General features: G+C 58.0%; 93 protein-coding genes and 3 tRNA genes (1 of these 96 running past the window's edge). 43 read left to right on the forward strand and 53 right to left on the reverse strand.

The window, feature by feature from the left end; translation table 11 throughout:
- Nucleotides 1–360: 360 nt before the first annotated feature.
- Together CVS29_RS18195 and CVS29_RS07250 are read right to left on the reverse strand one after the other, a co-directional pair.
- Entirely contained in the window at nucleotides 361–549 is a 189-nt protein-coding gene (locus CVS29_RS18195) for a hypothetical protein (protein WP_146213011.1), read from the reverse strand.
- 658 nt (nucleotides 550–1207) lie between these two features.
- Nucleotides 1208–1290 (reverse strand) — tRNA-Leu (locus CVS29_RS07250).
- Nucleotides 1291–1674: 384 nt separating this feature from the next.
- Between CVS29_RS07250 and CVS29_RS07255 the strand changes: the two genes are divergently transcribed.
- The 7 genes from CVS29_RS07255 to pknB are packed head-to-tail and all read left to right on the forward strand — an operon-like array spanning nucleotide 1675 to nucleotide 11271.
- Nucleotides 1675–2505, forward strand: coding sequence for an FHA domain-containing protein (locus CVS29_RS07255; RefSeq protein ID WP_110105680.1), 831 nt, complete (start codon nucleotides 1675–1677; stop codon nucleotides 2503–2505).
- The gene (locus CVS29_RS07260) at nucleotides 2502–2987 is read left to right on the forward strand and encodes an FHA domain-containing protein FhaB/FipA (RefSeq protein WP_110105681.1); all 486 of its coding nucleotides are present in this window, start codon (nucleotides 2502–2504) and stop codon (nucleotides 2985–2987) included. The genes CVS29_RS07255 and CVS29_RS07260 overlap by 4 nt, the downstream gene beginning before the upstream one ends.
- Nucleotide 2988: 1 nt before the next feature.
- Entirely contained in the window at nucleotides 2989–4671 is a 1683-nt protein-coding gene (locus tag CVS29_RS07265; protein ID WP_110105682.1) for a PP2C family protein-serine/threonine phosphatase, read from the forward strand.
- Nucleotides 4668–6062 (forward strand): FtsW/RodA/SpoVE family cell cycle protein, encoded by a 1395-nt coding sequence (locus CVS29_RS07270; protein ID WP_110105683.1) that lies wholly within the window; start codon nucleotides 4668–4670, stop codon nucleotides 6060–6062. Before CVS29_RS07265 ends, CVS29_RS07270 begins: the two co-directional genes overlap by 4 nt.
- A complete protein-coding gene (locus tag CVS29_RS07275) occupies nucleotides 6059–7513 on the forward strand; it encodes a penicillin-binding transpeptidase domain-containing protein (protein WP_110105684.1) in 1455 nt (484 codons plus the stop codon). The genes CVS29_RS07270 and CVS29_RS07275 overlap by 4 nt, the downstream gene beginning before the upstream one ends.
- Complete coding sequence (locus CVS29_RS07280; RefSeq protein WP_110105685.1) at nucleotides 7510–9312, forward strand: protein kinase domain-containing protein; 1803 nt, start codon at nucleotides 7510–7512, stop codon at nucleotides 9310–9312. Before CVS29_RS07275 ends, CVS29_RS07280 begins: the two co-directional genes overlap by 4 nt.
- A gap of 60 nt (nucleotides 9313–9372) precedes the next feature.
- Complete coding sequence (gene pknB / locus CVS29_RS07285; protein WP_110105686.1) at nucleotides 9373–11271, forward strand: Stk1 family PASTA domain-containing Ser/Thr kinase; 1899 nt, start codon at nucleotides 9373–9375, stop codon at nucleotides 11269–11271.
- A gap of 51 nt (nucleotides 11272–11322) precedes the next feature.
- On the opposite strand, the gene CVS29_RS07290 is transcribed toward pknB, so the two are convergent.
- From CVS29_RS07290 to CVS29_RS07295, 3 genes are read right to left on the reverse strand one after another with little or no spacing between them, the layout of a single operon-like run.
- On the reverse strand, nucleotides 11323–11961 hold the full coding sequence (locus tag CVS29_RS07290) for an anthranilate synthase component II (protein ID WP_110105687.1): 639 nt from the start codon (nucleotides 11959–11961) through the stop codon (nucleotides 11323–11325).
- A gap of 1 nt (nucleotide 11962) precedes the next feature.
- Entirely contained in the window at nucleotides 11963–12127 is a 165-nt protein-coding gene (locus CVS29_RS18405; RefSeq protein ID WP_170120925.1) for a hypothetical protein, read from the reverse strand.
- Nucleotides 12128–12129: 2 nt separating this feature from the next.
- The gene (locus tag CVS29_RS07295; protein ID WP_373366725.1) at nucleotides 12130–12840 is read right to left on the reverse strand and encodes a class E sortase; all 711 of its coding nucleotides are present in this window, start codon (nucleotides 12838–12840) and stop codon (nucleotides 12130–12132) included.
- A gap of 339 nt (nucleotides 12841–13179) precedes the next feature.
- Here CVS29_RS07295 and CVS29_RS07300 point away from each other — a divergent pair, with 339 nt between their 5' ends.
- On the forward strand, nucleotides 13180–13434 hold the full coding sequence (locus tag CVS29_RS07300; protein WP_170120926.1) for a cell division protein CrgA: 255 nt from the start codon (nucleotides 13180–13182) through the stop codon (nucleotides 13432–13434).
- A gap of 3 nt (nucleotides 13435–13437) precedes the next feature.
- Here CVS29_RS07300 and CVS29_RS07305 read toward each other — a convergent pair whose 3' ends face one another.
- The 3 genes from CVS29_RS07305 to CVS29_RS18410 all read right to left on the reverse strand — a co-directional run bounded on the left by CVS29_RS07305 (nucleotide 13438) and on the right by CVS29_RS18410 (nucleotide 15617).
- Nucleotides 13438–13728, reverse strand: coding sequence for a hypothetical protein (locus CVS29_RS07305; RefSeq protein WP_110105689.1), 291 nt, complete (start codon nucleotides 13726–13728; stop codon nucleotides 13438–13440).
- Nucleotides 13729–14151: 423 nt separating this feature from the next.
- Nucleotides 14152–14904 carry a response regulator transcription factor gene (locus CVS29_RS07310; protein WP_146213012.1) on the reverse strand — a complete coding sequence of 251 codons (753 nt, stop codon included), beginning with the start codon at nucleotides 14902–14904 and terminating at the stop codon, nucleotides 14152–14154.
- Between the two features lie 557 nt (nucleotides 14905–15461).
- Entirely contained in the window at nucleotides 15462–15617 is a 156-nt protein-coding gene (locus CVS29_RS18410; protein ID WP_170120927.1) for a hypothetical protein, read from the reverse strand.
- Between the two features lie 599 nt (nucleotides 15618–16216).
- Between CVS29_RS18410 and CVS29_RS07315 the strand changes: the two genes are divergently transcribed.
- The gene (locus CVS29_RS07315; RefSeq protein WP_110105691.1) at nucleotides 16217–16768 is read left to right on the forward strand and encodes a flavin reductase family protein; all 552 of its coding nucleotides are present in this window, start codon (nucleotides 16217–16219) and stop codon (nucleotides 16766–16768) included.
- A gap of 69 nt (nucleotides 16769–16837) precedes the next feature.
- Here CVS29_RS07315 and CVS29_RS07320 read toward each other — a convergent pair whose 3' ends face one another.
- Both CVS29_RS07320 and CVS29_RS07325 read right to left on the reverse strand, forming a co-directional pair.
- Nucleotides 16838–17431, reverse strand: a complete 594-nt coding sequence (locus tag CVS29_RS07320; protein ID WP_306457070.1) for a rhomboid family intramembrane serine protease — start codon at nucleotides 17429–17431, stop codon at nucleotides 16838–16840.
- Nucleotides 17432–17793: 362 nt separating this feature from the next.
- Nucleotides 17794–18336, reverse strand: a complete 543-nt coding sequence (locus tag CVS29_RS07325; RefSeq protein ID WP_110105693.1) for a peptidylprolyl isomerase — start codon at nucleotides 18334–18336, stop codon at nucleotides 17794–17796.
- A 137-nt stretch (nucleotides 18337–18473) separates the two neighbouring features.
- Here CVS29_RS07325 and CVS29_RS07330 point away from each other — a divergent pair, with 137 nt between their 5' ends.
- Nucleotides 18474–19481 (forward strand): hypothetical protein, encoded by a 1008-nt coding sequence (locus tag CVS29_RS07330; RefSeq protein ID WP_146213013.1) that lies wholly within the window; start codon nucleotides 18474–18476, stop codon nucleotides 19479–19481.
- Between the two features lie 61 nt (nucleotides 19482–19542).
- On the opposite strand, the gene CVS29_RS07335 is transcribed toward CVS29_RS07330, so the two are convergent.
- From CVS29_RS07335 to dnaA, 12 genes are all read right to left on the reverse strand, one after another.
- Nucleotides 19543–20418, reverse strand: a complete 876-nt coding sequence (locus CVS29_RS07335) for a DMT family transporter (RefSeq protein WP_110105695.1) — start codon at nucleotides 20416–20418, stop codon at nucleotides 19543–19545.
- Between the two features lie 81 nt (nucleotides 20419–20499).
- Nucleotides 20500–20575: transfer RNA gene (locus tag CVS29_RS07340), tRNA-Ala, on the reverse strand.
- Nucleotides 20576–20615: 40 nt separating this feature from the next.
- Nucleotides 20616–20735: a DLW-39 family protein gene (locus tag CVS29_RS18635; RefSeq protein ID WP_211315102.1), complete on the reverse strand. Its 120-nt coding sequence runs from the start codon at nucleotides 20733–20735 to the stop codon at nucleotides 20616–20618.
- 35 nt (nucleotides 20736–20770) lie between these two features.
- Nucleotides 20771–20844, reverse strand: a tRNA-Ile gene (locus CVS29_RS07345).
- A gap of 143 nt (nucleotides 20845–20987) precedes the next feature.
- Nucleotides 20988–21539 (reverse strand): DUF3566 domain-containing protein, encoded by a 552-nt coding sequence (locus CVS29_RS07350; protein ID WP_110105696.1) that lies wholly within the window; start codon nucleotides 21537–21539, stop codon nucleotides 20988–20990.
- Complete coding sequence (gyrA, locus tag CVS29_RS07355) at nucleotides 21536–24190, reverse strand: DNA gyrase subunit A (protein WP_110105697.1); 2655 nt, start codon at nucleotides 24188–24190, stop codon at nucleotides 21536–21538. The genes CVS29_RS07350 and gyrA overlap by 4 nt, the downstream gene beginning before the upstream one ends.
- A 69-nt stretch (nucleotides 24191–24259) precedes the next feature.
- Complete coding sequence (gene gyrB / locus CVS29_RS07360) at nucleotides 24260–26269, reverse strand: DNA topoisomerase (ATP-hydrolyzing) subunit B (protein ID WP_110105929.1); 2010 nt, start codon at nucleotides 26267–26269, stop codon at nucleotides 24260–24262.
- 410 nt (nucleotides 26270–26679) lie between these two features.
- Nucleotides 26680–27270 carry a DciA family protein gene (locus tag CVS29_RS07365; RefSeq protein ID WP_373366705.1) on the reverse strand — a complete coding sequence of 197 codons (591 nt, stop codon included), beginning with the start codon at nucleotides 27268–27270 and terminating at the stop codon, nucleotides 26680–26682.
- Nucleotides 27263–28525: a DNA replication/repair protein RecF gene (gene recF / locus CVS29_RS07370; protein WP_110105699.1), complete on the reverse strand. Its 1263-nt coding sequence runs from the start codon at nucleotides 28523–28525 to the stop codon at nucleotides 27263–27265. The genes CVS29_RS07365 and recF overlap by 8 nt, the downstream gene beginning before the upstream one ends.
- Before the next feature lie 11 nt (nucleotides 28526–28536).
- Complete coding sequence (gnd, locus tag CVS29_RS07375; RefSeq protein WP_110105700.1) at nucleotides 28537–29433, reverse strand: phosphogluconate dehydrogenase (NAD(+)-dependent, decarboxylating); 897 nt, start codon at nucleotides 29431–29433, stop codon at nucleotides 28537–28539.
- Between the two features lie 51 nt (nucleotides 29434–29484).
- Nucleotides 29485–30609 carry a DNA polymerase III subunit beta gene (gene dnaN, locus CVS29_RS07380; protein ID WP_110105701.1) on the reverse strand — a complete coding sequence of 375 codons (1125 nt, stop codon included), beginning with the start codon at nucleotides 30607–30609 and terminating at the stop codon, nucleotides 29485–29487.
- A gap of 457 nt (nucleotides 30610–31066) precedes the next feature.
- On the reverse strand, nucleotides 31067–32503 hold the full coding sequence (gene dnaA / locus CVS29_RS07385) for a chromosomal replication initiator protein DnaA (RefSeq protein WP_110105702.1): 1437 nt from the start codon (nucleotides 32501–32503) through the stop codon (nucleotides 31067–31069).
- Between the two features lie 567 nt (nucleotides 32504–33070).
- Between dnaA and rpmH the strand changes: the two genes are divergently transcribed.
- From rpmH to CVS29_RS18200, 9 genes are all read left to right on the forward strand, one after another.
- A complete protein-coding gene (rpmH, locus tag CVS29_RS07390; RefSeq protein ID WP_044569795.1) occupies nucleotides 33071–33208 on the forward strand; it encodes a 50S ribosomal protein L34 in 138 nt (45 codons plus the stop codon).
- Between the two features lie 55 nt (nucleotides 33209–33263).
- Nucleotides 33264–33689: a ribonuclease P protein component gene (gene rnpA / locus CVS29_RS07395; RefSeq protein ID WP_110105703.1), complete on the forward strand. Its 426-nt coding sequence runs from the start codon at nucleotides 33264–33266 to the stop codon at nucleotides 33687–33689.
- Nucleotides 33686–34081: a membrane protein insertion efficiency factor YidD gene (yidD, locus tag CVS29_RS07400; protein WP_110105704.1), complete on the forward strand. Its 396-nt coding sequence runs from the start codon at nucleotides 33686–33688 to the stop codon at nucleotides 34079–34081. Before rnpA ends, yidD begins: the two co-directional genes overlap by 4 nt.
- A gap of 18 nt (nucleotides 34082–34099) precedes the next feature.
- Nucleotides 34100–35065, forward strand: coding sequence for a membrane protein insertase YidC (gene yidC / locus CVS29_RS07405; protein ID WP_110105705.1), 966 nt, complete (start codon nucleotides 34100–34102; stop codon nucleotides 35063–35065).
- Nucleotides 35065–35592, forward strand: a complete 528-nt coding sequence (locus CVS29_RS07410) for a Jag family protein (RefSeq protein ID WP_110105706.1) — start codon at nucleotides 35065–35067, stop codon at nucleotides 35590–35592. The genes yidC and CVS29_RS07410 overlap by 1 nt, the downstream gene beginning before the upstream one ends.
- Before the next feature lie 84 nt (nucleotides 35593–35676).
- Nucleotides 35677–36315 carry a 16S rRNA (guanine(527)-N(7))-methyltransferase RsmG gene (rsmG, locus tag CVS29_RS07415; protein WP_110105707.1) on the forward strand — a complete coding sequence of 213 codons (639 nt, stop codon included), beginning with the start codon at nucleotides 35677–35679 and terminating at the stop codon, nucleotides 36313–36315.
- 74 nt (nucleotides 36316–36389) lie between these two features.
- The gene (locus CVS29_RS07420; protein ID WP_281268038.1) at nucleotides 36390–37445 is read left to right on the forward strand and encodes a ParA family protein; all 1056 of its coding nucleotides are present in this window, start codon (nucleotides 36390–36392) and stop codon (nucleotides 37443–37445) included.
- 89 nt (nucleotides 37446–37534) lie between these two features.
- The gene (locus CVS29_RS07425) at nucleotides 37535–38548 is read left to right on the forward strand and encodes a ParB/RepB/Spo0J family partition protein (protein WP_110105709.1); all 1014 of its coding nucleotides are present in this window, start codon (nucleotides 37535–37537) and stop codon (nucleotides 38546–38548) included.
- A 3443-nt stretch (nucleotides 38549–41991) separates the two neighbouring features.
- Nucleotides 41992–42189, forward strand: a complete 198-nt coding sequence (locus tag CVS29_RS18200; protein ID WP_146213014.1) for a hypothetical protein — start codon at nucleotides 41992–41994, stop codon at nucleotides 42187–42189.
- Nucleotides 42190–42389: 200 nt separating this feature from the next.
- Here CVS29_RS18200 and CVS29_RS07440 read toward each other — a convergent pair whose 3' ends face one another.
- From CVS29_RS07440 to CVS29_RS07470, 7 genes are all read right to left on the reverse strand, one after another.
- Nucleotides 42390–42743 (reverse strand): hypothetical protein, encoded by a 354-nt coding sequence (locus CVS29_RS07440; protein WP_110105712.1) that lies wholly within the window; start codon nucleotides 42741–42743, stop codon nucleotides 42390–42392.
- A gap of 2506 nt (nucleotides 42744–45249) precedes the next feature.
- Entirely contained in the window at nucleotides 45250–47379 is a 2130-nt protein-coding gene (locus CVS29_RS07445; RefSeq protein WP_110105713.1) for an HNH endonuclease signature motif containing protein, read from the reverse strand.
- Nucleotides 47380–48465: 1086 nt separating this feature from the next.
- On the reverse strand, nucleotides 48466–48792 hold the full coding sequence (gene trxA / locus CVS29_RS07450) for a thioredoxin (RefSeq protein ID WP_110105714.1): 327 nt from the start codon (nucleotides 48790–48792) through the stop codon (nucleotides 48466–48468).
- 16 nt (nucleotides 48793–48808) lie between these two features.
- On the reverse strand, nucleotides 48809–49789 hold the full coding sequence (gene trxB / locus CVS29_RS07455) for a thioredoxin-disulfide reductase (protein WP_110105715.1): 981 nt from the start codon (nucleotides 49787–49789) through the stop codon (nucleotides 48809–48811).
- Between the two features lie 101 nt (nucleotides 49790–49890).
- Nucleotides 49891–51291 (reverse strand): hypothetical protein, encoded by a 1401-nt coding sequence (locus CVS29_RS07460; RefSeq protein ID WP_110105716.1) that lies wholly within the window; start codon nucleotides 51289–51291, stop codon nucleotides 49891–49893.
- Between the two features lie 132 nt (nucleotides 51292–51423).
- Nucleotides 51424–53070 carry a murein biosynthesis integral membrane protein MurJ gene (gene murJ, locus CVS29_RS07465; protein WP_170120928.1) on the reverse strand — a complete coding sequence of 549 codons (1647 nt, stop codon included), beginning with the start codon at nucleotides 53068–53070 and terminating at the stop codon, nucleotides 51424–51426.
- 226 nt (nucleotides 53071–53296) lie between these two features.
- Nucleotides 53297–53827, reverse strand: coding sequence for an NUDIX hydrolase (locus CVS29_RS07470; protein WP_110105718.1), 531 nt, complete (start codon nucleotides 53825–53827; stop codon nucleotides 53297–53299).
- Nucleotides 53828–53966: 139 nt separating this feature from the next.
- On the opposite strand from CVS29_RS07470, the gene CVS29_RS07475 reads away from it, so the two are divergent.
- The 4 genes from CVS29_RS07475 (at nucleotide 53967) to CVS29_RS07490 (ending at nucleotide 59183) form a co-directional block, all read left to right on the forward strand.
- Complete coding sequence (locus CVS29_RS07475) at nucleotides 53967–55436, forward strand: CCA tRNA nucleotidyltransferase (protein WP_110105719.1); 1470 nt, start codon at nucleotides 53967–53969, stop codon at nucleotides 55434–55436.
- Between the two features lie 80 nt (nucleotides 55437–55516).
- Nucleotides 55517–56146 carry a histidine phosphatase family protein gene (locus CVS29_RS07480; protein WP_110105720.1) on the forward strand — a complete coding sequence of 210 codons (630 nt, stop codon included), beginning with the start codon at nucleotides 55517–55519 and terminating at the stop codon, nucleotides 56144–56146.
- 68 nt (nucleotides 56147–56214) lie between these two features.
- Complete coding sequence (locus CVS29_RS07485) at nucleotides 56215–57726, forward strand: glycosyltransferase family 87 protein (RefSeq protein WP_110105721.1); 1512 nt, start codon at nucleotides 56215–56217, stop codon at nucleotides 57724–57726.
- Nucleotides 57727–57728: 2 nt separating this feature from the next.
- On the forward strand, nucleotides 57729–59183 hold the full coding sequence (locus CVS29_RS07490; protein WP_110105722.1) for a phytoene desaturase family protein: 1455 nt from the start codon (nucleotides 57729–57731) through the stop codon (nucleotides 59181–59183).
- Between the two features lie 85 nt (nucleotides 59184–59268).
- Here the strand turns inward: CVS29_RS07490 and CVS29_RS07495 are convergent, their stop codons facing one another.
- From CVS29_RS07495 to CVS29_RS07505, 3 genes are all read right to left on the reverse strand, one after another.
- Complete coding sequence (locus tag CVS29_RS07495) at nucleotides 59269–59658, reverse strand: META domain-containing protein (RefSeq protein ID WP_110105723.1); 390 nt, start codon at nucleotides 59656–59658, stop codon at nucleotides 59269–59271.
- A gap of 109 nt (nucleotides 59659–59767) precedes the next feature.
- Entirely contained in the window at nucleotides 59768–60466 is a 699-nt protein-coding gene (locus CVS29_RS07500; protein ID WP_110105724.1) for an ABC transporter ATP-binding protein, read from the reverse strand.
- Between the two features lie 109 nt (nucleotides 60467–60575).
- Nucleotides 60576–61685: an ABC transporter permease gene (locus CVS29_RS07505; protein WP_110105725.1), complete on the reverse strand. Its 1110-nt coding sequence runs from the start codon at nucleotides 61683–61685 to the stop codon at nucleotides 60576–60578.
- Nucleotides 61686–61874: 189 nt separating this feature from the next.
- Between CVS29_RS07505 and CVS29_RS07510 the strand changes: the two genes are divergently transcribed.
- From CVS29_RS07510 to CVS29_RS07540, 6 genes are all read left to right on the forward strand, one after another.
- On the forward strand, nucleotides 61875–63251 hold the full coding sequence (locus tag CVS29_RS07510) for a sensor histidine kinase (RefSeq protein ID WP_110105726.1): 1377 nt from the start codon (nucleotides 61875–61877) through the stop codon (nucleotides 63249–63251).
- Nucleotides 63244–63894 (forward strand): response regulator, encoded by a 651-nt coding sequence (locus CVS29_RS07515; RefSeq protein WP_110105727.1) that lies wholly within the window; start codon nucleotides 63244–63246, stop codon nucleotides 63892–63894. Before CVS29_RS07510 ends, CVS29_RS07515 begins: the two co-directional genes overlap by 8 nt.
- Nucleotides 63895–64253: 359 nt before the next feature.
- Nucleotides 64254–65402, forward strand: coding sequence for a C40 family peptidase (locus CVS29_RS18825; RefSeq protein WP_245932133.1), 1149 nt, complete (start codon nucleotides 64254–64256; stop codon nucleotides 65400–65402).
- Between the two features lie 302 nt (nucleotides 65403–65704).
- The gene (locus CVS29_RS07525) at nucleotides 65705–70687 is read left to right on the forward strand and encodes an NPCBM/NEW2 domain-containing protein (protein ID WP_211315103.1); all 4983 of its coding nucleotides are present in this window, start codon (nucleotides 65705–65707) and stop codon (nucleotides 70685–70687) included.
- A gap of 117 nt (nucleotides 70688–70804) precedes the next feature.
- Nucleotides 70805–73717 (forward strand): NPCBM/NEW2 domain-containing protein, encoded by a 2913-nt coding sequence (locus CVS29_RS07530; RefSeq protein ID WP_110105728.1) that lies wholly within the window; start codon nucleotides 70805–70807, stop codon nucleotides 73715–73717.
- Between the two features lie 216 nt (nucleotides 73718–73933).
- Nucleotides 73934–74308 (forward strand): hypothetical protein, encoded by a 375-nt coding sequence (locus CVS29_RS07540; RefSeq protein ID WP_110105730.1) that lies wholly within the window; start codon nucleotides 73934–73936, stop codon nucleotides 74306–74308.
- Nucleotides 74309–74326: 18 nt separating this feature from the next.
- Here the strand turns inward: CVS29_RS07540 and CVS29_RS07545 are convergent, their stop codons facing one another.
- Together CVS29_RS07545 and CVS29_RS07550 are read right to left on the reverse strand one after the other, a co-directional pair.
- Nucleotides 74327–74983, reverse strand: coding sequence for a response regulator transcription factor (locus tag CVS29_RS07545; RefSeq protein WP_110105930.1), 657 nt, complete (start codon nucleotides 74981–74983; stop codon nucleotides 74327–74329).
- A gap of 61 nt (nucleotides 74984–75044) precedes the next feature.
- On the reverse strand, nucleotides 75045–76355 hold the full coding sequence (locus tag CVS29_RS07550; RefSeq protein WP_110105731.1) for a sensor histidine kinase: 1311 nt from the start codon (nucleotides 76353–76355) through the stop codon (nucleotides 75045–75047).
- Between the two features lie 214 nt (nucleotides 76356–76569).
- On the opposite strand from CVS29_RS07550, the gene CVS29_RS07555 reads away from it, so the two are divergent.
- Complete coding sequence (locus CVS29_RS07555) at nucleotides 76570–78252, forward strand: ABC-F family ATP-binding cassette domain-containing protein (RefSeq protein WP_110105732.1); 1683 nt, start codon at nucleotides 76570–76572, stop codon at nucleotides 78250–78252.
- Nucleotides 78253–78365: 113 nt separating this feature from the next.
- Nucleotides 78366–79565 (forward strand): MFS transporter, encoded by a 1200-nt coding sequence (locus tag CVS29_RS07560; protein WP_110105733.1) that lies wholly within the window; start codon nucleotides 78366–78368, stop codon nucleotides 79563–79565.
- Here CVS29_RS07560 and CVS29_RS07565 read toward each other — a convergent pair.
- The gene (locus tag CVS29_RS07565) at nucleotides 79562–79864 is read right to left on the reverse strand and encodes a phosphatase PAP2 family protein (protein ID WP_110105734.1); all 303 of its coding nucleotides are present in this window, start codon (nucleotides 79862–79864) and stop codon (nucleotides 79562–79564) included. The two genes, CVS29_RS07560 and CVS29_RS07565, sit on opposite strands and share 4 nt — an antisense overlap.
- Before the next feature lie 333 nt (nucleotides 79865–80197).
- Here CVS29_RS07565 and CVS29_RS07570 point away from each other — a divergent pair, with 333 nt between their 5' ends.
- From CVS29_RS07570 to CVS29_RS07590, 5 genes are all read left to right on the forward strand, one after another.
- Nucleotides 80198–81139: an ABC transporter ATP-binding protein gene (locus CVS29_RS07570; protein ID WP_110105735.1), complete on the forward strand. Its 942-nt coding sequence runs from the start codon at nucleotides 80198–80200 to the stop codon at nucleotides 81137–81139.
- A gap of 2 nt (nucleotides 81140–81141) precedes the next feature.
- Nucleotides 81142–82044: an ABC transporter permease gene (locus tag CVS29_RS07575; protein WP_110105736.1), complete on the forward strand. Its 903-nt coding sequence runs from the start codon at nucleotides 81142–81144 to the stop codon at nucleotides 82042–82044.
- Between the two features lie 47 nt (nucleotides 82045–82091).
- Entirely contained in the window at nucleotides 82092–83375 is a 1284-nt protein-coding gene (locus CVS29_RS07580) for a sensor histidine kinase (protein WP_245932111.1), read from the forward strand.
- A gap of 13 nt (nucleotides 83376–83388) precedes the next feature.
- On the forward strand, nucleotides 83389–84072 hold the full coding sequence (locus CVS29_RS07585; protein ID WP_110105737.1) for a response regulator: 684 nt from the start codon (nucleotides 83389–83391) through the stop codon (nucleotides 84070–84072).
- 83 nt (nucleotides 84073–84155) lie between these two features.
- The gene (locus CVS29_RS07590) at nucleotides 84156–85430 is read left to right on the forward strand and encodes a M18 family aminopeptidase (protein ID WP_110105738.1); all 1275 of its coding nucleotides are present in this window, start codon (nucleotides 84156–84158) and stop codon (nucleotides 85428–85430) included.
- Nucleotides 85431–85462: 32 nt separating this feature from the next.
- Here CVS29_RS07590 and CVS29_RS07595 read toward each other — a convergent pair whose 3' ends face one another.
- Together CVS29_RS07595 and CVS29_RS07600 are read right to left on the reverse strand one after the other, a co-directional pair.
- Entirely contained in the window at nucleotides 85463–86113 is a 651-nt protein-coding gene (locus CVS29_RS07595) for a DUF1345 domain-containing protein (protein ID WP_245932112.1), read from the reverse strand.
- A 7-nt stretch (nucleotides 86114–86120) separates the two neighbouring features.
- Nucleotides 86121–89846 (reverse strand): bifunctional RecB family nuclease/DEAD/DEAH box helicase, encoded by a 3726-nt coding sequence (locus CVS29_RS07600; protein WP_110105739.1) that lies wholly within the window; start codon nucleotides 89844–89846, stop codon nucleotides 86121–86123.
- A 129-nt stretch (nucleotides 89847–89975) separates the two neighbouring features.
- Between CVS29_RS07600 and CVS29_RS07605 the strand changes: the two genes are divergently transcribed.
- A complete protein-coding gene (locus CVS29_RS07605; RefSeq protein ID WP_245932113.1) occupies nucleotides 89976–91493 on the forward strand; it encodes a TIGR01777 family oxidoreductase in 1518 nt (505 codons plus the stop codon).
- A gap of 21 nt (nucleotides 91494–91514) precedes the next feature.
- Here CVS29_RS07605 and CVS29_RS07610 read toward each other — a convergent pair whose 3' ends face one another.
- Nucleotides 91515–92771 carry an MFS transporter gene (locus tag CVS29_RS07610; protein WP_110105740.1) on the reverse strand — a complete coding sequence of 419 codons (1257 nt, stop codon included), beginning with the start codon at nucleotides 92769–92771 and terminating at the stop codon, nucleotides 91515–91517.
- A 64-nt stretch (nucleotides 92772–92835) separates the two neighbouring features.
- Here CVS29_RS07610 and CVS29_RS07615 point away from each other — a divergent pair, with 64 nt between their 5' ends.
- On the forward strand, nucleotides 92836–94029 hold the full coding sequence (locus CVS29_RS07615) for a MalY/PatB family protein (protein WP_110105741.1): 1194 nt from the start codon (nucleotides 92836–92838) through the stop codon (nucleotides 94027–94029).
- 32 nt (nucleotides 94030–94061) lie between these two features.
- Here the strand turns inward: CVS29_RS07615 and CVS29_RS07620 are convergent, their stop codons facing one another.
- Nucleotides 94062–94949 (reverse strand): LysR family transcriptional regulator ArgP, encoded by an 888-nt coding sequence (locus CVS29_RS07620; protein WP_110105742.1) that lies wholly within the window; start codon nucleotides 94947–94949, stop codon nucleotides 94062–94064.
- Nucleotides 94950–95046: 97 nt separating this feature from the next.
- Here CVS29_RS07620 and CVS29_RS07625 point away from each other — a divergent pair, with 97 nt between their 5' ends.
- The gene (locus CVS29_RS07625; protein WP_110105743.1) at nucleotides 95047–95670 is read left to right on the forward strand and encodes a LysE/ArgO family amino acid transporter; all 624 of its coding nucleotides are present in this window, start codon (nucleotides 95047–95049) and stop codon (nucleotides 95668–95670) included.
- A gap of 70 nt (nucleotides 95671–95740) precedes the next feature.
- On the opposite strand, the gene CVS29_RS07630 is transcribed toward CVS29_RS07625, so the two are convergent.
- From CVS29_RS07630 to CVS29_RS07700, 14 genes are all read right to left on the reverse strand, one after another.
- Nucleotides 95741–96148: a hypothetical protein gene (locus CVS29_RS07630; protein ID WP_110105744.1), complete on the reverse strand. Its 408-nt coding sequence runs from the start codon at nucleotides 96146–96148 to the stop codon at nucleotides 95741–95743.
- A 112-nt stretch (nucleotides 96149–96260) separates the two neighbouring features.
- A complete protein-coding gene (locus tag CVS29_RS07635; protein WP_306457021.1) occupies nucleotides 96261–97244 on the reverse strand; it encodes a GmrSD restriction endonuclease domain-containing protein in 984 nt (327 codons plus the stop codon).
- 174 nt (nucleotides 97245–97418) lie between these two features.
- Nucleotides 97419–98234: an HAD family hydrolase gene (locus CVS29_RS07640; RefSeq protein ID WP_110105745.1), complete on the reverse strand. Its 816-nt coding sequence runs from the start codon at nucleotides 98232–98234 to the stop codon at nucleotides 97419–97421.
- On the reverse strand, nucleotides 98231–99400 hold the full coding sequence (locus CVS29_RS07645; protein ID WP_110105746.1) for a cysteine protease StiP family protein: 1170 nt from the start codon (nucleotides 99398–99400) through the stop codon (nucleotides 98231–98233). The genes CVS29_RS07640 and CVS29_RS07645 overlap by 4 nt, the downstream gene beginning before the upstream one ends.
- Nucleotides 99401–99477: 77 nt before the next feature.
- Nucleotides 99478–100947 (reverse strand): phosphoribosyltransferase domain-containing protein, encoded by a 1470-nt coding sequence (locus CVS29_RS07650; protein ID WP_170120929.1) that lies wholly within the window; start codon nucleotides 100945–100947, stop codon nucleotides 99478–99480.
- Between the two features lie 26 nt (nucleotides 100948–100973).
- Nucleotides 100974–102155: an HpcH/HpaI aldolase/citrate lyase family protein gene (locus CVS29_RS07655; RefSeq protein WP_110105748.1), complete on the reverse strand. Its 1182-nt coding sequence runs from the start codon at nucleotides 102153–102155 to the stop codon at nucleotides 100974–100976.
- A 49-nt stretch (nucleotides 102156–102204) separates the two neighbouring features.
- Nucleotides 102205–103107: a hypothetical protein gene (locus CVS29_RS18205; protein ID WP_146213016.1), complete on the reverse strand. Its 903-nt coding sequence runs from the start codon at nucleotides 103105–103107 to the stop codon at nucleotides 102205–102207.
- 10 nt (nucleotides 103108–103117) lie between these two features.
- Nucleotides 103118–103669, reverse strand: coding sequence for a TerD family protein (locus tag CVS29_RS07670; protein WP_170120930.1), 552 nt, complete (start codon nucleotides 103667–103669; stop codon nucleotides 103118–103120).
- Complete coding sequence (locus CVS29_RS07675) at nucleotides 103657–104214, reverse strand: hypothetical protein (RefSeq protein WP_110105752.1); 558 nt, start codon at nucleotides 104212–104214, stop codon at nucleotides 103657–103659. Before CVS29_RS07675 ends, CVS29_RS07670 begins: the two co-directional genes overlap by 13 nt.
- A gap of 35 nt (nucleotides 104215–104249) precedes the next feature.
- Nucleotides 104250–105443, reverse strand: coding sequence for a toxic anion resistance protein (locus CVS29_RS07680; protein WP_110105753.1), 1194 nt, complete (start codon nucleotides 105441–105443; stop codon nucleotides 104250–104252).
- Between the two features lie 114 nt (nucleotides 105444–105557).
- Complete coding sequence (locus tag CVS29_RS07685) at nucleotides 105558–106139, reverse strand: TerD family protein (protein ID WP_110105754.1); 582 nt, start codon at nucleotides 106137–106139, stop codon at nucleotides 105558–105560.
- Between the two features lie 87 nt (nucleotides 106140–106226).
- On the reverse strand, nucleotides 106227–106808 hold the full coding sequence (locus CVS29_RS07690; protein ID WP_110105755.1) for a TerD family protein: 582 nt from the start codon (nucleotides 106806–106808) through the stop codon (nucleotides 106227–106229).
- Nucleotides 106809–106877: 69 nt separating this feature from the next.
- Nucleotides 106878–107471: a TerD family protein gene (locus tag CVS29_RS07695; RefSeq protein ID WP_110105756.1), complete on the reverse strand. Its 594-nt coding sequence runs from the start codon at nucleotides 107469–107471 to the stop codon at nucleotides 106878–106880.
- A 47-nt stretch (nucleotides 107472–107518) separates the two neighbouring features.
- Complete coding sequence (locus tag CVS29_RS07700) at nucleotides 107519–108634, reverse strand: DUF475 domain-containing protein (protein ID WP_110105757.1); 1116 nt, start codon at nucleotides 108632–108634, stop codon at nucleotides 107519–107521.
- 168 nt (nucleotides 108635–108802) lie between these two features.
- Here CVS29_RS07700 and CVS29_RS19085 point away from each other — a divergent pair, with 168 nt between their 5' ends.
- From CVS29_RS19085 to CVS29_RS07715, 4 genes are all read left to right on the forward strand, one after another.
- Nucleotides 108803–108925 carry a hypothetical protein gene (locus CVS29_RS19085; RefSeq protein WP_257032553.1) on the forward strand — a complete coding sequence of 41 codons (123 nt, stop codon included), beginning with the start codon at nucleotides 108803–108805 and terminating at the stop codon, nucleotides 108923–108925.
- A gap of 414 nt (nucleotides 108926–109339) precedes the next feature.
- A complete protein-coding gene (locus CVS29_RS07705; protein WP_146213017.1) occupies nucleotides 109340–109864 on the forward strand; it encodes a hypothetical protein in 525 nt (174 codons plus the stop codon).
- The gene (locus CVS29_RS07710; RefSeq protein ID WP_110105759.1) at nucleotides 109865–112654 is read left to right on the forward strand and encodes a VWA domain-containing protein; all 2790 of its coding nucleotides are present in this window, start codon (nucleotides 109865–109867) and stop codon (nucleotides 112652–112654) included.
- Between the two features lie 62 nt (nucleotides 112655–112716).
- Nucleotides 112717–115343: the 5' portion of a tubulin-like doman-containing protein gene (locus CVS29_RS07715; protein ID WP_110105760.1), read on the forward strand. 901 nt of this gene lie beyond the right edge of the window; 2627 of the gene's 3528 nt are visible here — the first part of the coding sequence; it begins with the start codon at nucleotides 112717–112719; the stop codon falls past the right edge of the window.

Consider the following 115343-nt stretch of genomic DNA (forward strand, 5'->3'; position numbering starts at 1 on the left):
TGGTATCAATAAAACTTGGCACACTATTGAGTTCTCAAACAACAACCACACCCAACCAACACATCCGAACCATCAAACAATCCGTAACGATCAGCGCCGGGGCAACTTTCCAATCCTAGACCAACCCGGGCCGCAATGCAAATCCACTTTCCAGCGAACCACACCACACAACCCAAGAAAACAACCAAAACACAATCATTTTCCCGCTAGTCACGCCGCCCTTCATCAGGACAACTCGATAAACAATACACACCAAACAACCAACACGCAAATCCACGCGGCCCCTCCTGCTCAGAGCCCTAGATACCAGTACTGAGCATAAGAGGTTCTTGCTATTTGGCGGTTTCCTTCAGAAAGTACTTAGGAACGAGTATCGCGCACAGAGCCGTGATCGCCCAGATAATTAGCGCTGCGAATATCCAAGTAAAGAAGCTGTGGCCCCGAATGCCACCCGCCAGCACTGCTGGCAATGCTGGCAATGATCAGCGCCAACCATGTAGACACTAAAGAAGCGATGCCAGCAAGCGCGGGCGTGAACTTGGCCGCCAATTTGGCGATGAGACCTTCAAATACGGATTGGGCAATCGTGAATACAACACGTGCTGCGAGGAAGCCACCGAATCCTAAGTCGACCCTAGGGGGAGCAGCGCAGGTAGGATGACCGCAACTACTGAACTGCCGAGATGGAGGCGATGCCAATCATTAGCCTCTTCATGCCTTCAGCATAGGCAGCGCAGCCATTTGTGGCCGGGGTTGTAGAGCCGAGGTTGTAGATCCAGGTGAAGCCCATGGTTATCTGCACTCTTGCAACCACTTATTCATAGGTACAGCCACGTCAGAGTTGGAACAGTAGAAGCCCATGCTCAACGAAGGGAATCTGATAGTTTCATGCACCTTGGTTAAGTCTTGCTGGGTCTCGATAGGTAGTAAACGGGTTAAATAGGTAGTAAAGGGTTAATAGGTATGGAACCAACTGTGGGACTTCTGCTCTCAAACTCAGATGCTCGAGCCCGTTCCAACGCTGAATCTGATTCTCTCGTGGCTGCGGGTCTTGTCCCGCAACGGGGCCAGCGCCCCTAGGGCTATGCCCTGCCCTGCTATGCCCTGCCCTGACCTGCACTGCACCATTGTGAGGAACACAAAGGTTCGGGCATACAAAAAGACCCCGACGGAACCATAGGTTGCATCGGGGTCTTTCTCAAAAACGTGCGCGAGGGGGGATTTGAACCCCCACGCCCTTTCGGACACTGGCACCTGAAGCCAGCGCGTCTGCCGTTCCGCCACTCGCGCGTTTTTCGCCATCCACCGGGTTTGTCTTTCGACTTTCAGTGGAACAGCGAGATCAAGCATATAGGAATATTGCCGATTCACCTAAACGAGACTCGGGTAGGCCCGTGAAGCAGCGGGAATGGGACACCTCCCGGATGTATAAACCTTGAATTTTCAAGGAAGTTGATGCCAGAAAGAAGGTTTTGACAACATCATGCTCCAGTAGGAAATTTGCCACATCCGGGCCTACTAATAGGGATATTCCAAGACTCCGGCAGTAGTATCAACTTTGAACTAGGTTGTCCGCGGCGCGGATAACGCTCAAACTGCGCTATCCATGCGTAGCGGTTCCAAGACTTCCAGACATGGGCATCATCGCAACAACGCCGTAGGAGAGGAGAGCATATGGGATTGTTTGACAACGTTGAAAAAGGCATTGAAAAGGCAGTACGTGGCGCCTTCTCCCTGGGCTCCAAGTCATTGCAGCCTGTTGAGGTGGCTAGTGCCATTCGTCGGGAACTCGACGACAAAGCCATGACCTTGGATGCCGGGCGAACCTTGGCACCGAATGTTTTTAATATTGAGCTCGGCGATGCAGACTATGAACGGGCACGCTCATGGGGGGTAACTCTCGCTGAAGAGCTGTGTGATGTTGTGATCAACCACGCCCGCAGCCAAGGTTACGTACTCCAGGGCCCAGTAAGAGTGGCATTTAACCACCGCGAAGCCTTGCGCCCCGGTCAGTTTGACGTTGCGTCGTCAACGGAAAAGGAACGCGGCACCGCGGCCGAGGCATCTGCCGTTTTCGCCTCACAGAGTCCGGCACGCATGCCAGCACGGCCCAGCCAGCACCCCGCGGGACAGCCCGCCTCCGAAGGTCAGCCGGCCCCCGTGTACAAGCGTCAAGCCCCTCGAGAACAAGGTCAAACACTGGGTCAACCAGTCTTGGACATTGACGGTCAGCGTTATGCGCTCAATGCAACCTCAATCATTCTGGGCCGCTCCTCCGAAGCTGACATCTTGATAGATGACACAGGCGTTTCAAGAAAGCATTTGGAGATCCGTTGTGAAGACGGATCCAACACTGCAGTAGACCTTGGCTCCACAAACGGCAGTTTTGTTGATGGTCGCCGTGTACAAGGCAGCGCTGCCCTCCACGACGGAGCCCGCATCACCATGGGACGCACAGAGATAATTTTCCGTATTTTGCCTCGACGCGGCGGTGGTCAACGATGAACGATCTCAGTCTTGTGGTCACAATTTTGCGCTTCGGATTCCTACTTTTGATGTGGGTCATGGTCTTCAGTGTTGTTGCGGCTATGCGCAGGGACCTCGTGATTGGCCGCAAGGCTAAAGTCGGTGCCCCTACTGCCAGACAGGCTAGAAAACACCCTGAACTAGTTGAAGAGGCTCCACCAGCGAAAATTGCGGCACGTCAGCTTGTTGTCACTGAAGGGCCTCTGACGGGCACCACCCTAGAGCTGACCGGCGTCCCCATTCTGTTGGGTAGAGCGCAAGAAGCAACCTTGGTACTTGAGGACGACTACGCTTCTGGCCGCCACGCGCGCCTCTTCCCGCAAGGCACCCGCTGGTTTATTGAAGACCTCGGTTCTACCAATGGAACATTCCTTGGTGGTACGGCATTGACGCGCGCCCTCCCCGTGGAACTCGGGGTTCCCGTGCGGATCGGCAAAACGGTCATCGAATTGAGGCCATAACATGGCCGAATACCCGCTGATTCTTAGCTACGCGGCAAGATCCCATGTAGGTCTGGTGAGGGCAAAGAATGATGACTCTGCGTACGCCGGTGAACATCTGGCTGTTGTAGCTGACGGCATGGGTGGTCACGCCGGTGGCGATGTTGCCAGCGCTTCCACCGTTCTTGATCTGGTCCATTTGGACCACAACCGCCACAACGACGACGCCGGCGCTCACCTTGCTGATGAGATTCAGACCGCTAATTCGCTGCTCTCCGAGCTGGTCCACGTCAACCCAAAACTGGCTGGCATGGGCACCACGGTGACCGCTCTGCTGCTTTCCGGGAAGCGTCTGGCCTACGCGCACATTGGTGATTCACGGGCATACCGCCTCAAAAATGGCGTCTTTGAGCAACTCAGCACAGACCACACCTTTGTCCAGCGCATGATCGACGAAGGCCGCATGACCGAGGCTGAAGCCGAGGTTCATCCCCATAAGAACGTCCTCATGCGTGTGCTCGGTGACGTGGATGCGTCTCCTGAGCTGGATCTGAAATATTTCGATGCGGAGCCGGGTGAGCGCTGGCTCCTGTGCTCCGACGGTCTGAACTTTGTCCGCCACCAGATGATTGAAGAGGTCATCCGCCATACCAAGTCATTGGCGACGGCCGCCGACACACTCATCGATCTAACATTGGCCGCCGGCTCGCCGGACAATGTCACTGTAGTTGTTTTTGACATTCTCGAGAGCAACCCGGATCAGACGCAAACCGCGGCGCTGGATGCCGTAGAGGTCCCCGCGCCGCACCCTCATGACGCTCCTCTGCCGCACCTCACAGCGGATCCCGAAAAGTACGACGACGAATCCAGCCTTCTAGAGGGCCCGGAAAGTTTCGCTGTGACTAGGCCGGGTGAGGAGTTAAGCCTCCCGGGGGATCTTGCGGAGGCGGACGAAGAGTACGCTCCTGAGGCCCTCGACTCCCATATCCGTGCTGCCGCAGTCCGTCGTGAACTGGCATCGCGCAAACATGAGCTAGTTGGGGCTGCCGTGACGGCCAACGCTGAGGGCCGGATACCGCTCCTGACCAGACCGCCTGCCAACCGCCGCGCAGCAACCGTCCTCACACACAAACCTGCTGAACAGCCCACCCTGGTAGAAGACACTGAGGTCTCCTTGCCCAGGATTCGTCAGCGCCCGCTGGTGTTGGCAATTGTTGGTTTCCTAGCGACTATGGCCATCGTGGCAGGTTCCTGGGCGGCCTACGCCTGGACCCAAACCCAATATTTTGTGGGGGTAAATAGCGGGAATGTGGCAATATTTCAGGGTGTCTCACAATCACTCGGGCCCATTTCCCTCTCGCATTTGTACCGGGAAACAGAGGTGGAAGTATCCTCGCTTCCGGCCTACTCCCAGCAACTCGTGGCTGCAACCATGCCGGCTTCAACACTGAGCAATGCCGAACAGATCATCAGTGACCTTCAATTGGGCACTGGAACTAGTTTGCCTCCCTGCGAGGTTCTGGAAACCGCCCCGGCGGCCACCCCAACAGCAACCCCCACACCAGGAAGCAACGCCTCGGCTAACTCAAAACCCACCCCCAGCCCCAGCACTTCGCCCAACGTCACTGGTACAGCTAGCACCTCAGCGTCTAGTGCCCCCGCAACTGCTGCACAGCCCACCTGTATTCCTGGAGGTGGAAAATGAGCCAGTTGCTGACCGTGGCCAAACCGCGCCGTAACACCGAGCTTCTGTTACTGATCCTTGCCCTGGGCGTGTCCGCTATGGCCAATGCCTTGGTGAACCTGAATCTGGGCCGCACTTTCGACAACGATTTCTTCACGCAAATAGCAATTCTTTCCGGACTCTCCCTAGCATTCCACGTGGTTTTACGTTTCAAGGCAAAATATGCCGATCCGGTAATACTGCCTGTTGTGGTGGCCCTCAATGGCATTGGCTTGGCCGTTATTCACCGCCTGGACATCACCTCTGGTGACACGGCAGCTACACGCCAATGGATGTGGACAAGCCTGGCGGTGGTAGCTGCCATTACGGTGATCTGGTTCCTACGAGATCACCGGATCCTGCGCCGCTACACATACATCTCCTTGCTGGTCTCAGTAGTTCTGCTAATCCTGCCCCTCGTGCCAGGCATCTCCGCGGGCAACGTCAATGGAGCCACCGTATGGATTTCCCTCGGGCCATTTACATTCCAGCCCGGAGAAATAGCAAAAATAACCCTGGCCATATTCTTTGCCGGGTATCTATCATCCAACCGTGATCTAATTCTGCTAGCCGGTAAGAAGATCGGCCCTCTCCAGCTACCCCGAATGCGGGACATGGCCCCCATGATCGTGGCCTGGCTAGCAAGCGTTGGCGTCCTTGTGTTCCAACGGGACCTGGGCTCATCCATCTTGTTCTTTGGCTTGTTCATGGTCATGATCTATGTAGCCACCAGCCGCGTCAGCTGGATCTTCATTGGCTTGGCGCTCATCGCGGTCGGCGGTGTCGCCGCCTACCAGATATTCCCTCACGTTGCCCGCCGTATTGACGTTTGGGTCAATGCTTTTGACCCCGCCTATATAGGGGCAGACTATGGCAGTTTCCAGGTTGTCGAGGGCTTGTTTGGTCTAGCAAACGGCGGCCTTATGGGCACCGGTCTGGGACAAGGTTCACCCGACAAGCTGCCCGTAGCCAATAGCGACATGATCATCGCAGTGATTGGTGAAGAGCTTGGGTTGGTGGGGCTCTTCGCGATCCTCTGCCTTTACGCGCTGCTGATTGCGCGCGGCTTCCGAGCCGCATTGGGCACACGTGATGCTTTTGGCAAACTATTGGCCGTTGGGCTCTCCTTCGCGGTGGCTTTGCAGTGCTTCATCATCATTGGCGGCGTTACCCGGCTTATCCCGTTGACGGGCTTGACCACACCGTTCCTGTCTTCGGGAGGCTCCTCTCTTTTAGCCAACTGGATCATAGTGGCTTTGATCCTGAAGATTTCAGACGCCGCCCGGCGTCCCATTGACGTTTCAGCCAGTTCTTCGCCCATCGAACAGCTTTCCCCCATTGACGCGACACAAAAGGAGGTGCCTTCACCATGAATGCTGCCATTCGCAATTCCTGGATCGTGGCCATCGCCTTGTTTGCACTGCTTTTTGGATCCATCTCCTATGTGCAGTTCTTTGCGGTTGATTCCCTTAATGACAACCCCAGCAACCAGCGGCAACTAGTGAAGAATTTTTGCAGCTCACGCGGCCCTATCCTGGTTGACGGACAGGCTATTGCCGAGTCTGTTGCCACGAACACCGACTGCAAGTACCAGCGAAAGTACAATGACCCGCTGCTGTATGCAGGCCTGACGGGCTTCTTCAGCAAGTGGTCTGGTAAATATGGGCTCGAAGACGTAATGAGTCCCGAACTCACCGGAAACTCTAACGATGCAATCCTGGAACGCATTGCACAGATCTTCACTGGGGAGCAACTCCAAGGCCGTTCCGTGGAGTTGACCATTGATTCAAAGATCCAGCAGATGGCGTTTGACATGATCCCTGATGGGATTGGCGGGTCCATTGTGGTCAATAACCCAAAGACCGGCGCCATCATCGCCATGGCCTCCAAACCCAGCTACGACACCAACTTGATGGCCACACACAACAAGGCTGACTTTGATGCTTCAATGGCGGAATTGGTGAAAGTCCCCGGCATCAACTTGTTCGGCTCATCCGCCTACAGGAAGCTCTACTCACCCGGATCAGTTTTCAAGATCATTGACACGGCGGCAGCCTTGGAGTCCGGAAAATATAACAAGGACAGCATACTTCCCAATCCGGCCGAACTAACGTTCCCCGGTATGGACTACGCTCTTCCGAACTATGCCTACGGCCAGTGCTATACGAAGGATAAGGCTTCCTTCGCGTTCGCATTAGAGAACTCCTGCAATACACCCTTCGCCAGCATTGCCCTTGACCTTGGTCAGGATGCAATAACGGCCCAAGCTGAGAAGTTTGGCTTCAATGACAACTCCCTCGGCTTCCCATCTGCGGTAGAAGGCAGCCGCTTCCCGGGTAGCCAGGGAGTACTTGACGATGCGGCACTGGCCCAGAGTGCCATTGGCCAGCGTGATGTTCTCGCATCACCGCTGCAGATCGCCATGATGACCTCTGCCATCGCAAACGGGGGAACCCAAATGGCTCCCAATCTGGTCAAGACTGTACGGACCCCTGATCTCAAAACAGTTTCCAGCCTCAAACCAGAAGTTCTCCGTCAATCGACAACCCCGGAGATCGCCGCCCAAATCAGTGAATGGATGGTCAGCGTGGTCGATAACGGCATTGCTTCTGCAGCAGCTGTCCCTGGCGTCAAGGTTGCCGGAAAAACAGGAACAGCAGAACTCGGAGACGGATTGAACAACGCATGGTTTACCGGATTCGCACCGGCAGATGACCCCCAAGTGGTGGTCACAATTATGATGCCACAGGTGGACGTTCCCACAGGCGCACAACTTACAAGTCCCAATGCAAGCAAACTCTTCAAGGCGGTGTTGAAAAAGTGAGGCCTATTTCTGGTATCACCTTAGGCGGCAGGTTCCAACTCACATCACGCATTGCCATCGGCGGCATGGGCGAGGTGTGGAAGGCACAAGATCTGGTATTGGGCCGTATTGTTGCCATTAAAATCCTCAAGGATGAGTACACGGGAGATCCCGGTTTCCGCGCCCGCTTCAGGGCGGAGGCCAAGCACACTGCCCTGCTCAACCATGAGGGCATCGCCAACGTTTTTGATTACGGTGAAGAAGACGGCTCCGCTTACTTGGTGATGGAACTAGTTCCCGGTGAGCCGCTGTCCAGCCTGATCGAACGCGAACGCGTGCTCTCGGCGGACTGGACGTTGTCCATGATCGCCCAGACCGCCCGTGCCCTTGCAGTGGCTCACGCCCAGGGTCTGGTCCATAGGGATGTAAAGCCGGGCAACTTGCTCATCACTCCCGAAGATAAGGTGAAGATCACCGACTTCGGCATCGCTCGTCTAGCTGACCAGGTCCCGCTAACCCAGACCGGTCAGGTCATGGGAACAGCGCAATATTTGGCTCCGGAACAGGCCACAGGGCAAATTGCCACGGGCTCCAGTGACATATATTCCCTTGGCATCATAGGTTATGAGTGCATCACCGGGCACCGTCCGTTCTCGGGCGAATCACAAATCGCCATTGCCTTGGCTCAGGTCAACGATGCTCCCCCGCCGCTGCCTGACACCCTTCCCACTCCTGTGCGCGCGCTCCTGATGTCCATGCTGGCCAAGGATCCTGTCAACCGCCCGGCCAATGCCTTGAAACTAGCTGATGCAGCGGAGGCTATTCGTTCCGGCGACATCAAGGCAGCCCATGCCGCCGTTCCCGGGATGCTCCTGTTCGAATCCACCACGGGCCCCATTACGGCTCCTGTTGATATCAATGCAACAGCCGCAACCTCTGTGGTGAGCAGTGTTGCCGAGCCGAACACAACGGCGCTTCCCACCGTCTCCCATGAGATGACAGATGCACCCACTACCCGTACCCGTTCGGAGATCCTTGGCGCCGAGCGTGCCTGGCAAGCCGAGAACGACGACGATGCCTTCCTAGTTGCCGAGGATGAGGAAGTTCCTCCCGAAGAACCAGCCAAAAAGGGACGGAGCCCCTGGACCTGGCCACTCGTGGGCCTGCTAGTGCTCTTGCTTTTTGCCGTGGGTGCCTTGCTCCTGCAGAACAGCAGCTTCTTTGGCGGCGAGCCCTCACCCTCCTCAAGCAGCACGGCTACCAAGTCTGCGCCGCCCAGCTCGGCTCCCGCTACCTCTGAGGCTCCCACTCCCACGGAAGAGAGTCAGCCACCCACATCAGAAGCCCCGGCAGAGATCGTGGTCAATCCGACCGAGTTCCAAGGACTCACGTTTGATGAAGCCCGGGCCAAACTGATTGGAATGGGCTTGGTTGTCAATGCTCCGGTGGAGGTTGCCAGTGATCAGGCTAAAGGCACTGTTACGGATATTTCTCCGACCGGTCCGTTGGTTCGCGGTTCTGACGTCACTTTGACTGTTTCATCAGGGCCTGAAATGGGCACCGTGCCTTCATTTACAGGCCAAACAGGGGATGCCTTCAGCGCAGCCCTTGTGGCCGCTGGTTTCACGCCAAATGGAATTTCTCAGCCATCAGACCTGCCTGCTGGCCAGGTAATCGCGAGTGACCCCGGAGCAGGAGCAAAGGCGGCAAAGGGTTCACAGGTCACCTATTACGTTTCCACCGGGCCATCAGCTCCGGCTACCACTGAACCTCCGGCTGACAACCAGGGTAAGGGCGAAGGCCAAGGCCAGGGCCAGTAATCAACATCAACCCGCAGTTCCCCGATCTGACACCCACCAAGAAAGGACAATCAGGTACCCATGAGTATTCCGCGCGTCCTCAATGACAGGTATGAGATTGGGGAATTGCTGGGCCGTGGCGGCATGGCAGACGTCTATAAGGCTCAAGACACTCGTCTGGGCCGTACTGTTGCAATTAAATTGCTGCGTGCTGATGTGGCTCGCGATTCCCAACTGCAGGCCCGATTCCGGCGGGAGGCGCAGGCCGTTGCAGGGCTAAATTACCCTGCCATCGTTGCCGTTTATGACACCGGCGAACACATTTCTTCGGATCACCCCGGTGACGGTGCGCACGTGCCGTACATTGTCATGGAATACGTCCATGGAAAAACGCTGCGGGACCTGATACGTGCCAAGGCCATCACCACAGAGCAGGCACTGAAGTACGGCATGGGCGTCTTGTCAGCCCTCGATTACAGCCACCGTGCCGGCATTGTTCACCGCGATATCAAGCCTGCCAATGTCATGGTGACCGAAGACGAAAATGGCGTTTTGGGCGTAGTAAAGGTCATGGACTTTGGCATTGCCAGAACCATCTCCGATTCGGCAGCCACCATGACGCAGACACAAACGGTTATGGGAACGGCCCAGTACCTTTCTCCGGAGCAAGCACGCGGTGAAAGCGTCGATGCGCGAAGCGACCTCTATTCAGCAGCTTGCCTGCTCTATGAAATGCTCGCAGGCCGGCCTCCTTTCACGGGCGATTCACCTGTTTCAGTGGCGTACCAGCACGTCCGAGAACGCCCTCCCGTGCCCAGCACGTTCAACCCTGACCTGACCCCGGCGCTTGATGCACTGCTTATGCGTGCGCTGCAGAAGGATAGGCGCCAGCGTTTTCAGGATGCCACCTCGTTCCGCCGCGCTCTCAGGGCTGCCGTTGCCGGCGTGGCACCTCCGCCCGGCCAGAGAGAGTCTCATGTAGACGGCAATGAGACCACCGTGATCGCAGCTGTCTCCGAACCACAGAAACTCATGCCCGCGCCCGCTATTGACGCTGGTGGCCCCTCCACCCGCGCCATGGCAAAGGAGTTGGCCGGTGGAGCACTAACAACCAACGGCGGTGTCCCCGAGGACACTGATAACCTTTACCCGTCCGTTAAACGCCGACGGCGGGCCTGGATGGTGACACTTTTTGTGGTCCTGGCATTGATGCTCGGTGGAGGTGCCATGGTGGGTTACAACATGATCAATGCAGTTCCTGCCGCGGTGGCTAAAGAGTCAATCCCACCGCTTAGCGGGATGACGCTGGACGAGGCTACAGTCAAGCTAGAGGCACTGGGGATGTCCCCGCACAGCGCAGAGGAATTTTCCTCGGTCACCAAGGGCGAGGTTATTCGCACGGACCCTCCATCGGGGACTCTGGTGGAATTAAATACCACTGTGGAGATCTTCGTTTCTAAAGGTCCCTCAGAAGTGCAGATACCCAAAGATATTTCTGGTCTCACTGAGCCCCAAGTACGCCAGGAATTGTTGGATCTGGGCCTGCTTATCAGTTCTAGCGATTTAGTCAATGACGGATCCATCAACGCCAACCTTGTGGTCACAACTGATCCAGCGCCGGGGCAGAGCGTTCCCGTAGGTACCAGAGTCGCATTGAAAATCTCCAACGGTCAGGTACTGATGCCCTCCCTCTTTGACTTGACGAAGGATCCAAAAAAGGTCAAGCAAGCAGTAACTGAGGCGCTCAAAAAGGTTTCGGAATATTTGGAAGTGACTTTTGAGGAATCTGAAAACTCTGTAGTCACTCCTGGCATGGTCACGGGCCAGTCCATCCAGTCCGGTACCTCAGTAGCGCAGCGGACTTCGGTTGTGGTGACCTTGGCAAAGAAACCTACTCCCAAGGAACCTAACGCCTCGCAAGAGCCATCTCCCGGGGAGCAACCCCCGGAAACAACAGCACCGCCTTCCCCGAAGCCCTAAAAAGGCACCAACCCTATGGCGCACTCCGGCACAATGCCAAGGGGTATGCCTCTAGCTATTGATGAGCGGGCTCAGGGTAGATGCTGTTGCCACAGCGCCTACGAGTCCGAGGGATTCGAGCCAGTTCCCGAGCATGGTGTAGCCGCCCTCCGTGAGGACGGATTCAGGATGGAACTGCACCCCGCACAAAGGTGCGTTCTTGTGCGCCAAACCCATGATCACGCCGTCGGCCGTTTCAGCCGTCACCTCAAGCACGTCAGGGATACTGGCCGGAACGGCAGAAAGCGAGTGGTAGCGGGTGGCTGTAACCGGGCTCGGCAGTCCCGCAAAAACGCTCCTGCCGCGGTGATGAACCTCGCTGGTTTTTCCGTGCATGAGCTGCTCGGCATGAGTGACAACGCCCCCATAGGCTTCTGCCAGGGCCTGATGTCCCAGGCAGACGCCCAACATAGGCTTGTCATGGCTGCCACACCATTTGATCAGTTCAATGCACACCCCTGCCTCGGCGGGGGTACCGGGGCCGGGGGAGACCAACACACCGTCGCGGGTGCTGGCAAGCTCCACGGCCTCAGCCAAGGTGAGATCGTCGTTGCGCACCACAGTTGTTTCAGCGCCCAGCTGCTGCAAGTAGCCAACCAGCGTGTAGACGAAGCTGTCGTAGTTATCTATCACCAGAATCCGCACTGCCATGTCAGACTCCACCGCCGATCGTTGAGTCATTCAAGGGATTAAACTGGGAAAGCCAGGGGAACACAAACTGCATCAAGACCAGCACCGCAGCTGCCAAAAAGAAAACAGTGGTGATGATGCGGAACCAAAGCGGCCCCGGAAGGTTTCTAAAAATCCAGCCATACATGATTAGCCTGCCTTCTTGTTCGCTGCGACTTGGGCGGCAATCTCTGCCGGAGGGCCAGCACTGGCCGGCTGCCAGGAATCCAACACCGAGTAACTGATAATCCGCTCCTCAGCACCAAAGCGGGGATTACAGCTGGTCATGGTCATGAAGCGTTCAGTGGCCTTGGCATCCAGTTGCGTGGGGACCGGGGCCAACACGTCGGCCCGGTTCGGCATGACGATCTGATTGTTCCGGAACACGTAGGTGTAGTAACCGTCGTTAGTCTGAACGTAAATCTTGTCGCCGGGAACCAGTGTGTGCACAGCATCCAAAACGGCGCCGTGCGTTTGCCTGTGTCCTGCCACCGCAAAGTTGCCCACCGCTCCTGGCATGGAGGTACTGTCGTAGCGGCCAAGCCCAAGGGTATCTAGCTGAGCCGGTGCCGTGCCTTCTACTAGGGGCCGGCTATAGGTTTTCCCGAAGCGGGGAATATAGACAACACCAAATACTGTGCTTGCCTGGTCCGGCGCAGCCATCACCTTAGGGGGACCGAAGTCAACGGGGGGCGCATCCGCAGGAGGTGGAGTCACTGGTCCTTGAAATTCCTGGGCAAAGGCTGAGACGGCCTGTTGCTGGGCCGTGTTGGCTTCAATGTTTGTCCACCACAACTCCCACACCACAAACAGCAGCAATATCACACCGCACGTAATAAGAAGTTCGCCTAACACCTGAATTAAGGTACGGAAAAAGCCCTGCTTGGGTCGCTCAGCGCGCTGCTTGCGAGCAGAACGCTTTTTCCCGCGGCGTATCCTTTCATTTCCGGTGATGAGTTCTTCAACACCCACAGCTGATTCGACATGGCTAGGCGATCGAACCACGCGCGGGTCTCCTGACTGAAGTTGAGCGGTAATGTCATGCAATCTGCAGCTGCGTTAAATGCAGCTAGAATTACGTCAACAATACCGGCAGTTCACGGCCTAGGAACAATTTACCCAGCAACATCACAGGCAATGGACAGTCCGCACACAACCGAAGTGGTCGATTCCCTTCGACCACAATGTCAAGGAGCTTCTGTGCCTGAGTCAAAATCGCGTCGCCGCCCCACTAAAGGACCGGCCCAAACGCCTTCCAGCAAAACACAGCAGCCCAATGCCGTTTGGTTCGTCCCCGTCATGGTGACCTTAATGGTCCTGGGTCTGGTTTGGATCATCACCTACTACATCTCTGATGGTCGCTTCCCCATCCCCAACATTCACAACTGGAATATTGGCATTGGTTTTGGCATTGCCTTGGCCGGTTTCATGATGACAACTCGCTGGCGCAGCTAGTTCTCAATCTTTTGTAGTTTTCCTTGGGTCACTTTCAACGTAGTGGCCCTTGGGGTCCCCTACGGCACGGCCCGGTACATCTCCGGCCGTGCCGTAGTCAGCTTCAACGAATCTCCCACGCTCTGCCTCGTCCTCCGTGCCTTCCGAGCCGGCCTTTCCGTAGTCACCTTCAACGTAACGGCCCTCGGCGTCATCTGCATGGTGACCCTCCTCGGAACCGGCCTTACCGTAAGCACCCTGGACGTAGCGTCCGTGGCTGCCCTCTTGTGCTGTGCTGTCCTCTTGTGCTGTCATTTTTGCTGCCCTGCCTTCCAAATCACTAACGCTTGCGCACCGAATGGCGTGCATAGTTGCGCTCTTGCTTCCACTCTAGTCCGAGCTAGATTTTCTGGACAGGCCGCACGCAACTGGAGAGCCCATGCACAAGCAGTTGTCTCCTTAGGACCGGACTGCAGATGTGAGATCGCCGGTAAAAACCCCTCATGCACGGGAATCTCCCGGGTCTTCAATGCCTTCACCAATTAGGCGGATTATTCGTGCGGACTGTAAAGATGGCACCTGTGCTCTCCTGTGACTTAGTTGTGCCCCTGCAGGGAAAGTCGGCGGCAACACTGCTGGCAGTCACACCATTTGAACAGACCCACTCTCACCGGAGACCCAACCGGTGCTATCTTGGCCACTGCACACTATTTTTCACAGTGGACGCAGGGCTGTGCACTATGAGTAGTACGAGTCAGTCTGAGATCCGGATTCTTCGCCGTTTATGAACAAGGCCAGTTGCTCCCTCGATTGAATGTCCAGCTTGATGAAAGTCCTGTAAACGTGGCCTTCAAGAGTGCGCCGTGAGACCTGAAGCCGGGTAGCGATGGAGTTGTTTGACTCACCCTGTGCCACAAATAGCGCAATTTGATGTTCCCTACGGGTCATTTTAGGTTTTTCAATCGAAGTGAAAACCGTTGACACTAACCCTGGCAGCTGTTCACGCATGGCCACTACCTTGTTGGCGGTTCTCATGCTTTTGTGTACTTTTCCACTGTCATGGAACCTATTCAGTGCATGGGTTGCCAGCTCGACGGCGGTCAGGTCAAAGCCATATTTCTTCGCCACGGAACTGGCATGTTCTAGATCGGTGGGATCTTGGGACACCATAGCCCCTGACCATTCCATGAAGAATTCCCGGCTGCCTGATTCCACCCCGGAGGCAATTTCTGCCAGGGCGGGAATCGAGGCTATGTCCCCAAAACGCACCAGCAGGGACAGAACCGTCAGCCCAATGCCGGCATAGCCGCGGTTAAGGCACTCCCTTTGCAGGTGGCGCAATCTGGCCAATCCCAATTTGTTCTGGCCCGTGATGAACTGTGTCACTGCTGCATAGGCAGATGCTTCAAGCTCATGGAATTTTCCGCTGCGCCGGTTCAGCGAAGCCAACTGTGAGAGTTGGGCCTGTGCGCTCACTAAATCTCCGCGCATGGCAAGGGAATAGGCCAGCTGTGACAAAGTGTTGGCGAAACTGACCAAGGATCATAGTCAGCAAGTACTCCAGCCTCCGAACGCAGCGCTGGTATGGCTTCCTCAAAGTGTCCACGCCGGCAGGCCATATCCGTGCAGTTTTGCTGGCCACCAGCGGGCAGACGAAGTGGCCACTGGTGGCCAGAAACTCATGGCCATTGGCTACGAAGCGCAAACACCTGAGTTCTTATTTGTGGTACGGCTTAACCGAATTACCGCCTGATCAGCCAAAGTAGAGAGCAATTGGCCACATCCCACAACAAGGAATGCTGCAAGGAGTCCACACATGAAGCCAAACGTGCCCGAATCACGAACTGATTCAATGCTCGATGAAGATATCTCCGTGGTGAATTGAGCCCACAGTGTCGACCAGATAATCCAGCCGATTCCCATGCCGAGGCAACCTGCAACAAGTCTGGAACTGGCCCTGATCACACTTCTGCTGACTCTAGGCATGGTTCCTCCGTAACTGTTGATCCAACATACCCGGGATAAACCTAGACGTGTACCCCTGAGCCTCACTTGCTCGGAAGTCCGGTCTTGGACGGGCCTAGGCCGAGCACCAGACGGATGATGCCGACTCCCGCGACCATCAGCACAATGGCGATGAGTGCGATGCGCCCGGCGCCGCTGTTCATGTTAGCTGCATTAGCCCTTGACCACTTCGCGCTCATCGGAGACTGCCATCAGATCACGTCTGTAGTCAGGGCCCTGTGTGCATCAGGACGCTTCGCCCAGTGATTCTGCAAGGTTCCCCTTCCGGGACGCACAAACAGCCCGTAGCCAGGAGGCCCCTTTCTTGCTGCCAACCACCGAGCCAACGGCTGGTGATATGAAACAGGGACAAGTCAGAAATAGCTTGGGAACCTACACAAGTGTAGGAACCCGGCGCCTCTGCGACATTATCCCCAGACTTCTCCACACTGTGGATAACTTTTTCCCACAACCCACATACTTATCCACCGACGTGGAAAACATCTTCGAACTATCCACAAGCCATCTTCGAAAGTGAGGTTATACCTAGTTGTTCACAAAGTTATCCACAGAAGTGGATAACTTTGCGGCGGATTCGAGCTGAGATCATTTTAACCGCGTCAGAAAAGTAATCCACAGCTGTGGAATTACATGTGTGTAACTTATACCCAGTGTGCATAAACCTGGGGATAAGTGCATATTCGACGAAGATAAAACTACTAGAACTACAGCTCTGTAAGTTATGCCCACGTGTGGACATCTATGTGGATAACGTTGTAAAACGTGCAAGCATGAAGCTATGGAACTACCTGATCCCCTCGACATCCACAGAGTTTTCCCACAGCAACTTACACAAGATGCCATCGATGAGTACCGACGGCTCAGCGCAGAACAGGCAGGATCTGTGGCCATCATCAGCACTCGACTGCGCAACCGCGATTATGCCGCCACAGTGACCGCCTATCTGTCAGTGTCCTATGAGCCTCCGACATTGCTGGTCAGCCTCTACGCTGACTCACGGATTGCGCAGGCAGTTGCAGATGCCGGATCGTGGGCTTTGTCCTTGCTCACAGCGGAGCAGAAATCGCAGGCGAACTGGCTTGCCAGCCCGGGTACACCAATCGAGGGGCTGTTAAACCAGATCGATTTTAGGCGCAGCCAGGTCACTGAAAATGCGATCATCGCAGGGGCCCTTGCCTACTTTGAGGTGGAAACCACTGCCATCCACGAGGCTGCAACTCATCTGTTGGTGGTGGGAAATGTTCTTTCGATGGGTGAAGATGCTCCCTGGAACAAGGAGGTTTCGCCTCTGCTTCACTATGGCGGGGACTACCGCCGGCTCAAACCTTAAAGGTGATAAGGGCTGCTCAACGCAAGCTCAGTCCCTAACCGAAAGGTAAGCGGGGCGTTGCTGCAAACTTTAGCTGATGACAAAGGCAGGGAAGGTGGAGACCTTGTAAAGTGTGAGGCCAACGAGGATCAACACCACCGCGGCGATTCCGCCCCACTGGATGAGGTTGCGCTTCTTGGCAGGGGCATAGGCCACCGCAACGGTGCACAAGGCGCCGGCGATCAGCCCACCTAGGTGTGCCTGCCAAGCAATATTCGGGATGAAGAATCCAATGGCTGCGTTAATCGCCAACAGCACAACGATCTGACGAAGGTCGCCACCGCGCTTCTTCTGAACGACGAAGAGAGCTCCGAAAAGACCGAAGACTGCCCCTGAGGCACCTACAACCACGGTGTCGATGGGGGAGAGTAAGAGCACGCCAACAGATCCCGCAAATGCACTGACCAGGTAGATGGCAAGGAAGCGAACGCGGCCAAAGGCCGGCTCCAGGGCGTTACCTAGAATCCACAAGGCATACATGTTGAAGGCGATGTGCATGATGTTCGTTGAGTGCAAGAAGGCGGAGGTCACCATGCGCCACGGTTCAGATTCAGTCAGGAACGGGGCGTAGGCAAAATTCTGGAAGATGAAGTCTTTGGGGATGGCCCAGTCAAGGGCGAACATTGCCACGCAAAGGACCATCATCGTGATGGTTACAACGGGCCGCCCGGCTCGGGCGACGCCTCCGAACATGGTTTTGCGGGAGGGAACCGCCTTCGTAGCAGCCCTCACACAATCCACACACTGAATCCCCACAGCAGCACTGCGTTGGCAGTCCGGGCACGCTGGCCGGCCACACCGCTGACAGCTCACATAGGAAACCCTGTCAGGGTGCCGTGGGCAGACGGGAGCGCCAGTGGCGGATTCCGGGACCGGATATGCAGAACTCATGGGAGGGATCCTAATTGAGGGTATATAAGGAAGGCTTTGGTTGCCGAGAACCAGAAAGGTTCCCGGCAACCAAAGCCAGAAGGGTCAAGCGCTGATTAGAGCTGTTCGACGGTGACGGAGTTGATGACAACATCCTCGCGCGGCTTGTCGCCTGCGCCCGTGGCAACAGCTTCAATCGCGTCAACTACGGCGCGTGAGGCCTGGTCCGTGACGTCACCGAAGATGGTGTGTTTACCCTGCAGCCAGCTGGTGTTGACCGTGGTGATGAAGAACTGTGAACCGTTAGTGCCACGGCCACCCTGGGTGCCAGCATTCGCCATGGCGAACTTGTAGGGATCGTTGAAGTTCAGATCCGGGTTGATCTCGTCATCGAACTGGTAGCCGGGGCCACCAACGCCACGGCCCAAGGGATCCCCACCCTGGATCATGAAGTCCTTGATAATGCGGTGGAAGATTGTCCCGTTGTACAGGGGCGCGTTGGTCTTCTCGCCGCTGCCCGGGTGGGTCCATTCAATAGTCCCGGTGGCCAGGCCAACGAAGTTTGCCACTGTCTTAGGAGCATGGTTTCCAAAGAGGTTTACCTCAATGTCGCCAAGGCTAGTGCTGATAGTTGCTTTTGCGGTTGGGATAGCAGTCATATTCATATTCTGCCACGTGTCCATGAGAATCTTCTGAGAGGACCTCGCATTCCGCGCCCGGCGAACTGGCAAATGATAGCAACAGGGCTCCACTAGACGTAGGCTAAAAGATGGAACTGCTGACATCTGGAGGAAACGTGAAGAAGGTCGACCGCTTTACCCAAGGTTTGGAAGATTCATTGAATAGCAGTGTGGATAATGCCCGGGAATGGGTAGCACCCCACGTTGAGAATGCTAAGGACTGGACAACACCTCGTGTTGAGGCAGCTCTCAGTTGGGCTGTTCCCCGGATTGAAAAAGGCATTGAGCATGCCTCGCCGATTGTTCAGGACGGATTACGCAAAGCCGCGCAATACACTGCCGACGGCGTTGCAGCTGTGACCCCCAAGATTCAGGACGGCATTGAAAAGCTGGCACCCCGTATTTCCGATGCCGTTGATGAAGCTACCCCGCGCATTCATGAAGCTTTGGAGAAGACGGCTCCGGCCATCACCAGTGTCAAAGACAAAGTTGTGGATGACTTCCTTCCCCTCCTCGCAGAAAAGCTGGGCGAAGCAGCTCACGCCGTTGAACTAGCCCTTGAGAGTTCGAAGGTGTCGCCCCAAGTGGAGCTCGTTGCAGCGAAACTGACAGGGAACAAGAAAGCCGTGGCTAAAGCCGAGAAGGCTGCCGCTGAGGCCGCCAAGAAATTTGCTGCGGAAATGACAAAGGCTTCGAAGAAGAAAAAGCGCAGCGGGAGAGCCTGGATTGTAGTTGGCGTGGTTGTCGCGGCTACCGCTGCAGGCGTTGCCGCATGGAAGGCATCCAAGCCTGTGGCCGATCCCTGGAAGACACCGGAACCTGTTGCGCCGGCGCCTGCTGCTACTTTGCCAACACCTGCGCCTGCACCGGCAGTAGTTCCTTCTCCCGTTCCCGCGGACGACGGCGCTGACACCAAGGTTGCCGAGCCCGCTGACACTGTGGTGCAGAAGGCGAAGGATGCGGTTAAGTCCGGGGCCGAAGAAGTTGCCGAGGCTGGCGCTTCAGTAAAGGACGATGTGGTTGATGCCGCTTCCGATGCCAAGGATGCGGCCGCGAAGCTGCTGGATGCAGCTTCCAGCGCCGTGGAGGACGCTTCGCCGAAGCCGAAGGATCCCAAGAAGTAGGTTTTATTGCAGTTTGTTTCACGGAGAGGCTGGGAGTTTTACTCCCGGCCTCTCCTCTTTTTTAGGCCGTTGTTTTCTTTAGGCCGCTGCGGCCCTGCCGCAGAATCACCGCAGCCAGCCCTGCCAATATTAAGGCCAGGCCCGCATACGTTCCCGGTGGTAGCTGCTCGTCAAGGAAGAAACCGGCTAAAAGTGCCGCCCCTGGTATTTCTACGAGGATCATCATGGAGACCACAAGGGGAGAAATGGTGGCCAGCAAATAGTTGAAGATGGTATGGCCAAATATCTGGGCTGCCACTGTGACGCCAATAATGCCCCACCACGCCTCCGGCGGGATATTCAAAAGTGGTTGGCGAAACACCAGGCACAACGCCAGCAGGATGAGCGAACACAGGCCGTAGCAAAGGCTCGAGTAGGCCCCTGTGGAGAGGGTCTTGCGGGCCTTTGAACCGGCCAGGGTGTAGATGGCGGCAAGGATGCCTCCTGCCACCGCCAAGACGTCGCCTATGAGCGCCTGCGGCGAAACCCCTATGTCGAACCCTGTGATAACCGCTACGCCCAGCAGCGCAGTGCCCAGTCCCAGCAGTACCGGCTTCGGTGGCTTCATTCCGCGGATCCATTGAAAGAGCGCAATCCACGCCGCCTGCAAGCAGACTAGGGCCGTTGCGCCCGCCACGCTTGTCAACTTCACTGCGGTGATAAAACAGGCAAAGTGGAAGGCTAGTGCTGTTGCCGCAATAACCGTGTATTTCAATTCCGCCCGGGTCAGGGATTTAAATAATCCCGGATTCTTGATCACTGTGGGCGTGCCCAATACCAGGGCGCCAAAAACATTGCGCCACAAGGCGATTGTCAGGGCGGGGGCCATAGTGGCGGCCATGATGGGTCCGGAGGCTGAAACGCCCAAAATGCCCACAAAGGCCAAAATAATTATCACTGTTCAAGCCTAGGGCAAGGGGACAATGCCGTTGTGCTGATAAAAAAACAACCCCGGTCTGATGACCGGGGTTGTTTCTCATGGTGGAGGCACGGGGACTCGAACCCCGAACCCCCTGCTTGCAAAGCAGGTGCGCTACCAATTGCGCCATGCCCCCATGAGGATAATTCAGTATATCTGAAACAGAACCAAAAGATTCACACTAACGAATCAGTTGCCTTGCTCCAGGTTGTCTTCACAACTTTGGATTCCCGCCACTTCCTGTTCAAAAATACTGCCGCAGTCAGAGCTGTGATCAAAATCAGCAACTTCTTCATAATGCACCATCCTTTACAAGAACCGTAGGGTTCCGTGGGCGTACCTGGACTTGAACCAGGGACCTCTTCGTTATCAGCGAAGCGCTCTAACCGCCTGAGCTATACGCCCTACTTGACCCTCACCGGGCCGAGACAAAACTTTACCGCACACAATCCCAAATTCCAAAATCGGCGGTTCCTGCGGGTCTGCAGAACCCGCCGATTTTGATCTTTTAACGCCTTTTTTCGCGATAATCCGCGGTTTTTGACTGATTAGTCATCAGTCAAGGTGACACCGATTCCGCCCACTAGAGTGGCCGAGATGTTGTACAAAACCGCAGAAAGTACGGAAAGTGTGGTCAAGAGCACAACGTTAACAACTGCAACTATGGTTGAAAAGGATGCCACTTGCCCCAACGAGATGATTGACAGGAGATCGAACGGGACCCCGCCCTCCTTGCCCTGAATCTCATTGACGAAGTCGTTTACAGTGCCGAACAGGCCCATGGTGTCCAGCACTGACCAGAGCGCAATGGCTGCAACTACGGTCACAATACCGAGGGCAACAGAGAGCAGGAACGCCATCTTCAGGACGGACCAGGGATCAATTTTGCTGACCAGAAGACGGGCGCGGCGTGCTTTTGCCTTGGGTGCTGGCTTGACCAGCGACGGGGGTGACTTCGGCGCAGGCGTCTTGGTTACAGGCCGCTTCGCACCAACGGCTCCAGCAGTCGCTGGGGCGCTTGTGGGGCGCTGGGCGGGGCGGGCAGGTGCACCTACCCTTGGGGCGGACCCTGGCCGCGGAATCGGGTTATTGGTGCTCAATCTGTGCCTCCAGTTGTTCCGTCATGACCCGTTAACGGTACTTCATCATTTTGTTGCTTTCCCTCTAAAGAGCCATTAATCGCGGTCTCAGGGGTTTCAGAGGCCTCAATTTCCGCGGCTTCTTCATCTTCTTCAAGGCCTCGTTCGCTGTTGCGAGCAACCTCAATGATCTTGTCATTCTTATCCGGCTTGGCGAAGATGACACCCATGGTGTCGCGTCCCTTGGCGGGTACTTCCGAGACGTTGGAACGTACCACCTTGCCGCCGCCCATGACCACCAAAACCTCGTCATCTTCTTGAACAATCAGTGCTCCGACCAGGTCTCCGCGATCCTCCACCAGCTTGGCAACCTTAATGCCCAGACCGCCTCGTCCCTGCAGACGGTATTCCTCAACAGCTGTTCGCTTCGCATAGCCGCCTTCTGTGACGATAAACACAAAGGAATCATCAGTGACCACATTGGCGGCAAGAAGTTCATCAAAGTCACGGAACTTCATGCCCGTAACACCAGATGTTGCCCGGCCCATGGGCCGCAGCGCCTCATTTGTGGCAGTAAAGCGGATGGATTGACCCTTGCGGGAGACCAACAGCAGATCGTCGGTGTCGGAGACCAGCTGCGCGGAGACAAGTTCGTCACCGTCACGCAGGTTGATGGCAATGACACCGGCCGAACGGTTGGTGTCGTAATCCTCCAGTGAAGTCTTCTTGACCAGACCGTTCTTGGTTGCCAGAACCAGGTAGGGAGACTGCTGGTAGTCCTTGAGCTCCATGACTTGGGCGATCTTCTCATCGGGCTGGAAAGCCATCAAGTTGGCTACATGCTGTCCCTTGGCATCACGTCCCGCCTCGGCCAGCTCATAAGCCTTTGCACGGTAGACGCGGCCCAGGTTGGTGAAAAACAGCAGCCAATGGTGGGTGGTTGTCACAAAGAAATGCTCCACGACGTCATCCCCGCGCAGCTGCGCGCCCTTGACGCCCTTGCCGCCACGGTGCTGTGTGCGGTAGTTGTCGCTACGGGTGCGCTTGACGTAACCGCCACGGGTAATGGTGACCACCATTTCCTCTTCAGGAATGAGATCTTCCATGCTCATGTTGGGGTCGTAACCCATCATGATTTCTGTGCGGCGGTCATCCCCAAAGCGAGCGGTGATCTCCGCCAGCTCTTCGCTGACAATGCCGCGCTGAACCTCGGGCGAGGCCAGAATACGGTTATATTCGGTGATCTGTTGGGTCAAGACATTGCTGCGATCTTGAATCTTCTGATGTTCCAAGGCAGCCAGACGCCTTAGCTGCATGTCAAGGATGGCCTTGGACTGGATTTCATCGATGTCCAGCAGGGCCATCAGGCCGTCGCGGGCTTCCTCAGTAGTTGATGATGCTCTGATCAAGGCAATGACGGCGTCGAGGGCGTCCAGCGCCTTCAGCAAGCCTCGCTGGATGTGTTGCTCCGCTTCATCTTTACGGAGTCGGAACATGGTACGGCGGACAATGACATCCATCTGGTGGGTAACCCAGTGACGGATGAAGGCGTCCAACGGCAGGGTACGGGGCACGCCGTCAACAATGGCCAACATGTTGGCACTGAAGTTTTCCTGCAGCTGTGTGTGCTTGTACAGGTTGTTCAGGACTACCTTGGCCACGGCATCACGCTTGAGGACAACAACCAGGCGCTGACCTGTACGGCCAGATGTCTCATCACGGAGATCGGCGATCCCGGAGATCTTGCCGTCCTTGACAAGATCGGCAATCTTGATTGCTAGGTTGTCAGGGTTAGCTTGGTAAGGCAGCTCGGTGACCACCAGGCAGGTGCGGCCTTGGATTTCCTCAACGTTGACCACGGCACGCATTGTGATGGAGCCACGGCCTGTACGGTAGGCATCTTCAATACCCTTGCGGCCCAAAATTTGTGCACCGGTGGGGAAATCGGGTCCCTTAATGCGCTGAATTAGAGCTTCGAGGAGTTCTTCTCGTCCCACTGTCGGGTTGGCCAGGTACCACTGGACACCCTCGGCAACTTCACGCAGGTTGTGTGGGGGAATGTTGGTGGCCATACCGACGGCGATACCTGAGGATCCGTTGACCAGGAGGTTGGGGAAACGTGCCGGCAGGATGGTTGGTTCCTGATTCTTGCCGTCGTAGTTGTCCTGGAAATCGACAGTTTCCTCATCGATATCGCGGACCATTTCCATGGCCAGCGGGGCCATTTTAGTCTCCGTGTAACGAGGTGCGGCAGCACCATCGTTTCCAGGGGAACCAAAGTTACCCTGGCCCAGAGCCAACGGGTAACGCATGGTCCAGTCCTGGATCAGGCGAACCAGAGCATCATAAATGGCTGAGTCACCGTGGGGGTGGTACTGGCCCATCACTTCGCCAACCACGCGGGCGCACTTGTTGAAAGAGCGCTCGGGGCGGTATCCGCCGTCGAACATGGCGTAGAGGACACGGCGGTGAACAGGCTTGAGCCCGTCCCTGACATCGGGGAGAGCACGGCCCACAATGACGGCCATGGCATAGTCCAGGTAAGAACGCTTCATCTCCTCTTGGAGATCAATTCGTTCTACTTTGTCATGCATCAAGCTTCCCTCGATGACCTCAGTAGTGCTGTCATCTACTGCGGGTTCTTGAGGATTCTGGGGTGTTTCTTCACTCATAATTTTTATATTCCATTCCCAATATATGTCTGGTTCGAACTATTTCTAGAGGGCCATGCTCGGGCTGTTCTAGATATCGAGGAACCGGACGTCCTTGGCGTTTTGCTGGATGAAGTTGCGGCGTGATTCCACATCTTCACCCATGAGGATGGAGAAAATCTGGTCGGCTTCAGCGGCGTCGTCCATGGTTACCTGAAGCAGCGTGCGGTGAGCAGGATCCATGGTGGTATCCCACAGTTCCGTGTAGTCCATTTCACCCAAGCCCTTGTAGCGCTGGATGCCGTTGTCCTTGGGGATACGGCGTCCGGAAGCGGCTCCTGCGGCCAATGCTGCGTCGCGTTCCTTGTCACTGAACACGTAATCGTGTGCAGCGTTGGACCACTTGATCCGGTAGAGCGGAGGCTGGGCCAAGTACACGTAGCCGTTTTCAATCAGTGGACGCATGTAGCGGAACAACAGTGTCAGCAGCAGGGTAGTGATGTGCTGTCCATCCACATCTGCATCTGCCATGAGCACAATCTTGTGGTAGCGAACCTTCGCTACATCGAAGTCCTCACCGATGCCGGCGCCGAAGGCAGTAATCATGGCTTGGACTTCAGCGTTGCCCAGTGCCCTGTCAAGACGGGCCCGTTCAACGTTCAGGATCTTTCCACGCAAGGGAAGAATAGCCTGCGTGTGGGGGTTTCGCCCGCGCACGGCTGAACCACCGGCCGAGTCACCCTCCACAATATAAATTTCAGACAGCGCAGGATCCTTGGACTGGCAGTCCTTAAGTTTGCCTGGCATGCCGCCTGACTCCAACAAACCCTTACGGCGGGTGTTTTCGCGTGCCTTTCGGGCAGCCATACGGGCCTGTGATGCCTGGATGGCCTTACGAATGATGTCCTTGGCTGGACCGGGGTTGCGTTCGAGCCAATCGCCGAGCCCGTCAGTAACAACGCGTTGTACGAAGCCCTTGACCTCTGAGTTGCCCAGCTTGGTCTTGGTCTGGCCCTCAAACTGAGGTTCGGAAAGCTTGACCGAAATAACGGCTGTGAGTCCTTCACGGATGTCGTCCCCTGTGAGGTTGTCATCCTTTTCCCGAATAATGGTTTTTTCCCGTGCATACCGGTTGATCAGAGACGTCATGGCGGCCCGGAACCCTTCTTCATGGGTTCCGCCTTCATGGGTGTTGATCGTGTTGGCGTATGTGTGCACACTCTCTGAGAAGGACGTTGTCCACTGCATGGCGATTTCAACAGCCATACTCCGCGCGGAATCTTCAGTTTCGAAAGCAATCACATCATCGTGAACGGGCTCATATTTTTTGGACGTGTTCAGGTGCTTGACGTAATCGAGCAGTCCGTCCTTGTACTGGTAAACAACTACACGTTTACCAGTGACTATGTCCTTGCCTTCAGGGATCGCATCAAGATCCAAATCTTCATCCGAAAGAACCTCGGCTACACGCTCATCTGAGAGTGTGATTTTCAAGCCCTTATTCAGGAAAGCCATTTGCTGGAACCGTGCCCGCAGGGTTTCAAACTCAAACTCTACCGACTCAAAGATCTCCGGATCTGGGTAGAACGTCTGTGTGGTGCCTGTTTCCGTAGTGGTTTCACCCTTGATCAGGGTGCCTTGGGGCTTACCGCCGTCGGCAAAGTTCATACGCCATACGTAACCTTGGCGCCGGATCTCAGTTTCAACCCTGCGGGAAAGGGCATTAACTACGGAAATGCCCACACCGTGCAGGCCACCGGAAACGGCATAACCGCCGCCGCCAAACTTACCTCCAGCATGCAAAATGGTCATAACCACTTCAACCGTGGGTTTGCCTTCTGTGGGGTGGATGTCAACGGGAATTCCTCGACCGTTGTCAACAACTTTCACGCCGCCTTCGGCGGTAAGGGTGATCTCAATGTGGTCGCAGTAGCCGGCAAGGGCTTCATCCACAGAGTTATCCACTACTTCGTAGACAAGGTGGTGCAAGCCACGCAAACCTGTGGAACCGATGTACATGCCAGGACGTTTCCGGACTGCTTCCAGACCCTCCAAGACAGTAATGTCACTTGCATCGTAGTGACTGGTGTCTGCTGTCATGGCAGATACTTCCGAAATCGGAGAGGCACCTTCTGGAGTATTCTCCGGCTCTGGATTCACGGCACTATCCGAATTGTTCGTCGTCACAGGCGCGTTCGACCCCTTTGGTTGTTCAGCGTGGTTGCCACCTTTTGAACGCGCATGAAACAGTGAACTGCCCTGCATTCGTTCCTTGGGGAAGGCACATAAATGCCGCTCTCAACGAATGCTAAAAGCTACCACAGCGCCGCGGAGAGACGGTTGTAGTCTAATTCTACCTTGCACCACGGCTATATAACGCCTCAACGTGCCCTAAAACGCGAGAAAAGCGCCTTAGGACGCAATTGTTGAGCCTTCTTTAAGGAGATGTACGGCTAATGGGGTTTCAATCGCCCTACAGCGCCTTGCACGCTCCCGCCAAGAAAGCAACATTATCCGTAAGTGTCCCTGGGTCCACGGCCCTTCACGGTGCGGTAACCCTTTCGCCAACTCGGGGCAGTCGGGCCCAGAACCATAATCTTTGTCACCACGCCGTGTCCCAACTCGGCATCAAACTTTGCCAACAGGGATAGGGAGAGAAGCCGTAGCTGGGTTGCCCAACTGGTGGAATCACATCTGACATGCAAGGTGGTGGCTTCAAAGCTCTCCGGACGGCAATGAGCGGCAATTTCCGGACCAACAAGATCATCCCACTGAGCCATGACGGAGCCAACGGCTAAAGGAGAGCTCCACCCTCTGTCAGAAACCAGCCTGCTAACAACATTTCCAAGCCCCTGGGGATCCCTTCCGCCACCATACTTTGCATCGAGAAACGGTTTCCTTTTACTTCTGGGGGTTGTTTTTTCACCAAGACGCCCTCGCGAAATTCGCAGTTCACCGCGGCTTTTTGCGATGGCACGCATCCGGTTCAGGGCTGCCTGGGCCGCATCCACTTCGGTGTCATGATCAGATTTAGCCGCTGCCATACTACTTATTTTGCCTGTGAGGTCCCTACCCGAATCTGCCACAGACTCCTCAGTCATGGTTCATCACGCCGCCGGGAATCACCTGGATGGTTGATCCTGACAATTCCTCGGGAATATCCGCTCCCACCGCGGCCGTGACCAGAACTTGTTCGGCTGCCCCTACCATCGAGGCAAGCTTGCGCCGTCGTTGTGCATCCAGTTCAGCGAAAACATCGTCAAGAATCAGGATTGGCTGATTCCCCGCCACATGTTTGTCCTCATCCAACACGTGAAAAGAGGCGAGCCGCAGAGCCAAGGCAATGGACCACGATTCTCCATGGGAGGCATAGCTGCGGGCCGGTGCATTACCCAAAAGAAGATCCAACTCATCACGATGGGGCCCCACAAGGGACATTCCACGTTCAAGTTCGCGGGTCCTCGATGCCGTCAATACGGTTCTGTAGCGTTGCGCCAATTCCTCCACAGGGCATAGGGATAAGTCTTCGCCGTCAAGAACCTCTGGCAGCACACCTCCGGTTGGTTCCCCGAATGCACTGTAGGTGGCGTCGTCGTGCTCTTCTTGCGGGGGCGATTCCGGCGGCCCGGATATGGTGATCTGGTCAAGACTGCTGCGGTAAAGTGCCCGCAAAATTTTGGAACCGTCAGTCAATTCTGCGTAAGCCTGTGCCAGGTGGGGGCGCAAACGGTTGAGCAGATCGAGCCGGGCAAGGAGCAATCCCGCAGCGGCCATAGCCATGTGCTCGTCCCACACATCCAGCGTTGCAAGATGAGACTCGGAAACTCCGGAACGAGAAAAATGTTGAGAACGCGCTGATTTTAACAACGCGTTGCGCTGCTTGAGGACCCTGTCATAATCGCTGCGGGTACCTGCATGTTTTGGTAACAGAACTACTAAAAGATCGTCAAGAAACCGGCGCCGGTTACCAGGATCACCCTTGACCAGGGCCAGATCCTCCGGTGCAAAAAGCACTGTGCGGCAAATACCAAGAATATCCCGGGCCCGCACCGGATTGGCCCGATTGATCCGGGCACGGTTGGCTCGCGTCGCGTTGATTTCAACTTCAACCATGACTTTTTGTTCGGCCCGCACCAACTGGGCCCGGATGAGCGCCCGGTCAGTACCAAAGCGTAAAAGGGGCGCATCCTGGCTAACGCGGTGGGATGAGAGCGTGGCCAAATATCCGATCGATTCCACCAGATTGGTTTTACCCAATCCGTTGGAACCTACAAGGACAGTGACTCCGGGTGTCAACGCCAGATCCACCTGTGCGTAACTGCGGAAATCCGTCAGGGAAAGATGCTCAAGGTACATAGAAAGTAGTTTTATTCACTGCTGGGACTGGCTGGTTTTGTCGCATGCCCACCAAATTGGTGACGCAGAGCAGAAACCATTTTCATGGCTGGAGAATTATCCTCGCGAGAGGAGAACCTGGCGAAGAGAGCTGCCGTGATGGCGGGAGCTGGTACGGCGTTGGCAATGGCTTCCTCTACGGTCCACCGGCCTTCGCCAGAATCTTCTACATAATCATCAATGGACTCCAGCCCCGGATCCTCATCCAGCGCTTTGACCATCAAATCCAGCAGCCAGGAACGTACTACGGTGCCTTTTTGCCAAGCCCGGAATGTTCCTGGCAGGTCCTGAATAATATCCTTCTTAGCGAGGAGCTCGTAACCCTCAGCGTAGGACTGCATCAGTCCGTATTCGATGCCGTTGTGGACCATTTTTGCGTAATGGCCGGCTCCAATGCCACCAACGTGGACAAAACTGTCGGCCCTTTCCCCCTCAGGACGGAGTGCGTCAAACACGGGTAGGGCTCGGCTTACATCTTCCGACGCGCCGCCAGCCATCAGCCCATAACCATTGCTCAGACCCCAAACTCCTCCGGAAACACCAACATCGATGAAGGAAATATCCTTGCCGCGCAACAATTCACCGTGTTTTTGATCTTCCGTGAATCGTGAGTTCCCGCCGTCAACCACAAGGTCTCCTGGTTCGAGAAGTCCTGAAAGATCTGTGATCACTGATTCTGTAACGGCACCGGAAGGAACCATGACCCAAATCAGGCGAGGAGCCGGAACTGCTGCCACGAGTTCAGTCAAAGTAGTGACATCACTGACCTCGGGGTTTTGGTCAAATCCGGTGACTTCGATCTGCGCTGCACGCAAACGGGCCCGCATGTTGAAGCCCATTTTTCCAAGTCCAACAAGTCCAATATGCATGATATTTACTCTCTTCCGTGGGAATGGGCTAGAACGGCGGCAAAATCGAAATTACGAGGAAGGCAACCTCACTGGCATTACCAGGTAGCGGTACTCATCCCGGCGGTCACCGTCAAGATCATCTTGGGCATTGATCATGGCTGGTTTTGGTGCCGAGGTGAAGGAGAACCGAACGTACTTGCTGTCGAAGGCATTCAGACCCTCACTGAGGTAGTGCGGGTTGAATGCAACAGTAATTTCATCGCCCACAAGTGCTGCTTCCAGGTTCTCCGACGCCTGTGCATCCTCGCCAGTGCCCGCATCGAGGGTGAGCTGACCATCAGTGAAAATCAACCGTACTGGCGTGTTTCTTTCAGCAACCAGGGAAACTCGACGAACAGCTTCGGCCAAGGCATGGGTTTCTACTGTTGCATAAATGGGAGTGGTGTCCGGGAATAGTGACCGAATCTTGGGATATTCTCCATCAACCAACAGGGAGGTGGTGCGGCGTCCGCCACTTTCGAAGCCGATGAGTTCGCTGTTGGATGACAAGGCAATGTTGATGTTTCCAGCATTGCCAAGAGTTTTGGCCACTTCGCTGAGAGTTTTTGCCTTGATCAAAGCGGCGGCAGAAATATTGGGCGTTGAAGGGTTCCAACGCACTTCCCGCAGTGCCAACCTGTACCTGTCAGTGGCCAAGAGAGTGATCAGATCACCCTCAATTTCCATCTTGACGCCGGTCAGAACGGGAAGGGTGTCATCCTTGCTCGAGGCAATAATGACCTGGGAAACAGCCTGCGCAAAAGCCTCGCCGTCCACCGTTCCACTAATTTCTGGAAGAGCAGGAAGTTCCGGGTAGTCGTTGACAGGCATGGTGGCCAAATGAAAGCGGCTGCTACGGCAAGTCAAAGTCACCTTGTTGCCGTCGGTCTCTACATCAACGGGAGCGGCCGGAAGGCTTCGGCAGATGTCCGCCAAAAGACGCCCGGAAACAAGGATGGTCCCTTCTTCGGAGATATCTGCTGGTATCTGCAACCGTGCCGAGATCTCGTAGTCAAAGCTGGACAGGCTCAAGGTACCGGCTTCGGCCTTTAGCAACAGGCCTGAGAGGACCGGGACAGGAGGCCGGGGAGACAAGGAACGTGCGGCCCAGCTGACTGCTTCGGTCAGAACATCCCGTTCGACTCGGAACTTCACGGAAGGGTGCCGCCTTTCAAGGTACGAAAAAAATTTAAGGGTTCCCAGTGGACCTGTCCGAAGGGGTCAGACACCAAGGTTGAAATTACATCCTTGGAGACAGCTTAGCGCCTTGGGAAGTTCATTTGGACATTGGTCTTTGCCCTGGCCAGGGCCGGATGGGATAAAAGGTAAATGTTGTTTGAAACGAAAGATTCTTGTAGTTCGTAGTGTTAATAAGTCCTGTGGATACTGTGGATAAGTGCCTTTGAGCACGTGATTTCGCAGAAGTTGCCTGTGCACAGGTTGTGAGGCTGTCCCGTTTTGGGGTGTGGGGAACGGTGGAGAACTTTTTGAGTGCTTTTAATGATCCACAGGCAACCCGGTAGTTATCCGCAGGTTGGGGAGGTTGTGCCTGAGTAATCCACAGGCTTATCCACACCTGTTAATTTCTCAGAATTTTTCCCCGCTCCGCGGGTTACCCTTCGCGCTGCTGCTGTTTAATCTTGTTGGTGAGCTCAGTTACCTGGTTGTAGATGGCGCGTCTCTCAGCCATCAATTCCCGGATCTTCCGGTCTGCATGGATCACCGTGGTGTGGTCCCGCCCGCCAAACTCCTGACCAATCTTGGGAAGAGACATGTCAGTCAGCTCACGGCACAAGTACATGGCAATTTGCCGGGCTGTAACCAGGGTGCGGGTCCGCGACTTGCTGCACAGCTCTTCTAGAGAAATGTTGAAGTAGGCAGCCGTCTGACCAAGGATTGCAGTGGACGTGATTTCCTGGGCCCCATCGTCAGTAATCAGGTCCTTCAACACCAGCTCTGCAAGCCCAACATCTACTGGTTGCCGGTTCAAGCTCGCGAACGCTGTTACACGAATCAGTGCGCCTTCAAGTTCCCGAATGTTTGTGGAGATCTTCGATGCGATGTATTCCAAGGCGTCATCCGGTGCAGAAAGCCCTTCTCCAATAGCCTTTTTCCTCAAAATCGCGATCCGAGTCTCGAGTTCAGGGGGCTGAACGTCTGTCAGCAAGCCCCACTCAAAACGTGAACGCATGCGCTCCTCGAAACCCTGGAGACGCTTGGGCGGCAAATCCGAGGTGATAACTACCTGCTTGTTGTGGTTATGAAGCGCATTGAAGGTATGGAAGAACTCTTCTTGTGTAGCGTCCTTATTGGCCAAAAACTGAATGTCATCAATCAGAAGGATGTCCACATTGCGGTACAGCTGCTTGAAGCTGGCGCCTTCATCGTCCCGGATGGAGTTGATGAAGTCATTAGTGAACTCCTCAGAATTCACATACCGAACCCGGATGCCTGTGTAGAGGCGGCGCGCATAATGACCAATGGCATGCAAGAGGTGAGTCTTTCCCAGACCGGAATCGCCGTAAATGAACAGCGGGTTATAGGCCTTGGCCGGTGCCTCAGCCACGGCAACTGCCGCTGCATGGGCAAATCTGTTGGAAGCACCAATCACAAAAGAGTCAAAAACATATTTCGGATTGAGCCGGCCAAATTCTTGTGACGTGCTCGGCAACATGGGAGAAGGCTTAGAGATGTGCTCCACGGGTTCATGGTGGGCCGGGCTATCAGCACGAACCTGAACCTGCGCGGGAACAGTTTCTTCTTCCTTAGCAGGAGGTACCAGGTCAGCGTTGACACTGAAGGCGCAACTGATTTCCTCGGAAAAGACTTGGGCCAAAGCATCGCTCAACGCTGTATGAAGCTGGTTTTGCAGCACTTCACGAGTGAGTTCATTGGGGACCGCCACCAACAAGGTGTTTCCGATCAGGCCCTGCGGCTGTGTCAGAACTACGAATCCGCGTTGCCGCGGAGAAACACGTTCGTCCTGCTCAAGAATGCGAATGACTCGTCGCCAGGAGCTGCCAACGTCATTGATGTCCTCAGTGCTCATTGACCGTTCCATCCTTACTGCCGACTCAAGAGCCGAAAATTTCGCAATTTACACACACCGTGTACGTGACTTCAGTTACACACATAAAACCAAATTTTTTTATGAGCGCAGACCCACTCAAACTGAGTAATCCACAGAGTTATACACATCGGTGGATAACTTGCCACTGGCCTAGCCTAGAGGATGGATGAGCCAGAAGATAGCGAGAGAAAGTGCTTGTGGATAAATGTCACAGCAGCGCCCTCCTGCGCACCTCATCCACAGAAGTTGTCCACTTAGTTATGCACAGCTGTGGATGAAGCGTTTATAAGCTGTTTTTCAGGATTCCGAGGACCCAAACAGGGACAATTCGCCTCCGTGGCGCTGAAGTCTTCATACTCCGGTTTGACTGACAGGTGTTGCGTGACCTAACGTTGTGAAGTCCCATGTGTCTGTTTTGCGCCCCGGCGTGCACTCCCCATAAATGAGGAGTGGAAAGGAACAGGCATCCATATACTTAGCGTCGACCCCTTTCTTACCTGTTAGTTACGGGCAAGGCGCATCTTTGATTGTCTTGGAGTAACTACCGTGAGCAAGCGGACTTTTCAGCCGAACAACCGCCGTCGTGCCAAGAAGCACGGCTTCCGCCTACGCATGCGCACCCGCGCCGGCCGCGCCATTTTGGCAGCACGCCGCACCAAGGGTCGCGTAGAGCTGTCGGCCTAAACAATAGCTGCTTGACGATTCGTCGAGCCTTATAGAAGTAGCGGTTGATCGCAAGGTGCTAGCCACCAAGAATAGAATGCGGACTTCCGCCAACTTCTCACATACTGTACGTTCCGGCGTCCGAAATGGACGCCGGAACTTAGTGTTATATATGGTGTCCACTTCTCCGGATGCACCCAGCCAAGTTGGGTTCATTGTGGCGAAGACTGTTGGGAACGCTGTGACCCGTAACCTCGTTAAGAGGAGACTGAGGGAAATTGTTGTTGAGACAATTAAGCAGCATCCTTACGGGGTCAATGTAGTTGTGCGCGCTTTGCCCGTTTCAGCGCAGGCTTCCTTCAACGACCTTGTCATGGACTATCGAAAGGCCTTCTTTGCTGCATCGACCCGTTTACGGGACAGCGCAGCAGGCTCTTCGCCATTAATTTCAACACCATCAGTTGACAAGGCACATGAGTCAAAAGGAGAAGATGTTTTGTGAGCAGCTCACAAACTCAAGGGCGTGCGCCCAGCCTACTCGGCGCCGTCGCACGTTTCTTGTGGCATGTTCCCCGCAACATTCTCATTATCGTTTTGAAATTATACCGGCGCGTCGTCTCACCCATTTATGGGCAGGTGTGCCGGTTTTTTCCGTCATGTTCAGCCTACGCACTGGAGGCTGTGACTGTTCACGGCGCAGTCAAGGGCACATGGTTTTCCATGCGGCGGGTTATCCGCTGCCATCCTTGGAGCGCCGGTGGCCTGGATCCGGTTCCGTCACCGGCAGTTGTGGATTGGGATGACCCTTCCACGGTGCCACTCATTGTCCAACTGAACCACCCGGTTGTATTTCTGGCCAAGCAACAGGAAACGCAAAGTCGCAAAGCGGCTTGAGGAGATAGATAAAGAAATATGGGCTTCTTCAATACAATTCTGTTCCCCTTCAAGTGGATCGTCTCGTGGATCATGGTTGCCTTCCATGATGTTCTGACAACCTTGGGGATGGATGCTGCCTCGGGCATCACCTGGACCTTGTCAATCATTGGTTTGGTGTTGGTGATTCGTGCCGCATTGATTCCGGTTTTCGTCAAGCAGATCAAGGCACAGCGCGGCATGCAAGCGCTGCAGCCGGATATGAAGAAGCTGCAGGCCAAGTACAAGGGTAAGACCGATCAGCTCTCACGCCAGGCCATGGGCCAGGAACAGATGGCGCTGTACAAGGAGCACGGAACCAACCCGTTCTCTGCTTGTTTGCCCATGTTGATCCAGATGCCGTTTTTCTTCTCCCTCTTCCAAGTGCTTTCGGGCGTGGCCAAGGCCAACTCTGAGAACATCGGTATTGGTGCGATGACTCATGCGCAGGTTGTGCAATTTGACGAAGCCACCATCTTCGGTGCCCGCCTTTCCGATGCCCTGCTTCCCTCGTTTCAGGGCGGCAACCTGACGGTCACCATTGCCGTGCTGTCAATCGTGATGATTCTGGCAATGATTGCCTCACAGTTCATCACGCAGAAGCAGATCATGTCGAAGAACATGTCTGAAGAAGCCATGCAGGGCCCTTTCATGAAGCAGCAAAAGATGATGCTTTATGTACTGCCGTTGGTCTTCGGTATTGGTGGTATCAACTTCCCTATCGGTGTTTTGATCTACTGGACCACTACCAACCTGTGGACCATGGGTCAGCAGTTCTTCGTTATCCGCCGCATGCCTACTCCCGGCTCACCGGCGTACAAGGAATACCAGAAGCGCCGCGAGGCCAAGGGCCTGCCGCTGCTGGGTGCATCCAAGAAGACGGTCGAGGCAGAAGTTATTGCGGAGAGCCCTGATCTGAAGGGGCAGCGGAACCAGCCACAACGCAAGAACAGGAAGAAGAAATAATGCCTGAAGAAACGCAGCTTGTCCCTGAGGAAGTATCCGCCCCGGTAGAACCCGGTGTTAGCCGCTTGGAAGAAGAAGGCGACATTGCCGCCGACTACCTTGAAGAGCTTCTCGACATTGCCGATATCGATGGCGATATCGACATTGAAGTTCGTAATGGCCGGACCTACATCTCCATTGTTGCTGATGAGGAGTCTGATTCGTTGCAGAGCCTGGTAGGGCAGGACGGCGAAGTCCTTGACGCCTTGCAGGAACTGACCCGTTTGAGTGTTCTCTCGGCAACGGAAAGCCGGTCCCGTCTTGTTCTGGACATTTCTGGCTACCGTGGCCGCCGGAACGAAGAGCTTGCCAAGATTGCCCAGGATGCGGCAGATCTGGTCAGCGGTGGCCAAGAATCAGTGGCGTTGGATCCCATGGGAGCCTATGAGCGCAAGATTGTGCACGACGCCATTGCTGAACTGGGTTTGGAATCCGAATCTGAAGGTGAAGGCACACGCCGTCACATTGTGGTGAGCGCAGCTCATTAGGCCGCAGTTTTCAAATAGCTACCAAACGGTCCCGGCCGCTGCCTCAGGGAGCGGCCGGGACCTAAATTTTAGAGGACACATATCGTGGTGGAACTTACTGCACAAGAGGCTCTTGCGGCCGAACAAATTTTTGGCGAACGCCTTGATCTCGCCAAACGATATGTTGAACATTTGGCAACGTCAGGCATTGAACGTGGGCTGATTGGTCCAAGAGAAGTACCTCGTTTGTGGAGTCGGCACGTTTTGAACTGCGCGGTGGTGGCAGAACTGATTGCCGACGGCGCTAAAGTTGCCGATGTGGGCAGTGGCGCCGGCTTGCCAGGGCTCTGTTTGGCTATTGCCCGACCTGATCTGTACCTGACACTCATTGAGCCACTTGAACGGCGGGTCACCTGGCTCGAAGAAGTCGTCATGGATCTGGGACTCAACAATGTGGAAATCATTCGCTCCAGGGCAGAAGCCGCCATTGGCAAGGTTGAATGCTCAGTTGTTACCGCTCGAGCAGTATCTGCTTTGAAGACTTTAGCTCCACTGACTATTCCGCTCTTGGGTGGCGAGGGGGAACTCTTGGCGATCAAGGGCCGGAGTGCTGAAGACGAGATTGCTACCGCTGGCAAGACACTTAGAAACCTCGGTGGGTATGAGACATCGATCGTTATTGCAGGGCAAGATGTTCTGGACGAGCCCACAACAGTGGTTCGTGTCAAGGTGAAGCGGCGCTGATTCCCACTGCTGTGGGAATGAACCGATAAGCTAGAGGTTGGCAACCATCGCCACAAGAAAGTGAGAGTGCAAGCGTGACCAGTAGCGAAGCAGCTTCGCAACGGATCCCTCCGTTCATGACATTGGGGTCGGCACGTTCTAACGCCTCAAATCAACCTAATTCAATTGATTTACGCCAACGAAGTTCTAATGCTGGTGTTTCACGTGAAACAAGTGCGGATGCTTTGAGTTCACTCAATGATGAGCTCGATGACAGTAGCCCCATTGCTAGCCAGCTCGTCAGTGAGACTAAGCGTCGCGAACGGTTGCTGGGGCGCAAGCTTCCCCGGCCGTCACATACGCGCATTCTGACGGTGGCTAATCAGAAAGGTGGGGTCGGAAAAACGACCACCACAGTGAATGTTGCAGCTGCACTTGCTTCTGCAGGATTGCATGTCCTGGTGATTGATATTGACCCTCAGGGAAATGCATCCACAGCACTCGGCATACCTCACCATGCGGAAATCGATAGTATTTATGATGTTTTGATCAATGATGTGGCCATGGCCGAAGTAGTTGCCCAGTGCCCCGACATTGCGAATTTGTACTGTGCCCCCGCAACCATCCATCTCGCGGGTGCTGAAATTGAGCTTGTATCCCTCGTCGCGAGGGAGCAGCGACTTCGCCGGGCCATAGATGAGTATGTTAAGTTCCGGGCAAAGAGCGGTGAAGCGCGGCTAGATTTCATCTTCATCGACTGCCCGCCCAGCCTTGGGCTCCTGACGGTCAATGCGTTTTGTGCGGCGAACGAGGTTATGATTCCCATTCAGTGTGAGTACTACGCACTGGAAGGACTGAGTCAGCTTTTGAAGAATATCGAAATGATCCAAAAGCACCTGAATTCAGATCTGATTGTCTCCACTATTTTGCTGACCATGTACGATGGGCGGACAAACTTGGCTGCTCATGTGGCAGCTGATGTGCGCGAGCACTTCCCACAGCAGGTATTGAGGGCCATGATTCCACGGTCCGTCCGTATTTCTGAGGCTCCCAGCTATCAGCAGACGGTGATGACTTACGATCCTTCGTCAACTGGAGCACTGTCATATCTTGAGGCTGCGGCTGAACTGGCTGAGCGCTCCACGGTTTAATGCGATTAGTCGCATAGAATCGTTCCAATTCACTTTAAAGTTCATCAGAGCCCACATGGCGTGGGTTTCATTCAATGGAGGATGTCTCAATGACTGACAAGCGCAGGGGTCTCGGTCGTGGGTTGGGTGCATTGATCCCGAACTCATCTGGTGATGAGAGTGGATCCTCTCAGCCAACACGTCCTGTCGACTTGTTCTTTCCGGAGCCCAAATCCCGTAAACCAGCGGTAGCTCCCACTAATACCGTAAAAAAGCCTGTAGAAGCCAAGAATGTTGAACTTGTAGAAGTTCCAGGTGCCACTTTCATGGAACTTCCTGTTGGCGAAATCCATCCGAACCGTAAACAGCCACGTACTCTCTTTGATGAGGACGATATGGCGGAACTGGTTCACTCAGTCCGTGAAATCGGAATCCTACAACCAATTGTTGTCCGCAAGTCCACTGAAAAGGGCGATCAGCCCTACGAATTGGTAATGGGTGAACGCCGCTGGCGTGCGAGTCAGGCCGCAGGCTTGGAAACTATTCCCGTTATTGTCAGGGAAACTACTGATGACAACTTGCTACGTGATGCTCTTTTAGAGAACCTGCACCGAAGCCAGCTGAATCCACTGGAAGAGGCCGCCGCCTACCAGCAACTTTTGGAAGATTTTGGCACTACGCATGAGCAGCTTGCCGATAAGATCGGCCGCTCACGTCCACAGGTATCCAACACGTTACGACTGCTGAAGCTTCCTCCGTTGGTTCAGCGCAGGGTGGCCTCCGGTGTGTTGTCTGCTGGTCATGCTCGGGCGCTCCTGGCTCTTCCGGATGCGGTGGCCATGGAAAACTTGGCTCAGAAGATTATTGCCGAGGGGATGTCGGTTCGCTCGACCGAAGAGGCAGTCCAGCTCTATCAGGCACCGTTGGATGGAAAGAAGCCGGCAACTAAGACTTCTAGCCCACGTCACGAACGACTTGATTTCTTGGCAAGTTCGCTGGCAGATCGACTGGACACGAACGTGAAGATTTCCCTCGGTGCCCGTAAGGGTAAGGTCAGTATTGAGTTTGCGTCAGTCGAGGATCTTAACCGGATCATGGATGTCTTGAGTCCCGACGCGAATTAGTGAGTGTTAGCGAGAGTGGCGGTGTTTCACGTGAAACACCGCCACTCTCGTCTTTAAAATATGTTCGCCAGGATTGATCCTAAGCGTAAAAATCGCGACCTTGACTGACACTCAGCGCTTCCAGATTCGGTCAATTTAGGAAAGCTGATGCAACTTGGATGCAACGTTCCACGTGAAACATCTTTTGAAAACTAATGAAGTTTAGTTTCGTGCGCCGGATCGGATGGTGTAAAAGTATGGGCGCTTAGACTGGGCTGTTTACTGAATGGTAAGGGCCGCCATCGCAGCTGAATGGACAACGAGGTTTTTATGCTGCGGCGTGGAGTGTCCGGTTTGGGAGATGGGGTCGGGGAGTAGGGCTTGTTCTTCATGTTCAATCGCGATTGTCCGCTCGGGCCGGTGCTTGCTGCGGAGGTGAACATCTAGTGCAGTATTGCCGGTGGGCCCCTCGTAAAGGAAGGGTGATGGCAAGTGTGCTCCTGGCCCATAGCTTTAGCTGGCACCTGTGTGCGTGCTCCTTGGAAATCACATAGTCTCATTGCCGGGCAAGACGAACATTTTGGGAATGGTATTTTCGAAAACAAGCGTCTCTGGCAAGACCCCTTATGAGCAGCTAGTCCGCCTTTCGGCAATCTTAAGCGGCGAGGTTGTTCGGGTGTTTGACGAGGGACAGGTGCCAAGCGTCCAGAGCGGTGATTCTGAGGATCGCTAAACACGAAGTCCAATTCCGCAAAGAGGCGACCATTCAAATTTGCGGCTATCTACCCGTCTCATACACAGCTACTGCAACTCTCATCTAGGTTGGAGGGAGCCCACTAGGATGCGAGGCCTAGATTAAGGCGGCTGTGCGTCCTCCTAAGGGCCTGGGAGGTGTTCCGGCACAACAAGGCCTGCTGGGGTAAGCCGGAAGGGCGCACGTGGGATCTGAGCCTCTAGATTGACCTCTGCTAGTCCCGCTGCGCATGAGGTATGTGACTAAAGGTGCTTAGAGGGTGATTGGTGCCTAGGCTGACTCCATGAACCCGTGCAGGACAGCCACCAGTTGTGCAGTAGATGGGTGACTGCAAAGAGGGTCTCCCGCCACTTAGCTGTTGTTTGATCTGCTGGAATAGGAAGTGCCAGTACCACCCCGGCCCATGGCCAGAACCTACCCAATGACTTGGTGGAGTAGTTGTCTGCCCGGTTCTTTTGTGCGACTCCGGCGTTGGCCGGCATTGGCTCCTGTATCCCCAGCAGGACCGTGTGCCCATCGGCTTTCAGCCAGGGCAAGGTGAAAAGCACAGGGTTCAGAAAGAGCGACACTAGTAGGTGTAGATCGATGCACCAGCATGTATATCAGACGCAGTACCTGCTTCTAATTAAACCGGCCAGCTCTAAGCGGCGTGACGTCCCGATGGTGCGCCCGCATTCATCCGGAATGGAATCGGTGATACACATACCGCCTAACCACAAGACAACCTCCCGCTTCAGGAGCGCGATGGGGGCGCGAGTGCTTACCGTATTTATAGTCAGGTCTATTGTGCATGGGCCCTGTTGTACCGGGCTGCGTTGTTACCCAGTACCTCAGCCAAATACGGGAGCTCTGCAATTCAGTGCATGTGTATGGATCTATCAGCACTGTTCATAGGTGCGACCGAGTAGGGCCGCCATCTCTGCAATAGCGACCCGTGCGGGGTGGTGATGTGTGGTTGCGAAACGATCGCCGGATACCTGGGTGCGAGTGTCGTATCGGCCGTCATAAATGGGTAAGTTGTGCCGGTATATCCCGACTGACCTTTCACCCGTTGGAATCGAACAGCCAGAAAGCTTCACAGTCTACCGCCACATTCCTTACCCTGCCCGCCGGAGCGAACTGATAGCCTGCAAACGATTCCGCGCCTTACGCCTTGTGCGAGTCCACAAATACGCCGTATCCGCTGTGGTGGGATGGGATCGCAGCTTTTCCATGAAGAGGGGAACACCCGTAAGAGCCATGTGGTGCTGGGATTATCCATGATTCTCTCTGATGGTGCGGCGTCGGTCCTTGTCACTTCATTGGTACCAGGGTGGCCTTCTGCTGACTTAGTTGTGGGCAGGTTGGTGGTACCGGCCAATTGCGGAGAAGGTGAACAACAACGGCCCTCTCAAAGCCGCTACTGACGTTGCGTTCTAACAGAATTGATAGTGAAGCCGTTCACGAGGAACATGTCAACGGTGCTTATCCAGGGCTGTACGGGTACTGAATCATTGAACTCGGAGAACTTCCAAACTCGCAGTAACAGGGTATATTTTCGCTTACAGGGTCCGCTTGTCCCGTCCGGGTCATGCTTCATCCACGGCACTGAGACCGTACTGGTGAACTGAGCCAATGAGCCGGTACCAGGCGCGCAGTCTTTATCTTGGGGAATTCGTCATGGATGCTTCATTCGCCGTAGCTGCCGATGCTCTGCCATGTATAGACGAGGCTTTCAATACTTCGTAGACAGCTGCCGGCTCGGTTGCACAGGCAGCTGTGCCGGTGGTTAACGAGTGGACATCACATCAGGTAGTTCTTCTTGGTGTTTGGCACATTGGTCCTCGTAGTGTTCTCGTTTGAGATTCCATTGTTTTGCTGAGCACGACGCACCGCAGCGGTCGGCTTAGGGCGTGGGCAAGGAGACTGGCATCCTTGGTAATAGGCCTGCCGGTTCGCGAGGGTGATCTGTACGACTGACTGGTCTGCGGGACTATCCTGGGTTTTTTCTAGCGGCCAGGATTTCCCCGGTCTTGGAGATTGTCAGTACTGCCGGATCAAGGTCTCCCTGAGGCCGTGTACGGACTTGCATGTAGTACAAGGCTTTGGCTTCCAGGGTCGGTTAGGGAATCGGCTGTGTTGCCAGCGTATGTGTGTTACGCGTCGCGTTGTTTGGGGCGCATTGGTCATTGTGGGTGACGATGTAGCTGCTGTGGTTTGTGCTTAGTTGGCAGCGTCAACCCGACGACCAGATCCGCCATTCCCGCCGGGGCCCGAAATCTCTGAGCAACCAAAGTGGCAGCATGATTTTGCTCGGGCCGCCCGTGGTGGAGTGATTCCTTCGTTCCCTTGTTTCGCTGTTCTCCACGAAGTGGCCCCTTCCTAGCCGGGGCGTGGTAGGCAAGAGTCATTGACATGATCTTTTGGTATAGGAAGAGGAGCGGGCGCGATGATGGTCGTGGGTAGCCCCGATCAGGCCGGGACGGCCTTGCTGGCGGGCGAAATACCCTGTCCTCATTGCTCGACGCCGCTGCGCCCCCACGGGCACTCCCGTCACCGCACCGTGCGTGGCCTGGGCCAGGAGCGGCTGACCGTACAGCGGCGGCGAGCCCGCTGTGCCGACTGCGGACATACCCAGTTCCTTTTGCCAGCCGCGTTGGCCCTACGCAGGGTGCGGCGCTGGCTCCGCCGGGTCCCGGACACACACGTTCACTGGCTGAAGCAACAGGCAGTGAAGCACGCGTTCCGTCTCAACCCCGACAAGCTGGTCCGCCCCAAGCAGTGGCTGAGCCTGCTCGGCTGGCACCTGAATATCTTTGCCGGCGCCGCATTGGCTTTCAACCATCGGGCAAGTGTCGAGCTGCCGCCTTGGACCGTGATCGGGCACTTCACACGAGATAACATACTCAGCCCACCCCTGCACACCTAAAAAGAGACGAGACCGTGCTTTGCCATGCCCTGAAACACCACGTCACCATGACGAGCGGTCCATCGATCCCATCGTCATTTAAGGCGACGACGTCATCGTCAAATAGCGCACTCGGTAACAGTATGTTGAAGTAAATCCCAGGCTGTACGCGGTGTGGAATGGTCCAGGGATTGGCGCGGCCGGCGGTTGTTGTAGTGATCTCAAAACCGGTGAATCCTGCCCTGAAGGTGCTCGAACATGGCGGGCTGCTGCACGTCGAGGAACCGCAGCAGGGTTTGCTGAGAGAGCTCGTTCTTGCTTTGCGTGGTGGGTTTGCCGGGCAGTCCGCTGATCGGCATGGTCCTTTTGGAGGCGAGGAAGATTTCACCGGAACCGATCCTGCCGGCCCGCAGCTGATTGAACGCCAATGAGTTCTCCGACAGCACATCTTTGGTCGGGCTGTAAACGGTGATGGCTCGTTCGAGGACGTCCTTGGCATCGGTACTGTTCTCGGCAAGTGAGTACGCTGCTGTGCCCACATCGAAGCGCGAAGAGTCATCGAGGAGCTGGTACACGGTGATAACTTATTCGCCAGCGAAACGGTACTCGAAAGCATCCAGTTGCCACAATGACATCACGGTGGAGCGTACGAACGGGATGTACGGGGACTTGGGTCGTTCCCTGGGGGCTGCGTCGACGTGGCAGACACTGGAGCGCAGGCGGGTTATCCCTCGCGACCGAGGAAACCTTCCCACCCGGGAACCTCCCTTGCTGGCTGGCTTCGTTATAGATCGAACGTGGACCATAGCACCAGCCATCGGCTTTGAGTTGCTTCCGGATCTTCACCACTTTGTGAATCAGCCGGGGCCATATTTACGGGCCGGAGTCTTCGGTGCACGGGAACGCGGGTGAAAGAGAGTTCGCCATTCAATGACTATCGCTGCCAACCCGTCGGTAAAAGTGTCTCCGACGTGGGGAGAGAGTGTCGTCTCCGAAGTGACGAGATCCGATGTATACGAAGTGGCGAGATTACACACCAGATCGACACAGGCCCGCTACCGAAAGCCTCGACTAAATATGCCATATCCGGCCGCTGGCTCTTGAACATTTGTCCGTGCTCGACCCTAGTATTCCCAAGGAGGGGACATCCGCCAAGACGTCACCCAAGTCAACATGATCCACCCCGGATAAGAAGAATCACCCTAGAATAGTGCATATCAGCTCCACACGGATTGACCAGGTTCACTGCCGTGCCACTGGCTGCCAAATAGCCGGAGTCAAGGAGCGGAACACGGCACCGAAGAACGCCCAGACCAGCTGACACCCGGCAACACTGCAGCGAGCAACGGGGAGGTATGCTGGCCAAAAGAATAAGTGACGCGAACACAGACAGCGATGATTAACGGGTACAGCTCCCTAGCTACCTCGTTTCGGGTCCGCGTCCTTGTAGTCGATCGGGAGCGCCACCCTCACCGTGGCGGTGGCGTCATGCTCCGGCCCGCTTGCCCACAGTGCGCATCTACAAACCGACAAGCAACGCCCTAAGTGCCTCCAGATTCCGACCAGCTGTTAGTGCTTGCGCTGTTGTTAGATGCCGGCGTCGTTTTCAGCGACGAGGTGATTGTTGGGTCTGATTGTCATCGTGATGTGCGGGCTCGTCAGGATGCTCGGCTGAGTCCGCGCGGCTAGATCTTGGGGTATCCCAGGATGTCTAGATTGAGGTTGCCTAAGGTACTGCAATATATCCTCGTGCAGCCACTCGGTATGCGATGAGGACACCCTGGCCCAGCAGGCTGGACGCCATGTGGTCTGGCAGCGTCGCTGTGGAGTCCAGCGAAGGATAGTACCCAGACGGCAATGCTGCCGCAGACTACCTCGTGGTGCTCATTATCATCATCGTCTCTGTTCCTTTTCGTTATCTCAACGCACCGGGATGGGATGCTTGCCCATCATTTCCGTTGCTGGGAAGGGGTGCGCTTTGGGTAGTTTGGCACTGCCTCGGAACAGATGAGTCACTCCACCATTGATTGGTGGAGAAGACCACTGTGCCAATCAGGCGGCACAAGATACTGGGTGCAGAATAGACAGCTGAATTGGTCTTCACGCTGACGCGGTGGTCAAACAAGGAGACGATTGATTCCTCGGCCTAACACGCGTGAGGGTTCTAGGACGGGTCAAAGAGGAGCCAATAGTACTGACATGTAAACGGATGCAGGGGTGCCAACCTTTTGGCAGACGAGTGCGTCAACGCCATGCAATATTTCGCTGGATAGACTCGTTCGCGATCTACGATCCGCATGACGGTCGTAGAACTCATGGCCAGGAAGGGAATGGGGGGACCAACCGGGAAGCAACGTGGCTCTACCCGGAGGGCGTGGGGGACCGAAACGGTACCAGTCGCAGACCGTGGTTTGGGCTGCCAGCGCATTTGCAAGAGTGCTGGGTACTGAACTCAAGCTGGCACTACGGGATTCTGGATCCAATATCAGGTGAACGCATGATGGGGCTTTCCCGCTGTGGAAATATCTCAATGTGATCGGAATTGGCCACATGACTTCAATGGCTAATTCCTCACTCTCATCTTGAGTCCTACCAGCCCTGCCGTTCGAAAGGTATACAGCGCAAAATGGTGGGTCATGCACAACTAGGAGCTGGGGACAAAGACTCGAGTATTAGGAGGCAATGTTGCGTGTACCAAAGGTTTGGCTGCGGTGACAGCTCATCTTTCTTATGTGCCGGGCACCAGTCTCTCTTCGATGCCACGCGCACGTTCTTATGGCTCACTTCATCCAGCTACTAACGTACCTCGCTGATCCTCACTGCCAACAGTATGGTGGCGTAAGGTGGAATCCCTACTGCGAGTAGCCTGACCATGGAAACCATCCAGGACCACTTGGTATGTGGTCAGTCGTTTTGAGTGGATCGATTGGGTCTCCGCAGCTGATCAGAGCTTAGGTGTTTGATCTGAATGAGGCTCTCGGTATCGCAAGAGAACAAGTAGTGTTCCACGTGAAACATGAACGTCAGGTAAGTGAGTTGATACAGAGGGTCGGTTAGAAGATCCGGGGGAGGCCTACCGGATTATTCCTCCGTGTCTGCCAGGGGTTCATTTGCGAGGAATGCCTTGATGGCCATCTCGGTGAGGATCTCTTCATCTTCGTCGCTGGGGATGAGCTCCTCGGTTGGTTCGGCCGTGGTGAATTGATCGCAGTAGCCATCTTGGTCCGAGAGGAAAATGCCCATTTCATCCTCGAATCCCTTGGAGTCAATCTCGTGTTGGTCCTGCGTAGAGATTTTGAGCTCTACAATTTTCCGCAGCCATTTAGGGTAGGTGGGGGGCTGGCTATCGCTGTCCTTGGGCGGATGATAGCGCCCTGAGGGTGACGTCCATGCGATTCCCCTGTCCGTCATTGCCGGTGTCCAGCCCCGCATTTTCACTTCACGACGTTCGGGAGTCTGGTCTGTGCGGTAGTGGCCCTGATGGGTTCTGTTGTCCTTGAAGTGCTTTAGCGCGTGATGCCGCCGGCACAGCACCTCCAGGTTCATGAAGGTCGTGGAGCCGCCGTTCTCGTACTTCCTAATGTGGTCTATCTCAGAAGTATGGGCCTTGGCGTTGCAGCCCGGGAATTGACAGTACTCATCCCTGATCCGCAACATGGTTCGCATTGCCTTTGTAGTTCTATAGTGTTCAGGGGCGGAATCCACTGTCTGGTTCGAGATGGGATCCACCAGAATGCGGTAGAAACTTGAAGACTGCGCCACCAGATGTCTGGCCACTTCCATGCTGATTGGACCAGCACCTTCCATCCACGCAGGCTCGTTGGTGGCGCCTAGCAACGAGAGTATCGGTACCATCAAGACAGGGGTGACCTGGGGCATTGGCGGCCACACAGGGTCTGTCTTGTCTCTTGTGGTTGTGCCGGCACTGATCTTTGGTGAGGGGATGAGATCGGGAGGGGACCAAGCAGGGATCCAATCCGCCCAGTCATCAATGTCTGGGGCTCTGAACGCAACGTCTCCATAGTTTGGATCATCATAGACAGGGACCTGGCAATCATCGAGGTGGTAGTCACCCCGGTCAAGATCAGGTGTCAAGGATTCTCCAGAGGGTTCCTTTTCATTGCCCAGAGACTCGAGGCCCTTAGACGATTTGACCACACTGGTTGTGGTGAATGTACTGTGAATAAACTCTTGAGCTGTTCCCGTTCCAGCCTCTGCGTCAGGGGTTGGTGAATAGACACTGTTCTCCTCCATGGACTGGTTTAGCAGCAGTGCCGCCGCAACATCAGCCCGGAGCTGAGTTAGTGTCCGGTCCTCATGCGGCCCCTGTGCAGCTTGAGCAGTGCGGGTGCACAGGTTCCAGACACCTTCCAACGTGGGCGCCGGAGCGTAAAGGCTCAACCAGGACATGCCGTCTTGGCCGTGACTGATGCGCAAGTAGCGGCTGGAGTATGCGCGGCGGGTCCGGGCAGGGATGGTTTCAGGATACTGGCGTTCACGGAGTCGACGTGCCTTTTCACGGAAGCTTGGCAGAGTTGACGCTGCGGCCTTCTCGAGCAGGGCTTGCTCGAATGCGTGGATTGTGACTGGCGGCAAACCTGCTGCGCGCAGTAAGTCCGTCTCCTCGGCGATGACGACGGCGTGTTCCCACCCCAGCCCACCATCAACCAGCGTTGCCAAAGTTGTTGGCAATTGCTGGACTAGGGTGGATGCGTGATCCAGAAGCCTCTCGGACATGTTTTCAGGGATGGATAGTATGCTCGCGGTTTCGGCTCGGATGCTGTTCATGCACTGTTGGTGTCGCCATGGATCCGCGTTTAGGACAGTGGCTTCCAATAGCGCTGTGGCCTGTAACCGCTCGATGAGCACGGCGGCCAGTGCGGCACATTGGTTTTGATGCTTCTTCAGCGCGACTAGTGCATCTGTGCATTCATCCATGAGAAGTCTGGCTGATTCCAGCTGCGATTGGGGGCCTTGATGCGAAGAATTTTCTGCAGACGACTGGAGGTTGTCTGGAATTCTGTCTCCAGACCGTGGGACGGCAGGGTCAGCTGAATGAGGTACAGGATACTTCGGGAAGGATGACATGGCAGAAATGTCAGTGTCCAGCGGTTCAATAAGAGGCAGGGTCAGTCCAGCAATCAGGTCCGCCACATGTCCTGTGGTGGATGAAGCATCCCAGCCAGCCGGGATATTCATTGAATCGCCCATATCTCTATTTTAGAGTATATACACTAGTAGAACAAGGATTATTATGAGGCATCGTTTATAGGTTCTAAGTCGTATGTTGAGCGCCAAGTACGGCCTGGTGTGCTCCTTCAAGTCCATACAGCTCTTGCGACTGTTCCTGCATGAGCGGTGGCAAGGCACTTGCGAATCTATTGGCGGCAACCTCTGGCTCGAAGAGCCCGGATACTTCCGGGCGATGTGGAGCCCACACCGGTTCACTCCGGTTCACACCGATTTCCCCCGATCCGTTCCTGACCGGTCTGCCCCTAGTCAATCCGCCCCGATCAGTTCGAATTCAATCCGTTCCGCGATTCTCGTTCACCACCTCCATGCGTGTACTGACGGCCTCCATGGGGCCCAAAGATCAGCATTGGAGGCGTGAGAGGGGTGCTGACAGTCGCCGGTTGGAGGACCAAAACACGGTGGCTGGAAATTTGTGTGTCGGTTGTAGACGCTGTCTGGACAGTTGATGAAGGTCCTCTTCTGGCTGCTTCGATCTTCAGCTTGCTTGCCGAGTGCTAGAAGAGATCATGGCTGGCAACTCATGGGGATCGAAGTGAATGATAGCTTTGCCTCGCGAGCGAAGATGGAGGCCCTACTGGAGGCACTACTGCGCGGCTGTCCAGGGCTGTTCTACTGCGTTGCTGGTCTTCGCTAATTGTCTTCGATACTCGGCTGCGTCACACGACTCTGCGTTGAGTTTGGCGCCAATAGCCCATTCAGGTTCAGTCGGGAAGCCGAGTATCCTATTGTCCCGCCCAGACAACGGCCGAACCCATACCATTCAGTTTTAGGATGCGTGGTTTCTGGAGTCACATTCAGGAGGCCACGTTTCACGTGAAACAGAAGAGGTAGAGGTAGGAGCGGCCTGAGAAGCAGCCGGCATGAAGCGGATTTTCTAGGGGACCCACAAATAATAGTATTGCGCGGGTGAGAAAAAGGGAATTTCCGCGCGGAAGCTATGAGCGATTTGAAGCTTAGGATCAGTCTGAGAGAAACGCTGGAGTGGTTTAAATGACTGTGGACCGGGAGCACCCCGGTCCACAGTCATTAATACCATTCGCCTCTTTACTTCAGGACGTCTGCGAATTCCTTCTCAAAGTACTGCTTGGGGCGGGCACCAATAACAGTGCTCTGCACTTCTCCGCCGTTGAAGAGGTAAACGGCAGGAATGGAGGTGATTCCATACTTGGCGGAAATGGCGGGATTTGCATCAACATCCACCTTCACCACCTCTACCTTGTCCGAGTACTCCACAGAAATTTCATCCAGGATGGGGCCCAGCTTGCGGCAGGGACCGCACCACTCTGCCCAGAAATCCACAATGACGGGCTTTTCTGACTTCAGGACAACGTCTGCAAATGTTGCATCCGTGGCGCTCTTTGCGTTGCTCATGGGAATCTGCTTTCTCTTAGGAGTCTTGCTCGGCGAGGTAATGCTCAACATCTAGTGCTGCAACACAGCCTGAACCAGCGGCCGTGATGGCTTGGCGGTACGTGGGGTCCACTACGTCGCCAGCAGCGAAGACACCCTTGATGCTCGTCTTGGAGGAGCGACTCTCTACGGCAATGGTTCCTGCCTCTGTTAGCTCCAGGACACCCTTGACGAGATCAACACGAGGATCGTTGCCTATAGCAACGAATAGTCCCGTCACGGCCAAGTCACTTTGTTCCCCTGTGACAAGGTTGTTTAACCGTGCACCGGTTACCTTGGCTTCACCTTCGACGCTGACAACCTCGGAGTTCCAGATGAACTTGATCTTCGGATGCTTCAGCGCGCGTTCGGCCATGATCTTGGATGCGCGTAGGCTGTCACGGCGGTGAACAACCGTCACTGTTGCCGCAAACTTGGTTAGGAAGATGGCTTCCTCCATGGCGGAATCGCCACCACCAATAACGGCAATGTCCTGGCCCTTGAAGAAGAAACCGTCGCAGGTGGCACAGGAGCTGACGCCATGGCCCACCAGGCGCTTCTCACCATCAACCCCAAGTTCCCGGTAAGCCGAACCCGTGGAAATAATTACGGTGCGTGCCTTGAATTCCTGGCCATCGGCAAGGGTTACAGTCTTGATGGCACCCTCGAGCTCTACTGATGTGACGTCGTCGTACATCACCTCGGTGCCAAACTTCTCAGCCTGCTGGCCAAGGTTTTCCATCAGATCCGGGCCCATGATGCCATCGGGGAAACCGGGGAAATTCTCCACGTCAGTGGTGTTCATCAGTTCGCCACCAGCCGTGACTGAACCGGCAATCATGAGCGGTTTGAGGTCGGCGCGGGCAGTGTAGATCGCGGCCGTGTAACCTGCGGGGCCGGAGCCAACAATAATGACGTCGCGGACTTCGCTGGCGGGGGTAACTTCAGTGCTCACGGGTGAGTGTTCCTTTTCCTTCATAGACGGAACCGCGCTACGGCGGCCCAATAGCTCCTTCGCTAAACACAACCGGTACAGAGAGACACTTATTCCGAATAGGTTGTGGGCGGCGTAGGGGATGGTTACTTGATGCTGATTTCAGTGATCTTTAATCCGAAGGGATAGGTGACATACGGCTGCAACCGGGGCAGGTCCGTGAAGTTGATAATCACGTATTTGGCGGTAACCCCAGGAGCTGCCGTCAACGTGAAGTCCGGTGAGCTGAATGAGCCGCTACCGATCTTCGTGGCATCCTGCAGAACAGGCTTACTGTTAGTTAGGATGTTGAACTGGCCACCGAATCCGGCGAGCTGGTTAATGGTGACTGAACTGATGGTTGACTCAGCCTGTAGTTCCACCACCAGGTTGATGCTGTCTGTCTGGTCGGCGAACGCGGCGTTTGAGAACTCTACGGTAGGCCAGTAAGTGGCTTTGTTTCCGTCGATGGCGTCCTTGAGCCGGGGGTAAAACGCCTCACTGTAGTTCGGTGCGCCCGGATTGTAGACGGTGATATCCGTTAGCCCCTTGATAACAGGTGCCACGACCGCGGGCGCTGGGGGTGCCGCGGGGCTCTGCGCTTCTGTGGGCGCAGTAGCCGTGGTGGTGGTGGTAGGGCCAGCTTGAACTTCCGGGCCGGGGAACAAGTTGGTGATGTGCGATACCGCAAAGATGAGAGCGCCAATGAGCAGGACACCGAAAATGGCGCCCGTCAGCCAACGGCCGGTGGCACGAGGAGCATTTCCGTCATCCTCGTCGTCGAGATAGTCCTCGGACTCCGTGTAGTCGTCATGGGCGTCCAGGAGTTCCGCCGGGAATCTTCCGGGCCGCCTGGTCTCGTCCAGGTTCTCCTGATGGTCCTCGTTGATGAATCCATAGTCATCCTCATCCCAGAGCGTCACCTTTGAAACAGGGGGTGGTGCTACTGCGGGGGAAGGAACTGCGGCGGCACTTGCACCGGCGATTCCGCTCACCGCTGCGGTGGGCGGCGGGGTGGGAACATCCGCGTGTGTTGGTGGCGGGGTGGTAATGCCGGGGATGGGGTGGGCCGGCGTCAGCGGGGAGTTGTCCTCGTAGACGTAGGCATCCTTTATAGGAGCTGCGTCCCGGGCCTTGCCGAAAATTTCCGTGCCAAGAGTATCAGTGAAGAACGGCTCCTGGTAGACCTCTTCCAAGGGTTCCGTGGGAACCACCAAGTCAAGCAGGTCAGCAGGGGAATTCCTGGCGGCGATGAGGTAGGTGGCGTTTCCTTCCACACCCAGATCCAAGATGGAAACACTGGAAACCCTTGCACCCGTGGCCACTTCCCTGGCGCTCTGCGTCAGGTTGGGTGAGTTCTCAACAGCTGCCACCAAGATACTCACGGGGCGGTTGAGGACCTGATCCAGGCCGTCGAGGATAATATCGTTCTCGGCAGAGGCCAAGATGCGGCCGGTCACTTTGTAGCGGCCGCCAAGGATAGAGCCCACATCAATGGGTTGTGGCACCAAATCCTCCTTTTACAAACACGGTGGCCGGTGTCAATGAAGATCACAAGCCATATTTTGACTGATTCTATAGGAAAACACTGTAAGGGCCGTGGTTGGGGCGTATCACGGAACGGCGTTGGTCCAATATCTTTATTTTCCGGGTATCCGATTGCGTACTTTGTTGATCAGCGGATTCAAAAGGGCATCAATTTCATCCACACGCAGCTGCTTCAAAACCAGAACATAGACCACCGCCATGGCAGATCCCACAACAGCCAAGGTCACCACTGACGCTTGAATAGATGTCCACATAAAGCCTCCGGTTGCGGAGCTTCCAAAAAGCCTCAACAAAAGCTCCCCAACAATGCCGCTAACGAGGGCCGCAGCGAGAAAACGCATATGTGCGCGCAGAATAAGGCCGCCACCGTAGTCGCCCAGTTGGGCCTTCAGTAATCGGTGGCTGATCATGGGCCCTACGAAGTTGCTGATGGTGTAGCTCAGTGCAATGCCGTAAATGATCCATTCCGGGGGCAGTTGACCGGCTATCAATACACAGCTTAGAAGCACAGCCACTGCGATGCATTGCAGAATGAATGGGGTCTTGGCATTCTCCTGAGAATAGAAAACTCTGTTGAGAATGAAATTGATACTGAAGAACGGAGCCCCGACGGCCAAAATAGCCAGCGTGATGGCCACCTGACGGCCCACCAGCTCCTGATTTCCGCTAAAGAGCATCCCGAGGGGACCGGACAGCACCAGCAAAGCCATAGCGGCAAAGACCGTAGCCATCCCCGTGGTCCGCAACGCACTGGAGACGGAGGATCGCAACGCCGGAAGGTTCTTGCTTGCTGCGGCGTGTGCCATGGCCGTAAACATCACCGTGGCAATGGACAACGCAATGGTTGAATGCGGCATGATGTACATCTCGGTTGCACGGCTCAATACCAGAGCGCCAGGATACACAGACCCACCAGCGTTGCTGTCTGCGCCGCTCGGGATGGTGGCGATGCGCAGGATGAGGATAAAGCTCAAGTTGCCAATAATCATGGTTCCCATGGTCCATGTGGCGATCTTGGCAGTGACTCCTAGCCCTGCGCCCTTCAAAGAGAACTTGGGGCGCAGGTTCAAACCCAGACGGTGAACAGGTATAAGCAACACCACGGACTGGGCGATGATGCCGAGAGTGGCGGTACCGGCCAGGATCCACGATTGTCCGGTGGTCCAGTTACCGACCGTGTGCGGGTTAGTCGCGGAGCTGCCAGCAACAAAAATGAACACGAGCAATCCGGTAATGGCCACCACATTGTTCACCACAGGGGCCCAAGCGTAAGCCTTGAAGGAGTTATGCGCATTGAGGACTTGCCCCAGCAGCGAGAACAACCCGTAAAAGAAGATCTGTGGCAACAAGAACAAACCAAAGGTAATGGCGAGTTCTAGTTGCTTACCTGTGAACGAAGTTGACAGGCTCATGATGGGTACCACAAGGAGCATGACGACGGCGGTCAGCGTCAGCAGACCCAGAAGTCCTAGGGTCAGCAGCCGAGAAATGAAATCACGGCCGCCATCAGGATGCTTGCTGGCCTTGGCAATCTGCGGGATCAACACGGCATTGAAGACACCTCCTGCCAGCATGAGGAAGATCAAGTTGGGCAGGTAGTTGGCGCCTTCAAAAATGTCACCGATGACCGTGCCGGCCACGGCGATGCTCAAGATAATTCCCTTAATCAACCCCAAAATACGGGACACCAGGGTGCCAACTGCCATGTTGGCGCTGGAACGCGCAGCAGAAGGGCTCATGCGTCCCTTGCTCGCGGTATGAGCTAGGGGCGGAGCGGGGACAAGAGCAGGGTTCCGGGGAGGCACACGCGGTGCGGCTACGGGTTTAGGCGGGATGTTAACCCGTTCAACATTAGACATCACCACCATCATCTCATTGCAGCCTTGAGACGCGCTGACAATGGACACGCACTGAGCGTGGACTCAAGGGAGTGCACGCTCACTCTCCTGAGCGGCGGCTACTGGACTAAAAATATTCCGGTAATAATTCCCGCGCCAAATCGGTGATGCGCCGCTCATTGGGGAAGGAGAGCTTTCTTGCCAGCTCATTGAGCGGCACCCAAGCGACATCTACTGCTTCATGGTCCGGATCGTTCTCAATGGTTAAGAACCCGCCGGTGGCACGCAACAAGAAGTGATGGACCGTTTTGTGCACTCGGTGGCCGCTAACGGTAAACCAGTAGTCAATGCTGCCCAGGGGAGCCAGAATCTCCCCGGCTATGCCGGTTTCTTCCTCAATCTCCCGGACAGCAGCCTCTGCATGAGTTTCCACACCTTCGGGATGCCCCTTCGGCAGGCACCACTCAAGCCGGCCGCCACGGTTGATGCGGGCAATGATGGCAACATGGGGAACACCTTGGTGCATTTCCACCACCACACCACCTGCCGAGACTTCCTCAATAGTGGGTAACTGGCTCGGTGCTGCGGGCGCTCCGAGTGCTCCCATTGCCGGTGGCAACGGGTTCCTCTTGGGCGCGCGCGGCACGGGGTGGACCATGCAGTCCACTCTAGCTATCTTTGGCGTTGGATGATGACAGGCCCAGCGGTGCAGTTTTGCGGTGCCTTATGAGTAGCGAGGCGGGATTGGTGTCCTAGACAAACCCGGGAGGGTAAAAGTCTGGCATTCTTAAGGGACCATGGATTTAGTGCCTGATACCTCAAAATTTGACCCGGTTGTTCTTGAACTGGGGATGCTCTTTGCAAATGCTGGCTTTGAGCTTTCCCTCGTTGGCGGACCGGTCCGCGACTTGTTTCTGGGCCGGGTTTCTCCCGACCTAGATTTCACCACGAATGCCACCCCGGATGAGATTCTCGCCGTGGCAAAAAAATGGGCGGATTCACACTGGGAGATGGGCCGCGACTTTGGCACTATTGGCTTTCGCAAACGCAACTCTGCGAAAGAGATGCTGCTCATTGAGGTCACCACTTACCGAGCAGAAGCTTACGATCCGGACTCCCGCAAACCCGTAGTGGCTTTTGGCACCTCCCTTGTGGATGACCTGCAGAGGCGTGACTTCAGCGTCAACGCAATGGCGTTGCGGCTGCCCGCCATGGAACTTGTGGACCCGTTCGGCGGTGCCAAAGACCTGGCCGCCGGGCTGTTGCGCACGCCGGGAACTGCTGAAAATTCCTTTTCTGATGATCCCCTGCGCATGATGCGCGCCGCACGCTTTGCCTCGCAACTTGGCTTCACATTGCATCCGGACGTGCTTGCTGCCATGAAGGACATGGCCGGGCGTATCAGCATCATCTCGGCCGAGCGGGTTCGCGAGGAGCTGGTCAAGCTCATTTGCGGTGCCCATCCGCGGGCCGGGATCGATATTTTGGTGGAAACGGGCTTGGCCGAACTGGTGCTGCCAGAGATTCCAGCGCTTAAGTTGGAAACCGATGAGCACCACAGGCACAAGGACGTTTACCAGCACTCACTGCAGGTTCTGGAGCAGGCTGCCACCTTGGAGACAGGGCCGGAGGGGCCTGTTCCCGGGCCAAACTTTGTTTTGCGTTTTGCTGCGTTGATGCACGACGTCGGCAAGCCCAAGACCCGCCGTTTTGAACCGGGAGGTGCGGTCAGCTTCCGCCACCACGATCTGGCCGGGGCGAAACTCACTGCCAAGCGGATGAAGGCGCTGCGTTTTGACAACGATTCCATCAAGGCCGTTTCCCGGCTTGTGGAGCTGCATATGCGCTTTTACGGGTATGGGGAATCGGGCTGGAGCGACTCCGCCGTTCGCCGTTATGTGACGGATGCGGGCCCGCTGTTGGAGCACCTGCACCGGCTAACCCGTTCCGATGTGACCACAAGAAACCAGCGCAAGGCGGATAGGCTCTCCTTTGCCTATGATGATCTGGAACAGCGCATTGCTGTTCTGGCGCAGCAGGAAGAGCTGGATGCTATCCGTCCTGACCTTGACGGGGCTGCCATCATGGCCCTGCTCGGCATCAAGCCTGGGCGTGTGGTGGGCCGCGCCTACAACTTCCTCATGGAGCAGCGGATGGAACACGGTCCACTGGGGCCGGATAGGGCGCAGGACGTCCTCCGCGACTGGTGGACGGAGCAGCCCGAGTCGCAGCCTGAGGCGCCCCAAGCGCCACAAGCCACAGCTTGAAGGCGCAGCTAAGACCGCGGGTACTGCAGAAGACGGACGAGTAAAACCCATACTAATATTCTCTGATTGGAATATACGCAATGAGCAATATATCAAAGGGAAGCACTCCGGCCAGTGCAACAGCGGCTCTGGGTGGGCCAAAACTCTGGCTATTGCGCCATGGCGAGACCGAGTGGTCCCGCAGCGGCCAGTACACGGGCTTGACGGACTTGCCGTTGACACAGGTGGGAGAGGACCAGGCACGCTCCGCGCAGGCTGCATTGGCCGGCGTCGACTTTGACCTTGTTCTTACATCCCCACTGCAGCGGGCACACCGTACGGCGATTCTTGCCGGCTTCCCTGAGGCAATTGTGGAACCCAACGCGGTGGAATGGGACTATGGAGATTACGAAGGCGTTGACAGCGCTGTGGTGCGCGCGGAGAACCCCGGGTACTTGATTTGGGACAACGGAGTTCCCAACGGGGAAACTCTGGAGCAGGTGGGTGAGCGTGCGGATCGGATTGTGAGCCGGGCATTGGCCATCACCCGGGAGGACGGCAACCCTGCCAACGTTCTGTTGGTGGCCCACGGACATTTCCTGCGCATCATGGCCGCCCGCTGGCTGCGCTTGCCGGCCGGTTCCGGCAGGCATTTTGTGTTGGGCACAGCCAAAGTTTGCACGCTCGGATGGGATAAGAAAACCCCTGCGATCGAACAGTGGGGACTGTAGCACCGGCGTCGAGGTAATGCGCACGCACCAAGCGGGCCATGAGGGGTTGAACAGGTAGGCTCGTAGCCATGCATCACTCACAGGCTTCGGGGACTCAAACCCGGCATCCCATTGTTGTGCCATCACGCAGCGACAACATGCTGCGCACGTGGACCGAGGCTGTGGGCGGACCTCTGGGTACGCGCACCTCGCCGGGGCAGACCAACCCGGGTTTCTTCACTGTGGAGCGCGTTCTTGTCCTGATGGCAGCCGTTTCGGCGCTGATTGCAGTCATGACCAAGTCCCACTGCCGCACGGCCGGCTGGACAACTCCCGACCAGTACTCCACAGTGTGCTTTTCGGTTTTCCCCAACGCTTTTGTTGATGACTCGGTGGGGACCTTGCTCCCCTTTTTCTCCCAGGGTTCCCCCTTTGAGCAACCGGTTCTGGCTGGCTGGATTGCCACAATCACTGCATGGCTGACGGGCAGTGCCGGGACAGGGGCCTTGCGCCAACTGGCTTTTTTTGACGTCAATGCGGCACTCATTGTGGCGGCTTGGATTACCGCCGTGGTACTAGTTGCCCGGACATCCGGGCGCAGGGTGTGGGACGCCGCCATGGTGGCAGCCAGCCCGGTGCTGATCTTGATGGCCTATGTGAGCTGGGACTTCTGGGCTGCGGCACTGGTCAGCGCCGGGATTTACCTCTTCGCTCGTAAGAAGACACTCTCGGCAGGAGTCTTCTTTGGCGTGGCCGCACTGGCCGCACCATACCCCATCTTCATCCTCATGACGCTGGTGTTCCTAGGTATCCGAACCGGCCACGTAGCCAAGATGCTCGAGCTGATTGCCGCAGCGGCCATCGCCTGGCTACTGGGTTTGGCCCCGATCATGGCCATCAACCCGCCAGCCTTCCCGGATTACCTCAAAAACCTGATTTCCGCTGACGCCACGGAGTCCTCTCTATATGGGGGAATTAACTTGATTGCGGCCCGCATGGGCTGGCCGACTCTTGAGATTGGTGCCATAAATGCCATGTCAGGCATGCTCTTGATCTTGTTGGTAGCCGGGCTGTTGGGTTTGGCGATCTATACGCCCAGAACACCCAGGGTGGCACAGCTGGTGTTTATTGCGGCAGCAGGATTCATGGTCTTGAACAAGGGCACCGAACCGTGGCATGCGGTGTGGTTGGTGCCGCTGATTGCATTGGCCATGCCACGGTGGCGCCCGGTGCTTGTATGGCAGGCCGCGATCGTGACGCACTTTATTGCCCTGATGCTTTTCCGCAGCAAGAGCCTCGGTAACATCAGTAACCAGCACGCCATAGACACACCCTTTTTCCTCATGGCAGCCGTCATAGGCACAGTGGCAACCTGCATCATGGTGGGCTTGGTGATCCGTGACATGTTTGTGCCTGCCTATGATGTGGTGCGCCGTGCAGGAGTGGCCGATCCCCAGGGTGGGGTACTGCTGGAACCGAGGGCGGAATCCCTGATGGAGAAGGACTCCGGGGAAGGACTGCCTGGGAAAGAACTGCCTAGGAAAGAACTGCCTAGGAAAGAACTGCCAGGACAAGCGCCAAAGATTGCGGAAGTGCGCTGATCATGGTGGATGTTGCTGTTGTGGGTTCTGGCCCCAATGGCCTAGCCGCCGCTGTGACCATGGCACGCGCGGGGCTGTCGGTGCAGGTTTTTGAAGATGCCGATTCGATTGGCGGAGGGACGCGTACTGCAGAAAGTACCTTGCCGGGTTTTCTTCACGATGTGTGCTCTGCCGTCCACCCCATGGCCTTGGCCTCGCCCTTCTTCCGAGCCTTCGAGCTGGAACGCCGGATAGAGCTGCTGGTACCCGAGGTCTCCTACGGGCACCCGCTGGACGGTGGCCGGGCCGGAATTGCCTACCGCAGCCTAGACCGAACTGTTGAGGCACTGGGCGCGGACGGGCCGGTTTGGCGCGCCCTGATGGAACCCCTCCTGCGCCGGCTGGAGGGGGTTGTTGATTTCACGCAGGGACCGCTGCTGCGACTGCCCAGGGATCCGTTGGCGGTGCTGAAATTTGGGGCCAGGGCCCTGCTGCAAGGAACGCCGGCATGGAACCTTGGCTTTGCGTTAGACGTGGCACCGGCCATGCTGACAGGAGTGTCCGCACATGCCATTGGCCGCCTACCGTCACCGTCCGCTGCGGGGGCGGGACTGCTGTTGGGAGTCTTGGCGCATGCCGGGGGCTGGCCGGTTCCCAAGGGCGGCTCACACGCTATTTCCCAGGCGTTGGCCGATGATCTGTTAGCCCACGGAGGCCGGATTGAGATGGGAGTACGCATTGACAGCGTGGCCGAATTACGGGCTGCAACGGGCGCCACTGCCATCATCGCCAGCACTACGCCGCGTGCCCTGGTTGGGATGGCGGGTGCCGAGCTGCCATCTTCTTATGCGCGGAAGTTGGAATCCTTTAGCTATGGGGCAGGTGTGTGCAAAGTAGATTTTGCCCTTTCCGGACCTGTCCCGTGGACCGCGACCGATCTGCGGGCTGCACCGACCTTGCACTTGGGCGGATCGCGGGAACAAATAGCGTTTGCCGAGAGTGAAGTGCTGGCAGGACGCCACCCAAAGAACCCTTATGTGCTCGCGGTGCAGGCAGGAGTTATTGATCAGACTCGGGCGCCGGCAGGACAACACACTTTGTGGGCCTACACGCACGTTCCGGCAGGATCCTCACGTGACTGCACAGCAGAGATCATTGATGCCGTAGAGAAGCACGCCCCAGGTTTCAGAGACTTGATCCTGGCAAGTTCAGTACAGAGCGCTCATGATGTGGGCGCCTACAACCTCAATTATATTGGCGGCGACATTGGCTCTGGAGCGGTCACCATGAGGCAGCTTTTACAACGCCCCGTGGTATCGACGGAGCCGTGGCGAACGCCCGTGCAAGGGCTCTACCTGGGATCAGCTTCCACCCCTCCCGGGCCTGCCGTGCATGGGATGGGCGGCTGGTTTGCAGCAAAATCTGCGTTGAAGCACACCTTTGGGCTGCCAATGCCAGCCTTGGGGGTGGATGTTTAAACGTGTGGCCCTCAGCTAACGCTGCGGGCCACACGTTTAAACATCCACCCGATGCTTAGGGTGGAGGATCAGGCTACTCTCAGAATTAGTTTCGGCGATCCAGAGTACCGATGGGGAGTCCCGCTGCATCCTTAATGCTCAAAACATCACCATTGATGACACCGCCAGCGGCCTTGGTTAGCCACTGGTCTACGCCTTCGCAAGCCATTTGAGTGCCGCTGAGCTGTGAAAAGGAGAGCTTGCCCTCAACCAAGAACCACTGGCCGGTAATCCGGTTGCAACCATCGCTGCCGCTGATGAAACCTGCTTGTTCGAAATCTGGGCTTTTATCGGCTCCCAAGGAGAGCTCCAAATAGGGTTGCTTGTCGGTGTTGTAACCATTGCCCCATGTGCCAACGGGGCCTGTTGCGGCACCGCAGGAAGAGATGGTCAAAGCAAGGAGTAAGCTGCCGCCAAGGGCTGCAATGCGTTTCATGATGAGGGGGGCTCCGATCGCGCTGGTCTATACATGCGTTTCCCTTATGTTATTGCATGGCCGCACAATCACGGCTTTTGCCTCAGGCGGGACGCTCGGATAACTGGGTCTAGAAGCTGCCAGCCAGTGCGGGCACCGGGGCGGTCAGGACGCCGTCGCGCATGGTGGCAACCAAGTCGGTGAGTGGGACAAACTCGGTGTCGTGCGTGACCATGATGGTGGCCACATTGAACTCGTCGCTGACCTTACGCAGCAACCGTACGATCGAATCGCTGCGAGCGTGGTCAAGGGCGGCTGTAGGTTCATCAACCAACAAGAGTTTGGGGTCGGCCATTAGAGCACGGGCTATATTCACGCGCTGACGCTGACCACCGGAGAGCTGGTGGGGACGTTTGCCAGCGCAATCGGCCAGCCCCACGAGGTCCAACAGTTCGGCGGCACGCACTGCAGCAGCCTTCAAGGACTTGCCGCGAAGGTGGTCAGTGATGATCAGCTGCTCCGAGGCAGTGAGCGAGGCCAACAGGTTGGGCTGTTGGAAGATGATCCCTACCTTGTCACGGCGCAGGGATGCCAGCTCTTTCTCGGAGAGTGCCGTGGCGTCCACGCCGTCGATCATGACAAGGCCCGAGGTGGGCTTGACCAAGGTTGCGGCAACCGCCAGCAGGCTCGACTTTCCGGAGCCGGACGGGCCCACTAGGGAGACAAACTGGCCGGGGTGAACTGTGAGGTTCACGGCGTCCAAGGCCGTCATTACCCCATCCCCATCGGGGTATTGCAGTGTCACATTGATCAGGTTCAAAGCAGTCATTTGGAGTTTCCTTAACAAATGGAAGGGGAAAGCTGTGTGTCTGGCGTGGTTGGGCCCACGCGTCCGAGGGTCCCGCTGCGAGCTTGCGAGTAGTGGGAGGGCGTGGGGACTAGTTGCCGCCGAGGGCGATCATGGCGTCGACCCGGGTGACCTTGCGGACAGCCAAGGCTGAACCGGCCAGGCCCAGGAGCACAATGCCGATTACCGGGAGCAAGGTGGTGGCCGGTGTGAGCAGAAACGGTGCACCCATTGCGGCGAAGAAACCGCCAACAATTCCCACGAGCCCACCAAGCCCGGCGCCTGCCACCAACACGATCGCCGCCTGCGTCAACGCGTCCCTCAACAAGTACGGACCGGATGCGCCCATGGCCTTCAGTACCGCAATGTCACGGGTGCGCTGGACGGTCCACACGGTCAGGAACGCCACGATCACCAAGGCTGAGATGCCATACAGGAACGCCTGCATCATCATGAGTGAGCCGTTCTCGCTCTTGTAGCCGCCCAGTCCTGCAAAGGCGCCGGTCCGCGTGGTGCTTACTGTGCCAGCGGCAGAGTTGGCGGCTGCGGTATCAACTGTTGCGCCGCTGCTGTACGTCACGGCCAAGGCAGTGGCGAGCTGGTTCGCGTCGCTCACATGCGCAATCTTGGTCCAGGCCGGCAATGACGTCCACACCACGGAGGAGTGTGAATACCATTGCTGGGGCACAATGGCGCTGACCCTCAGGTCCACACCGCCGAGGGTGACCATGTCGCCGGTGTCCAACGCCAAATCCTTGGCCACGTCCGTGCCAATGACCACCGTCTCATCGGTGACGGCCGACGGCGCGATCCCGCCACCTGTGCCATCCCCGCCGACACCAAAGACAGCCACGTTCGTGGTGCCCTGGCTAGCTCCCTTGGCCTGGAAACGGGTCTGGTTGATACCCAGCGGCACCACCGAGGCAACGCCGGGGGTCTTGGCCCATGAGTGCGCCTGTTCCTGGCTCACTTCACTTTCAGTGAAGGAAACCTTGGCCTCATTCTTGCCGGGGGCACCAAACACCACCTGGTTGACGGCGGTGCTGCCGCCGAGTTTTTCCAGTGCCGAGGTGTTTTGATTGCCCAGCCCTGCCGTCAGGCCGGACAACATCACCAACAGGAGGCTGATGAGTGCAACCACGGAGCCCATAAGGGCGAACCGTCCCTTGGCAAAGCGGATGTCTCGGATTGCGAGGAACATAGAAGGCCTCTTTCAGATGCTGGAAGAACTAGTGTTTTTCCATGTGGATCAGTCATTACTTCAACTCTCCTGCGAAAACACTTCGCCTCCATCGCGGGGTTGGTTGATAGCGCGGAAGCGAAAGGTTGATAAGCCAATCAACCAATTGGTTGATGCGCAGAGGGGGCCACCAGCACTTATGCTGGTGGCATGTCTGCCGTGGATGCCCCGCCCGTCACGAATGCCCCGCCCATCACAAGTACTTCACCCGTCACGAGTACTGCGATTCTGCGATTCCTTCGCGTTACCTTGCATGTTGGCTTCGCAGTATTGCTGGCGGTAGGGGTTAGCCGCCTGCTCCTAGAAGCCGGTGAGCGCCCCAGCAGGTATGTCTACTTCGGGCTCAGCGTTGCGCTGGCACTGGTCTACCTCGTGGGGACGGTGGCTGAAAAGCGGTTCTCGGCCGGCAGGCTTCAAAAGAATCCACGCCGTTGGGCTGTGCTGTGGCTGGGCCTGATCACGGTGATGTGGGCAGTGTTGATGTTTGGATCAGTGGAATTTTCCTGGCTGGTCTTTCCGCTATTTTTCCTTCATCTGCATCTCCTGCCGCGGTGGGCGGGTATCGGCATGGTTTCGGTGATGACAGCGGGGGTGATACTTGCCCAGTGGGCCTCCTCCGGGGCTGATTTCCCCCCTCTGCCTGTGGTGCTGGGACCGGTTTTTGGCATGGCATTTTCGATCGCCACTGCCAAGGCGTACAAGCTGCTGTATCAAGAAGGCGAGGCCCAGCGCCACGCTGCTGAGGAGCTGCGGCGCACCCGGGCCGAACTTGCCTCTACCCAGCACGAAGCAGGTGTTTTAGCTGAACGTGCACGGCTGGCCCGAGAAATCCATGACACCCTGGCCCAAGGATTTTCCTCCATCATTTTGGTCTCCCGGGCGGCCCGGCGCAGCTTGGATTCAGGGGATCTGGAATCCGCCGGTGAATCTTTGACGATGGTGGAGGCAACGGCAGCCGAGAATCTGGCCGAGGCACGAAATTTTGTCCGCGGGCTCTCTTCGCCGGCATTGGCTCAAACATCTCTCGTGGAGGCCCTGTCCAGGCTCTGTTCCAAGACGGAGCGTGAGGCGGCTGCCCGCGGCGGCCAGCTAGCGTGCAGTTTCCGGCTGGACGGGGAGCCTGTGGAGATCCCGCAGCCATACAAGGTCACCTTGTTCCGTGCCGCAACCACGAGTCTGGCCAATGTCTGGCTGCACGCCCACGCCACGTCCGCCGTCGTGAGTTTGGCGTTTTTGGGAAGTGAAGTAACTCTTGACGTGTACGACGACGGACGTGGCTTTGATCCGGATATCCTCCCCGGCGCGGTGGCTGGGCGGGCTGATGGAAGTGGCTTTGGGCTGCGCTCCCTCCGGGAGAGGGTGGTTGTCCAAGGCGGTACTCTGGCCCTGGAAACAGCCCCCGGTGAAGGAACAGTGGTAGCCATCCGGTTACCGCTAGGGGCGGGGGTTGATACTGGGTTTAATGCGGGGTTGGGTACTGAATTGGGTATTGGTTTGAGTTCGAGACAAGGGGATAGTAATGGGTGAAATTCGGATTTTGCTGGTGGATGACCATCCGGTAGTGCGTGCGGGATTGCGAGCCATGCTCACCGAGTTTGAGGGGTTCACCGTGGTGGCCGAGGCGCCCGAGGGTGGTGCCGCCATCAAGGAAGTCCAGCGGCTCGCGATGCTTGGTGAACCTGTGGACGTGGTGTTGATGGATCTGCAAATGGGTGCCGGCATGGACGGTGTCAGCGCCACCAAGGCCATCAAGGAATTGACCGGGGCACCGCCAGTGCTGATTCTGACCACCTATGACACCGATGCGGACATTTTGGCGGCGGTAGAGGCCGGGGCCAGCGGGTACATGCTCAAGGATGCGCCGCCAGAGCAGATCCGCAGTGCTGTGCAATCGGCCGCGGCGGGACAGACGGCACTGGCACCAGAGGTTGCTGCGCGGCTCATGGGCCGGATCCGCAACCCTGCCCCCGCACTGTCCGGGCGCGAGGTGGAATTGGTGGAGTTGCTCGCCACGGGAATGGGCAACAAAGCAATCGCAAAACAGTTGTTCATCTCTGAAGCAACTGTCAAAACACACCTTGTACACATTTACGACAAGCTGGGCGTGGACAACCGGACAGCCGCCATCTCCGTTGCCGTCTCACGCAGGATTATTCGCAGTGCTGGCTGAAACCGTGCACGCCCGTACGAGGAAGATTTATAAGTGGCCCGAGCCATTTCGGGCAGTAAGAATTATGTGTAATGTGAGCTAGAACACGGGGTGGTACGTGGGCAATATGGCTCCTAGTGGCTATGGGGGTTTGGTGATCCAGAAAAATGGGGCGTACGTCACATATCTCCCATTAGTGATATGCATAACAATTGTGTGGAATAGTGTGAATTGTTGTTCGCCACTGAACTTTAGGACCTCTCATTCGAGTGGTTACAGGACTCAGTAGGCGGCGTAGGCTCTCAATACAGCGTGCAAGGAAGCAGGAGGACCACCCGGTGAGGTTTTCGAAGGGCAAGGCGCGTTCGTACCAATTGAGCATGGCAGTGGTGTGCACACTATTGGCCTCTGGTGGTTTTGTGAGTGCGGGTTATGCCGGTACCTCGGCTGCGGATGCCGCAGCCGCCCAGGGTGCGCAGGCACTTATCCGTACCTCAGACACATTCGAGGAAGCGTCCCCCGCGGGCTTCGACTCCTTCGCTGCGCAGGGGTTGGGTGTCAATATTTCCTTTGCCAAGACGTTGATTCTTGCCAAGAAACCGGCTGCTCCGCTGCGCTTTGACCTCACGGATCCCAATGGAAACACCCCTCATCTGGCCCGCTCAGTTAACGCCATGCGCGGAGATATTCCTGAGGTTTCAGCGGAGCTCATTTCCCAGGTTCGCAAAGACATTCTTGCTGCTGCTTTCCAAGGCTTGGGCCATCCGTATGTTTGGGGCGGCACCAGCTTTGATCATGGGTGGGATTGCTCCGGTTTTGTCCAGTGGGCTTACGCTCAAGCCGGAGTGGGCCTTCCCCGCACCGAGCAGTGGCTTCCGATGGTGGAGACCAGCAATCCCCAGCCAGGGGATCTAGTAGTGCAGAACCCGGACGGCCCTAACCACTGGTCGCACATTGGCCTCTACATTGGCAACGGCAAGATGATCAGTGCCCTGAACCCTTCGGTGGGAACATTTATCCACGCGCCCGCAGATGTCAGTAGTTCTTCCGCCTACTTCACCATGCCTGCCTTTGCTGCTGCCGATGAGAAGGCTGCCAAGGAAGCCAAAGAAAAGAAGGGCAAACTCTCCGCCGCTGGAAGCACTGACAAGACCAGCACGGCCAAGCCCTCCGCGAAGCCGTCCACCACCACCGGAACCTCGAGGCCGGGCACCACAACTCCCGGTGCCACCGGGCCGGGCGCCACGACTCCCGGTACTACCGGGCCGGGCACAGCAACTCCCGTAACCACGGGTCCGGGCACCACGCCTCCTGCTGTTGTGGACCCGCCGGTGACGACGGATCCGGCCACCACACCTCCCGTGGTTACTGATCCGCCCGTGACTACAGGACCCGCGGAGCCCGAGACGGTGGAGCCCATTGTGCCTGAGGCGCCAGCGTCTACAGAGTCGGGAATCCAGGTGCCCGTTGGTGCGTCAACGCCGTCTGCACTAACCACTCTTCCAGGGCTGGAATCTGGAGCGCCGTAAACGGCACCTTTAGCCCTACGTCAGTAGGGGTAGCAACATTTTGACGGGGCGCCCGCCTTGGCCATTCGGCTGAAGCGGACGCCCTCTCTGGGTTAAGCGGTGAGGGAAAATAACGCCCCGCCACCAAGGTGCCCAAGCGGAAAGCAAGGCTAAGCGTATTTTGTGCCTCAGGTCACGAAATACGGTGTTATCCATCACATTTTCATGTACGCTGGACTCAGATCACGAATGTTTGATTAATCATGAGTTCTACGCGTGAAAAAGCATCACAAGACATCATTTCCGCTTGAAAGTGAGTTCCCATGTCAGTGCTCCACAAAAACAATCCGGCGAACCCGCCGACAAAAATCCCAGAGCGGAGGATCTTTGGCCGACGGGCTACGGCAGTTGCTCTTGCAGCTCTGCTCGCCGCGGGCGCCGTGCCAGCGTTGGCATTGTCTCCCGCTGCGATGGCCGCTCCCGGAACTCCGATTTCGGCATCAAACATTAAGCCCGAAGTTGCTGTGGACGCTGGTGGGGTCACTTTGGGTGCAATCAGCGCATTCACCAAAGCCGGCAATGTGGTTAATTTGACCCCCGCCACGGGCGCAGTTCGGGTGACCTTCCTTGACGATGGCAACTTCCGTCTGGAAGCAACCCCCACGGGAACTTTCGCCGATCCGGCAAACACCCCTGCGAGCCCGGCCGACCCGCAGCGCTCGGCCAACATTGTGGTTGGCCAGGCTGACTTCGCCGCAGGCTCTGTCGACGTCATCGATGCTGGCGGCCTGATTACGATGACCACGGCAAAAGTCAAGCTTGAGGTCAAAAAGTCAACTGGAGCTTTCACTCTTAAGCACACGGACGGCTCCATCATCTGGCAGGAGTCCTCAGCACTGAGCTTCGGTGCGAACTCAACAACTCAGCACCTAACCCCGATTAAAGGGGAGCAGTTCCTTGGCGGCGGCATGCAGAACGGCCGCGTGGTTCACACCGGCTCCACCATCAACATCTCCAACAACTACGATTGGGATGACGAAGGCCACCCGAACGCCGTTCCCTATTACATGACAAGTGCCGGCTACGGCGTGCTGCGGAACACCTTCGCGCAGGGTTCCTATACCTTCACTGACAATGAAACCACCACACACAGGGAAAAGCGTTTTGACGCTTACTACTTCGTCGGTGACTACAAGCAGAGCCTTGACGGATACACCAAGCTAACCGGCCGCCCCAACCTCCCGCCCGTCTACGGCCTAGAGTATGGCGACGCCGATTGCTACAACCGCTCGAACCCCACCTACTCTTCTTCGGGTTTCAACAACCCAGCTGCGCCCAAGCAGGTCACCTTTGACGCGGTGAAGACTGCTAAGGAATTCAAAGCCAATGACATGCCCGCAGGCTGGATGATTGTCAATGACGGTTATGGCTGTGAATACACTGAGGACGCCGCAGGCTACGACAAGAACGCGCCCTACGATCCCAACAGTCCCGACAAGGGTCTGGGAAATACTGTCAAGGCCATCAAGGCCGAAGCAGACCTGAAGACCGGTTTGTGGACCCAGCGTTCCTTGACCAAGCAGGAGGCTGAAGTTGGCGCCGATGGCATTGCCATGCGCAAGCTTGACGTGGCCTGGGTTGGAGAAGGCTACCGCCTGGCGTTGACGGGCTGTGAAAGTGCTAAGGGTGGCATTGAGGAATACTCCAGCGGCCGCGCCAACACCTTGATGGTTGAGGGCTGGGCCGGTGCACAGCGTTGTGGTGTGCAGTGGACAGGAGACCACTCCGGCAACCTGGACCAGGCGCGCTGGGGGGTTCCGGCACTGGCCGGTGCAACCAACTCGGGCCAGGCCTTCACCACTTCCGACGTTGATGGGATCTTCGGCGGAAGCACCGAAAGCTACGTCCGGGACTTGCAGTGGAAGGCTTTCGCTCCGGAACTGTATTCCATGAGTGGCTGGGCCGCAGTGGATAAGCGCCCGTGGCTCTATGGTGAGGCTGCCACGGAGATTAACCGCAAGTACCTGCAAATGCGCCAGGAACTCATGCCTTACATCTACTCACTCTCTGTTAATGCCCACAACACCGGCGTTGGCATGATGCGGAGCATGCCGTTGGAATTCCCCAACGATCCGCTGTCGTACACCAAGGAAGCCGAAACCCAGTTCATGGTGGGTGCGAACTACCTGGTGGCGCCAGTTTCTGCCAGCAGTGATGTTCGCAGCGGAATTGTCCTGCCGTCAGGCAGCCAATGGGTGGACTACTGGTCCGGCACCATCTACCAAGGCGGCCAGGTTCTCAACGGCTACCATGCACCGCTGGAGACGCTCCCCATGTTCGTCCGTGCCGGTGCAGTGGTGCCCAAGGGCCTCATTGAGCGCAACGCTTCGCTAGTGCCGGAAAACTCCGCCCTCACGGTTGACGTTTACCCCACAGGCAACTCCTCCTTTGCTTTGAACGAGGATGACAAGGTCACCCGCGAGTACAGGAACGGCAAGTCCAGCAAGCAGGAATTCAAGGTCACCGCGCCGGCTAAGAATGGTGGCGACGTCACCGTCACCATCGGCAAGCGCGACGGCGACTACACCGGCAAGGCGGCCTCCCGCCCCTACAAGCTCGCTGTTCACAGCGGCTCGGCCCCGGCCTCCGTCACTGTTGGCACCACCACGCTGACCAAGTTTGCTGACGCCGCAGCCTTGGAGGCTGCTACCACCGGCTGGTACTACGACGCTGCCGACGCTGGCGGTACTGTCCACGTCAAGGCCGGCGCCGTTGCCTCTGCGGCAACGGCTACCATCACGCTGAAGGCAACCTCCGCCGTTGGCGGCACTGACTCCGATGCCAAGGCAGCTGAAGTTGCCGTTCAGCTAGAAGATAAGGTCTTCCAGGGACAGGCAACCTCAGCCTCAGCTTCCTTCACCAACACCGGCAGCAACGCCAAGACCAATGTTGTCATCAGCCCCGTAGTTCCTGCGGGCTGGACTGTCAGCAACGCCAAGGGCGCTACGGTGGCCTCGGTTGCTCCCGGCACCACGGTCCAGGCCATCTTTGATCTGGTACCTGGGGCAACTTCTGCCGCGGGTCAGCAAACAGTGGGCGCCAAGGCAAGCTACAAGGACTCCAAGAGCGTGAGCCAGGAAGTCTCCGGTGCGAACCAGATGTACGTGGCGTACGGCTCACTCGCCGGAGCGTTCAACAACATCTCGGTCACGAGTGCAAGTGGTTCCTTTGCTGACAAGCTGGGCAACTTTGACGGGGGCAACGCCTCCTACAGCATTGAACAGCTGAAAACGGCTCCGATTCCCGCCGGTGGCGTCACGCCCGGTTCCACCGTCACCGTGGATGCCGGTCTGGCCACAGAGGTCAACTACACCTGGCCTACCGTTGGCGCTGACAAGAAGAACGCCGTGGCGCTGGATGGGCAGACTGTTGCCCTCTCCGGCCAGGGCACAGACCTGGCTATCTTGGGCTCCTCCAATAGTGGTTCGGGTGCCTCCCCGGAGTTCACCATTACCTACACGGATGGCACTGTTCAGAAGCAGTCCACCTACTTCCCGAACTGGCTGCCGCAGGGCAATACTCAAGGGGCTAAAGTGGCGATCAAGTCACTTGGACGTAATAGCCAGTCCAACGCTGAAAATCCGGAGTACAAGGACTACGGCTACCAGATTTATTCCGGTACGCTGCGCCTGTTGCCGGCCAAGACACTGGCCTCAGTGACACTGCCAGTGACAACCTCCGTCAAGATCTTTGACTGGCAAGTGGTGAACTTCCCCTTGCCTGACGCCCCCAGTGCAGATGCCTTTGTCTCGGATCTGGATTGGGTATCAGCCAGCAACGGTTACGGCGTCATCGGTAAGGACGTAGCAAACAAGGACGCCGCGAATTCACCTGACGCGCCGTTGACCATTGTTGACGCTTCCGGTGCCGAAACGGTTACACACAAATACGAGAAGGGCCTTGGCGTTCACGCCCCTTCCAACGTCAGCTACTACGTGGGTGGGCAGTGCAGCCGCTTCACCAGCCAGGTTGGTCTGGAAGGCGACTTCGCTGGCAAGATCATCTTCTCGGTGGTTGGCGATGGCAAGCAGCTCTACCAGAGCCGCACCTATGTACAGGGCTTCGCTCCGGAGTCCCTTGATCTTGACCTGACGGGCATTTCTTACTTGGAACTGCACGTTGACCCGATCTCTGCAGGTGCCATCAGCGGCGCCCACGGCGTGTGGGGCAATGCCAAGGTCACTTGCTCGGATGCCGCACCGGCTGACACGGTTGCCCCTGTCACCACGGCCACCGTGGATCCCGCCGCCCCGGCCGCCAGCGGCTGGTACACCACGGTTACCTCGGTCTCCTTGGCCGCCACGGATAATGTGGGTGTTGCCAAGACCGAATACCAGATCGGTTCCGGCCCCTGGGTTGACTACACCAAGGCTGTCACGCTGCCCGAGGGTGTCAACACCTTCAAGTACCGCTCCACTGATGCCGCAGGCAACGTTGAAGCGGAGAAGGCAACTGCCGAATTCAAGGTGGATACTCAGGTTCCTGTTGTCACTGCCATTGTTAACGCCGGTGCGCGCACTGTTGTTGTGGAGGCTAGTGATTCAGGTTCTGGCGTTGCCACGGTGGAGTTCTTCACCAATGGTGGTGCCACCTGGCAGGCGTACACCTCGGCTATCAACGCCAAGGACGACGGCGTGTCCGTTGCTTACCGCGCAACGGATAAGGCCGGTCTCATGACCAGCTCAACTGTTGATGCTGTGATTGCACCGATCGAGGCGCCGGAACCGGGCGCACCGTCCCTGTCTGCGCCTACAACGGGTGTTGCTGGCTCCGAGATCACCGTTACGGCTAAGAACCTGATCGTAGGCACAAACTATGAGCTGTGGCTCCACTCGGAGCCGGTCAAGCTGGCAACCGTTAAGGGTGCAGGGACTGGGGCGGCTTCTGTGAAGGTCACCATTCCTGCCGGCTTCGAGGTGGGAGCTCATGAGCTGACACTGGAAATCGAAGGCACTGTGTTGGCGCGTACCGCCATTATGGTCACGGCGGCAACGGTTGACCCGCCGGTCACCGAACCCACGGACCCGGCAACCCCGACCGATCCGGCGAAGCCGACCACACCGTCCACCACGAAGCCCAGCGCTCCGACGGACAACGGTGAGAACACCAACAGTGACAACACCAACAGCAACGATGATGGCCTGGCCAGCACCGGTGCAAAGGTGATGTTGCCGGCCGGCATTGCACTGCTGCTGGTACTCGGAGGTGTTGTGGCGCTGGTCATCACCCGCCGCCGTCGGGCATAAGAGAAGAACAGACCTAAACAATGGCTAAGCGCCGGTCCGTGCAGAGAGTACAAATTTCTCTGCACGGGCCGGCACCTTTTTCACACACGCAACAACCAAGGAAAGCAGGCTTGATTTATGACATGGAAGCCAAAATACCGCGCCACAGCACTCGCCGTGGCAGCACTGATGGGGATGGCTGCGCTACCAAGCATGGTGGCCGCGCCAGCAACAGCAGCCCCGGCCCCGGAGACCGCAGCCGCGGGCGACGCTGACTACGCACAGGCTCTTACCCCGCCCATGGGATACAACAACTGGGCGCACTTTATGTGCAACATTGATGAGCAGCTTTTCAGGGACCAAGCCGATGCCATCGTGGCCAAGGGCTTGGACAAGGCAGGCTATGACACCGTCACGGTGGATGACTGCTGGATGCAAAAGGACCGGGACGCCAACGGGGATCTGCAAACCCGCTCGGAAACGTTCCCGTCAGGAATGAAAGCGCTGGGGGATTACATCCACAGCAAGGGCCTGAAATATGGCCTGTACCAAGATTCGGGCACCGTGACGTGCTCGGGTGGCGACTACGCCGGCAGTTACGGTCACTTTGATGAGGACATGAAACTGTTCGCCAGCTTCGGCGTGGACTACGTCAAGATGGACGGCTGCAACGTCCCCTCCGTCGCGGGGGAAACACAGGAGCAGACCTACAAGCGGATCTACTTCGAGGAAGCACAGGCCATTAAGGACAGCGGCCGTCCCATGATGCTTTCCAACTCAGCACCGGCCTACTTCTCCATCCCGACCAAGCTGCCGGCCTGGTATTCGGTCATGGACTGGTCCGGGGACATGAGCCAGCTGTGGCGTGAATCGTGGGACATCGATGTCTACAACACGGCCAACCCCAGCACGAGCCGCTGGCCCGGGATCATGCGCAACTACGACTACAACAAGCCCATCCAGCGCTTCGCCTCGGTGGGTCATTGGAACGACCCCGATTACATCATTGGCGGCAACGCCGGCGTGAGCCCCGTCGAGGCCCGGACACAGCTGTCCCTGTGGTCCATGATGGCCTCGCCGCTGATTTTGAGCACCGACATCACCGCCATCCCGGACAGTTTCCTGGCTGATCTTAAGCATCCGGGCATGATTGCCATTGACCAGGACCCCGCCGGCATTCAAGGCACCCTGGTTAGCAGCGACGGCACTGGCGAAGTCATGTACCGGCCGCTGTCTGACGGCAGCTTCGCAGTGAGCCTGTTCAACCGTTCCGGGGCACAGGCCACTGTCAGTACGACGGCGGCCAAGCTCGGTTTCGCAGCCGGCGGCAGTTACGAAGTGAGCAATGTGTGGACCGGTGAAAAATCCACCACTGCTGGTGCCTTCAGTGCCTCTTTGGGTTCGCACGCCACAGAGCTGTTGCGGGTCACACCCGTTGACGGAGCTGTTTTTGCCGCCCCATCGGGGCAGATCATGGCGCCGCAGGAAACCCGCTGCCTTGATGCGTCCGCAGCAGCTGCCACTCCTGGTGCTGCTGTGACACTGCAAAACTGCAACGGTAGCGAAGCCCAGCGCTTTGTCCGTGGCGCCGACCGCAGCCTGCAGGTTCTGGGCCAGTGCGCCACCGTTGACGGCGCCGGGATCAGGGGCTCAAAGCTGGTACTCAGTGACTGCACCGGTGCGGATGCGCAGAGCATTGGCTACAAGAAGAATGGCCAGCTGATCAGCGACTCGGCCGCACTCTGCGTGGGTACGCCCACCGGCGGTGCCGTCACTGTGGACAGCTGCGGCGACAATCCGCTGTACCAAATCTGGTCGGTTCCAGGTGAGGTGAGCAGCACTGTTGACCCGTTGCCGGCCGTGCCGCCGTCAGGTACCAACTGGCTTTCCGATATTGCCTGGACCAATGCCTCGGTAGGCTATGGCGTCATTGGTATTGACTCCGGTGTGAAGGACTCTGCTTCAGACGCGGATGTGCCCCTGACTGCTAACTACACCGACCCGGTGACGAACAAGAACCCTGTCTATGCCAAGGGACTGGGCGTACATGCTTCCTCCATCCTGAGCTACAACCTCGCCGCAAATTGCAGCAACTTCAGCTCGGATGCGTTCATGCAGGACCCCTTTGCCGGAACCGTAGTGTTCTCCCTCTGGACCGACGGGGTCAAGCGCTGGACGTCCAACCCGTCAACGGCAGGCACCGCGCCGCAAACCGTCAGCCTTGACGTTTCCGGGGTGACGGACCTAGAACTCCGTGTTGACCCGCCAGCCGGTGGCAACATCAACGGCGCCCACGGCGACTGGGGCAGCCCAAAGCTGGTGTGCGCTGACGCTGACACCGAACTTCCGGTGACCACGGCAACGTTCTCGGGTACGCCGTCGGCGTCCGGCTGGTACACCAGCGCCCCGACGTTGACGCTTGGCGCAACCGACAATGACAAGGTGGCCTCGAGTGAGTACCGCCTCAACGGTGGGGCCTGGGAAAGCTATACGGCGCCCGTGGCACTGCCCGAGGGTGAGAACACAGTAGATTTCCGCTCCACGGACGCCACAGGCAACCGTGAACCGGCCAAAACAGCCACCGCCAAGGTTGACACGCAGCTGCCGACGGTTTCTGCAGTTGTGGATGAGGATGCGCGCACCGTCACGGTGGACGCAAGCGATGCGGGTTCCGGCATTGCGTCGGTGGAATACTCCACCGACGGCGGCGCCACCTGGCAGGCGTACACCTCGGCTATCAAGGCCACGGACGGCGGAGTTTCCGTCGCCTACCGTGCCACGGATAAGGCCGGTCTGGTTGCTGCTTCTACGGTTGAAGCCGTGATTGCACCGATCGAGGTGCCGGAACCGACACCGACACCGACCCAGACCCCGGAGCCGAGCGATCCGTCAACTCCCACCGCTCCGCCAACCTCCAGTGCGCCGTCCATCAGCGACAGCGACGAGCTGGCCCACACCGGTGCCAGCGTCTTGCTGCCGGCAGGCATTGCCCTGCTGTTGGTGCTGGGAGGTGGTGTGGCGCTGGTCGTCACCCGCCGCCGTCGTGCTTAAACAGCAATAGGGACTAAGTAAAGGGTGCCGGGTTTCGGGGCAGGATTCACTGCTTGCCGGAATCCGGCACCCTTTCCCATGCAACCATTAGGGTGGTGCTTGGATTCGTCGGGTCCGAAAGCTGCTGTGTGCGCGATGCTTTTGACGTCGGGCTGTTTCCCCAGCCAAGAAGCTGAAAAGCCTGCTGCGGATTTGCGGACCGCGAAGAGCACCACTATGGGAAATGAGCGGGAAATAATTGCCGTCATTGCCCCGGAGGACATTGTGGAGGTCAAGCAAAACGAGACATCCAGTTTGCTCGGTTGTAGCGATGGGGAATACACGTGGACAGGACAAATAGCCGCTTACTTGCAGGACGGGGTGGACGGACCTGCCTATGTGCAAAAGATAAAGAAAACCTGGTCCGACAAAGGTAACTGGGACGTGGCTGAGCGCACCACAGCCCAAGGCATGACGGTTGTTGATATCTCGAACGCTGCGGGGTATAGCCACGGCATAGATTATTCAGAAAAGCACCACCTCGTGCGGGTCATGTCCTTTTCACCCTGCTTCACCATGGACCCGCCTTACCAGTACGGCAATGAATACTGACGTTTGCAGGGCTGCTGCCTAGCCGCGCTTCTGCAGGAAGTGCAGAACCGCAAGGACCCGGCGGTGGTCGTCACTGCTCTGATGCAGTCCCACCTTCATGAAGATGGCGCTGATGTGTTTTTCCACTGCGCCACCGCTGACCACAAGTGTCTTGGCGATGCCAGCATTGGTCAGGCCCTGCGCCATCAGTTCCAGCACCTGTGCCTCGCGCGGGCTCAGCTTCCTGATTGGATCGGTGGCACCACGGTTTGCCAGCAACGCTCCCACAACTTCAGGATCGATCACCGTGGCCCCTGCCGCAATGCGGTGGACGGCGTCGCTGAAATCCTCAAAGCGGGCCACCCTGTCCTTGAGTAAATAGCCCAAACCCGCGCCGGTTGTGGCGCCGGCAAGGAGCTCGCCTGCATAACTCAACTCCACATATTGTGAGAGTACGAGGACCGCCACCGCTGGATATTTTGCCCGTACCTGAAGGGCTGCTTTAAGTCCCTCGTCCCGGTGCGCGGGCGGCATGCGGACATCCGTGATCAGTAGATCCGGGAGGTGCTCATCGACAGCCTTGAGTAATTCGACGCCGTCACCCACTGCTGCGCACACCTCCGTACCGATTTCCTCGAGCAGGCGGACCAAGCCCTCACGGAGCAACACGGAATCTTCAGCAAGAACAACACGCATGGCTCCAGCGTACTGCCGGCGGTTCCCGAGCTCTGTTGCTGGGGCAGTTGCCAGGGCCGTCTCAGCCATGCAGGGGGATGTCCACGCGCAGGGTGGTGGGTCCGCCGTCGGGACTTATTATCTCCAACGAACCATCCACACCCGCAAGCCTGTCAACCAAGCCGGAAAGCCCATGCCCCTTGCCCACATGGGCGCCGCCAACGCCGTCGTCAATGACCTCAACTACCAACGTGGCGGCCGTGGCATCAAGTGAGAGGCCGGCCTGACATGCCCCGGAATGCTTTGAAACATTTGCCAGAGCCTCGGAAATGACAAAATAGGCGGCATTCTCCGCGCTTTGCGGCAGCCGGGCCCCCGGCTCAAGGCTGCCGGCAACGCTCACGGGAACTGTGGAGCGGGCGGCCAAAGACTCGGCAGCGGCACGCAGGCCCCGATCGGCCAGCAGGGGCGGGGCGATCCCGCGGGAAAGCTGGCGTAGCTCATTCAGGGCCTCCCTGCTCTGTTCCAGTGCCCCATCCATGAGCTCCCTTGCTGCGGCGGGGTCGGTATCCATGCGGCGCTGGGCCGCCTCAACGTCCATCTGCAGACGGATGAGCCGCTGCTGCGGGCCGTCGTGCAGGTCCCGCTCAATTCTGCGTAGTGTGCTTGCTTCCTCCGAAACCACCTGGGCGCGGCTGGTGGTTAGCTTTTCGTCGCGTGCCCGGAGTGCAGCGTTCTCGTTTGTGAGCAGGCCACGTGCAACGGCGGCGTCCGCCATCGCCAAGAGTCGGGTGATGAAAGGGAACAACAGGAGCAGCGCGATGCCGTAAAACACGCCAAGGATGCCCTCCGCCACGGTGGGGCTGACGCCCATGAACCTATCAAGGCCGATGAGAGCAGCCAATGAGGTGTTATCCGCGGGCAAGAAACGCAGCCAGAACCATTGGGTCAATCCACCGAGAATGGCCGCCATGATGCTCAGGACCACGCTAAATGTAGCTGTGCGTAGCGGAAACGCCACGAGGAAGCCGTGCGCGAAGTCCTTCCACAGCTGCGGGTCTGCGAGGTTCTTGAACATGCCGCTGATGGTGAAGCGGTGTGCGGGGCGGTAATGCACTGGGGGAATGCTGCTGGCCCAACGCTTCATCGCGGCCCTGTTGAGGTTGGCAAACCAGCGGGCTGTGGCCAGACAGGCCACCAGAACCGGCAGACCCACCCAGACGACAATCGTGGACAAGCCAAGGGTGAACAGTGCCGTTAGCGCAGTGAAGGAAGCAATAGAGACTAAGAATCCTGGCAGGATATAGAAGAGGTCAGTGCCGATTTGGCGCCACGTGGCAGGCCGCCAAATGGCCCACGAGGTTCGGGGCAGGGATGCAGTGCTGTTCATCATGATTCAATCCTTGCCGCGGCGGGGTGCTGAAACCATCATGCCAGCCGGTCTTTACAAGGTAGGGATATCCCCACCACTGCTCATGCGGACCCGTGCCTGAATTCATCCGGGAGAAATGGTCGCTTAGCGGGGAGCTAAACGACCATTTCTCCCGGATGGACGCGTTCGGAAAGAGCGGGCAGGCAGTGGGCTCAGAAGATGGGAGAATTGCCAAGTGGGACATATTGACGTTGCAAACATTGACTACTTTCTCTCCGACGGCCGGCAGCTGCTGAACGGGGTGAATTTCCGCGTCTCCGACGGCAGTAAAACCGCTTTGATTGGCCCTAACGGCACAGGTAAAACCACCTTGCTGCGTATCATCTGCCAGGACATCAAGGCCGATGAAGGAGCCGTATCGCGCTCCGGAAGCATGGGCATCATGCGCCAGTTTGTTGGCCAGGTCCGCGACGAGAGCACGGTGCGTGAGCTATTGCTCTCGGTGGCGTCGGCGACCATTGCCGCGGCTGGCAAGGCTGTGGATGACGCCGAACTGGCCATGCTGGAGCGCGACGACGAGCCCAGTCAGATGGCGTACGCCCAAGCAATTGCCGATTGGGGTGATGTTGGCGGCTACGAGATGGAAACCACGTGGGACGAAGTCACGATGGCTGCCATGGGCATGGATTTTTATACCGCCCAATATCGCAAGGCGGCCTCCCTCAGTGGTGGTGAGCAGAAGCGGCTGGTCCTGGAGGCACTGTTCTCCGGCCCGGATGAACTCCTGTTGCTCGATGAGCCGGACAACTATTTAGATGTGCCCGGCAAGCGTTGGCTTGAGGCAAAGATGGCTGCCTCAGATAAGTCCGTACTGTTTGTTAGTCACGACCGTGAGCTGCTGGCCAATGCCGCGGACAGAATCGTCACCCTTGAACCGGGCATCAACGGCGCGTCCAGCTGGACGCACGGCGGCGGTTTCGAATCATATGTGACCGCGCGTGAGGACCGCAACGCCCGCTTTGAGGAGCTGCGCAAGCGCTGGGACGAGGAGCATATCAAGCTCAAAGAACTCGTCAACATGTACAAAAACAAGGCCGCTTTCCGCTCCGACATGGCCAACCGTTACCAGGCCGCACAATCACGCTTGTCCCAGTTTCTGGAGCAGGGTCCGCCTGAGGCTCTGCCCATTGAACAGAACGTGAAGATGCGGCTCAAGGGCGGGCGCACCGCCAAACGCGCCATTGTCGCCACCAAGTTGGGGCTCACCGGGTTGATGAAACCCTTCAGCACCGAGATCTGGTTTGGTGACAGGGTTGGTGTGCTGGGCTCCAATGGCTCCGGCAAATCCCACTTCCTGCGGCTTCTGGCGGCCGGAGGATCGGATCCGGACAAGGAACATGAGCCGGTTTCCGATGTCACCATTGCCCCCGTTCCGCATGAAGGCAACGTCAAGCTCGGCGCCCGCATCCGGCCCGGCTTCTTTGCCCAGACGCATGCCCGGCCAGACCTGCTGACCCGGACCCTACTGGACATTCTGCACCGCGGAGACGAGCACCGCTCCGGTTTAGGGCGTGAAGCTGCTGCGGCATCGTTAGACCGCTATGGCCTGGCCGCCAGCTCCGAACAAAAGTACGATTCACTCTCCGGCGGCCAGCAGGCGCGTTTCCAAATCCTGTTGCTGGAACTCTCCGGAGCCACGCTGCTGCTGCTGGATGAACCGACCGACAACCTGGACCTGCACTCCGCTGAGGCGCTGGAAAAGGCCATCGACTCATTCGAGGGAACTGTTTTGGCGGTGACCCACGACCGCTGGTTCGCCCGCTCCTTTGACCGCTTCCTGGTGTTCGGCTCAGACGGCAAGGTCTACGAATCCGAGGAACCTGTGTGGGACGAAAAACGAGTTGAGCGCGCCCGCTAAGCCGTAGATACCAACCCGGCGTCTCCGGTACTAGAGTTGCCTCAGTGCCTACCATTAGTGGCTCAAACCTTGTTCCCGGGCGAATAGCCCCTGCGTAAAGAGAACCACACATCATGAATCAGCAAGCGGTCCGCCGCGCAGCCATTGCCACCTTTGCCGTGTTCGCCATCAACGGCTTCGTGTTTGCCAGTTGGGCTGCCAGGATCCCGGCCGTCACCCGCATCCTTGAGCTGACCGCCGGGGAAATGGGGCTGCTGCTGCTGACCATTGCAGCCGGCTCCGTAATTGCCCTGCCGCTGGCCGGAAGCGTGGTGGCGAAGATTGGCACGGCCAACACCATTCGTGTTGGTGGCTTCGCCGCGTCCTTTGGCGGCCTCATCATTGCCCTGGCTCTGTTCCAGCACAATGTGTCCCTCACCGCAACCGGGTTGTTCTTTTTTGGTGTTGGCATTGGGCTGTGGGACGTGGCCCAAAATATTGAGGGTGCCGATGTGGAGCGCCACCTGGGCCGCACCATTATGCCGCAATTTCATGCAGGGTTCAGTGGTGGGGCGCTGATTGGCGCCCTAGTGGGCGCGGGGCTCTCCGCCCTGGATGTGAGCATGTCCTTGCACCTGTTGGTGATTGTGGTGGGCGTATGCCTAGCCATGGTGCTGGTGCCGCGGATGTTCCTGCCCGAGACACCCACCAGCGGAAGCCGCGCGGATGCCGCGGTCAAGACCCATAAGGGCCGCAGCGCGTGGACGGAGAAGCGCACGCTCATGGTGGGGCTTGTGGTGCTCGGTGCGGCCTTGACGGAGGGAGCCGCCAATGACTGGATTGCCAAGGCCAGTGTTGACGGCTTCGGTTCCACGGAAGCCCAAGGCGCCATCATGTTCGCCGTCTTCGTTGCCTCCATGACGTTGTTCAGGTTCTTCGGCGGGCGCTTCATTGACCGCTTTGGCCGCGTTCCCGTGCTGTACGGCAGCCTAGGCTCGGCACTGGTGGGCCTTGTCATCTTTGTTCTTGCCCCGAACATGGTGCTGGCCGGCGTAGGTGCCGTACTGTGGGGCGCCGGTGCCGCCATGGGTTTCCCCATGGGCATGAGCGCCGCCGCGGACGATCCTGCCCGGGCCGCAGCCCGGGTATCAGTGGTTTCCACCATTGGCTATGTGGCCTTCCTGGCAGGCCCGCCACTGCTGGGATTCCTGGGCGATCACATCACGATCCGCTGGGCGCTACTGGCCATTGCCGTGGCCATCATTGCCTCACTGCTGACCGCACCGGCGGCCAAACCGCTGCCCGCATCAGAGTTTGAGTCAGTCAAGCACTAAGCTGGAGAAATATTCCGCGGGAGGTACTTATTGCTCATCGCTGCCCACAGCAATAAGGTGACACCAACACCTAGCATTGCCCCGGCCACGGTGTCTGATAGCCAGTGAACGACCAAATATGTGTGGCTGTACATCATGGCCAGGCTGAGAATGGCGCCTGCCGTGAACAGGGCCAGCCGCCAATGGCGCCGTAAAAGCACCATGAATAACGCGGCACTGTAAATAGCCATTCCCGCACTGCCCACAACATTCAGCACTACGTTCGCATCGGTGAGCCACTGTGAACGTGAGGACACCATGAGGTGGTACCAGCCGGCGTCGTACTATTGAAAAGGCGGGTTATTCCCCGTGGCCCACACCAGAACATCGCCGGTCACCAGCAGGATCAGGGCCGGTAGGCAGAGCTACAGCAACTGATTGCGTGGCCGATCCAGGGGGTGCAGGGCAGACGATGAAGGCATCTGGCCAGTCTAAGGGCGGGCGTGCACGGCAGGTCATCCGTTGGGATTACCCTGAGCAAACCCTGAATCATCCCTGAGATAGAAGAACATGGGGAAGGTGTTGCGTACGGTTGTAATAGATTCATACGCAACGCCGCACGCGTTGTGGGCTCAACACAAGGGGAACGCACCATGATTGAGGCAGTAAACCTAACCAAGCGCTACGGTGCCAAGACGGCGGTTGGTGGTGTCACGTTCACCGTCAAGCCCGGAATAGTGACCGGTTTCTTGGGCCCGAACGGTGCAGGCAAGTCAACCACCATGCGAATGATCGTGGGATTGGATAAGCCCACTGCCGGCACCGTCACCGTGAACGGGAAGCCTTACGTCAAACACCGCGATCCCTTGCATCAGGTGGGCGCCCTGCTGGACGCCAAGGCCGTGCACACCTCACGAAGCGCCTACAACCACCTGCTGGCTATGGCAGCTACACACAGTATCCCCACCAGCCGGGTCAACGAGGTCATCGATATGACAGGCCTGGCCGCGGTAGCCAAGAAAAAAGCCGGCGGATTCTCGCTTGGCATGGGCCAGCGGCTCGGTATTGCCTCGGCACTGCTGGGTGATCCCCAGACCTTGATCCTAGATGAGCCTGTCAACGGGCTGGACCCCGAAGGCGTGCTGTGGGTGCGAAATCTGGCGAAATACCTGGCCTCTGAAGGTAAAACAGTGTTTCTGTCCTCACATCTCATGAGTGAGATGGCGCAGACTGCAGACCACTTGATTGTGATTGGCCGCGGATTGATCATTGCTGATGCGCCGATCGCCGAGATTCTTGCTGGCGCTTCGCAAAGCAAGGTACGCGTGCGTACCTCAGAGGTCACCCGGCTGAGCCAGCTGCTAGCCAGCAACGGCGTCACAGTGGCATGCCACGAGAATGAAACCTTGGAGGTCACCGGGCTCGATGCCCGCCAGATCGCCGGTATTGCCCTGGCAAATCAGGTGCTCGTGTATGAGCTGACACCGCTGACGTCCTCCTTGGAGGAGGCCTACTTTGACCTGACAAAGGACTCGGTGGAATACCATTCCCAAGAACTTGACTCCAATGCTCCTGCTGCTGTGAAGGAACGCTAACCATGAGTACGATTTCGACTTCCGCGCCTAGGCACACAGGCGGCTCGGTGTCCTTTGGCGGTGTCCTGCGCAGCGAATGGATCAAGTTCCGGTCTCTGCGCTCCACACGGTTGCTGCTCGCTTTCGCTTTCCTGGCAGTGGTGGGTGTTGGCACCATGGCCGCCTGGCTGCGAGGAGTCATCATTGAAAACATCATGTCTTTTGGGTCGTCAGGTCGGGGATCCGGTGTTGATCCTAGTGCAAGCAAGATGACGCTGGACCAAGCCATAGAGCTGGCCAAGGGACAGGGGATTCTTCTTTATAACACTCCCATTGCGGGCCTGCAGCTGGGCATCCTGATTCTGGGTGCTTTATCCGTTTTGCTGATCTCCTCCGAGTTCGGTACCGGCATGATCCGCTCCACCATGACGGCCGTGCCCAAGCGTTTGCCGGCCTTCTTCGCCAAGGCGATTGTGCTGGTGGTGGTCTCCTACGTGCTGACCCTGGCGGCAGCGTTTGTCACGTTCCTGATCTCCGTCCCCATCATGGGGGCCTACGGCATTGAGCTGTCGCTGAGTATGGACGGGGTGCTGTACAGCATGCTCATGGCCGGTGTGTATGTTGCGGGTGTTTCACTGGCCGGCCTGTCCCTTGGTACGTTGCTTCGCAGCTCCGCTGGCGGCATTATTGTCCTTGTTGCGCTGTTCTTTCTGGTGCAAATCGCGGCACCGTTGCTTACCCTGGTTCCAGGTGATTTCTGGAAGTACGTGCCGCAGTACCTGCCCAGCGTGGCAGGTGGCCGGATGCTCGAAATTGGTGAGACGGCAGCCTACATCTCCCCATTGTCCGGTGGGCTGATCTTCCTCGCCTGGATCGCTGTGTTGATGATCCCGGCCATCATCTCCCTCAAGACTCGTGACGTCTAGGACCAGCTGGAGTCCGGCGCATCTGCCGGGAACTTAAGCTCATTCCCATGCGCACACAAGACCAGGCGGCGGAGGCGGAACGAACGGCCGCTTCCGCCGCCGAACTACCATCCTTTGAACGGCGGGCCGCAGAATTCTCGGACCGCCGTCGAGGCAGAATCCGCAACTACTTTTCCAACCACCCCCGCATCATGGATGTGGTGGTGGTTTTGGTGTATTTGTTGCTTGGCCTGGGCACCTTTGTGGACCTGCAACCTGACATGAACGTGAGCTCCCACGTGGTGATTGTGGCTGCCTCAGCCACTGTGCTCTTATTCCGCCGGGACAAGCCCTTGGCAGTCCTTGGCATTCTGACGATTTTTGAACTTCTCAATATTGCCCAGATGCCAAATACAAGCAATGTTGGCATCAGCATTTGGTTTGCCCTCTACTCCGTGGCGGTCACCTACCGCCCCTTGCTGAGCTTCTCAATGGCAGTGCTGGCGACGCTACCACTTGGCTTCTACACGCTCTTTTTTTTCCAGCTCCCGTCTGAATATTTAGTGGCGGACGGTCCCACTGCGGCCCAGACCAACATTATTTCCGCCATCATTATGCTGCTGGCCAATATTATTGCCGCAGGAATTGGGTCCTCTGTACGTAGCAACCGGCGCCATGAAGCCGAAATGCGTCAGTGGGCGGTGCGGAATGCGCAGCTGGCTTCCGTGGCCGAACGTAACCGGATTGCCCGAGAAATGCATGATGTGGTGGCCCACTCGCTGACCGTCATGGTGGCACTTGCCGATGGTGCCGCCGTGGTGGTTAAGCGTGATCCAGCCAAGGCTGGCGAAGTTCTGGGCCAGCTTTCACAAACCGGGCGTACCGCGCTTGCGGACATGCGCCGGGTACTGGGCGTGCTGCGTGCAGATGGTGGAGTGCAGCGCTCTCCGCAGCCGGTCCATACGGACATGGGCGCGCTGATTGAGGGGTTCCGGCAGGCCGGGCTGCCCATCACTGTTTCCAATTCGGGACCACCCACATCACCGGATCCCGCTTTGGCGTTGACGGTGTACCGGATTGTGCAGGAATCATTGACCAATGTGCTCCGCTATGGGGCGGCCGTTTCCCGGGTTCAGGTGAGCCTGCTCAACGATGTGGCCACAGGCGAGTTTAGGGTGCAGATCGCCGATGACGGCCGCGGCACGCTCAAGGGTTCCCTCGGGACGGGGCAGGGCATTGAAGGCATGCGGGAACGGGCACGAATATTTTCCGGCACGCTCGACGCCGGACCTGGTACTCAGGGTGGGTGGCGTGTACACGCTATCCTGTACCCTGCGGATGGACCGGAGTAAATAAAGGAATGTTATGAATGATGGCTTGATCACGGTTCTGCTGGTGGATGACCAGCCGCTGCTGCGGATGGGATTCCGGCTGATCCTGGAGGGCGAGGATGATCTGGTTGTTGTGGGTGAAGCCTCCGACGGGGTTCAAGCCCTGGCCGCTGTGGAGTCGCTGGATCCTGATGTTGTGCTGATGGATGTGCGGATGCCGCTGATGGATGGCATTGACGCGACAGCCAAGATCAGCGCTTCATCCTCTGGCGCACGGGTCATCATCTTGACCACTTTTGACCTGGATGAGTACGCGTTTGCCGGCCTGCAGGCCGGGGCTAGTGCATTCCTGCTCAAGGATGTTGCGCCCGCTGAGCTGATTCAAGCTGTGCGGCTGGTAGCAAGCGGCGATGCCGTGGTGGCGCCGCGGGTGACGCAACGACTCCTGGAGAACTTTGTCCGTAACAGCCCGCCACGGCCCGCACTGCAGCCGGACCCGCTGCTCGAAGAACTCACGCCACGGGAACTCGAGGTGGCCCAACACATTGCTCAAGGGCTCTCCAATGCGGAGATTGCCCATGCCCTGTTTCTCTCCGAGGCAACAGTCAAAACCCATGTGCGCCGGATCTTGACGAAGCTGCACGTGCGTGACCGTGTTCAAGTGGTGGTTTACGCCTACGAGACGGGCCTGGTCACTCCTAGCAACCCTGACTACTAGGCTGACGATTAGTAGTGGGTGGACGGCTGGCGGCAAGAGAGCGTGGCCCCGCCGTTTCCTCCCCTTCGTGGTTGAATCGAAGTATGACTTCTGTTGAGCACATTCTGGACCTACGCGACTTCATCGAAGCGGCGCCGTCGAGCTTTCATGCAGCGAGGGAGGCTGGGAAGCGTCTGGCCGGGGCAGGTTTCAGCCAACTGGCTGAAACTGATGCCTGGCCCGTGACCGGCAAGTTCTTCATGATCCGTGATGGTGCCATCATGGCGTGGATAGTGCCTGAGGGGGCAACTGCCACCACGCCATTCAACATTCTGGGCGCCCATACTGACTCACCCTCGTTCAAGCTCAAACCCAAGCCGACCATGAGCAGGTTTGGCTGGTTGCAGGCAGGCGTAGAGGTTTATGGTGGCCCGTTGCTCAACTCGTGGCTGGACCGGGAACTGCAATTTGCTGGCCGACTCGTGGACCTGGACGGCACCGAGACCCTAGTGGCCACCGGACCGTTGCTGCGCTTCCCGCAGTTGGCGATCCATCTTGACCGTGGCAGCAATGACGGGCTCAAGCTGGATAAACAGTTCCACATGAACCCGGTATGGGGCCAGAGTGAGGGAGTGGAAAGCGACCTTTTGGGACTGCTCGCGGACCGTGCCGGTGTGGACGGCGCAAGCATAGGTGGCTATGACATTGTTGTGGCAGATACCCAGCCCGGCCAGATCTTCGGTGCCAACAATGAATTCTTTGCGGCCGGGCGGATGGACAACCTGACCAGCGTGCATGCGGGACTTGTGGCGCTGATGGCTGCTGCAGCAGCACCCGCCGCCGGTGTGATTCCCGTCTTGGCCGCCTTTGATCATGAAGAAATTGGATCGGGTTCACGCTCCGGCGCCTGCGGGCCCATTCTAGAAGATGTCCTGACCCGTGTCTCTGACGGATTGGGTGCCAGCGAGAGCGAACGCCGCCGAGCCTTCGCCAGCTCGTTCTGTGTCTCTGCCGATGCCGGGCATGCTGTCCACCCCAACTATGGTGAGCGCCACGATCCCGTCAACCTGCCCGTGCTCAACGGCGGCCCGCTGCTGAAGATCAATGCGAATCAGCGCTATGCCACTGACGGTGTGGGGGCAGCGGTGTGGGCCCGATTGTGTGCGAAAGCCGGGGCCCCGTACCAGGAGTTTGTCTCCAATAACAATGTTCCCTGCGGCTCCACCATTGGGCCATTGACAGCCACCCGGCTCGGCATTAGGACCCTTGATGTGGGCACACCGCTGCTTTCCATGCACTCTGCGCGGGAACTGTGCGGCGTGGATGATCCGCACCATCTGGCGCAAATCACGCAGACGTTCTTCGCCGCGGCGGTTTAGCTCGCGGCTACCGTCATGGGAGCGCGCGGAGGTTACGCGGCGAGGCTAACCACTAGGTTGATGGTGGTGGCTAGAATGCCGGTGCCAAAGACAAAGGCCAGCAGAGAATGACGGAGCACTGCCCCGCGCATGGGGCGCGTTGTGATGTTGGTGTCCGAGACCTGGTAGGTCATGCCTACGCTGAACGCCATGTAGGCAATGTCGGTGTACTGCGGCGGTTCCTCTTGGTTGAAGCCAATGCCGCCGGGCTCCCCGCTGTAATAAATCTGGGCGTAGCGCAAGGTGAACAGCGTGTGCACCATGAGCCAGGACATGGCGGTTGCGCTCAGTGCCAGCAGTGCCAGCAGGAACCTTCCCGTGCCTTGAATGTCTTTGCTGCCCACCATGACCAGGACGACGGCGGCCAAGGAACCCAGCGCTGCCAACAGAATCAGCAGATCGGTGGTGCGCAGGCCAGGATCCTCCTCCTGCGCATGGGTTGCCGTTTTAGTCGCGTCCATGGGGGCTATGGTCAGCCAAACCGTGGCGTTGTAAATGAGAGTGGCCACGGCCCAGCCCACGGCTGGCGCGTAAATCCAGGCGCCGAGGACACCTGTCAGCGCTGTAGCCGCTATCCCGCACACCACCATGCCCAGAACACGGAGCTGCCGGTGCCGGGCGCGGGTTGACGTTACCTGGTTCATGCTGTGATCATGCCACGGCGGTGCCGTGGTTGCCTGCAATAGGGCCGCGTCCGGGGTTATCGCCGGCATGGCACAGCCCAATGAAGGCTCCCAATTCCGCCATGCCTTCGGGCCGGCTGGGCATGAAGTTGCTCAGTTCGGGGGAGCGAATAATAACGGCCCGCCACTGGCCGCGCGAAACAGCAACGTTGATGCGGTTGCGGTTCAGCAGGAACTCCATGCCACGCGGGGCGCCTGACGGGTCCGCGCAGGCCATGGTCACCAGCACCACAGGTGCTTCCTGGCCTTGAAACTTGTCCACCGTGCCCACCCTGACATCCTGCAGCCCAGCGTCATCGAGGGCGCCGCGCACCAGGTGGACGTGGGCGTTGTAGGCAGCCACCACGAGGATGTCGTCCTGTGCCAGCGGCCGGGGTGTCTGATCCTTGCCGGGTGTCCACATCAGGCCTAGGTGCTCCCTGGCCTGGTCCACGACCTCCGTGGCTTCCTCTGGTGATGACTGTTTGTTGTCCTTGCCGCTTGCAGGGTCCTGTCTGACGTAGATGGTTTCCACACCGGGATCCTTGCCCTCCAAGTGGCGCTGGGTGGCTGCCAGCGCAGATTTCAGCTTTCCTGAGTAGCTCAACCGGGACACCGCAGCACAAAGGTCCTGCTGCATGCGCCACGAATCGGCCAGGAAATAGCCCTTCTGCGCTGATAGGGTGGCTTCCCCGGCGGAGATCCAGCCCAGTGCTGATTCGTCCACAGGTGCTGGGTGTGAACCCTGCGTGACCTGTGGCAGTTGCTGCGGATCCCCGAGCAGCAGAAGCCGTTTTGCCGCACGGGATACGGCCAAGGTGTTGGCCAGTGAGTACTGCCCGGCCTCGTCAACCACGAGCAGGTCCAGCGAACCTGCGGGAACATTCGCCCCTGTCATGGTCCATGCAGTGCCGCCAATCAACGCGCCACCCTCGCTGTCCAACAGCTTGGTGAACTGCAAGTCGCTCGTGACTTTCCACGGCACCTCGTACGTGCCGTTGAGCTTCTTTCCCACGCGTTCCGGATCCACTTTTGCCTTCTCAATGGCTGCACGCAGCATGTTTTCCACCACGGCGTGCGACTGCCCCACCACGCCGATTTTCCAGCCTTGCTTCATGAGGTTGGCAATGACGTGCGAGCCCACATGAGTCTTGCCCGTGCCGGGCGGGCCCTGGACGGCCAGGTAGGAATCCTCCAGCCTCTCCACAGCAGCCGTGATGGCGGCAATGTAGTCGTGCTCCTGAACACTGTGCCCGTCCCCATGCATGACCGCGGACGGCAGCGCGCCGCCGTCTTTCAGCCTTGGTTTGAGCTTGCGCAGGATATCCAAACCGGGGTGGTTGGGCAGATGCGGCTGCTCACCCGGCTGGGGCACGGTGCTGCCCACGGTGGTGGCCAAATCCGCCAGTGCGGCCCGGATGCTGACGGTGGGGACAGGCTTGTTCGGGGCAAGTGCCATGGGTAGCTGGCCATAAGGCTGGACCTTAGTGGTGGACTTCTCCGCAACCAGCAGTGTGGTCAGCTCGGGTGTGGCCGGGTCCGAAACATCTTCCAGAACGGTGACATTGAATAGCCCTCCACGCGGGGCGGGCGCTTTGCCCGAGTCACTGGGCGTTTCCTCCATGCCTTCCGGCAGCGGGGCCTCGTGCATGCCAAACCAGGTTGTACCGGCACGGAAGTCTGAGCCTTCCGTGGCGATTCCGGTGATTCTTAGCGTGCGACCTTCTGTGCGGGCACGTGGCTTGTCGGCTGGCCTGGCCCAATCCGCCACGATCTCTGCCGTGTCAATGCGCAGCATGTTCCGCTCTTCGGTCCACGCGTTGGGACCCTTTTCCAGCCGGTCAAAGTGGCCCCACCAGAACTGCTTGTCCTCACGGCGGTGGTAGCTGGCTGCGGCGAACACCATGGCGACGGCGTTTTCATCCGCGCTGAGCTTATAGTCCTTCATGTCCTGCACGGCTTCGACGTAGGTGTGGAGCCGGAGTTCTTCCGGAGCAGGTTCGTAGCTGCTCTGCTGCTCCTCGGTGCCCGTGACTTTGAGCTTGCCGCTGCCTTCAGCCCACGAGCCCACTGTTGTGGCGGCGCTTATGTCAAAGAGCCAGTCACGCAAGCGCAGCGTGGAGACGCAGTCGTATCTGTTGTAGTCCGTGATGGAGGCCAAGGTTTCCGTAGCTTTGGCGGCCTCTTCAGCATCTCCACCCAGTCCTGCATCGCGCTGCCTGCAGTAGTTGGCGTACGCCACAACCGAGGCGCCGGCATCCTTTACCTCTCCTGAACGGACGTTGGAGCCCATGTAAAACGGTTCGAGCTTCTTAATTGAATACGACGATTCGGAGATCCGCACCGACTGGCGCACAGTGTCCAGCAGGTCCACGAGCAGGCCCGAACGCAGCCATTCGTCAATAATGTCCTCGCCCGTGCCATGCAGCACGGAAAGGTTGCGCAACGCCGACTTCTCATAGGGTGCGTAGTGGTACACATGCATCTCCGGCCATGTTTTTCGGCGCGCCTGGACATATTCCAAAAATGACATGAATGCCACCTTCTCCTGCTGGCGGGAATGCGCCCAAAAGGGCTTGAATATAAGGTCAGCATCGGTCACTGATGAGGCCGCAACGCCGGCGGGCACGGCTTCAATGGAGCCAAACAGGTACTCAATGCCCCACTTTTCGGTGGTGGGGTCCTGCCACAGCGGATCTCCCTCAAAGTCAAAGAAGATGTCGCCGTCGCTGGGTTTAGGCAGCTGGCTGACGCTGTCCAACACCTTGTAGCTGATCTGGTGTGCGTCAGCGCCCTTCCCAACCGTGGCTGAGCCCTTTACTTCTTCCAGGCCCAGCTGCATGCGTGCCTGGTCACGGAGCCGGACCAGCGGCCCGGCAACCCCGGCTTCCGGCAACGCCGCCAGATCCTGGATGGTGGCAATACCCTGCGCCATGAGTTTGCGGCGCTGGGAGCCTGTCATGCCGTTCACCAGCAGCAAGTCTTGATGCGCCGCGACCTGCTCGGCGCAGTAGTCGCAACGCCCGCAGTACTTGATGCCTTCCTGCATCCACGTCACAGGAAGCGGCTGTGTGCGGTGGGCAGCCGTGAGCGTCAGGAACCGCTCACGGTGCTCCCGGAACACCGGCAGCAAGTCTGCCATGGCGTGGTCGCTATGCTTTCGGTTGCCCAGCACCAGCGTGGTAGTGGGGCCCACGGGGATGCCATATTTTTCCAGTTGGTCTCCGTACGCTGCCAGCTGTAGCAGCGCACTGACCCGAGCATGCCTGGCTAGTTTGGTGTCGTGCACGGCGTACGAACCGTCCGGCTGACGCATCAGAAAATCGGCGAATCCCACAAACGAACCGTCAAAGAAGGTGGCCTGGAAAACGACGTCGGCACCGGTCCGCAACGCCTCCAACGTTTCCTCACGCTTGGCCTCGAGCCCGGTCCAGCTCAGCTCGCCGCGGTCGAGGGACTTCACACCTTTGCCTGCGGATGCATCCCATTCGCCAAATTCGGCCAAGTACTCCTGCAGGATCTTCTTTTCAAAGGCGTCACCAAGCTGTGCTGCGCGTTCGCGCATGTCATCCTTCGCGAACACGGCCTTGGCGGTACGGCCAATCTTCTCATCCAGAATCCGCAGCGTCCGGTACTGGCACTCACTGGCCGTCACCAGATCTGACGCCGAAAAGATCAGCTTCGTCTCGCCTTCGGGGGAGTCAAGCAAAAACATGGGAGTGCCTTCCTGCAGCGTCGAACCACACGGTTTCGATGCTTTGAATGTAGCAAGCGGCACCGACAATGTGGCCACCGCGCATCAAGAAGCAGACGAAAATGTCACAGGGGTAGGGCAAGATGGGAAATGTCAACAAACTTGGAGGACATCATGCCCGTGTTCCGTTATGAAACGCACCTTGCTCACCCGCGCGAGGAAGTATTCCGGTGGTTTACCCGGCCCGGCGCCTTGGTGAGGCTCACGCCGTCGTTCTTTGGCACAATTCTGGCCGAGCCCAGCGATGGCATTAATCCAGGCTCGACGGCGGCCATGGGCGTGGGTGCCCCCGGTGGGTTGGGTATGTGGCTGGGCTCAGCAGCGGGGACTGTGCGCGGCATGCTGCCCGCGCGGCTGGGGTGGGCGCGGCCGGAGCTCCGCTGGGATGCCCTGCACACCGAGCTGGTGCCGAACGAAAGCTTCACCGACGTCATGGCGAAGGGGCCGTTGGCATCGAGCTCGCACAAACACAGCTTTTTCGACGGCGAACCAGGCACCACCGTGATGCTCGACGAGATGCATTATGAACTGCCGTCGCCGGTTCGAGGCGCCTGGACACACCAGCGAATGGACGCGGAACTGGCGCGCATGTTTGCGTTCCGGGAGAGGCAGCTGCGCGGGGATCTCGCATTTCATGCGGCACATTCAGCGGCTGGAGCCGATGACGGTGAGCCGCTGGTGATTGCGGTGAGCGGGGCGTCGGGCCTAGTTGGGCGTGCGCTCTGCGCCCTTTTGGGAGGTGGTGGGCATACGGTACTTAAACTAGTCCGCCGTGCGCCACGAAGCAGCGACGAGATTTACTGGAACCCTGAGGCCGGGCACCTCGATACGGCCGGTCTGGCCCGGGCCACTGTGGTGATCCATCTTGCAGGGCACCCGATCGGTGGGAGGTTCACGGAAAGCAACAAGGAAGCGATTTTGCAAAGCCGGGTCCTTGGCACCGGTTTGCTGGCTAAATCCTTGGCCACTCTGGCAGCCGACGGCGTCCGGCGCACCTTGGTGTCCGGTTCTGCGGTGGGGTACTACGGAGCGGATCCGAAGAGTGCGGCAGGGATGAGCAGCCCACCGCCGTTGGTGGAATCGGATCCAAACGGGACCGATTTTCTTGCCAGTGTTTGCCGAAGGTGGGAGGCCGAGTGCGCGCCTGCGGCTGATGCAGGTGTGCGGGTGGTCAATGTTCGCACGGGCATTGTGCTCTCAGCAGGTGGCGGGGTCTTGCAGCGGTTACTGCCGTTGTATTTGGCTGGAGTAGGTGGCCCGCTCGGGAGCAAACAGTGGCAAAGCTGGGTAGGTATTGATGACATTGCGGGAATTTTTGCCCACGCAGCCCTGTCCCAGGACGTCAGCGGTCCGGTGAATGGTGTTGCCCCGCACCCGGTGCAGGCCGCCGAATTCGCGCGCATTCTGGGCAAAGTCTTGCACCGGCCCGCTGTTGTCAAGGTCCCTGCTCTGGGCCCACAGCTCTTGTTGGGAAAGCAGGGTGCAGCGGAACTGGCCATGGCAAACCAGCGGGTTTCGGCTCACAGGATCCAAGATTCGGGGTACGAGTTCCGTCATGGCGATCTAGATTCGGCGCTGCGGCATATCCTGGGTGCGCCACCGCGCTAAGCCAAGAGGCTTGCCTACCGGTTAGCTCACCGGGTCGGAGAGTTTCTGCTCGGGAGCGGGTTCCGGTGTGCTGCGCAAGGCGCGCAGCCCAAAGGTGACCATGACGATGAGCACCGCCAGCGCCATCATGTTGACCCAGAAGAAGCCGCCAAGCGCCAGGACAGGACCGGCCAGAGCGGCCATCCCGGCAGCACCGAAGTTCATCATCATGTCATTGGCGCCCTGCAGCGGGACACGCAATTCATCCGGGGCGGATTGGTTCAGGAGTGAGGAGCCGCCAATCAGGGTGGCCGACCAACCCAGACCCAGCATGGTCAGTGCCACTGACATCAGCACCGGATCGCTACGCTCGGAAACGACGGCGCCAACAGCGATGGCGGCCAAGAAAATTCCGCAACCGATCATGACAACGCTTAGTGCGCCGCGCCTGTCCACTAGCCAGCCAAACACCGGACTGGCCGCGTACATGCCCAAAATGTGCAAGCTGATGACGATCCCAATGACTTCCAGCGAATGCCCGTGCGCGTTCATGGCAACGGGAGTCATGACCATCACGCCCACCATGATGGCGTGCCCGCCTGTCACAGCCATGAGGGCGAAAAGTGCGCGCGGGTTGTGGCTGGCCAGCCGAAGTGCACGCCACGCACCATGTGTTTTAGTGCGTTCTTTTGGGGCTATCTGCTGCGAGGCAGGTGGGGTGAGGAAGAAGATTCCAACCACCAGTGCGGCGGTCACGAACGCAACCAAGGAGAATACGAACGGCCCGGACAAGGGCACCAGTCCCAGGCGGATGCCGAAAAGACGTCCAGGTTCTGACAAGTTGGGTCCGGCTACCGAACCGACGGTAGTGGCCCAAATGACGATGGCCATGGCGCGGCCTGCCTTCTCCGGCGCAGCACCATCCACTGCGGCGTAACGGGCCTGCAGCCCGGATGCCGTGGCCGAACCGAAGAACAACATGCCAACAGCCATGAGCCAAAACTGGCCCATTGATGCGGCGAGCAATACTAGCGCAGCTCCCACTGCGCCAAGGGCGAACCCTGTGCTGAGTGCCCAGCGACGCCCGGCCCGGACGGCCAGATTCGCTAATGGCACGGCTACTAGTCCCGCGCCCAAAGCCGAGGCTGTTTGTACAAAGCCGGATGCCGCTGTGGTACCAGTCAATTGGGCCGCGAGGATGCCACCCACGGCAACGCCGGAGGCCACGCCAACCCCTGACAGGAGCTGGCCTACAACCAGTACGCCTTGGTTTCGGCGCTGGTGGGAAGTGGTATTCATGGGTGAATCCTTGTGTCATAAGGTGAAGGCAGACCAAACCAGTGTGACAGAGGAGCGCCTAAGTATGAGAACCGCGCAACCCCAGAGATCTGCAGCAGCGGCAGCGTTTGATGCGATTTCGGAGGAGCAACTTCGTAAGGTGGGTAGCCTTAAATGGAGTGAGCACCCTGATTCTCTGCCGGCATGGGTGGCGGAAATGGACTTTGGCCTGGCCGCGCCCATTGCGCTGCGGCTGCAAGAGTCCATTAGGAATGCTCAGGTGGGCTACCTGCCCAACGCGTTGATTCCCGCCATGAGCCGTGCCTGCGCTGATTTCATGGCGGTCCGGCACGGATGGCACGTTCGCGCTGAGAACATCCGCCCCGTTGCCGATGTTCTCACCGCATTGGAAAGTACCGTGCGCTTGTTCACCCCTGGAACCGGACGCATTGTGGTTTTGACACCCGCCTACATGCCCTTCATCTGGCTGCCCGCCACGTACGGCCGCGAGCTCATCCAGGTTCCGATGCTGGCTACCGGTGATGCTTGGGAGCTGGACTTCGCCGCGATTGAGAATTCGTTGCATGGGGGAGATTTGCTGATTTTGTGCAATCCGCACAACCCCATTGGCAAGGTTTACACGCGCACCGAGTTACTGCGGCTCGCTGAGATTGTGCAGCGGCGCGGGGCCCGGGTGTTCTCGGATGAGATCCATGCGCCCCTGGTGTACGACGACGCAAGGCACGTTCCGTACGCATCGCTCAGTGACGCTGCGGCCAGCCACACCGTGACGGCCACCTCGGCGTCGAAGGCCTGGAATTTGGCCGGTTTGAAGACGGCGCAAATTATTTTCTCCAACGCTGCGGACGCTGCTGTGTGGACGCAAAAGGGGGCGGCCAAGGAACACAGCGCCACGCCACTGGGGGTTGTGGCGAATACTGTGGCGTACAGCGAAGGTGCTCCGTGGCTGAGGGATGTGCTTGAGTACCTGGACGCTAACAGGTCTCTGCTGGCGGAACTGGTGGGTCAGCACCTGCCCGGGGCCTCTTTGGTGCGCCCGGCAGGGACGTACTTGGCGTTCATTGACTGCAACGGCCTCAACTTGGGCGGATTTGAGGGCACCCCCACGGAATTCTTCGCCGCGCATGCAGCCGTGGTGCTGACCGAAGGAGGGCTGTGCGGTGACGCCGGTGCCGGTTTTGTACGGATGAACTTTGCCACGCCCGGACCGATTTTGCGCAAGCTCGTGGAAGCGATGGGGGCGGCGCTTCCGGGCTGATTGGCGTTGCCGGTAATTAAGGTCGGAGGTGCTTAAGGTAAGGCGAGAGCTGCGGCCTGGCGGACTGCCGTGCTCAGGAGGTCTAGGGCCGCTGATTGGATCTTCCAACGCTGCCAGTAGAGCGGGATATGTGTGCGATGCCCAGGAACCAGTTCTACGAGTGTCTGTGCCGCGAGCCCGGCGCGGCAGTGTGCCTCCGGCATGAGGCCCCAGCCCACGCCGCGGGAAACGGCCTCGGCCAGTTGCAGGGTGTCCGGGAGGAAGTGCCGGGGCCCGGTCAGTGGTTTTCCGGTGATGGCCGCCGTGAAGTTGCTTTGCAAGGTATCGCAGCGGTCGTAGTTCAACGACGGGGCAGCATTGAGCGCCTCAGCCGAGAATCCCTGAGGAAACCATTTGGCCATGAAAGCGCCCGAGGCCACGCCGCGGTATGTCATGGCGCCTAGCGGCGTTGAGGAGCAGCCCTGGACCGGCTGTTCCGTGGCCGTGACGGCTGCCATGACAATGCCGGAGCGCAGCAGGTCCACGGAATGTTGCTCGTCTTCGCGGATAACCTCCACACCTGGCTGCCCGGACCCCGGCAGGAGCTCCAGCGCATCCAAGAACCACGTAGCCAGCGAATCGGCATTGACCACCACTGTTAAGGTGTTGGGTCCGCTCACTGCTAGACCGAGCTCGGTGGCGGCGTCTGCCTCCAATTGGCGCAGTTGGCGTGCCAGTCGGTGAACTATGGTTCCGGCAGGGGTGGGGAGAATGGGGGTGGTGCGCTGGAGTAGAACCTGTCCCGCTGAGCCTTCCATGGCCTTGATCCGCTGCGAGATGGCCGACGGCGTGACGTGTAACTGCTGGGCGGCGGCCTCAAAGGTGCCATGGTCCAGCACCGCTAGGAAGGTACGCAACTGTTCGGTCTGAAAGCTTGGCATTAGTTTTCCTTAACTTACCTGAGAAACATTAGCTGTACTGCTGATCTTTAGCCTAGTAGTTTCAATGCTTGTGACTCCATTAGATATTTTTGCGACCATGACCACCGGCCTAGGTGCTGGCCTAGCCCTCATTATTGCCATCGGCGCCCAGAATGCCTTTGTGCTGCGTCAGGGCATCCGCGGAGAGCATGTGGGCCTGGTGGTGCTGGTCTGCATGCTCAGCGACGTGGTCCTGATAGCTGCTGGCATTGTTGGCATCGGGGCCGTGATTACAGCAGTGCCTGCCGTGGTGGTGGCTGTGCGGCTGGCCGGAGCAGCTTTCCTGATTGGCTACGCTGCGCTGGCGGCCAAGCGTGCAGTGCACCCCGGGGCACGGGTTACGGGCGTGCAGGTTTCAGGGGTGCAGGGTTCAGGGCTACAGCAAGGTGCGCTGGGCAGGAAAGCGGCCCTGGTGACAGCGTTGACGTTGACCTGGCTGAACCCCCATGTCTATTTGGATACGGTGCTCTTGCTAGGAACCGTGGCCAACCAACAAGGAGAACTGCGGTGGTGGTTCGGTGCCGGAGCTATTGTTGGCAGCGTGATCTGGTTCAGCGCTCTGGGGTATGGGGCAAAATTCCTGCGGCCCATTTTTGCCAAACCGGGTGCGTGGCGCGTGCTTGACGGTTTGATTGCCGCCGTGATGCTTTTCCTGGGCATCAAAATGGCGCTGGGGACGTAGCGCAAGAGAGCGCAGGAAAGTTTTCCCTGAACGGCTGCGGAGCCCACGCTGAGCGTACGGTTCACCGGCCCTAGAAGAAGTCCATCTCCACCTGGAGGAAAGATTCGGCGGATTGAATGGCTGCCGTGAAGGCGTCATCCGCCGTGGGCGGTGTGTTGGGGTTGCGGGTGTACCACTCGTGAACTGTTGTCCGGACCTGCACAACACCTCCCTGGGCGGGCGCATAGAACAAGCCGAACCGCTGAACTGGCCACTCAGCTGAGGTTTCAATGCCCACTAAAAGTGCCGCATTCAATGCAGGGTTGAACCATTGGGCAATAGGGCGGCGCCGATCCTCAAAGAACAGCCCGGATGCATAACGGCTTGCCACTGTGGGCCCCATTTCCAGGCACAGCCGGTCCCGCCACAACGGCAATATCTCCGAGTCATGGCGCTGCCAAACTGCTGGGACCAGCGGCTGGTCACTGCGAGAGCTCACACACTAATTTTAGCCAAAAGAGAGCGGCAGTTGCCAGAGGCTGTACTGATTGACCAGGTGTGGCACCCAAATGCGGGGTGCGGTGGCGCTGCTAACAGGGTGTCCGGAGGCGTTATTCGCAGCCTACACCGTCGCCGTCGCGGTCAAACTTGGACTGGAACCCCGGGTCACCAGCTCGAATAGGGGCGGCACCGGCTGCCCGCACGGCAGTACAGTTCTGGTAGTACACATTCGCCGGAGCAGGGGCAGGGACCTCCGCCAGCGGAGCAGGAGCCGGGGCAGGTGCAGGGGCCGGAGCTGCCTCAACCGGGGCCACGGGAGCAACCGGTGCCGGAGCCGGCAGGACCACGGGTGCTGCCGGCGCAGCGGTCTGGTTGGTGGGAACTTCAATTTGGGCGCAACCATCCAGCACCTTCGCCATGGCATCATGTTCGGCCTGTGTCACCCAAAGCTTGTAGGTGGCCTTGACGGAAATCTGCCGAGCCACGTACTCACAACGGTAGCCCTTGTTCGGCGGCAGCCAGGTGGCGGCGTCGCCGGCCCCTTTCTGCTGGTTACTGGGACCGTCAACGGCCAGGAGGTTCAGCGGATCATTCGCCAACGCTGTGCGCTGGTCCTTGCTCAACTGCTGTGCACCTTTTTGCCAGGCGTCATTGAGAGCCACCACATGATCAATTTGAACAGCGCTGCTCGTTGTGGTGCCACGGACAAAGTCAATGGTGACGGCCGTGTAAGGGTCAGCCAAAATTCCTGTCAGGACCATGCAGTCACGGGTGCCTGGCTTAAACGTCTTGGCGCTCAGATCCCGGTCCAGAATGTCATTGCGGGTGTCGCAACCGTTTTTATCCACATCCGCCCACGCCTGCCCAAACATGGCGCGGGTGTAGCCGGTTTTTGGGGCACGGCCCTTGATGGGCAGGGTAGCAAGCACCGTCAACGCCTTCGCAGCGAAGGGAGGCTGTTTGTTGGAGGCTAGCTCAGCCCCGCCAGCATCGGGCGCCACGTCACCGTCCAGCGGGGTTTCATCCTCAGAAGTCGGGGTGGCACTGGGCGTGGCGGTGGGAGAGAAGCTCGCAGCTGTACTCTGCGTTGCCATGCTCGAGGAAGACGAGGCTACAGGTGCGCCGCCGCACCCCGTTGTTACTACAAGAACGGAGGCAAGCACTGCTCCCATGAGGAAATCGGTTGCCCGAAGGGAACGGGTGGTGCGGACAGCAGTCAAGGCGCAGTTCTCCTGAAAAGTGAAGGGGTATCCCTTGAGCTTACCGCGTCAGTTAGCGGTGACTTCGGCCAGGATGCTGCGCAGAATTTCCTCACCCGCAAGAACACCGCGTACCGAGGTGAGCCGCAAATGTGAGGCCCGGTAGTCGGCGTCGTGCAATTCTCCGTGAAGGGGGCGGAAGGCGAGGTGGGCGAGCTCCAGCATGCCCTGATCCAGCAGCGAATCACCAGCGGCAATGACTTTCCCAGTGCCCGTCCGCGAGACTACTTCTGCCAGGGCGGCGCGTTTGTTAATGGGCTCAGGGACGCAATACAGCTTCCGGCCCTGCACCGAAACGCGCCAACCCGCCGTGGCGCAAAGGTCCACAAGCTCGCTCAGGAAGGCCTCAGGCATGGCTTCCCGGTCAATGATGGCGTAGACAAACAGGTCCTCAGCCTGGCGCAGCCGCAGGATCCACGGCACAAACTCCGGCTTGGAAAGGTGCGCCTGAATCTCTTCTAACGGTGCGCAGCACGCCCTCAAACTGGCTATCAGCTGCGCGTTCCACGCCGTGTCCGGCGTGCCGTGATGCAACAGCACCCCACCATTTGAGGTGATGGCATATTCGGGGACAGGGCCCGGCAGTTGCACCCGCTGGTACTGGGCCTGCGTACGTGTGGTCGCGGGGACAAAACAGGCAAGCTGCTGTACCAAAAGCAGCAGTTCCTGAGCTGTTCGCGTCATGAAGGACAATGGGGCACCCTCATAAACCTCTGCAACCACCATGGCCGGGGCATCCTTATCGGCACCAGTGAGCCAGAGCGCGTTTTTGGAATAAATGAGGGTGCGGTCCAGATCGCACGCCACAACAGAGGAGTAACTCATGCGTTGGGCACCGCTTTGCCGTCGGCGCCCACAGCGCTCTTATCGAACTGCGGATGGATCAGGCCCACACAGCTGTACGGCAGGCCCGGGACTTCCTCCACAGGGGTGCCGCGCTGTTGCGCCAGCAACAAAACATGGGCCACGTCGGCCCTTGCCTCCGGGTTGACCAGCACCTTCCATGGCACCCGCCGCAGCAGCACCCGGGTGGTTTCGCCCACGCCAGGCTTGACCAGATTGACGTTGTTAATGCCATATTCGGTGCTGATCCGTTCCACTGCCGCCCACCCAATCCAGCTGGGGGCAGGTGCCGCGGTTAGGTGTTCTTTTGCCAAACGCAGCGCGTCGGGACGGACCTGTGCAAAGTGGGCGCAGACGGCGTCGAGGAAGCCGTTGGAGACATCATTGGGAGCCAATTCGGAGTAGAACTTGGCACCGTGGAATTCATGCGGATCAATGTGGTTCACGTTGTACACGGTGCGTGAAACCAGCCCGGAAACCGTGGAATTCAAACAGGCTGACGGAATGAGGTAGTCCTCCCGGGTGCCGAACATGGATACGCAGTGTCCGGGGTCCGCCAACACGGCCAGATCGTCGGGGAAACGGATCCCGGAACGTGCAGCGAAGTCATCCAAGGCTGCGCTCAGCTCACGGGAAATAGCGCCTTTGCCGGTCCAGCCATCTACAAAAAGAATCCTTGCGGGGTCAAAGTTGGCCGCTAAATAGCGCAGCGCCGTCTGGTCCAAGCCAACACCGCGCACAATGCTCATGGTGAAGTGCTCCAGTTCCAGGCCGTGGATCTCCTTGGCCCAACGCCGCATCAAAATACCTATGGGCGTGCCCGCACGGGCCAGGGAAACCAGCACCGGAGCGTTGTTGCGGGCGGCCAGTGCCAGCTCGGTCACCACTGCCACAGCTGTGGCAAGCCGTGCGCCGGCTCGGGTCACGGCCTCGGTGTAGAGCTCCTGATACTCAGCGCTTGGAGAGTATTCCACAGGCAGCGACTCGGCGTAGTTGGCGGCACCGGACTGGATGGCGTGTTCACGATCCGCGGTAGGGGCCTCCAATGCCAGGTGGCTGAGGTCCTTCAAGAGCCAGGTGACCTCATCGGAGGCATAGGAGCCAAAAGCAGGCCCGGTCAGGGGTGTTGGCAGGGCAGGCTGGCTCATGAGGGACCTCTGATCGACTGGACGGCTGGATTGGCTGGGCGGGGCTGGATGGCTAGATAGTTGGCTAGCTTTAACGGTTAGGGTGCGGTTCGGGGTGGTGCAGGAGAGTGGGCCGGGAGCAGAATGATCACTGCGTCATCGGCTACCTTCGTCATTGCTTGCGCCATCCCCAAAGGGGCAAGCTCCGGAACAGCACTGTGCACCACATCGCGGCGGGAGGTGCCAGGTTCCGGGAACACCACCACAGTCCCTGGCCGCTGGCCTGAGCCGTTCAGGTTGTAGGCAAAACGTACGCCGGGACCGTCATGGGTGAGATCATGACTGGCGAATGTCAACGCCCCGGAAATGGCGTAATCATCCCGATCGATGGGCACAATGGGGGAGCGGGTTGTGGTGGAAAAGCGCACGTTATCACCCGGACGCAGCACCTCGAGCGCCTGCGCCACCGCCAACGGCACGAACATGTTTTCCTCACAGCCCACCACCACAATGGGCCCCTGACAGTCCAGAGCCGCTAAGTGCTCCGCTACGTGCGCCGCAATTGATGCAATCGTGGCGTCGGCGGGTGGGGCAGTAGTGCCGAAACGGTCGCTGCGCACGGGGGTGACATCCGCGGCCGTGAGTTCAAGCATCGAGAGCCGGCCTCCGGGAAGCGGCACTGTGCCTTTAGCGGCTTCTTGAGGCAGCGTCTGAATTAACGCGCTGGCACGCGCCAAAATGTCCTCCCCCAACTCGATCCGGCCCGTACCCAACGCCGTCACCGATATTCGGCACTCCAGCTCCTGCGCGAGGGCCGTAAAACGCGCCCGGTCCACTGCGCTGCGCAGGTCAATCAGCGCAGCCACAACATACGTGGAGTGCGGCACCAGGGCGTGCAGTTCACGGATTGTGTTGATGACGGTGGAACCGGTGCTGAACTCGTCATCAACAAGAATCACGGGCCCGTTTCCGTCGAGCCAGTGCGGATCGGTGGGGACCATGGTGTGCGAGGTGGCGTGCGAATGCCCTTCCTCAAAGCCTGCCACTGAGGCTACCCCGGGCGTTGCATGGCGGGTGGAATGGATGTAGTAGGCGCCCAAGGCATTGGCCACGAGCCGCCCCAGCCCGGTGGCCGTTTCGGCATAGCCAATCACCACGGCGTCCGGCACCTGGGTGCGCAGCCGCGCCACATGCTCGGTGAGAGCGGCGATGACCGCACGCCGCTGTGGTGAGGGCGATTGCAGGACCGTGCTCAGAGCTTTAGCAGCCTGAAGTAGCGGAGCAGGGGGTGGGCTGGAGCATGGCGGGTGAGGATCGGCGTCGTCCGCCATGGCCGCGAGCCGGTCCGCGACAAAAGCACCCAATAGTTCACCAGCAGCAATAACCAGCCCCGGTTCGGTGGGGACATGCTTGGCCAAAACCTGAGAGACCAGCAAATGAGCGCGCTTGGGGTTGCGGCGCAGGGCCAGACCCACCAGATCGGCCACGTCCACGGCGCTAGAGGGGTCGCTGTGAAGGGACACATCCAGTGCCGTGGCAACGAAGGTTCCACGCCACGGCGCGCTCACGCTGTGATCCCTTACTCCATGCCCATTCACGCCATGCTCACTTCGAGGAGGTCCACAAAAGTGATGTCAGCCGCCGCCACACCAAAAGCGTCGGCGCGCACAAGAGTGCGGTGCGCCCACGGTTGGTGTGGTTTCATCTCATTCATTTTGTTGCCATAAGGGGACGCCGCGGCACCGCCGTTGACGTTGCCGGCAATGGCCAGAGCGTCAAGATATTCCTCATGGCTGACAACGCTCATGGCGTGCACTAGAGCCACATGGGTGGGATGGATGACGGTTTTGCCCAGCAACCCGTTGGCTAAATCGAGTTCTATCTCGCGGATGAGAGTGTCCAGGTTGGCTGTCATGATGCGTTGGCGCAATTGAATTTCTTGCGGCCCCACAAACGGGGTGAGCCGCAATTGTGGGCGTAGCACCCTTTCCGTGTTGGCAAAGTGCTCCCAGACGGGGCCGGAGATAACAAAGCCGCTCTCCGGCCGGCCCAGAACGTTCACAATATCGCCAATGACACTAGCCACCACTTTGACGTCGTATATGGTCATATCGCGTGAGCGGCGCAGGCCGAAGGCGCTGGACATGTCCGTAGCGCCAATCCGGACTGAGAGAATGTCCTCCCGGTGGGCGGACAACAAGGCATGAACATTTGTCAGTGCCGTGGCACGGCTTTCGGCATGGATCACGGCCGGTGATTCCAAAATGGGCATAATCCGCAGGCGGTGCTTACCCTCCGTGGTGCCGTCCAATCCGAGCTCGGATTGGATCAGGTGCAGGGCGTGCAGGAATGCGGCCGCCACCCCTGATTCGTTGTCAAACTTGGGGATGACAAAACCTGTCAGGACCCCCGTGCTGGGCCCGGCCCGGCGGGCCACCGAGAGAAGTTGCTCAGGTGTTCTGACCCTGACAAAGAGCAGGGGTAAGGGCTCGTCGCAGGCGGCGAGCACACCGAGCGCAGCGATCACATTTTTCTCGGCGGCGGCAACCTCCGCGTCAGCAATGGAGTCTTCTAAGCACAGCACCATGGACACGCAGCCAAGGTCACGTTGACGGCGCACATCTTTGACCAGATCCGGCCGGTTGGCGGGGGTGTAAAGTGTCCCACCCAAGGCAACGGCCTGCAGCTCGGGGGCGCTATCCGCCGTCAATTCCACCGGCAGCCGGTGGAAAAGTCTCGCTTCTTGGGAGGCTGTCAGGGAGCGGAAGTGTCGCATGTGCTCTTTCAAGGTGCTGCGTGAAGTAGGCATTATTTGGGCGGATACCCTAGCGTCCGTAGGCGGTGGTGGGTGCGCGGTGAGTCATGGAGAAGTCAAACTCCTGCCAAATCTGTAAATCAGACCAGTCGTGCGGAATAGGTTCTGCCCGCAGTTCCAAGACATTACCGATCCTGTGCAGCAGCAGCACCATTTGTGTGCCGTCAGCTGCTGGCGGCAGGGCCACGGACTCCCCGGAATACAGCCGCACTCCCATGGCGGAGCTACTGCGATTGATGAAAATAGCGCGCCGCAGCTCACGGACGTGACGGAGGGAAACCAGGGCATCGCGGCCATGATATCCCACAAGCTCGCGGTTTCCGGAGGTCATCACGGCGGTGCCAGCCTTGTGGCCGTCAACGCTCTGGCCACCAGTCACATGGCGCACGTCCTCCCAGGCCACGGCGGTGCTGCCGCCCACCAGCAGGGTGCCAACGGATGACTCCAGCGCGGATAACCTCAGGACCCGGTCCGCGAGGTTCAATTCAAAAATATCCCGGATGCCAGGTGCCTCGAACAGCAGAGCCACCTCATGGTCCTCACGCCTTGCCTTTTCCCTCTGAGCTGCCAACTTCTTTGCCCTAGGACTCGTGGACGAGTCCGGTGCCGCGCCTCCTAACACCAGTCCGGAGGGCCGCGGCGCCCCGCCCTGGGTGGCGGTTGGTGTGGCCGGTGTGGCTGCCGGTACCGTGGCTGGTTGACGCAGGCTCAGCGACGGACTTGGAGCCGAAACTGGTGCGGGGGCCGCTGCTGCCGGGGAACGAAGGCTCAGCGAAGGGCTTGGAGTGGAAGCTGGTGCGGGGGCCGCCGCAGCCCGAATTGGTGCCTGAGCGGGAGCCGGTTTGGCGGTGCCTGGCTTGACCCGGCGACGCAAGTACGGAAGATCTGTGCGTGGAGTTGAAGGAATGTTCACGTCGGCGGGCCTACAGGCTGATCCCGTAGTCCTTGGCCACCCCGGCCAGGCCGCTGCTGTAACCCTGGCCCAAGGCACGGAATTTCCAGTCGTCGCGGTGCCGGTAGAGTTCGCCGAAGATCATGGCAGTTACTGAATCCAGCTGACTAACGGCAAGATCAAAACGGACAAGCTCGCGGTTCTCAGCCGTGGCTACACGGATGTGGGCGTTGCGCACTGCCGCAAAAGTGCCTTGGCCGCGAAATTCCGGGTCAACGTAGGCCAAAAAGATGATCTTGGAAATATCCTGCGGAATCAGGCTCAACTCAACATCGATCTGTTCTTGATCGTTGCCGCCCACAAACGTCACGGAAGCATCGGCGCTGACAAGCTGGTTGAAAAATACCAGATGCTCATTGGAGACAGCCTTGCCGTCTGAATCGCACATAATGGCGAAGGGGACCAGCTCTGCCTGCGGGCCATGGCTCGGGATGGTATCCCAACCCATGGCCACAAGAACCTGATTCAGGCCCGGGTTTTCAGCTGTCAGGGCCGCATTGGCCCCCGCCACTAGTGATGCCACGATTGGCCCTCCAAACGCAATGGATCTCTCTCTGTTGGGGGTGGTTGAAGCTGCAGCGCAGCGTCCTGGGCCGAGAACTTGTCAGCCAAGAAACGCCCATGAGTGGAAAGTTCCTCCACGGCGCCAATGCGGATCTGATTCAGCAGGTCCGCCAGAGTCAGTTGCAAAGTGGCCAGTTGCTCCGCAAAAAGGAACGTTGCGGGGGACTCTTCGTCATGGTGTGCAGGAGGCAGCGCCAAGTAGGCCTGTAGCGGGGTGGGGACGTAGCTGCAAATCATGGCGTTGAGCAGCACGCGCTGCTCCGTGGAGCAGCCTCTTATGCCAATATCAGTCACGGCCTCGCGCATCAGGTCTCCCAAATGCCGCAGCTGCGAGGTGATCAAAGGGGGAAGCCTGCTGCCGGAACGGCGCACGGATGCCCGCAAATTGTCCACGGAAAGGCCCATTTGGGCGATTTCCTCCGCCACCGGGTCAACTGCAGGTGAGGCAGGTGTTTGGGGCGCTTGGCCACCGCCAAACCTGCCCCCCACAAAACGGCCAATCATTGCTTTACCCTTGCTTCGTCGTCGTACGTTTCAGCCTACTCGCGTTCTGACTGGCGTGAACGCTCCAAGTACGGTTTTGCCTTGGCAAGACCGTCCTCGAGGGCGTGCACAGTGCCTTCCATGTTTTTGGCGGCCGATGCGCGGAAGGTATCAATGGCGTCCATGGTCTCAAAGACGTTGTCGAAGGCCTTCTGCAGCGTCTCAACGCTGACACCGGAGCTGGCAGCCTGCTGGTGGATGCGCACCGTCTGATCCTTGAGCATCTCTGAAGTCTTCAAGATCATGTTGTTCGTGGTGGTGTTGATGGCATCGATCTGATCCAGCACCATTTTCTGGTTCGCCAGGGCCTGAGCCACAATCACGGCCGTGCGCAGCGCCGAAATGGTGGTGGTACGAGCCCTGTCAACACCCTTGATGAGTTCTAAGTTGTTCTTGCGGATCAGGTCCATGGCCAGGTAGCCCTGCACCGAAACTGCCAGCTGCGTCAGGATGTCCTGATGGCGCTGGCGGATGGGGAAGAGTACATCGGCCTCAAGCTTTTGAGCCTGCTCAATCTGGCCCGAGGCCCGGGTGGCGTCAATCTTTTCAACACAGGCACCATCCAACGCCTTGGCGAAGACGGCGTATTCACTCAGGCTCTGCATGGTTTCCCACAGCTGGACCTTTTCCCCTGCCAAGGAGGCGTTGTCCTTGAGGAGTTCATCCTGGCCGGCCATGAGCGATTTAATGATGGCATCGAGCTGGGTCTGCGCCGATTCGTACTTCTGGAAGTACTTGGCCATCTTGTTGCCGCCGGGGATGAACCCCAGAATTTTCCGGCCAACACCCAGATCGGCGTTGTTGGGCGTCAAGGATTCCACCGTGCTGCGCAGGTCATTCAAGGTGCCAGCCACCTGGGCCTGGGCACTATTGCCGCTCTTCTTTGCCCCGGCAACAGAAGTTGATGAGCGTTCCAGCATGCGGCTTGAGGCATCCGAAGAGTTGGTCATCTCGCTGCCGGCCAACTTTGAAATACCGTCCACCTTGGTGGTGAATTCGGGGCTGCGGGCATCAAAAGTGGCGATCTCCGCGATGAAGTCCTTGGCCTGACGGTTGATTTCACTCTGACGTTCCATCGGAACGGGAACCATTCCGGGTGCTTCGTCAGCCACGACGATCGCGGGGGCGTCAGGGGCCTTCAGGACAAGAGCGGTTTCGGCTTCGGTGGGAGGGGTCAAAGGAGAAGTCATGGTGAGATCCAATTTTCCAAATAGTTGGAGGTTGCGGCAAATGCTAATTTATGGCTGAAGCCCGTGCCACGCGAAGAGCTGTTGGCACGGACTTCTGCACGCTTGTGCGGGTGGTTATCCGAGCGGGACACCGAAGTCGGTGGCGATCCCTGCGAGGCCGCTGGCGTAGCCCTGGCCCACTGCCTTGAACTTCCATTCGGTGCCGTTGCGGTAAATTTCCGAGAACAGCATGGACGTCTCTGGGGCTGCGTCCTCGCTCAGGTCAAAGCGCACGATTTCTTGCTCATTGCCCTGGTTGACCACGCGGCAGTACGCGCCACGGACCTGGCCAAAGTTCTGACCACGGGCTTCTGCCTGGTCAATGGAGACCACAATGACAATGCGTTCGACGTCGGAGGCGACCTTGGTCAAATCAATCAGGATCTGCTCGTCGTCACCTGCCCCGTCACCGGTGCGGTTGTCACCGAGGTGTGTCACCGAACCGTCCTTGGCAGCGGGCTGGTTGTAAAAGATGAAATCATCGCCGGACCGGACCTTGCCGGATGCGCCGACGAGGAGCGCCGAGGCGTCTAAGTCAAAGGCCTCACCCGTGGTGGTGCGAGGATCCCAGCCCAGGCCGATCAGGGCCTGCTGGAGGCCCGGGTCAGTCTTGGTCAGGGAAAGGTTGTTGCCCTTGGCAAGCGAAAGTCCAGCCATGAGATCGTGTCCTTACGTTGTTAGTGGTCGGCGGATTGCCGGTTGCGCTCGTGTGGTGCGCGGATCATTCCGCGCACCAAAGGTGGACTAGTCCAGGACGATTCCGTAGTCGGTTGCAATGCCGTGAAGGCCACTGGCGTAGCCCTGACCCACGGCACGGAACTTCCATTCGCCGCCGTTGCGGTAAATTTCAGCGAAGACCATGGTGGTCTCAGATGCGGCGTCCTCGGAAAGGTCGTAGCGGACAATTTCGTGGTCATTTTCCTGGTTGATCACGCGGCAGTAAGCGTCACGGACCTGACCGAAGTTCTGGCCGCGGGCTTCCGCCTGGTCGATCGAGACAACAATGACCACGCGGTCAATGTCGGAGGGGACTGTGGCGAGGTTGATCAGGATCTGCTCGTCATCACCGTCGCCCTCACCCGTGCGGTTATCTCCCTGGTGCACAACCGAGCCGTCTTTGGACTCGAGCTGGTTGTAGAAGATGAAATCGTCATTGTTGCGGACTTTGCCGCTGGCAGTGACCAGAATTGCTGATGCATCCAAGTCGAACTGGTCACCGCTGGTGGTGCGCGGATCCCAACCCAAACCAACCATGGCCAATTGCAGGCCGGGATCGGCCTTGGTCAGGGAAAGGTTGCTGCCCTTAGAAAGTGTCAAAGATGCCATAAGAACTGAACTCCTCTAATTACAAAAGTGCCGCTAATAAACTAAAACAAAAGAGCCTTTGGCGAAACCCTACAGTGCGTTGGCCGCGGGCTGGATCAAGTCCATGGCAGTGCGCCCGTTGGCGCGGTCCCCAATGGCCGTGAACTTCCAGCCGGTTCCTTCCCGGGAAACCTTGGACATGATCATGGCTGTGTGTGTGCCGGCATCCGTCAGCTGGAAGCGGGCCACCTCGGGGGAGCCTGCTGTGGAGTCATCGATCAGGCGGCAAAACGCGTTCTGGATGGTGTCAAAGCTCTGGCGGGAGTAGCTGCTGATCACAAAGACAATCTGGGCAACGGCAGGAGAAACCTTGGCCAGGTCAACCAGAATGGTCTCGTCGTCGCCTTCGCCTTCACCCGTGAGGTTGTCACCGGTGTGCTGGGTGGAACCGTCCTTGCTTTGCAACTGGTTGAAGAACACCGTGTCAATAGCCTTGCCACTGGCGTCAAAGAAGATGGCCGAAGCGTCCAAGTCAACATCAGCAGCCTTTTTCAAGCCACCGAAGAGTCCGCGCTTTACCGGGGCTGCAGAGTCCCAGCCCAAGCCCATCCGCACCCGGGTGAGGGCAGCGCCGTCGTTCTTCTTCAGTGAAAGGGCCTGGCCCTTTTGCAAACTAAGTCCCATAACGTTTTGCTCCTAGTGAATAGCAGTGGAAAAAATTGGCTTGAGGGTTAGCGAGAGAGCTGCCCAACAGGGGTTGTGGCAGCTGCGACCCGCTTGTTGCGGACAACAGAGGAGAGGAATGCTGCGCCGATGAAGAGGACTCCAATGACGCCGGTCACTATCTCGTTGACCTCGATGCTGATGGTCAGCAACAAGATGATGGCCAATGCACCAATGGCCCAGTGGGCGCCGTGGTCAAGGTATTCATAGTCATCCAAGGTGCCTTCGCGGACAAGGAAAACCGTCAGTGAACGGACAAAGATGGCACCGATCAAGCCCAGACCCAGGGCGATGATGATGGGGTCGGAGGTGATGGCGAAGGCGCCGATCACGCCGTCGAAGGAGAACGAGGCGTCAATGACTTCAAGGTAGAGGAAGAGCATAAAGGCGGCCTTGCCAACAGCCTTGCCCACACCCCTATTTGCCTTCTTGGCGATTTTTGCCGCCTCGGCGTCGATATCGTCCGCATCCGAATCACCGTCACCGTCGACGTCGAAAAGGTCACCGAGGCCGTTGACGAGCATGTAGGTGACCATGCCGAGGATGCCCGCAATCAGGACGTCAACCTCCTTGCCGGGACGGACCATGAGGGCCGAGGCAACAAGGATCAGCAGGGCGATCGCCATGGACGCACCGTGCAGACGGCCAATGAACGCCAACGGCTTTTCAAGCCACTTGATCCAGTGCAGCTCGCGTTCTTCGAACATGAAGTCCAGGAACAGCATCAGCAAGAAGACACCACCAAAGGCAGCGATTTGCGGGTGTGCATCATGGAGTAAGTAGGCGTAGCTGCCGGGCGTGTGGATATCGCCCTTTTCCAGTGCGAGCGAGATGGCTTGCACCGGGTTGAGATTGGCCGTAACACCAACAATCAACAACGGGAACGCGATGCGCATACCGAGCACGGCGATGAGGATACCGACTGTGAGGAAGATTTTCTGCCAGAACTCGCTCATCTTCTCCAGAATGCGCGCGTTGACCACAGCATTGTCGAAGCTGAGGCTGATCTCAAGAACACCGAGGATGGCACAGAGAATAAGCGCTTCAACGCCACCGTAGAAGTAGGCGACAATCAGTGCCACCGCGGTGATCCCGAAGGACCAACCAAAAGTTTTTATGAACACGCGCTGACAAGCTCCTCAAGATATCCCATGAACTGACTCAGATCAGGGATTTGGTCGATCTGGATAGGCGATGCAACGCCTCGCGGCGCTGGCGTGGATCGTGCAAACTCAATTATCTCCATTCACGCTACATATTCCTAATGGTTGGCAACGCTAAAACGTTCCATCATGTCACCGAAACTAGTGACAAACATTGTGCCCTTCCCCACTGACATTTTGCGTTTCGTGTTGTACATACGGGATTCTCTGGAACGTTCGCAGGTGGCAGCCTGGGCGTTGCAGACGGCATAGAGGCTCCCTTGAGGGCCAAGAATGTCTCACCCCCGCCCTAGTGTGGGCAATCAGCTCAAAGGTTCCTACCTTCCTCACTGAAGTTCCGCGAGTTCTTTGAGGATTCTTGGGGTTTCTCTGGGCAAATGAATGGTGTGCATGGACAAGGCAGGGGCATGAGCAAGGCGGATCTGATCAGGGCACGGCCCTTTCAGCCGGCTTGGCGTGGCATTAAAGTTCCGGCGTCACAAAAACCCGGTATAGCACCTCTTGAAAGTCTCCCGGGACTTATAGCGGTAGACATTTGTCCGGAGAGTGGTCAAATGCCTACTATTACCACAGTGATGGCGGTCTCAAAGTTAAGTAACTGTGCGTGCGTGCGCGCGGGAATTTTGCTTTCACCACGGATCGTCCAATATGCGGGGGAGCAGCACCATGTCTGACAACGGAAGGCCATTCGATTTTGGCCAGTTTGGTGGCGCTAGTGCCCCGGGCAATGCGCCCTCACCCGCGGGTGCTTCGGGTAGCGCCAATCCATTCGGTGCTGTTGGTGCTGATGGTGCTGACCGAAATGTCTACGGCGGGTCTACTCCTGCCGGCTTCGGTACTGGCATGGCGGTTGGCGGCGGTCACTACGACGGCGGCTCCGCACCCCTGCGTCCCACCAACGCACCTGTTGTTTGGCTGTACGCGGCAGTTGCCGCCAGCATCATCGCCATGCTCGTGGCACTCCTGCTTGGCAGCACCGCAGCATTCGCCATTGGCGCCTGGATCCTGGCAGGCCCCATTGCGATCGCTTTGGTAGCGGTTTTTTCCATCCAAGACACGCGAGCACGCACAGCCGCGTTGTATTCCTCCAGCGGATTTGTCTCGTGGCTCTACCGCGGGGCCATTGTGCTTAGTCTGATCGCCGTTGTGATCAGCGCCTTGAAGATCGCTGATTGGGTGGGACGAATCTAAATGAAGCGCATACTTTCCCTTTTAGCTGCCACGGCTCTGGCCCTGCCAGTAGCGGGCGTGTTGGCAGCCCCGGCACAAGCCGCTGACGAGTCCCCGGTCCGTCCCGTGACCATGGTTGATGACTTTCGCGCCTGCATTGCTGGTGGTGGGGCCACTGACATGCTGCTTTTGGTAGACGAATCGGCCAGCCTGGGTGACCGTGACCCGGCAAATGCCCGTGTCACGGCGGCAGAGTACCTTGTTAAGCAATTGGCAGGATTCACTGACGGTGCCGAAAGTACGCTCAATGTTTCCATCAGTGTTTTTGCCAACGAGTACCGCAACGTCAAGGATTGGACTGCCCTGACCCCGGCCACCCTTCCGGATCTGCAAGGAAGCATTGCGTCATTGAAGTCCATGACCAAGGGCATGGAAACCGACTATTGGACAGCATTGGACGGCGCGCGCCGGGACCTGGCTGCGAAGGCCGCTACCCGGGGTGATGCCCCGAGTTGCCAGGCCGTGGTCTGGTTCACCGACGGCGGACTGAACTTTGAACCCCGCACTACCGACGCTGCAAAGAAAGCCTTCGGAAGCAACAAATCCTTCGCACCTGACTTAGAGCTGACCACCCGGAAAAACACCATCGAGGCCGGCAAGCTCGCGGCCGAGGACATCTGCCGCGCCGGCGGGTTAGCCGATCAGCTACGTTCATCCAAGGTGGCCATGTTCGGCATTGGCCTTGGCGGGGTAACCCCGGAAGAGGCTGAGTTTAATTTCATGAAGTCCGTTGCCACCGGAACTGCCGGTAAAGGCGGGACCGAGTGCGGCAAGTTGACCACCCCGATTCCCGGTGAATTCCATCTGGCCAGCGGGATCGACAGCCTACTCATGGCCTTCGACGGCATCAGCTCACCAGGGCGCAGCCCCCTGGTTCAGACAAGCGGCATCTGCCAGATCGATTTCTGCGAAGACCAGGCGCATCGCTTTGTCCTTGATGCCACCACACCCCAGGTCCGCGTGCTAGCCACAGCTGACGCTGATGGCATCACGGCGTCCATGGTGAATCCTGATGGCAAACAAATCCAGTTGCCGCGTGGCGAACTGAACAAGGAAACCAAGCTTGCTGATGGCCAGAACACCATTCTTTACACATGGCTGTCAGAGAAGACGCTGACAGTGTCGATGAAGTCCGGTTCCTCCGGAAAGGGCTGGAGTGGGCTGTGGCAGTTGGGGTTCACCGATCCTGCGGGAACATCCAAAGACAAGGTGTCCAAGTCAAGTGTTCACATCTCGGGAAATCTCCTACCTGTTTGGCTGAATCCGGACGAGACACCCCTGCACGTCGGGGACACCGTCCCGAACGCACAATTTGGGCTCGTTGATCAAAACGGCGATGCCGTTGACGCCACTTCGCTGCTGGGTACCGCGCAATTGACTGCAACGCTGGTCGATTCCCAAGGCAAGGGCACCGTGATTGCCAGGGAATTGGACAAAAATTCATTGGGCACAGCTGCCTCCATGGATTTGAAGGATCTTCCCGTGGGCCCGGCGCAGATGCGCCTATCCCTGACACTGACCACAGCCCCCACCACGTTCAAGGGCAAGGACGTCCCCGGCACCGTGTTGGAGCCGGCCATGGTTTCCGTCCCCGTCACCCTGACTCCACCAGCTGACTTCCCTGTGCTGGGCTCCAGGGTGGACTTCGGCCAGGCCGAGGGCGTGCCCAACTTGAACGCCAAACTGGCCGCTTCTGGTTCCGGTTGTGTCTGGCTCCCGGACGGGCAGGAACTGAAAGTAGTTGCATCGCCGTCGGATATCGGTGGCTCGGCCATCACCCTGGGTGAGGCCAAGTCCGCGGAAAGCTGCATCAGCATCACCTCCGGTGCGGACCTGCCCCTGACATTCAAGGCCGAACATGCGGGCAACGGCTCCATCAACGGGACCATGACCATGATGATCGCCCCCGATGGTGAGCCGGCAAAGGCTATGGCCGTTGAGGTGGCCTTTACCGCAAGTCTGGCCAAGCCGCTGAACACCACCAACTTCATTCTCGCCCTAGTAGTGGCACTGATCCTGGGACCAGGCATCCCACTACTACTGCTCTATGGAGCCAAGTGGCTGGTGGCCAAGATCCCCGGCAGCTCGCTTTCTGCAGAGCTGATCCCCATCACCGTGGCCTACGGGCAGCTTGAACGTGATGGCGGGCCGTTTGCGTTGCGCCCCACTGACCTCGTCCAGCTAGTCCCCATGGAACCGGGCGGAACCCGCTCCCTCAGTATTTTCGGTGTCGACTTCAAGGCCCGGACAGGCCTCTCACCCTTGGGGACCGGCTACGTGAGCGTTGAATCCCCTAACCGGGTGGGTATTTCCTCCGCCTACCCTGGTGCTGACAGCACGGGCACGCAGGCGCGCCTGCCCCTGGCCATCCACAACCACTGGGTGTTACTGCGTGACAGGGGCACCGATCCCCAGGCTGGCTACGTACTCCTTCTGGCCAATGGTGATATTTCAGCTGCGCGCAGGCAGACCCTGGAAGATGACATCAAGCGCCGTTTGCCCGAAATGCTTGGCAGGCTCAACGAAGCTGCCACCGAACCCGTTTTGGAGCCGGCACTCGCCGGAGCCGGCGGTGATGGTGGCTTCGGGGGATTTAGCCAGAACCCAGGCCAGGGTTTCGGCCAAGATGCCAACCAGCAGCAGGGCTTTGGCCAAGAACAGAGTTGGGGGACGCCTCCGGGGCGGGTTCCCGGACCTGAGGAAACACCGCCTGCTGGACCGTACAACCCTTGGGGACCACCTGGTGCCTAGCGCCTGCAGACTCACCTTCTTCAGCATTTTTTCACTCTAGTTTCAGGACAGGCAGACCAATAATGCGCAAATTCCTAGTAGTGGGTTGTGGCGGATCCGGCGGATCGACCCTGGCATTCATGATGGACCAGCTCAAGTCCGAGCTAGCAGCACACGGAGTTGATTCAATTCCTGCAGGCTGGCAATTTGTTCACGTTGATGTCCCAACAGCACCTGACACTGATATTGCCGGTATTGGGACTGTCTTCCAGCAAGGTGGAGATTATATTGGCACCGGCCCCGCCAGCGGCAGCTACTCCATTTTGGATAACGCCTTGAGCCAAACACTCAACCAGGCCTCCGCGCTTGGCGAAATTGGCACATGGGCACCGCGGGAGCCAGAACGGATCCACACACCGATCCACAGCGGTGCGGGGCAGATGCGTGCTGTTGGCCGCATGATTACGCTGAGCAAAACCAATGAGGTCCGCAGCGGTCTAGAACGCGCCTTCCAGCGACTAAATCTCGTTGAGACGAACACCGAAATGGCTTCCCTGAACGTTCCCGGAATGGGCGACTTCCATCAAGCCGATCCACCCATGGTCCTAGTGGTTTCCTCCATGGCAGGCGGTGCCGGCGCCTCCATGGCACTTGACGTTTGCAGACTCCTCTCGCTGATTCCCGGCGTCACGCCCTCGATGATTGGTGTCTTCATGGTGGCGGCGGATGCCTTCGACGGTCTTCCGCCGGCAGCCCGTGGAGGGGTACGTGCCAATGCGTTGGCCATGTTGGGTGAGATTGTTGCCGCACAGACAACAGCCGCTGCCGGACATGACACGGCAACCTTGTCCGCATTGGGCCAGAAGAACGGTCTACAACCCGGGCTACCCTTTGCCCGTGTCTTCCCTGTGGGCCGCTTTGCTGGCGTTTCCCGGACCATGTTTGGTGATGGTAGCCAAAATACGCTGTATCGCGGCCTAGGCCGCGGCCTTGCCGCCTTGATGCTCAGCGGGAAGGCTTCAGGCGACTTCATCGCTTACGACCTCACTAATAACTCCACCGACAAGCCTGCATTGCGTGACACCTTCGGGTGGGGCGCCAGCTCGGAGAACCTGGCCTGGGGCGCCTTTGGCTTTGCCAGTTTGAGTATGGGCCGTGATCGTTACAGTGAGTATGCGGCACAGCGTCTGGCTCGTACTGCTGTTGACAGGCTTCGGCTCGGACACATGCAGCCTGGCAGTACGGCGTCATCCATTGATCAGGTCAATGCCCTGGCGGATAGTCAGTGGAGCAACATTTGCCGCGCCATGGAACTGCCGGTTCCCAGCGGCGTCGTCATCAACCAAAACGATGTGCAAGCTTGGTTCAGCGCATCCGCATTCACCCGTGAAGACGCCGCCCGGATCTCTAACTCCATTACGGACGAGCAGATTGTGCCCTACATTCCGCAGGCGGGAGGTGTCCCGGCTAGTCAGTGGCTGGGCGGCCTGCGTCAACGACTGCACGAGCGCAAACCCGCGCTGACCAATGTGGCTGTCGAAGCCGCCTACCACTGGGGCTACGGCTACAAGGATCACCTGCTGGCCCGTTTCACCACAGTGGTGGAAGATTCAATCAGCCAGTTCGGGTTGCCCTACGCCCGGATCGTGGTGGACCGTATTGAAGCACTCATCAAGGAGCAACTCCTGGGCACGCTGGAGACCATGGCCGCTTACGGTGTGCCGCCGGTGGCAGCCATCCCGCAACAGTTTGAAACCGAGATTGCCATGATGAAGGTCATTGCAAACGGGCAGGCAGTCATTGACCGACTCGTAGACATGCTGCGCGGGCAGACATCGAATCTGCTCCAACTGCAGGTAGGCAAAACGATGTCCACCGTGTTGTCCGCCTTTGCCAGCGAGGTTGTGGGGCCCATGCGCGAGGCGCTGAGCGAATCCTTGACCATCCTGGATCAAGCCCAAGCAGCACGTCCCACCGCAGTGGGGCTCGCCAACGTTGCCACGAACCAGTACTCTGCCTGGCCCAGCGATGACAACCTTTCGGTGCCTGCCCGCTTTGATGTGGCAGATAACGAAATCCTGATCACCGAATCCAAGACGTTCTCCACGCAATATGAGAATGACATTGTGGAGGCAGGTTCGGCAGGCGCCGGTCAGCGCGGCTTCAAGGAGGGCCAGTGGCTTGTTGTGGGCCAATCTATCAGGGGCCTTTGGCCTGTGGCCGGCGGAGATCTAGCCCCGGGCGGTTTGATGGAGCAGCTCACGTCCTGGCAGCCTGCAGAGTTCAACCGTGACCCCTTGACGGCCAAGCCCCTAACACCGTCTCGGGCATCGTTCCATGTGCATGTTGCTCCCGCGGAACTACTGTACCGGGCCCGTAAGTTCGTGGCTCGCAAGAACGAATCCTTCGACAAATTCTGCTCACTTTCACTGCGCGAGTACGTGAGGGGAACTGACGCGCGGCCCTCGGAAATCCCTGAGCGTCAGCGCGATGTGATCGCCAAGTTCAACGAGACTCTCAACCGTGCAGTGCCGCTGATCAGCGTGAACCGTGAAGTAGTGCAACAACTCCACACTGACGATGTGAAATACCGTTTCAAGTTCTCCTCCGTGCCCTTCGGTGAATTGGATGAGGTATCCGCCGCATTATTCTCAAAAATTGCTGAGAATGATGACATCGCGGAGGAAACAGCGGCCATCCTGGCCCAAGC

Origin of the sequence: Arthrobacter psychrochitiniphilus (assembly GCF_003185915.1) — a bacterium.
Lineage (GTDB): Bacteria > Actinomycetota > Actinomycetes > Actinomycetales > Micrococcaceae > Specibacter > Specibacter psychrochitiniphilus.

What these genes read in the sequence shown, in the direction of transcription:
- CVS29_RS18635 (WP_211315102.1), bottom strand. Translation starts at nt 20,735, where the DNA reads ATGAAGAAGTTGCTGATTTTGATCACAGCTCTGACTGCGGCAGTATTT.
- CVS29_RS07485 (WP_110105721.1), top strand. Translation starts at nt 56,215, where the DNA reads ATGCATCACTCACAGGCTTCGGGGACTCAAACCCGGCATCCCATTGTT.
- CVS29_RS07695 (WP_110105756.1), bottom strand. Translation starts at nt 107,471, where the DNA reads ATGGGACTTAGTTTGCAAAAGGGCCAGGCCCTTTCACTGAAGAAGAAC.
- CVS29_RS07305 (WP_110105689.1), bottom strand. Translation starts at nt 13,728, where the DNA reads ATGACAGCACAAGAGGACAGCACAGCACAAGAGGGCAGCCACGGACGC.
- dnaA (WP_110105702.1), bottom strand. Translation starts at nt 32,503, where the DNA reads ATGAGCACTGAGGACATCAATGACGTTGGCAGCTCCTGGCGACGAGTC.
- CVS29_RS07495 (WP_110105723.1), bottom strand. Translation starts at nt 59,658, where the DNA reads ATGAAACGCATTGCAGCCCTTGGCGGCAGCTTACTCCTTGCTTTGACC.
- CVS29_RS07710 (WP_110105759.1), top strand. Translation starts at nt 109,865, where the DNA reads ATGAAGCGCATACTTTCCCTTTTAGCTGCCACGGCTCTGGCCCTGCCA.
- CVS29_RS07365 (WP_373366705.1), bottom strand. Translation starts at nt 27,270, where the DNA reads ATGACTGAGGAGTCTGTGGCAGATTCGGGTAGGGACCTCACAGGCAAA.
- recF (WP_110105699.1), bottom strand. Translation starts at nt 28,525, where the DNA reads ATGTACCTTGAGCATCTTTCCCTGACGGATTTCCGCAGTTACGCACAG.
- CVS29_RS07640 (WP_110105745.1), bottom strand. Translation starts at nt 98,234, where the DNA reads ATGAGTTACTCCTCTGTTGTGGCGTGCGATCTGGACCGCACCCTCATT.
- CVS29_RS07655 (WP_110105748.1), bottom strand. Translation starts at nt 102,155, where the DNA reads ATGCGACACTTCCGCTCCCTGACAGCCTCCCAAGAAGCGAGACTTTTC.
- CVS29_RS07490 (WP_110105722.1), top strand. Translation starts at nt 57,729, where the DNA reads ATGGTGGATGTTGCTGTTGTGGGTTCTGGCCCCAATGGCCTAGCCGCC.
- CVS29_RS07570 (WP_110105735.1), top strand. Translation starts at nt 80,198, where the DNA reads ATGATTGAGGCAGTAAACCTAACCAAGCGCTACGGTGCCAAGACGGCG.
- CVS29_RS07530 (WP_110105728.1), top strand. Translation starts at nt 70,805, where the DNA reads ATGACATGGAAGCCAAAATACCGCGCCACAGCACTCGCCGTGGCAGCA.
- CVS29_RS18405 (WP_170120925.1), bottom strand. Translation starts at nt 12,127, where the DNA reads ATGTATGGCTGGATTTTTAGAAACCTTCCGGGGCCGCTTTGGTTCCGC.
- CVS29_RS07560 (WP_110105733.1), top strand. Translation starts at nt 78,366, where the DNA reads ATGAATCAGCAAGCGGTCCGCCGCGCAGCCATTGCCACCTTTGCCGTG.
- CVS29_RS07310 (WP_146213012.1), bottom strand. Translation starts at nt 14,904, where the DNA reads ATGCGCGGAGATTTAGTGAGCGCACAGGCCCAACTCTCACAGTTGGCT.
- CVS29_RS07510 (WP_110105726.1), top strand. Translation starts at nt 61,875, where the DNA reads ATGTCTGCCGTGGATGCCCCGCCCGTCACGAATGCCCCGCCCATCACA.
- CVS29_RS07320 (WP_306457070.1), bottom strand. Translation starts at nt 17,431, where the DNA reads ATGTTCGCCCTTGACTGGGCCATCCCCAAAGACTTCATCTTCCAGAAT.
- CVS29_RS18825 (WP_245932133.1), top strand. Translation starts at nt 64,254, where the DNA reads ATGGCAGTGGTGTGCACACTATTGGCCTCTGGTGGTTTTGTGAGTGCG.
- CVS29_RS07505 (WP_110105725.1), bottom strand. Translation starts at nt 61,685, where the DNA reads ATGTTCCTCGCAATCCGAGACATCCGCTTTGCCAAGGGACGGTTCGCC.
- CVS29_RS07540 (WP_110105730.1), top strand. Translation starts at nt 73,934, where the DNA reads ATGGGAAATGAGCGGGAAATAATTGCCGTCATTGCCCCGGAGGACATT.
- CVS29_RS07470 (WP_110105718.1), bottom strand. Translation starts at nt 53,827, where the DNA reads ATGGTCCACCCCGTGCCGCGCGCGCCCAAGAGGAACCCGTTGCCACCG.
- CVS29_RS07315 (WP_110105691.1), top strand. Translation starts at nt 16,217, where the DNA reads ATGGAACTACCTGATCCCCTCGACATCCACAGAGTTTTCCCACAGCAA.
- gyrB (WP_110105929.1), bottom strand. Translation starts at nt 26,269, where the DNA reads ATGACAGCAGACACCAGTCACTACGATGCAAGTGACATTACTGTCTTG.
- CVS29_RS07580 (WP_245932111.1), top strand. Translation starts at nt 82,092, where the DNA reads ATGCGCACACAAGACCAGGCGGCGGAGGCGGAACGAACGGCCGCTTCC.
- CVS29_RS07265 (WP_110105682.1), top strand. Translation starts at nt 2,989, where the DNA reads ATGGCCGAATACCCGCTGATTCTTAGCTACGCGGCAAGATCCCATGTA.
- CVS29_RS07515 (WP_110105727.1), top strand. Translation starts at nt 63,244, where the DNA reads ATGGGTGAAATTCGGATTTTGCTGGTGGATGACCATCCGGTAGTGCGT.
- CVS29_RS07480 (WP_110105720.1), top strand. Translation starts at nt 55,517, where the DNA reads ATGAGCAATATATCAAAGGGAAGCACTCCGGCCAGTGCAACAGCGGCT.
- CVS29_RS18410 (WP_170120927.1), bottom strand. Translation starts at nt 15,617, where the DNA reads ATGAGCGCGAAGTGGTCAAGGGCTAATGCAGCTAACATGAACAGCGGC.
- CVS29_RS07705 (WP_146213017.1), top strand. Translation starts at nt 109,340, where the DNA reads ATGTCTGACAACGGAAGGCCATTCGATTTTGGCCAGTTTGGTGGCGCT.
- CVS29_RS07290 (WP_110105687.1), bottom strand. Translation starts at nt 11,961, where the DNA reads ATGGCAGTGCGGATTCTGGTGATAGATAACTACGACAGCTTCGTCTAC.
- gyrA (WP_110105697.1), bottom strand. Translation starts at nt 24,190, where the DNA reads ATGAGTGAAGAAACACCCCAGAATCCTCAAGAACCCGCAGTAGATGAC.
- gnd (WP_110105700.1), bottom strand. Translation starts at nt 29,433, where the DNA reads ATGCATATTGGACTTGTTGGACTTGGAAAAATGGGCTTCAACATGCGG.
- trxA (WP_110105714.1), bottom strand. Translation starts at nt 48,792, where the DNA reads ATGAGCAACGCAAAGAGCGCCACGGATGCAACATTTGCAGACGTTGTC.
- CVS29_RS07615 (WP_110105741.1), top strand. Translation starts at nt 92,836, where the DNA reads ATGAGAACCGCGCAACCCCAGAGATCTGCAGCAGCGGCAGCGTTTGAT.
- pknB (WP_110105686.1), top strand. Translation starts at nt 9,373, where the DNA reads ATGAGTATTCCGCGCGTCCTCAATGACAGGTATGAGATTGGGGAATTG.
- CVS29_RS07610 (WP_110105740.1), bottom strand. Translation starts at nt 92,771, where the DNA reads ATGAATACCACTTCCCACCAGCGCCGAAACCAAGGCGTACTGGTTGTA.
- CVS29_RS07575 (WP_110105736.1), top strand. Translation starts at nt 81,142, where the DNA reads ATGAGTACGATTTCGACTTCCGCGCCTAGGCACACAGGCGGCTCGGTG.
- CVS29_RS07545 (WP_110105930.1), bottom strand. Translation starts at nt 74,983, where the DNA reads ATGCGTGTTGTTCTTGCTGAAGATTCCGTGTTGCTCCGTGAGGGCTTG.
- CVS29_RS07525 (WP_211315103.1), top strand. Translation starts at nt 65,705, where the DNA reads ATGTCAGTGCTCCACAAAAACAATCCGGCGAACCCGCCGACAAAAATC.
- CVS29_RS07410 (WP_110105706.1), top strand. Translation starts at nt 35,065, where the DNA reads ATGCCTGAAGAAACGCAGCTTGTCCCTGAGGAAGTATCCGCCCCGGTA.
- CVS29_RS07270 (WP_110105683.1), top strand. Translation starts at nt 4,668, where the DNA reads ATGAGCCAGTTGCTGACCGTGGCCAAACCGCGCCGTAACACCGAGCTT.
- CVS29_RS07600 (WP_110105739.1), bottom strand. Translation starts at nt 89,846, where the DNA reads ATGTTTTTGCTTGACTCCCCCGAAGGCGAGACGAAGCTGATCTTTTCG.
- CVS29_RS07595 (WP_245932112.1), bottom strand. Translation starts at nt 86,113, where the DNA reads ATGAACCAGGTAACGTCAACCCGCGCCCGGCACCGGCAGCTCCGTGTT.
- CVS29_RS07445 (WP_110105713.1), bottom strand. Translation starts at nt 47,379, where the DNA reads ATGGGCGATTCAATGAATATCCCGGCTGGCTGGGATGCTTCATCCACC.
- CVS29_RS07585 (WP_110105737.1), top strand. Translation starts at nt 83,389, where the DNA reads ATGAATGATGGCTTGATCACGGTTCTGCTGGTGGATGACCAGCCGCTG.
- CVS29_RS07590 (WP_110105738.1), top strand. Translation starts at nt 84,156, where the DNA reads ATGACTTCTGTTGAGCACATTCTGGACCTACGCGACTTCATCGAAGCG.
- CVS29_RS07255 (WP_110105680.1), top strand. Translation starts at nt 1,675, where the DNA reads ATGGGATTGTTTGACAACGTTGAAAAAGGCATTGAAAAGGCAGTACGT.
- CVS29_RS07565 (WP_110105734.1), bottom strand. Translation starts at nt 79,864, where the DNA reads ATGGTGTCCTCACGTTCACAGTGGCTCACCGATGCGAACGTAGTGCTG.
- CVS29_RS07675 (WP_110105752.1), bottom strand. Translation starts at nt 104,214, where the DNA reads ATGATTGGCCGTTTTGTGGGGGGCAGGTTTGGCGGTGGCCAAGCGCCC.
- yidC (WP_110105705.1), top strand. Translation starts at nt 34,100, where the DNA reads ATGGGCTTCTTCAATACAATTCTGTTCCCCTTCAAGTGGATCGTCTCG.
- CVS29_RS07325 (WP_110105693.1), bottom strand. Translation starts at nt 18,336, where the DNA reads ATGACTGCTATCCCAACCGCAAAAGCAACTATCAGCACTAGCCTTGGC.
- CVS29_RS07260 (WP_110105681.1), top strand. Translation starts at nt 2,502, where the DNA reads ATGAACGATCTCAGTCTTGTGGTCACAATTTTGCGCTTCGGATTCCTA.
- CVS29_RS07685 (WP_110105754.1), bottom strand. Translation starts at nt 106,139, where the DNA reads ATGGCTGGACTTTCGCTTGCCAAGGGCAACAACCTTTCCCTGACCAAG.
- CVS29_RS07275 (WP_110105684.1), top strand. Translation starts at nt 6,059, where the DNA reads ATGAATGCTGCCATTCGCAATTCCTGGATCGTGGCCATCGCCTTGTTT.
- murJ (WP_170120928.1), bottom strand. Translation starts at nt 53,070, where the DNA reads ATGAGCCCTTCTGCTGCGCGTTCCAGCGCCAACATGGCAGTTGGCACC.
- CVS29_RS07625 (WP_110105743.1), top strand. Translation starts at nt 95,047, where the DNA reads ATGACCACCGGCCTAGGTGCTGGCCTAGCCCTCATTATTGCCATCGGC.
- CVS29_RS19085 (WP_257032553.1), top strand. Translation starts at nt 108,803, where the DNA reads ATGTCACCGAAACTAGTGACAAACATTGTGCCCTTCCCCACTGACATT.
- CVS29_RS07620 (WP_110105742.1), bottom strand. Translation starts at nt 94,949, where the DNA reads ATGCCAAGCTTTCAGACCGAACAGTTGCGTACCTTCCTAGCGGTGCTG.
- CVS29_RS07425 (WP_110105709.1), top strand. Translation starts at nt 37,535, where the DNA reads ATGACTGACAAGCGCAGGGGTCTCGGTCGTGGGTTGGGTGCATTGATC.
- CVS29_RS07605 (WP_245932113.1), top strand. Translation starts at nt 89,976, where the DNA reads ATGTCAACAAACTTGGAGGACATCATGCCCGTGTTCCGTTATGAAACG.
- CVS29_RS07550 (WP_110105731.1), bottom strand. Translation starts at nt 76,355, where the DNA reads ATGATGAACAGCACTGCATCCCTGCCCCGAACCTCGTGGGCCATTTGG.
- CVS29_RS07475 (WP_110105719.1), top strand. Translation starts at nt 53,967, where the DNA reads ATGGATTTAGTGCCTGATACCTCAAAATTTGACCCGGTTGTTCTTGAA.
- CVS29_RS07645 (WP_110105746.1), bottom strand. Translation starts at nt 99,400, where the DNA reads ATGAGCCAGCCTGCCCTGCCAACACCCCTGACCGGGCCTGCTTTTGGC.
- CVS29_RS07635 (WP_306457021.1), bottom strand. Translation starts at nt 97,244, where the DNA reads ATGGCAACGCAGAGTACAGCTGCGAGCTTCTCTCCCACCGCCACGCCC.
- CVS29_RS07680 (WP_110105753.1), bottom strand. Translation starts at nt 105,443, where the DNA reads ATGACTTCTCCTTTGACCCCTCCCACCGAAGCCGAAACCGCTCTTGTC.
- CVS29_RS07690 (WP_110105755.1), bottom strand. Translation starts at nt 106,808, where the DNA reads ATGGCATCTTTGACACTTTCTAAGGGCAGCAACCTTTCCCTGACCAAG.
- trxB (WP_110105715.1), bottom strand. Translation starts at nt 49,789, where the DNA reads ATGAAGGAAAAGGAACACTCACCCGTGAGCACTGAAGTTACCCCCGCC.
- CVS29_RS07500 (WP_110105724.1), bottom strand. Translation starts at nt 60,466, where the DNA reads ATGACTGCTTTGAACCTGATCAATGTGACACTGCAATACCCCGATGGG.